Origin of the sequence: uncultured Lutibacter sp., from assembly GCF_947495725.1 — a bacterium.
Classification (GTDB): domain Bacteria; phylum Bacteroidota; class Bacteroidia; order Flavobacteriales; family Flavobacteriaceae; genus Lutibacter.
In genome coordinates this window covers 403,701-519,043 of sequence record NZ_CANLZZ010000002.1, presented here as the reverse complement: position 1 = coordinate 519,043, position 115,343 = coordinate 403,701, and the positions used below count along the sequence as shown (strand labels likewise).

Below are 115,343 nucleotides of genomic sequence, written 5' to 3'. Positions count from 1 at the left end.
ATCTTGGAAAATTTTTAATAGCATTTTTAGATTCTGACCTTTCCCTAAGTATATGTCTCTAATTTGTACAGCTGAAAAGATTTTTTCTTTATCAATAAGATGTTGATGAATTTTATTTATTTTATTTGAAATCAAATCGATATACTGATTTATCTCTTGCGCTTCTTTAGAATACCCCTTTACCCTATTCAAGTTGGAGTTCCACTTATCAATATGAATTTTTCTTTGAATACTGAATTCTGCACGGCGGCTGTTTACAGTAATTCTGAGATAAATATTGGCTTTGTTATTAATATCAACTTTAACTCTTTTGATATAAAATAATAGGGAAATTGAATTTTTCATAAATTTTCTTTTTAAATAGCATATAAATATACACAAAATAAATCAAAAAATATTCTGAACATCCAGTTTTTTCAATATCTACAGCGCTATTCGGGGTCATTTACGATTATTATTTTACTGACCCCGAATTAGCCCCTTTAAATCTGGTTTTTATTGGTTTAAAATGAAAATTAGACAAAATAAAAACCCCACAAACATAATGTCTATAGGGCTTTGTTACTTTTTGGTTGTTCTTTTGCAGAGAGGAAGGGATTCGAACCTTTGGAGATTTCTCTTTATTTATAAGGACTTCCCTACTCCATTAAATTTTTGTTGACCGATTTGTTGACCTAACCATTGATATCCATTGATTGGTTTTAACTCTCAATCTCACTAACAAATATACGATTTTAATACTACAAATAGCACCAAACAATGTCAAATACTATGATACTTTTCTCAAATAATCGTTTACAATTTCAAGCTTAATACCACTATATTCTGCAAATTCTTCTGAAGTAATGAATTGATGTTTTTGTTTTCCGAAATGTAATTTGATTGTATTCAATAATTTTCTTCCATAGCGTTCACTACGTCCAGTGATGCATTGAATGTCTTTTGGGTAAATACAAGCTCTTACTATCTTCATTTTAATACTCTATCTATACTTTATCCTACTAGTATTTATACTTTACCTATACACCCTTATTTGTTATAAAAAGGATGTTTTCGGAATGGATGGATTTCGGTTTTTTAATTCCTTTATAAAGATAGCTTCATTTGTTGAGAATTTAAAATTTATAACATTATGGCTAAACAAACCGGTATTATTAAATTAAAAGGAACCATTGGTGGAATTTCCTTTTACAAAACGAGTGATGGACACCTTGCTCGCGAAAAAGGTGGTGTTGACAAATCTAGAATTGCAAATGACCCTGCGTTTCAAAGAACGCGTGAAAATGGTTCTGAATTTGGAAGAGCAGGTAAAGGTGGTAAAGTTCTACGTAATGCAATTCGTATTCTTTTGCAAAATGCAAAAGACAAAAGAGTGGTTAGTAGATTAACTACTGACTTATTAAAAGTAGTTAAAACAGACACAACTAACGCTCGTGGATTGAGAACTATTCAAGATGGGGTTTTGAGTTCTTTGGAAGGATTCGAATTTAATTTGAATGGTAAACTTGGTTCTACGTTGTTTGCTCCATTTTCAACAACTTACGACAGAGCAAGTGGGGATATCTCTGTTGACTTGGCTGCTTTTGCTCCTGCTGTTAGAATTGCTGCTCCATCTGGAACAACACATTTTAAAGTAGTTACAGGAGCTGCTGAATTGGATTTTGAAAATGAAGCTTCTTCTTTTGAAAATGACGAAACTGCTATTTTACCTTATGACAGTGCAAATACAGCCGCTATTGGTTTAACAGTAACTGCACCTGCAAATTCTACTCATCCAGTATTCATTGTATTGGGAATTGAGTTTTATCAAGAGGTAAACGGACAAATGTATTCGTTGAAAAACGGAACCTACAATGCTTTATCAGTTGTAAAAATTGATACGGTATAATGGAATTGGTTTTACATAGAACCTATTTTGAAAAGGGCACGAATAGTGTCCTTTTCTTGAATTCTAAATTTCTAGGGTTTACTATTGAATTGCCCTGGAGAAAAAACCAAAAATCTGTTTCGTGTATTCCAGAAGGAACTTACGTATTAAAACCTCGATTTTCTGAAAAGTTTAAACATCATTTAATCCTTGAAAATGTAATTAATAGAAGCTTAATATTAATTCATCCTGCAAATGATGCTTTAAAAGAATTACGCGGTTGTATTGCTCCTGTAACCAATTTATCTGGTATTGGAAAAGGAACTACTTCAAAACTATTATTTCAAAAAATTGTATCGCTATGCTACCAAGCATTTGACCGAAAAGAAAAAGTAATCTTAACCATTAAATCATAACTTATGAAACTTAAAGAACGATATAAAAAACCGACTCCTCCATTTTTTAGAAAATTAAGAAACATTGGAATTGCATTGGCCACCGCAGGTGGTGTTATAATTGCAGCTCCAATTTCATTACCTGCTGCAGTAATTACAGTTGCCACTTATTTAACAGTTGCCGGAACAGTTGCTACGGCTGTAAGCCAAGCTGTTGTTTCTGATAAAAAGAAAGACAAGGATCTAGATTCTAAAATTGACTAACTCTTAAATTTAGCAATTGAAGTGGCAAACAATATTCAAATAAAGTCTGGGATTATTGGGGGGACTTTGCTATCCACTGTTTTAAATATTAGCTTAAACGATGTTATTTTCACCATTGTTATGGCTGTTATTGGTGCAGTGGTTAGTTTTTTTGTTTCTTATATTTTAAAACGATTATTTTCTAATAAATAAAAAGCCTAGTTAATTTTTTAACCAGGCTTTTTGATGCTTGAACGTTTTTTGGTATCTTTTGTTGAGTTGTTTAAGCTATAAATTTAGTAAATAATTAGCGACCAAGAAAATCCGATAGGATTTGTGTAAGTGTGCTAGAACCAAACAATAAAATATATCAGTTGTTGGCTAATGTTATTTTTCTAATGCAAATTTATCATTGAATCTATACGCAGGTTCTTTTAATACAGATTTTATATATTCCCTTTTTTTCTTAATTCGTGTCTCAATTTTAGATTTTATTGCCTTGTCAACGGATTTTTTTTCTATCATACCTAATTCGATTGCAAAGTCGGCTATTAAAGGTAGTATAGGGTGTGACATAAACTCTTCTCTTTCTATTAATTTTGAGAATTTTTCATCATCGTTTATGTTAGGTGTCATTAATGTAGTTGATATCATTAAACTTTTGAAATTATTTTCAAAATTATTGTCAAGTTTGAATATTTCGTCAAAACTTATATTTAACGTATTTTTTAATGTTATAGATTTAAAATTTTCATTAAACCAATGGTTAAGTGTACCTAATAGTAGAGGTAATGGCATTTTATAAAAAACACTAGCTTCATCTTCAGTCATCTTTTTTATATGATGATAAGATTTCATTATATTTTCTAATGATTTTAAAACAAGTTTCTTTCTTTCAATCGGTTTTGTTTGGTATAGTGCTTGAGACAAATAACCCATTCCACTTGAGTTAATGAACCAATCTCTTAAATCAACATTTGGTGACTGTTCAATTACATCATCTATCATTCCTTCTAACTCTTTTGAATGTCCTGCATAAAATATTGCAGTGTTTTGCCAAGCTACGTCATTAAACTTTGTTACTAACTTACTATAATGTGTCTCTCGTCTATGATGGTATATTTCAATTGATGCAAGAAATTCAATAAATGCTTGTTGTTTAAATCCAATAATATTATTGTCAGTTATATAAAGAAGTCCTGATTTTTCGATTATTTCAATTACGTCATTTTCAGTTTGACTTTCGTACGCTCTTTCAGTTAAAAATGAATTTACAAATACTTTGAAATCTTTTAAGGAAATCTCAAATACCCTATCATCTAACATTTTTAAAGCTAATGAAGTGAAAATTCTACGTTTTAAATTATAAATTAATAATTCTGTTTTATTATAAACTTCTAGTTTGCCTAGTAGAACATTAGTAAAGTCAGTATATATATCACTTAAAGTTGCTGGGATTTCAAAATTATTTTCGTCATATAACAATGAAATTAGAGATATCGTTAGTGGTGTAGTTGGTAACTTTGAGAGAATATCACTTTCTTTTAATATTTGAATAAATTTTTCAGCCCTACTAGTACCTTCAAAGAATTTCTCAATAAAAGATTCAATTTGTTTAATATTGAAATTGTGAATTTTTATTGATTTTATTGAATCGTTATAACTGATTTCACTTTTACTGTAAGTTATTACGAAATGTGTAGAATTTTTATCACAGTATTTTTTCAACTTTTCTTTTAATTCAGTTTTTTCAGAGCTTCTTAATAAATCAAAGTCATCAATAAATGGAATTATTTTGTAATTTTTGATAGTTTCTTCATCAAAAAACTGATTAGAATAATATTTAATAATATCGTGAATAGATTCCTCAAGGTTAAAACTATAATCTCTTAACTCTAAAGCTTTTAATTTTATCGGTATTTGCTGATTGTTGAAAATCGTTTGAGGATGTGACAATCTACAAGCTAAAGTATTTAATATTTTTGTTTTACCAACTCCTTGCTCTCCAGAAAGTAAAATGTTTGTGTCAATTTTTTCAAGTTTATCTATACTGAATTTTTTTGTTTTTAGATTTTTTTCTTTTGTTTTTTTGTCTTCCTCAATTTCATCTGTTGTCAGTTTAGGTTCTATAAAAATATCAAGAAGTTTTTGAAGTTTTTTATCATCGACTTTTTGAATACTTAAATCGCGAATACTAATCTCTTTTTGTAAATCGTTAATAAAATTTTTAGAAAATTCTTTTGCAAATGAATCACCTGGAAGCCAAAAATCTGAATAATTTTTATCGATTAATGGAATTAAATTCTCATTCCACCAAAAACTAAAATTGTTATATAAACTTAATTTAGGGCTTTCAGTAATTTGATATTGAGCTCCGTTAGTGAAATTTTCATTTGTAACAACAACAACTTTGTTAATCTTGATTTTATCACCATTAACTCCTTTGTAAGGATATTCGAAAGATTGGAGAATTTGATTTTTTATCATTTCAATTTCATTTGTTCCTCCTGCAATTCTTCCTTTTTTAACAACAAAAGCAAACCAATCATCACCAGTTATTGGGTGTTCTATTCTTGCTATAATATCTTTTCCTTGTTCTGGAAAACCATATCGATGAGTATGAATAACGTCTTTAAAATTACTTTTTATTAAAAAGTCGATTAAAAACTCCCGAAACTTATTTTCATTTTTAAAATCTTTTAGTTTTTCTTTTTTCGTTTGTGTTGTCATTAATTGAGTTTATGCGTTAGTCTTTTTTATTATTAGCCAACTAGTTATATCAAAACAAAACATCCGATTTAACACTCCATAGAAGTATTAAACAGTGAAATTTGTATTAAATAATGATACTAACAGTATTGCAATTTTTATTAGTATTTCAAATCTATAACAAGTAATTGAGTTATTTGGTGATAATTGTCAGAATTATTTTCAATTAGTATTATTATAAATTGTTCTAACTTTTAAACCTCTTGTTTTTGCTAATTCAATCATATTTTTAGTACCTCTACTTTTTCCATCCCAAAAGGCAATTAACGTATCTGCATATTCTGCCATTTGTTCGTTGCGTTTTGGTCCTGCAGCTCTTCTATATCTTTTCCAATTTGCAGGGAATCTAGTTATTTTATATCCTCGCTCTTTTGCGTATTGTTCTCCAAGTTTGTCGGCTCCTTTGTAATAAGCTCCAGACACAATTTCAATGTTGTTTTGATCTTGGAGAATGTTGTCACATTCGGTGCATAGTTTTTTGTAGTCGTTGAAGGTTCTGGTTCCTGCAATTATTAGTTTCATCATTCTAGTTATTGGTTTTTTGTTGTTGGTTTGAATTCCTGCCTACGCAGGAATGACAAGAAAAAATTCAAGACCTCAACAAGGCAATTTTTAATTTTGAAATCGCTTGCAATTGCAATTCTAGATTTTGCTCAAAGGCTGTAATTTTTTTAAGCTTTTCAACTTTTAGTTCCCATTGCTGCAGCTCGTAATTTTGTAAGGCTGTATTTATTACCGTTTTTGCATCTGAAATACAGATAAACGGAATAACACTACCTTTTAAATAGTAGCCAAAGAATTGACCTGTTTTAAGTGATAAACATAGGTAATACAAAGACTCCCGAGTTTCTTCTGAAGCGGTTGTGATTACAAAACAGTTTGGGCAAGGTTGCTCCATTGGCCTACCACTATTTAAACCTTTGTTTAAAATAAAAAAGTGTGGTTTGTTGTAGGTTCTTCCTTCCTGGTGTGTCTTGATTTCATAAGTTGACATAGTTCTCCATTTAAAATTATGCGCTTCGCGCACATAATTTTTTCAGAAAACAAAAGAAAAAAGATAGCCACAGCTAGGTTGTGTGGATATGACTGTCAAGGTTTTTTGTAAAAAACACTACCTAAATTGATAGTTGAAATCATTACTAAAAATATTGTGAGGTGGAGGTTTTTTTCAAAACCCAACGGGCTTGACCTTGAAAGGCAGAAAGCGGCTGGAGATGGTAACAACCGATATTTGCTATGTTTTTTATTTTTACTTTGAACCTAAATACTTGTTTTATGTAAGAGATATTTTGAAGTTGTTTTTTAAAAAACTAACTGCTATTGATTGGAATCAAAAATATGTTTTTAACTACATTGAATAAATGTTGAAGAATTTAGATAATTTGTAATTATGTTATTTGTAGTATCGTTTTATATAATGTTTTTAAGTTTCTTTTAGCAGGTAATCGCGAAGCATTAAAGCGAGCCGCAGCGAGTTGAACGAGGGTGTTGGAGCAAGAGTACGTTGCCATCGGCATAAGTACGTGCTACGACTACGTGGAACACGCAAGGTTGGCGGAGTTTTTGAAGCGGTTGGAAAAACAAGTGCAATTTATGTAGTGATATTAATTGTTAGTCATATTCATTTTGCCTTGATGCAAAACGAAACAAAAAATCAAGACTTCTTAAAATAGCTTTGAATACTACGCTACCTCACTTTCGACTCCAGGCCGCTTCGCTCTTTGGATTACTCATACGTTTCGATAACTTGTATTTCTACAGCTATTTTAATAGGTCGTTTTTGTGAGTGTATTTTAAATACTAAATAATTATTAATCCTATAAATTTAATGGAATACTTTGCTCTTGTGCGCGTTTGCAATATGTAATAAATCCGCTAAATACCTATCGATGCAGAATCAAATAAAATTGAAGAATACATTTATAAGATACCCACATTCGTGAGGACAGGCGGTTTATTTTATATGCAAAATGGATGCCTTCAAAAACTGTGACAACCTGATTAGCCCGAAGTGAGCAGCAGGCGAGCGAAAATAGTGTAATAGCGGTTTACCCCTAATAAAAATGCATTTATACCTTATTGGGTTTTAGGGGTAAAAGATAGCTATGCGTGAGTGATGCGTGGAATGTGTGAAGTAAAATAAATGAACTAGTGCTAAATGAGGACTGTGGACGAATTAGTGCTATTTATGGTATATGCAAGGTTTTAAAACTATATCTATACTTATAGTGATGAGATTCTGAAACAAGTTCAGAATGACGTACTTTTCTGGATTTACCTTGCAGATATATTTTATGTAACAAAATGGTGCGTATTGCGAACACCTTATTACCTGCACGAATGTTTCTATTTTGTTCTATTGTTACTTATGGAAACGGATTTGAAAAGCGCAAAGGCAAAAAGTAAGTGCTTTTTTCAAGCTCTTACTGTGCGGAATTGGAAGCTGTATTTTTGGTTTGTTGTGAACTTGACTAACTTTTAAAGATGAGATGCAAAACAAGTTCAGAATGACGTAAAGATTAAAAAAATACTGCTGTAGATGGGGTGTTTATTATTTTATGAAAAAGAGCCCCTTTTGAGGACTCTTTTTATAGTTTCTAATGATTATGACCCGAATGATCTTCATCATTATGTTTAGCGTGTTTCTCTACCTTTTTTAAATCCATTTTACAAACTGGACAATTTCCTTTCTCATCGTATGTTTTGCCTTTTTCACAATCCATAGGACATTGGTAAACTTCCATTGCCATTTCTTTTTTGGCTTCTGTTTTTACAGGCTCTTTATCTTTTTTTGTTTCTGTTTTGCAGCTTGTAGCTACGAATAAAGCTACTACAGTTATACTTAAAATTACTTTTTTCATTGTTTTAAAATTTAAAATATTAATAATTGTTTTAATTTATTCTATTACTTGTTTTACTTCACCACATTTAAGCATTGCATCTCCAAAATAAGGGTTAAGAACTTTTTCTTCTTTGCTTAACCAATATGCACCGTTATTGTTATCTGCCATTGGACAAAATTCTACATATACTATTTCGTTGATTCCAAATAGTTGAATTGCCTTGGTTAAATGAGAAGATAAATGCTTAAAATGGTCTCTTTGAACTTTTATATCATCAGTATTTGAAATAGCGATTGTTGAAGATTTAATTTCTTTTTCTACAGTCATCCAATGCTTATGTGCTTCGCCTTTTAGTAATTTCATATTTATTTTATGAATGCTTGAAATTAACTTTTTGGCACTGTTTGTAGCTTCTTTTGAATTGTCTTCTACCAATGCATCTTTAAGAATGATATAGTTCTCATACACTGTTTTTAATTGATTTTGAAATTCTTTTGGAGCTTCTAATCGTTTATTAATTTCATAATGTTCTGTAGCATCTGAAATGTTATTTTCCATACCAAGATGCCCTTCGTGACCTGTCATTGTAGTTCCGCCAGTTTTATTCATCATACTTTTTTTACCTTGTAGTTGGGCAGCAGCATCTATGGTAAACGTACCATTTGATACTATTTCATCACCATTATTTAGACCTTTTAAAACTTGATAATTTGTTCCAATTTGGTTCCCTAAAACAATTTCTTTCATTTCAAAAACAGGTTCGTTAGGATTGGTTTTTACATAAACTATAGACCTTTCACCAGTCCAAAGAACTGCCGATGCAGGTATCATTAGTATATCATTTGTATTTGATGTGGCATTATTTACTTTACCTTCAACAAACATTCCTGGCTTAAATTCATTGTTTTTATTTTTTAATACAACTCTTAAAGTTACCGTACGGGTTTTAGTATTTAAAACGGGGTCAATAAAACTTACTTTTCCTTTAAACTCTTTATTAGGGTATGCGTTAGAAGTTATCGTAATTTCTTCACCTATTTTAAATAAGCCTATCTGGTTTTCATACACATCGAAATTTGCCCAAACTGTACTTAAGTTTGATATTTTCAGCAAAGGTTGTCCTTGTTTTATTGCTGAACCTTGTTCAACCAATTTTTCAGATACGGTACCTGAAACTGTTGCATACACAGGGAAAAATTCTTTTGCTTTTCCAGAGGCTTCAATTTGGTTTATTTGATTATCTGATAGTTTCCAGAATTTTAATTTGTTACGAACGGCATTGTACAATTCTGGTTGAGATTCTTTTAATGAAATTGCAGTTAATAATTCTTGTTGAGCAGCATATAATTCAGGTGAATAGATAGTTGCTAATAATTGTCCTTTACGAATTTCTTCACCAGTAAAATTTACATTTAGTTTTTCAATTCTTCCAGAAAAATAACTGACTTGAATTGAATTAACTTCTTCGTTTACTGCAATTTTACCAGATAATTTAAGCACATTATCTTCAGCTAAATGCTTACCAACTTTTGTTGTTTGAATGTTGGCTAATGCCATTGCATTTTTTGTTAACTTGAATTGATCTGCAGACAAACCATCAGCACCTGCTTCGGCAGGAATTAAATCCATACCACAGATAGGACAGTCACCTGCTTCTGGTTGCATTATTTGTGGATGCATTGAACACGTCCACATTTGATTTGTTTCTGTTGTGCTAGTATGATTATGTTCTGTTTTATTTTTTGAAGAATCATTGAACAGGAACTTTCCCAGAAGAAGTCCAACAGCTAATATGCCTATATAAATTATATATTTTTTCATTTTTTTAAATTTTAATATTTCTTAATCTTAATGCGTTTACAATTACCGAGACCGAGCTAAAACTCATAGCTAAAGCTGCAATCATTGGTGATAGTAATAATCCAAAAAATGGATATAAAATACCTGCTGCAATAGGAACACCTATAACATTATATATAAATGCAAAAAACAGGTTCTGTTTTATATTTTTTACAACAGCGTGACTTAATTTTTTAGCTTTTACAATACCTTGTAAATCGCCTTTTACTAATGTTATTGATGCACTTTCAATAGCAACATCAGTACCTGTACCCATTGCAATTCCAACATCAGATTGTGCTAAAGCAGGTGCATCATTAATACCATCTCCTGCCATTGCAACTATTTTCCCTGTATTTTGAAGCATTTTTATTTCATTTAATTTGTCTTGTGGAAGACATTCTGCTTTAAAGTGTTTTAGGTTTAGTTGTTTAGCTACAAATTTTGCAGTATTCTTATTGTCACCTGTTAGCATTATTACGTCAACGCCATTATTTTGTAATTCTTTAATAGCATTTTGACTTGTAGTTTTAATAGCATCGAAAATTGTGACATATCCTACTGCTTTATTATCTATTGCTATGTATGAAACTGTTTTACCTTGCTCTTGTTCTACTATAACTTTATTCGATAAACTTTCAGAAATAGTAATTGTGTATTGCTTTAATAAATTATCATTACCTAAAGCAATATTTTTATTTTCGACTTTACCTATAACTCCTTTTCCTGCCACAGCTTCAAAATCACTTACTTTAGTAATTGAACTGTTTTTTGATTTACCATAGTTTACGATTGCTGCTGCTAACGGATGCTCGCTATATTGGTTTAAAGATGTTATGTATTGTACTAAAATAGATTCATCTATAGAGTCTGTTGCTATTACCTTTTCAACTGATGGTTTTCCTTCTGTAATCGTGCCTGTCTTGTCAACAATAAGTGTATCTACTTTATTCATTTTCTCTAATGCTTCCGCATTTTTAATCAATACACCAGATTGAGCACCTCTACCAACACCTACCATTACAGACATTGGCGTAGCCAATCCTAATGCACAAGGACACGCAATAATTAATACAGCTATTGCATTTACAAATGCAAAAACATAAGCAGGTTCGGGACCAAATACAGCCCAAATGATAAATGTTATTACTGAAACAATCATTACTATTGGAACAAAGTATTTTGATATTCTATCAGCTAACTTTTGAATAGGTGCTTTAGAACGACTTGCGTTATTTACCATATGAATGATTTGAGAAAGTAAGGTCTCTGAACCGACTTTTTCAGCTTTCATTATAAACGACTTTGTACCGTTGATTGTACCTGAACTTACTTTGTCATCTACATTTTTATCTACAGGAATAGGTTCTCCTGTTATCATAGATTCATCAATACTACTATGGCCTTCAATAATACTACCATCAACAGGGATTTTTTCACCTGGTTTAACTCGTAATAAATTACCCTTTTCAATTTTATCAATAGCTATTACTTTATCAATTCCATCAATTACTAATGTTGCAGTGGAAGGAACTAATTTTAATAATTCCTTTATTGCTCCACTTGTTTGGCTATGCGCTTTTGCTTCTAACAATTGCCCTAGTAATACTAATGTTAAAATAACTGTAGTTGCTTCAAAGTATACAAATACGTTTCCTTCTGAAGTTTTAAAATCTTCAGGGAAAACATTAGGAAATATCATTGCAAAAACACTAAAAATCCACGCTATTCCAGAACCTATTCCAATTAGGGTAAACATATTTAGGTTCAATGTTTTTATTGATGTCCAAGCACGTTTAAAAAACATCCAAGTAGCATAAAAAACTACTGGAATTGATAATATGAATTGAATCCAATTCCATTGTTTTTGTTCTAAAACTGTATACAATGGATTATTTTCTAACATTTCAGACATAGCTATTAAAAAAATTGGAGCTGTAAATAAAACAGCAATCCAAAACTTATTTAGCAGCTTTTTATAAGTCTTATCTTCTTCAGATACATCCGCTTCTAATGGAATCAAATCCATACCGCAAATTGGACAAGATCCAGGTTCATCTTTTATGATTTCTGGATGCATTGGGCAGGTAAACTGAATATTTGAAGAAACCATTTTTTTCTCTTCGATTAAATCCATACCGCATACTGGGCAATCACCAACTTTGTTATAAACTTTATCTCCCTCACAATGCATTGGACAATAGTAAGTACCACTTCCTTCTCCTTTCTGAAGTTCTTTTTCTTTTATTTTTATAGGTATATGAACTCCTAGTTTATGAATACTATACCTGCCACCATCATTTTTTAAGGCTTCTTGAAATGTTTTTAACGGAATATGTGATTCCATTTCAATTGTAGCTTCAGCTTTTTCTAAATCAACTGTTGCTTTTGAAACACCTTTTACTTTAGAAAGTGTTTCTTCTACGTGACTGCGACAACCGTTGCAAGTCATACCGTGTATGTGAAATGTGTGTTTCATAACGATTAATTAATTACAATGATTACATCCTTTTTTTGCATCTGTCAATTCGTATTTACAACAACTAGGTAGTGAATTATAAGCTTTTTTAGAAGCACTTACATATTTTGTGCTGTGTCCAACTTTTGCAACTGCTTGCTCTACTTCGTAGGCACTACTTTCTTTTAGATCAAATGTAATTTTCAACATTTTGCTTTCAACATTCCAATTAGCTGTTTTTATACCTTTAACTGATTTGGCTGCTTTTTCTATTCTGTTTTTGCACATTTCACATTTACCTTCAACCTTAAACTCTTCTGTTTTTAATTGAGCAAATGTTATGTTGATTGTAAATATGAATATGATTATTAGTATTGATTTTATATGTTTCATTTTTTAAGTTTTAATTTGAAATTAAATAATTGATGATTGTACTTTGATTGTAATAATTTTTAACTGATTCTATTTGATTTATTTGAAACTTTAGCTGTAACTCTTGTATGTCTAAAACATCATTAAAATCAATAGTTCCAGTTTCATAACTTCTAATTAGAATATCTTCAGCATTTTTGGCCTGCTTTAAGTTTTTAGCTTGAATATTGTAACTAATTTTTGCTGAAATTCTTTCATTAATAGCAGCATCAAGTAAAGTTTGTAATTTGTTAAAACGCTCTTGTTTTTCGTTTTTTATTGCAAGTTGCTGCAAGTTATTTTGCTTACTTTTTGATTTGTATTTCTTATTAAATATTGGAATAGATACTGAAACCATTGGCATTAAAATATCTTTACCATTATCGCTAATTGTAATATCTGGTCTTTCTTCTACATTGACATAGTCTAATCCAAAACCAATTAAAGGATTGCTTTCTTTTTGATTTAATAATTCTGACTTTTCAACCGCTTTGTACAATTTTTCATACTTTAATAATTCGGGATGTAACTCTAAACTATTTGTATTTAAAAAAGAATCATCAGCAGGTATTTCAAGATTGTTTTCAATACGAACTTCAATAGCTTTATCACGATTCAACAACTTGTTTAATGTTGTTTGCTCTGCAATATATTTCTGATGCAATAATTGTTTTAATTTATCTAGTTCATTTTGTCGCATTTGTAAGCGTAATACATCTACTGCCGAGGCTTTATTCACCTCAACAGAAGCTAAAGCCATTGTTTCATAGTTTTTTAATAGTTCAATATTTTCGACCAAAACCTGTTGCTTTGCTTTATTTTCATACAAATTGTAATATGATTGTGATACAGCAACTATTAATTTTCGTTTGGCAATAACTATATCTTCAAACGAAGCATCAGCTAAAGAATTGGCATAATTTTCACGAGCGGTAATTGAACCAAACCAAGGTAACATTTGTTTTGCTGAAATTTTAAAACGTTGTGCTCCTGTTCTTGTTTCAGGTTCGCTTACAAAGTACCCAACACCAAATTCTGTATTTGGAAGTGTATTTACTTCGTTCGCTTTTTCTGCTTTAATTTTATATTGCAATTCAAACTTCTGAATTGTAGGACTGTTATTAAATGCCTCTTTTAAGAGCGTTTCTAATTGTTGTGCATTTGTGTTAACTGTGATAAGTAATACACTTAAAATAAATGCTATTTTTAGATTTTTCATTATGCTGTTTTTTTAAGTTTTAATTCTTCTCTCCAGCTATACAAAACAGGAACTATAAAGTAAGAAGTAATGTCTATAACCATTCCTCCAAAAATTGGAATTGCCATTGGCATCATAATATCACTACCTTTTCCTGTTGAAGTTAAAATAGGTAACAAGGCTAAAATTGTTGTTACTGTTGTCATTAAACAAGGTCTTATTCGTTTTTCAGCAGCTGCTAAAGCCGAACTTCTAATACTTTGTTTATTCGTAGGTTTGTCTCTGTCAAAAGTTTGTGTTAAATAGGTTGCCATTACCACACCATCATCTGTAGCAATACCAAATAGTGCAATAAAACCTACCCAAACTGCCACACTTAAATTGATGGTTTTCATATTGAATAACTCTCGCATATTTTCACCAAACAAACTGAAATTGAAAAACCAGTCTTGCCCATATAACCAAATCATTATAAAACCACCTGCAAAAGCAACAGTAATACCTGTAAATACCATTAAAGAAGTTGTTACTGATTTGAACTGGAAATACAATATCAAAAAGATAATGGCCAATGCTAATGGTACAACCACGGCGAGTGTTTTTTCAGCTCTAATTTGATTTTCATAAGTTCCGGTAAACTTGTAACTAATTCCTTTAGGGACTATTAATTTACCTGATGCTATTTTTTGTTGAAATAAGGCTTGTGCATTTTCAACAACATCTACTTCAGCAAAACCATCTAACTTATCAAACAGTACATAACCCACTAAAAAAGTATCTTCACTTTTAATAACTTGGGGACCTTGTTCATAACGAATGGTTGCCAATTCGCTTAAAGGAACAGGATTTCCTTTTTCTACAGGAACATAAATTTGTTCTAAATCCGTTGGGTTTGCTCTTAACTCTCTTGGATAGCGTACACGTACTGAATAGCGTTCTCTTCCTTCAACTGTTTGTGTTATTGGCATACCGCCAATTGCAACTTTAAGTATTTCTTGAACATTTTCTATAGAAATACCATAACGTGCAATTTTTTCTCTGTTAATGTCAATTAACAAATATGGCTTTCCAACAATTCTGTCTGCAAAAACGGCTTGTTCTTTTACACCTTCAGTTTGTTTTAAGATAGCTTCTAATTCCAAGCCAAAGGCTTCAATTTGTTTTAAATCTTGTCCTTTTACTTTAATTCCCATTGGTGCGCGCATACCTGTTTGCAGCATTACCAATCGAGTTTCAATAGGTTGTAATTTAGGTGCAGATGTTACTCCAGGCAACTTTGTAACTTTTACAATTTCGTTCCAAATATCATTAGGAGATTTAATTTCAGGTCTCCAATTTCTGTAAAACTCACCATCATTATCTTCAATCAGTTGAGACCTTTCCACTGCGCTCAAGGTGACATTTTCAGAATTGTTTGGATTTGAGATAAAGCGTCCATCTTTCAATTCAAATAAGCCTTTATCATTTACTTTGTATCGTTGTTTTTTACCTTTTTCATTCTTCATATATTCAGATTTGTACTGAATTACATTTTCGTACATAGATAATGGTGCAGGATCTAATGCTGATTCTGTTCTACCTGCTTTACCAACAACTGTTTCAATTTCTGGAATACTAGCAACTGCCATATCTAATTGTTGCAAAACTCTCTTGTTTTCATCAACACCAGAATGTGGCATTGAAGTAGGCATTAGTAAGAATGAACCTTCATTAAGAGAAGGCATAAATTCTTTTCCGGTGTTATTCATTATATAAATACCTGAAATAAGCACTGTAGTTGGAATGATTAAGAATGCCAATTTATTGGCTAAAGCCCATTTTAAAATTTGCGCATAATACTTTCTTAAAACAGAGAATATACCTAATATTCCAAAGCAAATAATGGCTACAAATAAAAGGTTTATAAGAATACTTCTTTCAACACCTAACGGTCTCCAATATTCAGTTAATAAAAGCACTACTGATGCAGCAGCAATTATTATGTTGATTAAATTAACCTTTTCGGGTCCAAGTTTTCCTTTTAAATTTAAGATTCCTGTAACTCCAAAAGCAATTAGAATTATTCCAAGCCAATAACCCATAATTATAGCTGAAATTCCTGCAATAATTAAAGCGATATTTATAACATAACTCACTGTCTTTTTTAACACCGTTTTTCTGAATAAAAAGGCCGCAAAAGGAGGTATTAAAAATAACGCGATTACTAACGATGCTGAAAGTGCCATTGTTTTTGTAAAAGCTAAAGGTCTAAATAATTTACCTTCAGCACCAATCATTGTAAATACTGGAACAAAACTGATAATTGTAGTTAGAACTGCTGTTAAAATTGCTCCTGAAACTTCTGCAGTAGCATTGTATACAATTTCATTTGTTGTTAGTGGTGTGCCATCTTCATTTAATCGTAGTTTTTCTTCATCTAAATGCCTAATCATATTTTCAGCGAGAATTACACCAACATCGACCATAGTTCCAATAGCAATTGCAATTCCAGAAAGCGCAACAATATTTGCATCTACATTAAATAGTTTCATTGTAATAAATACCATTAATACAGCTACTGGTAATAAACCTGAAATTAATATGGATGCTCTTAAATTGAAGACCATTACAATAATTACTAAAATGGTAATCAATATTTCTAGAGTTAATGCTTCGTTTAAAGTGTGTAAGGTTTCTTCAATAAGTTCTGTTCTATCATAAAAGGGAACCAATGTTAATTGAGAAACTGTTCCATCAGCTAATTCTTTAGTTGGTAAACCTCCTTTAAGTTCTTCAATTTTAGCTTTTACATTATTGATAACTTCCATTGGATTTGCACCATAACGAGCTACAACCACACCACCAACTACTTCAGCACCTTCTTTGTCTAACAACCCTCTTCGTGTTGCCGGACCAAGCGATACTTTGCCAATATCTTTTATTTTTATTGAAGTAAAATTTTCTGAATCTACAACGGCATTTTCTATGTCGGCAATAGATTTTATATACCCTAAACCTCTAACTAAATATTCGGCTTGGTTAATTTCTAAAGTTTGCGCTCCAATATCTCTGTTACTTTCTTTTACTGCTTTTACAATTTGATGTAAACCAATATTGTATTGACGCATTAATTCTGGATTTACATCCACTTGATATTCTTGTACATAACCTCCAATTGAAGCTACTTCAGAAACACCGCTAGCAGAAGATAACGCATACTTCACATAGTAATCTTGAATACTACGTAATTCGTGTAAATCCCAACCTCCAGTTACATTTCCGTTTTCATCTCTACCTTCTAATGTATACCAAAAGATTTGACCTAAACCTGTGGCATCTGGACCTAATGAAGGGTTAACACCATCTGGCAATAAATTACTTGGCAAAGAGTTTAGTTTTTCAAGGATTCGACTACGACTCCAATAAAACTCTATATCTTCTTCAAAAATGATATAGATACTTGAAAATCCAAACATAGATGAACTACGAATGGTTTTTACTCCTGGAATACCAAGTAATGATGTTGTTAATGGGTACGTTATTTGGTCTTCAATATCTTGTGGTGAACGACCGTCCCATTTTGTAAATACTATTTGTTGGTTTTCACCAATATCGGGAATTGCATCTACTGCTACAGGATCGCTAGGAAGAAATCCTGTATTCCAATTAAAGGGTGCATTTACGATACCCCAACCTATAAACAGTGCTAGTAATAATACTGCTACCAGTTTATTTTCTATTAAAAATTTGATGCTTTTATTTAGCATAGGTTTGATTTTAAACAATTAGACAATGGTGTTAAAAACACCGAATACAACAAATTATCCTTATAACTTTACAGCCATAGGATAAAACAGTCTATTGTTTTAAAATCAGATTAAATATGTTTCGTCTAGCTTGTAGATTTTCCTGCTGACGAGAGGGGATTGATGTTCATCATATAAAGATACCTCGCTATCTATACTTTCGAAAAGATTTACGTAAGTATAAATAAATGAAGTAATGAATACTTGTTGCTCAAAAGAAATAGTATCTATTGAAGATTGTAATTCATTTTGACCCTCAATTTTTTCAAAGCCTTCACTACAACAATTTTTCTTTGATACAGAACAATTATTAGTTGAAGTTGCTAATTCCATTTCCATTCCGCAAGTTTCTGCTTTTGAAAATATGGCTGAATCAACCAATTCATCTCCACAATAATGCATATTAATAGTAAATGACATTGTAGAGAATAACACTACAAAAGCCATTAATATTGACATTATTTTATGGAAAACTTGTTTCATATTGGTAACAAAGGTAACAAATTATAATGATTCTAAATTAGTTTAACAGGAGTTTAACGCTTAACTCCATTTCATTCGTTGCAATCTAACCGCATTTAAAATAGCTAATAAAGCTACACCTACATCTGCAAATACAGCTTCCCACATTGTTGCTAAACCACCTGCTCCTAGAATTAAAACAATAGCTTTAACACCAAAAGCTAATATGATATTCTGCCATACAATTTTACGAGTAGAATGACTTATTTTAATGGCTTTTACCACTTTTGAAGGTTGGTCGGTTTGAATAATAACATCTGCTGTTTCAATAGCAACATCACTTCCCAAACCACCCATAGCAATACCTACATCACTTGCTGCTAAAACTGGTGCATCGTTAATACCATCACCAATAAAAGCTATTTTATTTTCAGGGTTTCTCTTTAAAGTTTCAACTTCATTTAATTTATCTTCTGGCAATAAACCACCTCTGGCCTTTTCAATATTTAATTCAATTGCTATTTGTTGGGTAATAGAATCTTTATCACCTGAAAGCATCATTATATTTTTAATACCTACTTTATGCAATGCTGTAATTGTTTCTTTAGCATCTTCTTTTAATTCATCTGCAATTACAACATAACCTGCGAATTTATTATCGATAGCTACCAAAACAATGGATTCTACAATAGCTTCTGTTTCAGTTGGAACATCTATGTTATTTGTATGCATTAAGGCTTTATTTCCAACTAAAACTATTTTACCATTCACAATGCCTTTTAATCCTTTTCCTGCAACTTCAGATACTTCTAATGCTTTAAAATCTTTTCCAACTTCTTTATACTCCATTATGGCTTTTGCAATAGGGTGTGTGGATTGTTCTTCCATAGCCATTAGGAATTTCATAAATTCAGATTCTTCCCAGCCAACAGTCTTTATTTCCTTAATTTTGAAAACACCTTTGGTAACAGTTCCTGTTTTATCCATTACCAATGTATTTATTTTGGTCATAGCATCTAAAAATGAAGCACCTTTAAATAATATTCCATTTTTTGAAGCTGCACCTAAACCTCCGAAATAACCCAATGGGATAGATATTACCAAAGCACAAGGGCAAGAAATTACCAAGAAAATTAATGCTCTGTATAACCAATCTCTAAAAATATAATCCTCTACAAAAAAATAAGGTAGAAATGTAACAGCAATTGCTAAATACACTACAATTGGTGTATAGATACGTGCAAATTGTCTAATGAACAATTCTGTTTTCGATTTACGTGCTGTAGCATTTTGAACTAAATCTAATATTCTGGCAATTGAACTATCTTCAAACTTGTTTGTTACCTCAACTTCTATCACACTTTCTAAATTGATACTACCTGCATATACTTTTGCGTTTTTTGTAATCGTATCTGGTTTACTTTCACCTGTTAAAGCTGCGGTATTTAATGAGGCCTTTACTGATAGTAAAATACCATCTAAAGGAATTTTTTCGCCAACACGAATTTGAATTTTTTCGCCAATATTTACGTCTTCTGGTGAAACACTTGTATAATCACCATTCCGAAAAACGTTAGCTTCTTTTGGTCTGACATCTAATAATGCTTTGATATTTCCTTTGGCTCTTTTAACAGCAGCTCCTTGGAATAATTCTCCAACTGCATAAAATAGCATTACTGCTACTCCTTCAGGATATTCACCAATAACAAATGCTCCAATTGTAGCAATAGACATTAAAAAGAACTCTGTAAATACATCTCCTTTTTTAATGCTTTTCCAACCTTCTTTAACCACGGGAAATCCAACAGGCAAGTATGCAATTCCATACCAATTTATACGTAACCAATCTTTGAAAAAAGCTACATTAAAATAATCTAAAGCTATTCCGATCATAAGCATTAAAAAGCTTACGATTGCAGGGAAATAAATTTTGAAAGTAGCACTATTTACAATGCCGTGGTTATGACCATCATTGTGACTATGCTGCTTTGTAGATTTTGGCTTTAAATCTCTTAAATTGACTTTCTTTTTTTTCATTATTATTCTAAATTCTTCAAATTAAATATTTATATCCAACGTCTTACTTTTTTTGCATACTCTAAATAATCATTTCCAAATTCTTGTTTTAAGAATGCTTCTTCTAATCTAATTTGGGTATTTATACTTGTTGTTGATAATGCGATTATTACTAATGTAAAAGCGTTTGGAATCACTAAAAACAATCCAATATTTGCAATCATAATCCCAAGGAAAATGGGGTTTCTTGAAATCGAAAACAATCCTTTGGTAACTAACGATGTCTTGTTTTTTTCATCTATTCCAATTCTCCAAGAATTGGCCATATTAGATTGAGCAATCCATACTACAATTAGCGAAAGAATTAAGAGTCCCCAGCCTGTTTTTAATAAAGTAACACTTTCTAAATACCAAAAAGGGAGTAAATATTTGTACCAATCAAATTTAAAAGCATAAATACTTACAATAATTAGCTCTAAAAAAGAGATCAAAGTAAATACTTTACCATTATAACCGTGTGCATCATCTGTTTTGTTAAAAGTTAAAGGGTTTACTCTAGTTTTTATAAAGAGTGAAACTGACCTTATTACAAAAACTAGCAGAAAATATATTAGTAAGTAAATAAATAAAATCATCAAATTATAATTGCATATTCAAAGCAAATATGCTGAAAAAACAAATGCAATGGAAGTGCATTAATGACCGCTACATTTATCACAAATCCCTTTTACCACCAAGTTTACATTTTCTGCAACAAAACCATCAGGTACTTTAATTTGAGGAATTTTATGAGCTGTAAGGCATACTGTTTCATTGCAATTGTTACAATGGAAATGTAAGTGTAAATCATTTTCAATTTCACAATTACATCCTTTTTCACATAATGCATACTTTGTAATACCTGTACCATCATCTATTTGATGTACGATTCCTTTTTCTTCAAATGTTTTAATAGTTCTGTATAATGTAGTTCTATCTGACTTTTCAAAAGCATTTTCGATATCACTTAATGTTACAGCAACATCCTTTTCTACAAGAAACTTATAGATAAGTAATCGCATTGCTGTAACACGTATATTTTTAGATTCTAATAATTCCTCTATTGTTTTCATTATTTAATGTTCGTGTTCTGCTTCGCCTTTTTTCATTTCAGCAATCAGGTAATAAGCATTATTATAAGCAAATTTTGTGGTTTTATCTAATTCTTCAGTAAATTGAACTGCAATCCAATTGCCATCTTTTGCACCTAAAAGCACTTCAACAGGTTTAAAACTCCAGTGGTCATTTTCTTTTTCTACTGAAAATGCATAAAACCTATCTCCATCTTTTATAATTGCACTTTCAGGTAATGCTTTTGTTTTAGTTTTATTTACCTGAATTTTACCTTGAATGTACATACCAGGAATTAAGTTATCTCTTTTATTTTCAATTTCAGCGTGAACGTGTACCGCTTTTGGGTTGTCTTCAAATGTTTTACTTATAGAAAAGATTTCAGCTGTAAGTTCTGTATCTGGTATAGACTGCACTGTAAATGTTACTTTTTGACCTTTTTTCACTTTATACGCATCTTTTTCAAATACCATCAAATCTGCGTGAACGTGAAGCGTATTAACAATTTCGAATAATTCTGTTTGCGGCTCTACATATTGCCCAATTTTCACCTCAACCTTTTGTACAAACCCTTCTATAGGACTACGTAATGATATACTTTGTGCAATTGTACCATTTCTTACTGATATTGTATTGATATTTAATATTTTTAATTGAGCTTCCAATCCATTTACCATAGCTTTTGATGCTTCATACTCGGCTTCTGCTTTTTGAAAATTTGCACCAGAACCAACACCTGCATCATATAATTTTTGTTGACGCTCATAGTTTTTCTTTAAAAAATTACTATTGCTAAAAGCATTCAAATAATCAGTCTGCAGTTTTATAATATTAGGGTGTGATAGATAGGCCACAACTTGGCCTTTATTAACTTTATTACCTTCAATTACTTTTATAGATACTACATTTGCACCAATAACTGAAGTTATTGCTGCTTCGTTTTGTGGGGGTACTTCTAATGTACCATTAGCCTCTACATTTCCACTCATATTTCGTAATGAAAGTGTGTCAATCTTCATTTTTAATGCATTATACTGCTGCTGCGAAAGCATTACTTCTTCGTTCTCACCGTGTTCTTCTTCATTTTTTGGTTTTTCACTATGTGAATGACCATCATTGTCACTATGACTTTCTTTGTTTCCGCAAGCAAAAACAGTAATGGATAACACTATAACAGTTAGGATTTTATATAATTTATTTTTCATTTTCTTATTGATTAAAATATTGTAGTTGAAATGTGCTTTCTAAATAGTTTATTAAAGCTGTTTGTGCATCTAGCTCGGATTGAATGGCTTCTTTTATTAATTGTGTGAAGCTAGTGTATTCTATTTCGCCTTCTTTGTACGCCAGTAAAGCACCTGTTTTTTGTTCCTTTGTTAATGGCAATACCTGGTTTTTGTAAAATTCCCAAGAGTTTTTCCATTTGATATAATTTTCTTTAGCTTGAACAAATTTTGATTGTACTTCTTGCTTTTTGAATTGGACATTGGCTTCGGCTATCTCTTTATCAATTTTGGTACTTCTAATTTGTGCTTTGTTAGTACCAGACAAAAACGGAATGGAAATACCTGCTTGATAACTGTAAAACCCAGAAGTTCCTTCTACTTTTTGTAAACCACCTTGAAGATTGAATTTTGGTAAATTATCAGCTTTTGCTACTTTATAATTGGCTGCTGCTTCATCTACAATGTTCTGCGACATACTGTACAACGGATGGTTTTCAATATTGAACTTTTCAATGTTTAAATCTATTGCAGAATCAAATTCATCAGAAACAGTAAAAATTTCATCTGAAACCAACCATAAATTTAATTGCTGTAGAGCGATTAGATAATCACTATATGCTTGCATTTTTTTATTTTGAATTTGAAAAGCTTGGTTTTTAGCGGCTGAATATTCTAATCTTGAAATCGCTTCTACTTCATAATTTAACGCAACAGCTTGCTCGAAATTGGAATAAATGGAATCCAATTCCATATAAAGATTATAGTTTCTCTTCATTTGATAACATTTTGACCAGGCCTTTTTAACTTCTAATTCTAATTCTAATACAGAAAGTTGATAAGCTTTTTGTGCTAATTGTACTCGTTGTTTTTGTAACTTCCTCTTTGAACCAATACCAAAAATATTTATATCGGATTGACCAATACCAATGGTTGTGTAGACTCCTTCATCTCCATTAATTTCTTCACCACCTGTAAAGACTTCAGTTGTACCTAAATCATAAGCAGTAGCTTTTAATTGTTCCTGTTTTGTGATTTCTAACTGTTTTTGCTTTAACAATGGGTAATTCCTTTTAGATAGTTTTACCGCATCCATTAAGGTTATTTCTGGAAGTGTATTGTTTATCTGTTGTGCATTACTTTGTTCAGAAACACCAAACATTAAAAGCAAAACTGCTGTTGCTGTAACCAACTTTTTATTCGGAATAAATTTAAACGATTTGTTTTCTACCCAATGGTATAAAATTGGTAAAACGAATAAGGTTAGTAATGTAGAAGTTAATAAACCACCAATAACAACAGTTGCTAGTGGGCGTTGAACTTCTGCTCCGGCAGATGCCGAAATCGCCATAGGTAAAAAGCCTAATACATCTGTAAAAGCTGTTAGCATAATTGGTCTTATTCTTCGTTTTGTACCTTCAATAATTCTATCTTTAAGGTTGGTAACACCCTCTTCTTTTAATTCATTCAAACCACTAACCATTACCAATCCATTTAAAACTGCAACCCCAAATAGTACTATGAAACCAACACCTGCTGAAATACTAAATGGCATATCTCGTAACCATAAAGCTACAACACCACCAATGGTTGCCATAGGAATAGCTATGTAAATCATTAAAGTTTGTGGCAATGATTTCAATGCAAAATAAATTAACACAAATATTAGTAATAGTGCAATAGGTACAACCGTTTGTAATCGGTTACTTGCACGTTCCAAATTCTCAAAAGCACCACCATAACGAATGAAATAACCAGATGGTAATTCTAATTGTGCATCTAATTTTGATTTTATTTCATTTACTAATGATTTTACATCGCGACCTCTCACATTTACACCCACATAAGTTCTTCTGTTTGTGTTATCTCTACTAATTTGCATTGGTCCTGCTTTATAACTTACATCAGCTATTTCACGCAGTGGAATTTGAGTTCCCGAAGGTAGGTTGATGTACAAGTTTTGGACATCTGAAATATCTTTTCGGTTTTGAGAATTTAAACGAACTACTAAATCAAAACGTTTTTCACCTTCAAAAATAACACCTGCTATACCACCTGCAAATGCTGATTGTACTGTTTGATTTAAGGTATTTATATGAAGTCCGTATTGTGCTAATTTATTTCTATTGTAATTAATAGTCATTTGTGGTAAACCTGTTGTGGCTTCCGCTTTCATATCACCAATACCTTCTGTACCTGCAATAATTTTAGATATTTCTTCTGCTTTTTGAGATAGAATGTCAATATCTTCACCATAGAGTTTTATGGCAATATCTTCTCGCACACCTTCAAGTAATTCATTAAAACGCATTTCAATAGGCTGGGTAAACTCATAATTAACACCTGGAACTATTTCAACAGCTTCTTTCATCATCTCTATCAATTCATCTTTTGAAGTTGTTGTGGTCCACTCACTTTTAGGCTTTAGAATTACAAAAACATCTGCTAAATCCATTGGCATTGGGTCTGTTGGAATTTCAGCTACACCAATACGACTGACTATTTTTTCAACTTCCGGAAATTTAGCTTTTACAATTTGCTCTATTTTTGTAGTTGTTTCAATGGTTTCTGTAAGTGAACTTCCTGGTTTTAATATGGCGTGAAATGCAATATCACCTTCATCAAGCTGCGGAATGAACTCACCACCCATTTTTGTAAACATAAAAACTGCAATTGCGAATAGCACAACTGCACTACCTATAATCCACTTTCCTTTTTGTAATGCTCTTTCCAATAAAGGTTGGTATTTGTCTTCTACCCATTGTACAAATTTATCTCCATAAGATTTTTTATTGTTTTTCGGAGCTCTTAACACTAGTGCAGACATCATTGGCACATAGGTAAGACAAAGCACCATCGCTCCAATCATAGCGAAAATGAAAGTCATAGCCATTGGTTTGAACATTTTTCCCTCAATACCTTGTAAAGCCAAAATTGGAAGAAAAACAATAAGAATAATGAGCTGACCAAAAAATGCAGCATTCATCATCTTTTTAGAAGCATTAGAAGCTACTTTGTCACGTTCTTTTGCTGTAAGACTCTTCTTTTTTAATATTTGGGATGTAATTAAGAATACTGTACTCTCCACAATAATTACAGCACCATCTACAATAATCCCGAAATCAATAGCTCCCAAACTCATTAAATTTGCCCAAACATCAAATACATTCATCAATATAAATGCAAATAATAATGATAATGGAATTGTTGAAGCTACTATTAAACCACCTCGCCAATTACCTAATAAGAAAATAAGTACAAATATTACAATTAAAGCTCCTTCAACAAGGTTGTTTGACACTGTAGATGTTGTTTCGCCAATTAATTTACTTCGATCTAATAATGGCTGAATGATGATTCCTTCAGGTAATGACTTTTCTATTTGAGCCATTCGTTCTTTTACATTGTTGATAACATTATTGGAATTAGCGCCTTTAAGCATCATTACTAAACCACCAACAACTTCACCTTCTCCATCTTGTGTTAATGCACCATAGCGAATTGCAGCACCAAATTGAACTGTCGCAATATCACCAATAGTTACTGGAATATTATTAACGTTTTTGACTGTTATTTTTTTAATGTCTTCTAAACTACGCACCAAGCCTTCTCCACGAATAAAATTTGCTTGATGGTTTTTTTCAATGTAAGCACCACCTGTATTTTGATTGTTAGCTTCAAGTGCATTAAATACATCTGTAATAGTTAAACCAATAGCGTTTAAATCGTTTGGATCAACAGCTACTTCGTATTGTTTAATTTTACCACCAATGGCATTTACTTCAACCACACCTTCTACCATAGCCATTTGTCGCTGTACAATCCAATCTTGCATAGAACGTAGGTCTGCAATACTATATTTGTCTTTAAACTCTGGTGCTACTTTTAATGTATACTGGTAAATCTCTCCTAATCCAGTTGAAATAGGTCCCATTGATGGTTCACCAAAACCTGCAGGAATTTGTTCTTTAACTTCGTTTAGTTTTTCTGCTACTAATTGTCGAGGTAAATATGTTCCCATATCATCGTCGAACACAATAGTAACAACCGATAAACCAAAACGAGAAATAGATCTAATTTCCTGTACATTTGGAAGGTTGCTCATTGCTACTTCAATTGGGTAGGTTACAATTTGTTCAATATCTTCTGTACCTAAATTTGGGGCTTGTGTAATAACCTGTACTTGGTTATTGGTAATATCTGGAACAGCATCGATGGGTACTTGGGTCATACTCCATATACCTGCTCCAATAATGGTAAGCGTAAGCAAACCAATTATAAATTTGTTATTGATTGAAAAATCAATGATTTTATTAATCATAGAAAAGGTGTTAATTCAGTTAAACTTTTTGATTCAATTCTTCTAATAAAATTAGAATTACTCGAGTTGAAAAGAACCTTTAAAGGTTCAAAATTGGATATAATTATCCTAGATAAAACTGAATTATGCCCTTGGAGGCTGTAAAATAGAAGTAGAATAATTTGTTTCTAAACCGTTTAGGTAGAAGAAATTTTGAGTATAATAATTATTTACATCAAGTTTTGTATAAGTGAATTGAAACTGTATTACATTAATATGACAACAATGACACATACAAAAAGGGGAGCATAAATCTGAATCTTGATGTTGATGCTCGTCACCATTAGTTTGTGAAATTTCTGTTTTAACATTATCATCAATTTCACTATTATCTACACAAGGTGTAAAATTAAGTGCGAGAATATAAATTGATAATATGAATGCTATAAATTTCATTGTAGCAAATATATAAATTATTTAATGCAATGGCATTGCAAATAAGTTAACGCAATATATAAACTACTTTTTAAGGTAGTTTGATTTTGTTTGATACTACAAAATAGAAAAATGTTTTTTTTGATTTTAGGAAGATAATGCTATATTTGAGTATTAGGTTTTCATAGGCCTAATCTTTTTCATAGCAATTTTTTTTAACCCACTTCTCTTGAAGTGGGTTTTGTTTTTTCATTCCACAACAAACAACCTAATATAATTGGTGGGACCCTGAACCAAGTTCAGGGTGACGAATAAAAAGTTATTTTCTTTTATCAATTGAGTTTTCATCAAAGCTAATTAAATTAAACATTGTTCTCATTCTGCTTCTCACCCTGTTTCCGTAACGTTTTTCAATTTCTTGCGCGTTGAGGTTCGTGGTTATGTGGGTTAACACCTTCTGACTGCGTTCAGGATTACGCATAAATAAATCGTAACGAGAGAGCAAGATTTCACCTAATACATTGCACTCTTTTGCGTAGTGGCTACCTGTTGGTTCTACTCCTAAATCATCGAAACAATAGTTTTGAGTTTGATTGTATTTTTCAAAAACAGCATAACCTTTTGCATTGAAATTGAAAACAATATTCCTGGAGGGAATGAGTTCGTAATTAGTTTTGTGTGGCGCTAGATGTAAAAGTAATTTCATTAGTGATGTTTTTCCACAACCTACTGGGCCAGATAGTAATAATCCTTTATTGGTGTCTATTCCCATTTGTGCACAACTATAATGATCCTGGATAAAGTAATTGCATAGTTTGAAAAGTAGAGGTTCGTCTTCATTGTAGATTTTGAAATTTTTACCGAATAGTATGTGACCTTTGATGTTGAGGTAGGTTTTTATTTTTTCAAAATCGTAATGGACTGTGTTGTTTCTTATTTCTCCTATTTGGAATTTTGATGTTCCTTCGATTTTTATGTGTGGTTGTGGTTTCATAGTTTTTATTTTCCAAATGATGAGATTCCTGCCTACGCAGAAATGACAGAATCTTATAAAGGTTCGTTATAGTTTTTGTTTTGGTTGGTGTGGAGGTTGTCTTGAAAATGGTCAAGTGGTAAATCTGTGTTTTGATTTGTTTTTGATTCTTTTCGTTTTGAAATAGTAAATTCGTCTATTTTTAACATCCAACTCTCTGCTGCAGCTTGCCAATTTTCAATTGGATTGTTTCCTTTTTTCCATCCTACAGATTCGTAGTAATTGAAAAATTTTTCTGCTTCTTTTTCTGACCAATCCTTTTTTTTAAAAAAATTGAAAACCTTTTTTAGAGAGAGAGGTTTATTTATGTTTATAGTATGTTTATTAATGTTTATATTAGATACCAGCGCTTGTTCATTTATGGTAGAGTCTAAATACAAATCTTGCTTATCACTTGTACTGAAATTAAACAACTTCACTTTACTGCCTTTAAACGGATTGTGAGAAGGACTATAAATAATGTATTTCCAATGACTTAACTCTTTAATACAACGATGATATGTTGTGTTAGAACCGATTTTAGAAAACTTCATAACTTCTTCTCGATTTATATAAAATTCATCTGGAAATCGATTGTAATTCCAAATCTGAAATAAAGCAATATATAGGCTAATATGTGTTGGATTTAAACGAGTATCTTTTGAAAATTGATGAAAGATACCGTTGAGATGTTTTATGTAATTCATAGGCTCTAAATAGTAAGATTCTGAACAGGTTCAGAATGACGTTATTCTTAAAATTTGTTATGAATACTGTTTTCTTTCATTACGTTTTCAATTTCTTCTGCATCGTAGAAAATGATCCCTCCAATTTTTGTGTACGGTAGTGTTCCGTTAATTCTTAAAGTTTGAAGTGTTCCCGGACTTACTTTCAATATTTTCATTAATTCTGCTGATTTTAAATATTTTTTTTGAGGTGCAGCAGTTGTTTTTTGAAGTAAACTTTTAATGTCATCTAATAGTTCAATTTTAAACTCTCTTAAATCATCAGTTGTTATAATTTGTGTTGGCATTGATTAAGTATTTTTTAAATTAATAATTGTTTATAGCGATTTGACTTTCGTGCTACAAAGCTTAAAAGTTTTATTGAGAATCTTTAGGTAGTCATTAGGTAGTACCTAAAAAATTTAACATTTTAAAAATTTTAACTTACTGAATGACAAGAGTTTAAAAACTTTGCATTTTAAAAAAAGTTAGAATTTATAATCACACTGGATTCAATTTCAATAAAAAGGTATGTTTATAAATAAAAAGAGATGATTTTTTAATAAAAAATCATCTCTTTTTTTCAATTTTAGGTAGTCGTTAGGTAGTCCTATTTATTATAGAACATATAAAAACCATAACCAACACTAAAACAGTAATTTAACAACAATACTTTAATTAGATTCAATTCTATTAATGAGTCCAATTTTTAAAGAATCTATAAATTTTGTTTGATCTTTCTCTCTAGCTTTAATTTGCTCAAAAACTTTATAAATATTACCTAATTCAATTTCAAAAAGTAGTTCAATTACATTTTTAATTTTTTTTAGTTCTGCTCTTCCATTTCTTAAAACACCTGACTCTTTTAAAGCGAAAATTAATTCAACTAAATCCGTTTTAGTTCCTGTCCAATTTAGATCTCTTAAAATGGCTGGTTTAACCTCTTCGATAACTACATCATTTGATTTCTTGTTTTTAAGTATTTTCAACTCGTTAGAAAAAAATGCAATTAATAAATCGTGTGCAATAATTTTTGATACAAGGTAATCGTGACTGGTTGTAAATTCCGGATCTTTAAAGTGATGCGAGCTATCGATAAATAAATCTAATTGTTCGATATCTCTTAAAAAATAAAGGTGGTCTAGTTTATCTTCTTTTAACCTATAATACTTTACAAATTCCAACTGTTTCCATTTTCTCCTATCTAACCTATCAAGTTCATTGCTAATGTACTTCTGTTGTTTTGAGTTACCAGAAATTGGTTTTTCAAGTAAATAATTATGTAACCATTTAAAGTACTGGAGTCTCCCTTCTACATACGGTTTTTGATATTTAAAAAATGTTATTTCTTCTTTTTTTGAAGGGAATTTTTTAGTCCTTACAAGTGTGCTAAATTCATTTAGACACGTTCTTGAAAGTACAATACCTTGTTTTAAAATTGTTAGATCTTTTAAATTAGATTTTTCAATTAATACAATAGATTTTTTATACCGATTAAAGGCAATAGTAGTTTTTTTCATATAGGTTTTTCAATTTTTTTAAGCATTTAAAAATAAAAAAAAAACCTATAAATTAGTTAGCTGTTAGATTTCTTCTGAACTACTTCTGAACCTTGCTCTGATTTGGTATTTAATAACACTTTTAAAGCATTCATATCATCACTTACTTTTCTTTCAATTACTCTAGCATAAATTTGAGTTGTAGCAATTTTTGTGTGTCCTAAAATTTTAGAAACGGTTTCAATTGGAACGCCATTTGTTAGCGTTACTGTAGTTGCAAATGTATGGCGCGCCATATGAAATGTTAGGTTCTTTTTAATCTTACAAGCATCTGCTATTTCTTTTAAATAACTATTTAATTTTTGATTTGATAACGCAGGAAAAACGGTACCATTTAGAGCTGCTCTTTCATTATTTCTGTATTTATCAATTAAGTATTGAGCTTGGTCTAGTATTGGTATTTTCACTGGTGTATTTGTTTTTTGTCTTTTGGTAATTATCCATTTATTACCATCAATCCCAAAAACCACATTGTCTTTTTTAAGCTTCATAATATCAACATATGCAATACCTGTGTAGCTGCTAAAAATAAAAAGATCCTTTACTAAATCTAAACGTTCAATATCTGTGCTATAGTTTTCAATACTTTCAAGTTCTTTTTTTGATAAAAACTCACGTTCCTTTTTAATAAATGAAGGTTTATATTTAACAAATGGGTCTCTTTCTATCCATTCCATATGAAAGGCCATAGTTACCATTTTTCTTAAGCGTTGAATGTGTTTTATGATGGTATTATTACCTATTCTTTTCTTATTTCTTGAAAGTTTATAGCCTCTTAAGAAATTGTCAAATTGCACAACAAATGAATAATTTAGGTCTCTCAAGTAAATATCTGAAGTTTTGTATTCTTTCAGTACGAACTCCATTAAATAACTCTGGGTAGTTTTATAAAGGCCAAGTGTGGCTTTATTTAACTTGTGAGCAAAATTAGTATTATGATAATCAATAATATTTTGAAGCGAATAATATTGTTGGTCGGTTCCTAAAAATCGAGCTTTAATAGCTTCAGCTGTTATTAATTTTCTTTCATTAACTAATTCCTGGTATGCTTTGAAAATTGAAGCTTGTGTTTGGTCAATATAATTATTGATAACTCTAGCCTCTTGACTGTTTCCTTTAATTTTGGATTTAGATTTATCCCAAGATTCTAAAAGAACTTTTCTTTTTAGGCTAATATTAACTCGTTTCTGATTAACCGTAATTCTTGCGAATAAATCCGCTTCGTTATTTTTGGCACGTGAAGCATTAATCCAAATTAGGATTGAAAAAGTGTTTTGGGTTTTCATAGTTGTCGTCTTTTTAAGTTTAACTTTTTTTAAAGACGAAAGTCAAATCAACTATGGATATTGGCCCTAGTAACAAATGTATAAGATTTGTTGACCAAATCCTACCTTATTCTCATTAAATTATGTACTGTTTCACCGTTTTTAAAAATACATTTTATCAGTATTTACAGTATCTACAGCAATAATTCGGTCAACAAATTTACTTTTTTTATTTGTTGACCGATTTGTTGACTTATTTAATGAATTTAAATCAATATATCTGTTAACTCCTAAAATTCAAAACCCCGTAAAACCTATGGTTTGCTGTGTTTTGATTCAATTTGTGTTCATTTTCGCAGAGAGGAAGGGATTCGAACCCTCGATACGTTGCCGTATACACACTTTCCAGGCGTGCGCCTTCGACCACTCGGCCACCTCTCTAATTTTAGTTGTTTAAATATAAGTCTATTAAACCTTCAGGAGTTTCAACAACAATTTTTTTATTATCTCGATCAACTTTTTTAATAAAATCATCAATCATTGGAATAAAAATTTCTGTTCCGTTAGCATTTATTTCAAATAAGGGTTGTGCAGAAGAATCGTTTACTCCTGTTACAACTCCAACATAACCGTGATTAATATCCTCTATATCAAAACCAATTATCTCGTGAAAATAAAATTTATTTCCTGTTAATTTCGGTAGAAATTCTAAAGGTAAATACAATTCGGAACCTAAAATAGCGTCAGCATCTTCTTCGCTATCTACATCTTCAAACCTTATTCTTAATTGATTTCCTTTTTGAAGTAAGCTTTCATCAATAAAAAATGGAACCAGATCATTGCCTAAAGCAACAAATACTGATTCCAAATTTTTATAAAGTTCGGGTTCATCTGTATCCAATTTGGCTACAATTTCACCTCTAAAACTGTGTTTTCTTACGATTTTGCCTAAATAAAAACAATCTTCTTTACGCATTATCGCAAAAAATTAAGCTTCTTCGCTTGCAGCGTTTTGTGCATCATCAATAGATTCTGGACCTTTTTCTTCTACAGGCTCTGCTTTTGCAGCAGCTTCAGCAGCTTTTGCATCAGCTTCAGCTTTAATTGCAGCTTCTTCTACTTCTTTTGCAGCAGCAGCACGCTCTTCGTTTATTTTTACTTCATTAGCCAAAATTGCAGCTTTTGCATCAGCCTGAGCTTTAGCTAAACCATCAACCTTCGCATTTACTTTTCCTGCCTTTTCTTCTACCCAAGCTTGAAATTTTTCTTCAGCTTGCTCTTCAGTTAAAGCGCCTTTTCTTACACCACCAACTAAGTGATTTTTTAGCATAGCACCTTTATAAGATAAAATTGCTTTTGCAGTATCAGTTGGCACAGCACCATTTTGTAACCATGTTACAGTTCCATCAATATTTAAATCAATTTGTGCTGGATTAGAATTTGGGTTATAAGTTCCCAATTTCTCTAAGTATTTACCATCTCTTTTTGAACGTACATCTGCTGCTACGATCCAATAAAATGGTTTTCCTTTTTTACCGTGTCTTTGTAATCTAATTTTTACTGGCATTCTTTTTTAATTTTTAAGGTACTCGACCTTGGTTATAAATTTTAAGTCTGCAAATATACTTAGTTATTTTTAAATAACGTATGCTATTTTATGATATTTTAATTTTAAAGATAAATTTATAACTATTTGAAAGTCAAAAGATTTAACCTAGATTAAATTCGCATTAACAATCGCACATAATAAACTAACATCTAAACTAAACCTGTAAAGCCTAAAAATGCTAAAGATAAAAGTCCTGCAACCAATAAATTAATTGGCACTCCCTTCATTCCTTTTGGAATATTTGCAAGTTCTAAATGCTCTCTAATACTTGCAAAAACAATTAAGGCCAGCGCAAAACCAATTGAGTTAGACACTGCAAAAAATACGGCTTTTAATAAACTTCCACCATCTAATCCTAACGCTAAAATCGCTACACCTAAAACAGCACAATTTGTTGTTATTAACGGCAAGAAAACTCCTAATGCCTGATATAATGGAGGACTAACTTTTTTTAGAATTATCTCTACCATTTGCACCAATGCTGCAATTACCAAAATAAATGTTATTGTTCTTAGATAGTCTAAACCAGCCGGCACTAATACAAATTCGTGTAATAAATAAGTTACCATTGTAGCCAATGTCATTACAAATAACACAGCACCAGACATTCCAACCGAAGTAGATACCTTACTTGAAACACCTAAAAACGGGCAAATTCCTAAAAACTGAGATAGTACAATGTTGTTTACAAAAACAGCAGCAATAAGTATAATTATATAATCCATTTTTAAGTTGTTTTAGTTGAAATTTTATTGAATAAAACGGTTAAATAGGCCAAAGCTATAAATGCTCCTGGAGGTAAAATAAATAAAATAAACGTGTTGGCATCTTCAGCTACAAATTTCAATTCGAAAATACTTCCACTTCCTAAAATCTCTCTGGCTGCACCTAACACAGTTAAGGCAATTACAAAACCTAACCCCATTCCTAATGCATCAATAATTGATGCCAAAATATTGTTTTTTGAAGCAAAAGCTTCTGCTCTACCTAATATTAAGCAGTTTACTACAATTAACGGAATAAAGATTCCTAATTGTTCATATAAAAAAGGAATAAATGCTTCTAAAACCATTTCTACTATAGTTACAAATGATGCTATAATTATAATAAATGCAGGAATACGAACTTTGCTTGGTATTTGCGATTTTACCAATGAAACTACTATATTAGACATTAACAATACAAATAATGTTGCAACTCCCATGCCCAATCCGTTAAATGCCGAAGATGTTACACCTAACGTAGGACACATACCTAACAGCATAACAAACACCGGATTTTCTTTTACAATTCCTTTTAAGAAATTTTGTTTTTGATTTATAGTTTCTGCCATCACTATTCGTTTTTAGATTGAGTGGTTGAACTTTCTTTCATATAAATATCGTAAGCCATTTGAGCAGCTTCACCAAAAGCCCTAGTTGTAATTGTTGCTCCTGTTAATGCATCAACTTCTCCCTGATCTTTTTTTGGTTTTAAATTAAATGTTGAAGGGTTTTTACCTCTAAATTGTTCAATAAACTTATCATCTTTCATTTTTGTTCCTAGACCTGGAGTTTCTTTTTGATCTAAAACTTCTATATTTTGAATACTTCCATCAGGTTTAAAACCAACCATAATTTTAATTAACCCACTAAATCCTTTTTCTGAAGACCCAATAACAGCTGTCCCAACATTAGTTGAACCCATTTCCGCTGAATAAATTTCAACACTATCTTTGGCTAAATCCGATTTTATAAGTTTTACATTTTCAACTGGATTATTATCAAATTCAGGTAAAACTAATTTTAATGCATTAATCTTTCGTTCTATTTTCCCTTTTTGAATTGGCCCAACGGTTAATTCGTTAACAAAGCCTAATGAAAAACCTGCAACTATAGTAATTGCCAATAAGGAAACCACCATATTTATAAATGTATCTTTCTTCTTACTCATAATTACACAATTTTAGCTTTGATTTTTGAACCAAATCTTCTTGGTTTAAAGTAGGTATTAATTAGAGGCACAAATGCATTCATTATTAAAATAGCAAATGAAACTCCTTCTGGATATGCTCCAAATAATCTAATTACCACTGTAATTACTGCAATACCAATTGCAAAAATCACCATTCCCTTCTTTGTCATTGGGCTTGTAACTAAATCTGTTGCCATATAAAAAGCTCCCAACAAAGCACCTCCAGATAATATATGAATTAAAGGACTTGCATAACTCTCTGGGTTTATTAACCAAAATATTCCAGTCATAACCGCCATTGTAACCAACATTGTTATTGGAATATGCCAGGTAATTACTTTTCTAGCCAAAAGATAAATACCGCCAATTAATAAAGCTAATGCAGACATTTCTCCAATTGACCCTCCAGATAACCCTAAAAACATTTCAAGATTAGAAGGTAAATTTGCACTAATATTTGTCATTGTTTCACCAAACATTAAACCCTCTTTTATTAAACCTAATGGAGTTGCCCCTGTAACGGCGTCTGCCAATACAGTTTGATTTTCTATAGCAGTTGGCCAAGTTGTCATTTGTACTGGAAATGAAATTAATAAAAACACACGTCCAACCAAAGCAGGATTAAATATATTGAATCCCAATCCTCCAAATGATAATTTCCCTACTCCAATGGCAAATAAACTACCTACAATAATCATCCAAATAGGAATACCTGAGGGTAAGTTAAATGCCAATAACATACCTGTTATTAATGCAGAGCCATCTCCAATGGTAACTTCAGATTTTAACAAAAATTTCTGAATTAAATATTCAAAAACTATACATGAAATTACTGCAGCAGCAGTAACTATAAAAGCTCCAATTCCAAACACATAAAGTGAAACTAAAAAAGCAGGAATTAATGCTATCACCACATCGTACATCAACTTTTTTGATGTTCTGTCTGAATGCACATGCGGTGAGGCCGATACTATAATAGGTTGACTCATTTTAATTTTTAGAGGTTTCTAATTTTTTTACAATACTTTTTCCAAAGCGGATATAATCTAATAACGGACGATGAGAAGGACATACATAACTACACGATCCACATTCGATACATGTCATAATATCTTCATTTGAAGCTTTTTCGTATAATCCTTTTTCCGAAAGATTCATTAACAAATGAGGCTCAAGTCCCATAGGACAAACAAAAACACATTCACCACAACGGATACAATTTTTTGCCTCTCCTCTACTCGCTTCATTTTCATCTATTAGCAAAATTCCCGAGGTTCCCTTGGTAACCGGTACATCTGTATTTTTAATAGCTTTTCCCATCATTGGGCCACCATTAACAAGTTTCCTGGTTCCTTCAGGTATTCCTCCAACTTCGGCTATCAAATCTTTTATTGGAGTTCCTATTTTAACCCAAAAGTTTGAAGGATTTTCCATTTTCTTTCCTGTTACGGTAACAACTCGCTCCATCAATGGTTTATTATGTTGAATTGCTTCATATACCGCGAAAACAGTACCTACATTATTTACAACAACTCCAACATCCATTGGCAATCCATTTTTGGGAACTTCACGACCCAAAATAGCTCGTACTAGTTGTTTTTCACCACCTTGAGGGTATTTAACTTGTAAGGCTGCAACCTGTATTCCAGGTTCGTTTTTTGTTAATTCTTTAAACTGATTAATTGCATTTTTCTTATTGTTCTCAATTCCAATTATTGCCTTATCAATGTTTAAAGCTTTCATTAAAATTTTTATTCCAACTATAATTTCTGCAGTTTTCTCTAACATCAATCGGTGATCCGCAGTTAAATACGGTTCACACTCAACACCATTAATAATTAGATAATCTAATTTTACACCTTCTTTTACATTTAATTTAACATGTGAAGGGAATGTTGCTCCTCCCAAACCAACTACACCAAAATCAGCTATTTTTTTAACTATTTCCTTTGACTCTAATTTAATTTCGGTTAAAAGAGGGTATTCTGTTTCAACAAAATTGGCTTCATTTTTAGCATCGGTTCTAATAACAATACATTGTTTTTTATAGCCACTTGTATCAATTATTTGATCAATTTTTGTTACCGTTCCAGCAACAGGAGAATGAATATTTGAAGAAACAAAACCTCCTGATTTTGCTATTACTTGACCAATTTCAACTTTGTCTTTTTTATCTACAACTATTTCAGCGGGAATTCCAATATGCTGAGCAATTGGTACAGTAACTACCTTGGGTACTGCCATTCTTTTAATTCCTTTCTCGGCTGTTAATTTATTTTCGGGAGGATGAATTCCTCCTTTTGGGAATGTTTTAAGCATCCGTTTTTGGGTTTTCTGATTCAACTTTAGCTACAACTTGTTCTTTTACTACAGCTACTTTTTCTACTTCTGTTTTTTCAACAACCTTCTTTACAACTGGTTTTTTCTCCACCACCTTTTTGGGTTTTTTTGGAGGAAAATTAGTTTCTATTATTGAGTGTGTTGGACAAACCTCTACACATTTTCTACATAGAGTACATAAAGCTGCATCTATATAGGCTAAGTTATTTTCCATTGTAACGGCGTCTTTTGGACAAATATCTTCACATTTCGAACAGCCAATACAAGCTACCGCACAAGATTTTTTTGCAATTCCACCTTTATCTTCATTTAAACAACCTACAAATATTTTTAAATCGCGCTTATTACGTGGTCGCATTTCTATAATATCACGAGGGCAAGCTTTTACACAAGCACCACAAGAAGTACATTTATCTGTATCAATTACTGGTAAACCTGTAGCTTCATCCATGTACATAGCATCAAAATCACAAACTGCTACACAATCACCATCGCCTAAACAACCATATTGACAATCGGTTTCACCACTATAAACCATTGCCGAAATAGCACAAGTTCTTGGGCCTTGATATTCTGTTGTTTTTGGACGAACATCACAACCACCTTGGCAACGCAAAACTGCTACTGTTGGATCTTTTTCTGCAACTTCTTTTCCTAATAATGCTGCAACTTGCTTCATTACATCATTTCCTCCTACTGGACAAAACAATTCTGAAATATCTTCTGTATTCACTAATTTCTCTGCAAAAGATTTACACCCTGGAGAACCACAACCCGCACAATTTGCACCCGGTAATATTTCATCAACTTCACCAATTAATGGGTTTTCGTATACATAAAACTTTTTTGACACTATATACAACACCAACGCTGCAACAACTCCCAAAGAAGCTAATAACAACACACTATATAAAACTGAATCTGTCATTCTAATTAAATTTTAATATTGAAATTTGAAATGCCTTTTGAAATTTTTCTTTCAATACAAAAAGCATAAAATAATATGGAACTAAAATTGCTAACGAAATTAATCCGGCAATCCATTCTTTAAGAAATAAAGAAGTAATAATAAGTACAAGAAACATTAAAATAAAAGGAAAAACATAAGCCCAAAATACAGCTTTTAATCCTAATTCTCTTTTTAGAAGTACATCTACAGGTTCATTTATTTTAAATGATTGCGTTGAATTAAAGACCTCTATTTCTTTATCGTTAGAATCAGAAACTCCACAAGCAGATTGTGCTTTACAGCCTTCACAATTTACATTACCTTTTAACGAAATCGTTATAGCATTTTTAGAAATTTTTGAAACTATTCCTTCGTGCTTAACTAAATTAGTTGCTTTGGTTTTATAACTGTCTAAATCCAGTTGAGTCATAATCAATCTTCTACATTATCTTAAAGACGTAAAATTAAATTAACTTTTGAGTATAAAATATGACGTTTGTTAGGGTTTTTTAAAAATTAAATTTTTTGTAATATTTGTTACAGTTATAATTCGCTGTAAATCACCAAATTGGTTAACCAGCTTATAATGTTAGTTATACGAAAATATTTTAATTAACTAGAAAATTTAGAATGATTATAAATTAATCATAAAAAAAGAGCCCTTAAGGCTCTTTTTTTTTTACTTTACAAACTCATCAAACGGTTTGAGTTGAAGATTATTAAGAAATTTTACTTTCTTTTTTATTTTTGAATATTCAGTTTTTGCTGTCTCAAATCGCTCAACTATAATACTTAAACTTTCTAATTCTGAATTCGAAGGCTTATCATAATTGGTTGCTAGCTTACTATACAAATCAGCCATTTTTTCTCGTAATTGAGGTTCAGCGCTTCCAACGTAGTTATCGCCAGTTGTAATAACTAAAGTTTCTTTTAACTCATTTAATTTAGTCAATACCTTTTTCAATTTTAATTCTTTAGCTTTTGCTATAATTTCATCCATTTCATAAACCATATAAGCAAGCTCTTGGGTCATATCATACATTTTCATAATTGTATTGTGTTTTACCTCTCTGTCTTTTTCTGATAAAGTAGATTTAGGATCGTAGATAACATCAAATGTATGTTCGAAGGTTTCTTTTCCTTTTTTAAGTACTGCCTTATAAGTTCCTGCTTGTACTTTTGGCGCAGTAAACCCACCAAAACTAAAGGTTTTTCCTTTTGCTGTTTTTGGTTGTTTCATTCGGTAATTCCAATTAACAATATTTATTCCTTTCGATTTTCCTGGACCTAATTCACTTAAAACATTCCCTTCTAAATCTTGAATCTCAAGTGACATTTTACCAAACGTGTGCCTCTTTTTTAAATAATATTTTAGCTGAACTGCTCTACTTGGATTTTCTCCAACAAACTGTGTCTCGGCGCCAAAAGAACCAGAAAAACTTCCTTCTTCAAATATTACAGTTGGTTCGTTTTTAAAGAAATATAAATTCTTATGTAATAAATCCTGATTAATTTCTCTCAAAGGAGAAATATCATCAATAATAATAACACCTCTACCATGCGTTCCCATTACCAAGTCATTAGTTTGTTTTTGCAAGTCAATAAAATGAACTGCCACAGAAGGCATATTATTTGTAAATTTATTCCAGTTTTTTCCACCATTAACTGTAATGTATAAACCAAATTCTGTTCCTAAAAACAATAAATCTGGATTCACGTAATCCTCTTGAATATTTCTTACAAATCCTACAACATCATCCGAAATAATATTCTTCCAAGTTTTACCAAAATCGGTGGTTTTATAAGCATATGGTTTCATATCATTCATTGTATGTCCATCAAAAACTGCATAAGCGGTGCCTTTATCAAAACTACTAGCTTCTATATGGTATGTCCATGTATTTTTTGGCAATCCATTAATATTATCAACTGTATTAGTCCAAGTTTTCCCACCGTCCTCGGTAACTTGTACATTTCCATCGTCAGTTCCTACCCAAATAACGTTTGCATCTAAAGGAGATTCAGCTATTGTAAAAATAGTAGTATGATTTTCAGCTCCCGAATTATCTTTTGAAAGCCCTCCCGAATTTTCTTGTCCTTGTTTTAAAGGATCGTTAGTTGTTAAATCTGGAGAAATAATTTTCCAAGTATCACCCATATCTTCCGATTTATGCAAAAATTGACTTCCCATATAAAACCGATCTGGCTGATGAGCACTTGTTGCCATTGGAGCATTCCAGTTAAAACGTAATTTTTCGACCCCCTTTTGTGGTAATGGCTGAATGGTTTTCACTCTTTTATGCTCAACATCATATCTCCAAACATTTTCAGCTCCTTGCATTTCAGAATAAATTATATTTTTTGTTGGGTGCTTTAATACTCTAAACCCATCTCCATTTCCTATAGAATTCCAATCTCTTGCTTGTATTCCTCCTGGTGATGATGAGGGACCGTACCAGCTACCATTATCTTGTAAACCTCCATAAACATTATAAGGTTCAGCATTATCAACACTTACATGATAAAATTGTGATAAAGGTAAATTTTCAACAATTTCCATAGTTGTTCCACCATTCCAAGATCGATAAACACCTCCATCGGTACCAGCATACATTCTATCGGAGTCATTAATATCAAAAGTTACATCGTGTATATCACTATGCATTTCACCTAAATTTTTAAATGTCTTTCCTCCATCTCTAGAAATCGAGCCACTTAAACCACCTTTAACAACAACTTCTGGATTTTTTGGATCTACAACAATTCTAGAAAAATAAAATGGTCGTACTGTAATTCCAAAATCGTTATTTAATTGCTTCCAAGATTCTCCGGCATCATCACTTCTATACAAACCTTTCTTTTCATCCTTTTCAGCTTCAATAACTGTGTACAAAATATTAGAATTTGATTTTGCAATTGCTATTCCTAATCGCCCTAATTTCCCTTCAGGAAAACCTTTCTGAATTTTCCTCCAATTTATTCCACCATCTGTTGATTTGTATAAAGCACTGCTTTCTCCTCCCGATTTAAAAGACCAACCGGTTCTACGAAATTCCCACATAGATGCGTAAAGAATATTACTATTATTCGGGTCCATTAATAAATCTGAACAGCCTGTTTTTTGATTTGTGTACAATATTTTATTCCAAGTTACACCTCCATCTGTAGTTTTATAAACTCCACGGTCTTCACTATCGCCCCAAAGTGCGCCTAAAACACCAACATAAATTTCTTTTGAATTCTTTGGGTTAACAACAATACTAGTTATACGCTCCGATTTTTCGAAACCCATTTTTGTCCAATTTGCCCCTCCATCAATAGATTTATACATTCCATCTCCTATGGAAACACTATTTCGTGTCCAAGTTTCTCCCGTTCCAACGTAAATGGTATTATCCGGATCATTTGGATCAATAGTTACAACTCCAATTGATTGGCAATAATCATCAAAAATAGGATTAAACGTTGTGCCTCCATCATTTGATTTCCAAACTCCTCCACCTGCGGTACCTGCGTAAATTATTCTATTATTTGTTGGGTGATTTTCTAAATCATTTATACGACCACTCATTAAAGCAGGTCCAATATGTCTGGCCGAAATATCTCCAAATAGTTCTTTTCCATTTAAAACAATTTCTTCTTGAGCACTTAGTTGAAATGAAAAAGCGACAAATAAAAAACCGCAAACTAAAATTATTTTTTTCATAATAGATTGAATTAGTTAATAAAAAAAATCCTCAAATAAGATTTGAGGACTTTTAAAGTTTAAAATTGTTATTCTGCCGGAAATGTAAAAACACTTGCGTCAACTTCAGGGTTTAATTCTATAGTTGTAATAGTTAAAGGAGCTCCTGGCTGACCTTTTACACCTTGAGTCATTGAAAACGGAAAATAAATACCATCAACCTCTTGATAATCACTCATTGTCACTTCAGAAATCATTCCCTTACCTTGCCCTGCTTTTATCTCTTTTTGAATAGCAATTGGAACAAAATTTTCTTTATCAAAGAAGTAAAAACTTACGTCATCTTCCTTATTTCCATCTATAGTAACCGGCTCTTTTGTTAATTTAATTTTAAAAGTCTCTGCCCCATCAATTGTTTCATTACCTAATAATTCAACAGTATATCCTTTATCTTTATAGTCAATAAAAGAATCTGGAAAATCATTAGAATTTAACTTCATATTTGCCGTTGTCTCAGCATCATTTTTTTCTGCTTTCATGGTCATAAAATTATGTCCCCATAATGTTTCACCATCAAAAACTCCTTGTTTTATTTCTTTCCCTTGAAAATTAATAACTGTCATTTGTTTTCCATCTGAAAATTGAAATATTTCCAATGGAATTTCCATCCCTTGCTGACTAACTTTTGCAGTCATTTTAATACCCTGAATACTTTTAAGGTTTTCTAGACCACCAATATTTTCAAAATAATTTTCTAAAATTTCATCTGCAGTTTGTGCTTTTACTCCCAAACTTGCCATAATAACTAATAATAATAAAGTGATTTTTTTCATTTTCCTCAATTTTATAATTTATAATACAATCCATTAGATGCCTAAAATATAAAAATGTTACAATAATTTTAATAAATTTTTGTTTTAATTAGTGCTGTTAATAAAAAAAGAACCCTAAAGAACACTGCCAACTTTTAAATTCATATTTTTGAAATTGCATTTTCAAACTCTATTTTATTCATGTTTTTAATATTTGATACTGAGACTACTGGTTTACCTAAAAATTGGAACGCACCAATTACAGATACAGACAATTGGCCTAGATGTATTCAAATTGCATGGCAACTACATGATAAATATGGAAAGTTAATTGAACATCAAGATTTTTTGATAAAACCCGATGGATTTAACATTCCATATGATGCTGAGCAAATACATGGAATTTCCACCCAATTAGCTGAAGAACAAGGTGAAGATTTAGAAAAAGTACTTTATTTATTTAATGACGCATTATCAAAATCAACTTATGTTGTTGGTCAAAATGTTGAATTTGATGTAAATATTATGGGCTGTGAATATCACAGAATGGAAATACAGTCTGCAATGACTACTTTACCCGTTTTAGATACTTGTACAGAAAAAACAGCATTACTTTGTCAAATTCCTGGTGGTAGAGGAGGTAAATTTAAATTACCAACTTTAACTGAATTACACCAACACCTATTTAACACTCCATTTTCAGAAGCACACAATGCAACTGCCGATGTTGAAGCAACAACTCGCTGTTTTTTAGAGTTAATTAGACTGGGAAATTACAATTCGGAAGAAATTAAAATTGAAGAAAACTTCTTTCAAAATTACAGAGATTTTAACAAGGAACTTACTAAAGTTATAGGACTAAAACACTTAAACCTTAAAAAAGAAAGTGATAAATTAAAATCAACAGAACAACCCTCAAAAAGTACAACAACCGCTGTTGAAATCTCTGAAGATTTAGCAAAAGCATCATTTGCTCATTTACATTGTCATTCTCAGTTTTCCATTTTACAATCCACTTCAAGTATCGATGATTTGGTTAATTCTGCAATAAATGGAGGAATGAATGCCATTGCTATTACCGACACTGGTAATATGATGAACGCTTTTAATTTTATTCAAGCAGGATTTAAGCATTATTCTGAAGCCGATGCACACAATAAAAAAATAGATTTAACAAAATCAATTAAAAGTAAAATTTTAAACGGTGAATTTGTTGATTTAATTTATAAAGACACAGAAGGAAATGAAGTAACCTTTGATGTTAACAATTCTGAAAAAGAGTTTGAAACCATTAAAGAAAGGTTAAACAAAGGAGATAAAATTGAGTTAGAATATGTAATCTCTAGAGACGAAGATGGTAAAAAAGACGAAACAGAAAGTGTTGATTTAGACTTTGACCAAAATGATTATCGTATTCCTTTTAAACCAATAGCCGGTTGCGAATTTAACGTTTGTGAAGATCATACTAATAAATCGCAAAAAGATAATGGATATCAAATAGTGCTGCTTGCTAAAAACAAAAATGGTTATTTAAATTTAGCAAAAATGTCATCGAAATCACATACCGATGGCTTTTATTATGTTCCACGAATAGACAAAAAAATAATTGAGGAGTACAAAGAAGATGTAATGGTACTTTCAGGAAATTTATATGGAGAAATACCAAATAAAATATTAAACATAGGTGAAGCCCAAGCTGAAGAAGCATTAATTTGGTGGAAAGAGCAATTTGGCGATGATTTCTATTTGGAATTAATGCGACATGGACAAGAAAATGAAGACCATGTTAACGAAGTATTGATTCAGTTTTCAAAAAAACATAACGTAAAATTAATTGCAACAAATAATACCTTCTATACCAGACAAGAAGAGGCAAATGCACATGATATTTTACTGTGCGTAAAAGACGGTGAAAAAACAGCTACACCAAAAGGGCGTGGAAGAGGATTTAGATACGGATTACCAAACGATCAATATTATTTTAAGAGTGAAGACGAAATGAAGGAATTGTTTAAAGACATTCCTGAATCTATTATTAATATTCAAGAAATAATTGATAAAGTAGAAGTTTTTAAACTAAGTAGGGATGTTTTACTTCCTAAATTTGATATTCCCGAACGTTTTGTTGACCCCCAAGATGAAATTGATGGAGGTGTTCGTGGAGAAAATGCTTTTTTGCGTCACCTAACCTATGAAGGTGCAAAAATTAGATATGGTGATGTTTTAAATGAAGACACAATTGAACGACTAGATTTTGAGCTCGAAATTATTAAAAAAACTGGTTATCCAGGTTATTTTTTAATTGTTTGGGATTTTATTTTAGAAGCTCGTAAAATGGGAGTTTCAGTAGGTCCGGGACGTGGTTCTGCAGCAGGATCAGCAGTGGCATACTGTTTATGGATTACAAATATTGACCCTATTAAATACGATTTACTTTTTGAGCGTTTCTTAAATCCCGATCGTGTATCAATGCCCGATATTGATATTGATTTTGATGATGAAGGAAGACAGCGTGTAATTGATTTTGTAATTGAAAAATATGGCGCACCGCAAGTTGCTCAAATTATTACTTATGGTAGTATGGCAGCTAAATCTTCCATTAGAGATACGGCAAGAGCATTGGATTTACCTTTAAATGAAGCCGATAGAATTGCCAAATTAATTCCTGGAGTTAAATTACAACACATTTTTGGTGAAGACCCTAAAAGTAAAGGTAAAATTAAAGGCTTAAAAGCTGAAGATTTAGTTGGCGTTGAAGAATTAAGGAAGCTTTCGGAAGGTAGTAATTTGGAAGCGGAAACCATTAATCAGGCTAGAAATTTAGAGGGTTCCATTAGAAATACTGGTATTCACGCTTGTGGAGTAATTATTACTCCCGAGCCTATTACAAATTTAGTTCCTGTTTCAACGGCCAAAGATTCAGACATGTATGTTACGCAATTCGATAACGGAGTTGTGGAAAGTGCTGGTCTTTTAAAAATGGATTTCTTAGGACTAAAAACCTTAACCTTAATAAAAGATACTGTTAAAATTGTAAAAGCAAAACATGGTATTGATTTAGTTCCCGATGATTTTCCCTTAGATGATGAGGAAACATACAAATTATTCCAACGAGGTGAAACTATTGGTATTTTTCAATACGAATCTCCAGGAATGCAAAAGCATATGAAATCGTTAAAACCAACTGAGTTTGCCGATTTAATTGCAATGAATGCTTTGTATCGTCCTGGACCAATGGAATACATACCTTCTTTTATTGATAGAAAACACGGTAGAGAGGAAATTACCTACGACTTAGATGATATGGAAGAATACCTAAAGGAAACCTATGGTATTACTGTGTATCAAGAGCAAGTAATGTTACTTTCTCAAAAATTAGCTGGATTTTCAAAAGGTGATGCCGATATGCTTCGAAAAGCAATGGGTAAAAAAATATTTGCGCTACTAGAAAAACTGAAACCCAAATTTATTAATGGCGGTAAAGAAAAAGGACATGACGAAAAGATTTTAGAAAAAGTTTGGAAAGATTGGGAAGCTTTTGCTGCATATGCATTTAATAAATCGCATTCAACATGTTATGCCTATATTGCTTATCAAACTGCATATTTAAAAGCACATTATCCTGCGGAATATATGGCTGCTGTGCTTTCAAATAACATGAACGATATTAAACAAGTTACATTTTTTATGGAAGAATGTAAACGCTCAGGAATACCAGTTTTGGGTCCAGATGTTAATGAATCATATTATAAGTTTTCTGTAAATAAAGAAGGTGCTATACGATTTGGAATGGGAGCCATAAAGGGTGTGGGTGGTGCTGCTGTAGATTCTATTATAGAAGAACGTAAAAAAAACGGCAATTTCACATCTATATTTGATATGACCAAAAGAGTTGATTTAAGGGCTTGTAACAAAAGAGCTTTTGATGGTTTAGCTATGGCTGGAGGATTAGATTCTTTTGCAAATGTTCATAGAGCGCAATATTATGCAACCGATGAAAAAGGAGTTACATTTCTTGAGAAAGCAATTCGATTTGGAAACAAATACCAAGAAAATAAAAACTCTTCTCAAATTTCTATGTTTGGAGAAACTTCAGAAGTTCAATTTCCAGAACCAGAAATTCCACAAGCCGAAAAATGGGGAATGATGGAAGAACTTTCTAAAGAAAAAGAACTTGTTGGAATCTATATTTCGGGTCACCCATTAGATGATTTTAAAAATGAAATAAAATATTTTTGCAATGCATCAGTTTCTGTATTTAAAGAAGATTTAAATAAATATGTAGGTGCCAATTTAACTTTTGCAGGAATACTAACCGATGTGCAGCATCGAGTATCTCAAAATGGTAATGAGTGGGCTTCTTTTGTTGTTCAAGATTTTGGCGACAGTCACGAATTTAGAATTTTTAAGGATGCTTACCTAAACTTTAAACCTTACTTATACGAAAATGCATTTAGACAAATTAAGGTAAATATTGCTCCTGGTTGGAGAAATAAAGATGGTAATATTGGAGAACCCCGTATTAATTTTACTGGCATTCAAATTTTACAAGATGTTTTAGAAAAACAAGCAAAGAAAATTACCTTACATATTGATATTGAGAAATTAAATGAGATAAAAATTAATGAATTGAAAAACTTTTTTAAAAAAAATGAAGGGTCAGTACCAATTGATTTTATTGTATACGATTTAAAAGAGCAAACTAAATTAACAATGCCGAGTCGATCAACCAAGGTGCATGTTTCTAATGATTTTTTAAAGGATTTAAAGGAAGTTCATCCAAGTTTTAAAGTGAGTTAATTTTTTATGAAAAAATTTCTATTTTTAATTTTATTTCTTAGTGTTTATTTTGGCCATTGTCAAAGTAATTCTAACTATATTCAAGCAGATTATTTTTACGGCAATATTTTAAAACAAAATCCTGATGCGGCTGTTCTTTTGCAAGGTCACCCAACCGGATTGTTTTTAAGCTATAATAAACGAACTTTTGGAGAAGAAGCTTGGCAAGAACATTACAATTATCCCGATTTTGGTTATTCCATTGGCTACCAAGATTATAAATCAAGTATTTTAGGGAAATTATATTCCGTATATGCACATTATAATTTTTACTTCACCAACAAAACTTCAAAAAATCAATTAATACTTAGAACTGGAATTGGATTAGCGTACAACACAAACCCATATAACAAAGTTACAAACAACAAAAACACAGCTTTTGGTTCAACAATTAATTCTAGTACCTATTTTAAGCTGTATTTTCAGCGAGAAAGAATTTTAAACAACTTAGGGGTAAATGCTGGTTTAACTTTTATACATGCTTCAAATTCAAATATAAAATCTCCAAACTCAGGAATGAACGTTTGGGCAGTTACCTTAGGTGTAAATTACGACTTAGATGCAACTTCACAAAGTAAAACATATATCCCATCCCCATTAGATAAGTATTTTAAGCAACCAATAAAATATAATTTTGCCATCCGAGGAGGTATTAATGAGAGTGAAATAATAGGAACTGGTGTTAAACCCTTTTTTGTATTATCAGTTTATGCGGATAAACGTTTAAACAGAAAATCGGCCATTCAGTTTGGAGCCGATCTATATATTTCGCCTATTTTAAAAGATTATTATGAATTAAACCTTACCATACCTCATACAAATTTGAAAGAAACTTCTGATTTTTCTAGAATTGGGATTTTTGTAGGACACGAACTATTTATTAATAAAATTTCTATTGAAACACAATTAGGTTTTTATGCTAAATATCCTTTTGAATATGGAGGAAGAGTTTATGAAACTCTAGGAATTAAAAGATACATAAACAGTAAATGGTTTGCTTCGCTAAGATTAAAAGCACACGCTGCTGATGCTGAAACTGTTGAACTTGGTGTTGGTATACGATTGTAATTAAACTATGAAAAAAATCTTTTTAGCATCTTTTTTAATGGTATCATTAATTGGTTTATCCCAATCCAATCAAACTTTTTACAATAATTTTCAGGCAGAATTGTTTTTTGGAAGGCCAATTGAGCACGATAAAAAATTAAAAGATGCAATTGACGGAAATTCTTTTGGCGCAATGATAAGTTATAATACTTCAGGCACCAAAAACTCCATATTTAACAAACTTTACAATTACCCCGAAAAAGGCTTTTCATTTTTATATCAAAATTTTAATTCCAATGTTTTAGGTAAAGTTTACGGAGGTTACAGGCATTTTAATTATAATTTAAAAAAAAATGATAAAAGCAATTTAAAGCTAACAACTGGTTTTGGTTTAGGTTATGCAACCAAATCTTATGATAAGATCAATAATAATAAAAACCATGCCATTGGATCTAAATTGTTAGCCTCAGCTTACCTTAAGCTTCAATTTTTTCAATTGTTAAAAAAGGAAAAAATAAGTATAAATACTGGAGTTAGTTTAATTCATTTTTCTAACGTCGCTTTTAAAAACCCTAATTTAGGAATAAATACAGTTAACCTAAATGTTGGATTAAATTATTTGTTAGAAACACAAAACATCATTCAAACGGAAAATGAACCTTTGGAATTGAAAATTGATAAAAAACTCTATTTTAATTTAATTTTAAGAGGAGGCTATAACGAATCATTAATAATTGATAGTGGATTATTTCCTTTCTACACAATTACTTTTTTTGGAAGTAAAACACTAAATAATTATTCTACTTTTACATTTGGAACGGATTATTTTAGATCGAAATTTTTGAAGAATCATATAAAAAAAACAAATATTGAAGAAGGGAAAAATTATAATGAAAATGATTATTCGAGAATTGGAATATTTGTTGGGCACGAATTAACCCAAAATAATTTTTCGTTTATTTCTCAAATTGGTTACAATGTGTATTATCCTTTTCCTTACGTAAGTAGAGTTTATGAACGCTTTGGATTAAAATACAAATTAAGTAAACACTTGTTTTCTGAAATTACAATGAAAATAAATTTATTTAGAGCTGAAGCTCTTGAAGTTGGTTTAGGATACCGATTTTAATAAAAAATAAGCATCATGAAAAAACTAGTTTACATACTCTGTTTAATAGCTTTTATAAGCTGTAATAGTGAAGATTCGGGCGACTGTTTCCAAACAGCAGGCGAAATAATACAACAAGAATTTGAAGTTTCAAACTTTAGTAAAATTTTGATTCAGCAAAAAGTAGCACTTATAATCACAGAAGGTCCCATTCAAAAAGTAGTTGTTGAAACCGGTAAAAATTTACTTCCAGACATTGATGTTAAAGTTGTTGATGAACAAATAATAGTAACCAATTATAATGAATGTAATTTTTTTAGAGATTATGGAATTACAAAAGTTTATATAACCTCCCCTAATATAACTGAAATTAGAAATGCTTCAGAATTAAATGTAATTTCAGAGGGAATACTAACTTACCCATCTCTATATTTAAGATCTACAGGAGAAGGGCATAATTTTCTATCGGTGGGAGATTGGCATCTTAATATCGACAACAACAACACTACCATTTGGAGTAATGGGATATCCAATTACTATCTTAAAGGAAAAACCAATAAATTAAATATCGTTTTTACGGATGGTGATACTCGATTTGAAGGTAAAGATTTTATAGCTAAAAAGGTTTCCGTAAAAAATGTGAGTTCTAATGATATTTTAGTTTATCCAACAGAAAGTTTAACCGGCTCAATCCATTCAACTGGAGATGTTATTTCTTTTAACAAACCCCCAATTATTGAAATAGATGCGCAAAGCGTTGGAAAGTTAATTTTCAAGTAGTTAACTCTCTAAATAAGCTTTCTAAATTTTTATTTTTAGTATTTAGCCGGAGTGTTTTTAATCCGTTTTCATTAGCAAAATCAAAAACTGCGGAACGCATATCCAAATTTGTATCAAAAATTAATTCCCAAGTAGTATCGTATACATTATTTGCAATTCTCAAGTGCGGAATTTTATTTATAAACTGCTTTTCAATTCTAAAATCGAACTCAACTTCAATAACTTGTTCTTGATTCCCTTTTAAACTATCCAAATTTTCATCCGCTATAATTTTACCCTTATTTAATAGAATAACACGATCGCAAATAGCTTCTACTTCTTGCATAATATGAGTTGAAAAAAGTACAGTTTTATCTTTTCCAATTTCTTTTATTAAATTTCTAATTTCTAATAACTGATTAGGATCTAAGCCAGTTGTTGGCTCGTCTAAAACTATAACACTTGGATTATGTAATAATGCAGCAGCCAAACCAACACGTTGTCTGTATCCTTTTGAAAGTTGACTAATTTTTTTATGAGCTTCAGAAACTAAACCAACTTTTTCAATAATTTTTTCAACTTCATTTTTAGAAATTTTAAAAATACCTGCATTAAATCCTAAGTATTCTCTCACAAACATTTCTAAATAAAGTGGATTGTGCTCGGGCAAATAACCTATTTTTTTTTGAGCTTCACTTTTTTCGGTAATAATATTCAAGCCATTTACTAAAACTTCACCTTTAGAAGCGTGTATATATCCTGTTAAAATTTTCATCATTGTTGATTTTCCTGCTCCATTTGGGCCCAAAAAACCAACTATTTCTCCTTTCTTTACAGAAAAGCTAACTTTATCTAGCGCCAATTGCGTATTGTATACCTTACTAATATTTTTAACTTCAATAGACATTTAACAAAAATACATTTTAATTACAATTAGTTGTTACAAATTAACGTTGTATGCGTCATATAATTTTAAGAACTTTGAAAAATAATAATTATGGGTTGTTTTAGAGTATTTCTATGTATAATTTTTCCTCCATTGGCTGTAATTGACAAAGGTTGTGGATCAATTATAATTGTTTTTATTTTAACTTGTTTGGGTTGGATTCCTGGAGTTATTGCTGCTTTAATTATTAATAACAACCCAGAAAACTAAACGAATGCAAAAAGTAAAATTAATTGATTTAGGTTTAAAAGATTATAAAGAAACCTGGGATTATCAAGAATCTGTTTTTCAAAAAACAATTGATATTAAAATTGATAATAGAAGAAATGACTTAGATAACAAAACATCAAATCATTTTATTTTTGTTGAGCATCCACATGTCTATACTTTAGGCAAAAGTGGAGATATGAGTAATTTATTATTAAACGAGCAACAACTTACTGAAAAAGGTGCCACATTTTATAAAATTAATCGTGGTGGTGATATTACATATCACGGTCCTGGTCAAATTGTTGGTTATCCAATATTAGATTTAGATAATTTTTTTACCGACATTCATAAATACCTTCGTTTTTTAGAAGAAGTAATAATAAAAACGCTAGATGAATATGGAATAACCGCTGTTAGAAGTGAAGGTGAAACTGGTGTTTGGCTTGATGTTGGCACTCCATTTGCACGTAAAATTTGTGCTTTGGGTGTTAGAACCAGTCGTTGGGTAACAATGCATGGTTTTGCGCTAAATGTAAATGCTAATTTAGGTTATTTTGACAATATTATTCCGTGTGGAATTAAAGGTAAAGCTGTAACATCTTTAGAAGCCGAATTAAACCGAAAAATTTCAATGGAAGAAGTTAAAGAGAAAATCCTAAAACATTTTGCTGAAATTTTTGATGTTGAGTTTAATTAATCTTCTTCATTGAAATAAACCTTGTAATATTTCATTTTTTTATCTTCGTCGTACCCTTTTTCTAAATACTCACTAGAGGCGTCTGGAGCATCAATATCTAGTTTAATTTGAATATTGGTATCTAACTTAATTTCTGTTTTTATTTTTTGTTTTTGCTTCTTTAAAACAATATCAGAAATCGCAAATTGATTTCGCACCAAAACATCATTCAACTCTTCAAACTGTTTTTTGTAATCATCAAATAACGGTTTAAAATCTTCGTTTTCTTCAAAAACTTCCTCTTTAAAGTCGTGAATATTTACATCTTCATTTTCTTTAAAAAAATCTACTGTTTTAGCTAAAAACTTGGATTTTTCTTGAATTCCATAATCTTCTTTTATAACTTCTTCAGAAAAATCTTTACACATTTCAATGTAATTTTGCGTGTGCTGATTACTATCATCGGCATACTTTACATTTAAAAAGTTTTTAATCCAATATTGAGCATCGTAATTATTATTATCAATACTTAAAATTACACGTCCTTCTGCATCTGAAGAATTTATAATTAAACAACCTTTATCTAATTTTTTGGTACTTATTCCCTGCTGCACAAAAACATCTAAACTATCCTTCTCCATATAAGTTTGAAAAAAATCAATCTTATTTTCAATTTTAAAAATTCCCAAAGCTTGTGTAATTACATCTTTATATTCAATATCTTCAAATAAAGCAATAATAACGTCTCCTGTTTTTATTTGAGCTGAATTTGATTGTTCGTATAAATGATTTACTATATGCTTTGAAATATCTACAAAATTAGCTTCGTCTTCAAAAACTTGACTTGAATAATTATTAATTTCATTCAATTCTATATTAGAATGATGATTAAAACGGAAACTTTCGGCAACATTTCCAAAAGATTTCAACAAAAAAGGCTTCATAAGTTCATAACTTTCCTCATCGAAAGTAACTGCATTTTCAGAAAACACATTTGTTGCGCTGTTAAATTTATTTCCAACTTTATGTATAATAAATTTCGAAATTCCTGCTCTAGTTCTTTTAATCATTGTTTACAATTTTAGCGAAAGCAAATGTAATTTTAAAATATTAAAAAGTAAATGTTTATAATATAAAAAAACCGAACTCAGGAGTTCGATTTTAATTAGCACATTTATTGTTCTAATAATGCTTTTAATTTTTTAAATTAGTAAGTACAGAATAACCTATTAGTTTTCCTTTTTTATTAAAATTTTCGGTTTTAACCATACCAATTCCTGCTGAAAGCCATTGCTTGGAAGTCATACTAGTTTTAATACCCATTTTCATTTCCGTTTTATTTGTAATAACAATACAATCAAAAGTTCCTGCTGGTGTAGTTATAGCTTCTTTTCCTTCTACCATTCTATCTATAATATCAATTGATGATTTCATTTTTATTGGACTAATTATTATTTCCATATTAACTTTAGCGTTAGGTAACTTCTGTCCGGTTGATAGTTTATTGGGTATGCTTAAATTTGTTCCTGTCATATTAATCTCCATATCTTTATATTGTTTTAATATATCCCCTGAAATTAATGATTTAAAATCGACAGAAACCCCATCATTTATACATTCTACATTGTATTCTATTTCAGAAATATGCTTTCCTTTTTCATCTTTCATATTTGTTACAAACACTGCAACATTACCTTTTACATCTTTAACAAGATGACTTACTACACCAGAATTCTTACCTTTTTTATCGTAATTAGTAATTTCAACTTCTACCCCTTTTTTAAAAGGGTAATATGTACTACAATTATTTTGACTTTTAGCCCCAATAAATGTTAACACTAATACTATTGTTAAATAAATTTTTAATTTCATAACATTTTGTTTTAAATGGTTATTAAATAGACGATTAGAACAAATATAACAATATATTTGTTCCTTGTTTTTAATTTCAAACTGATAATAAGTCAATTTACTATATTAAAAGTCTAATTTTAATTGCTCGGGCAATAATTTAAATGATTTTCTGTGATACTTTGTAGCTCCAAATTCTCGTATTGCATCTCTATGTTGCTTGGTTGGATAACCTTTATTCTTGTTCCAAAAATAATTTGGGTATTCAGTATCAATCCTAAGCATAAATTCGTCTCTATACGTTTTTGCTAACACAGATGCAGCCGCAATACTCATAAATTTTGCATCGCCTTTTACAACTGTTGTATAAGGTATTGACTTATATGGTTTAAACTTATTGCCATCAACAATAATATGTTTGGGAATTATAGTAAGTTTTTTTAAAGACTCATGCATCCCTAAAATTGATGCTTGTAAAATATTTATTTCATCTATTTTCTTTTCCGAAATAAATGAAACTCCAAATGCAAGCGCATTTTTTTCGATATATGGTCTTAATAAGTTTCTTTGTGTTTCTGTTAATTGTTTAGAATCATTTAATAAGGGATGCTTAAAATTTTCAGGTAAAATAACTGCTGCCGCCACAACTGGCCCCGCTAAACAACCTCTTCCTGCTTCATCTGTACCAGCTTCAATAGTGTTTTTTAAAAAAAACTTTTTTAGTCCCATTAGTTTAAAATTACAAGGTAAAATTAATAAAAGTTATCATTACAATTTACTATTATTATTTTCGTTCAAATATTTTACCTTTGCCACTTAATATTTTATATGAAAAAAGTAATATTATTAGTATTTTTTAGTTTTTACGTTGCTAATTTAAGCGCTCAGTTCGAAAATAATCGAAATGAACAAAACCAATCGCAAAACGGCGGTATGTTTGGAAATGATAACGAAACAACCCAAGATAAAGGAAATATTGAAGTTAAGCTTAACGGGAAAACAAAATACACCGATTTTAGAATGTTTTCGGTAAATAATGACACTACTTATATTGATACTACACTTACATTAAAAAAAGATTTTAAATTTAACTATATCAGAAAAGATAATTTTGAATTAATGCCATTTCACAATCAAGGGCAAACTTTTAATAAATTAGGCTATAGTTTTCAAAACAATAATATTTTCCCATTAATGGGAATGGATGCTAAACAATATAATTATTATAAAATTGAAGATATTAAATACTATTCGGTTCCAACACCTACTTCTGAAGTGTTTTATAGGACCGGATTAGAGCAAGGGCAAGTATTAAATGCTTTTATAACAATGAATACTTCTAAACAATTTAATTTTTCATTTGCTTATAAAGGGTTGCGATCGTTAGGAAAATACCGGCAAGCATTATCTAGTCACGGAAATTTTAGAACAACATTTAATTATAGTTCAAAAAATGAGCGTTACTATTTAAAAGGTCATTTTTCTTCTTTTGATTTATTAAATTACGAAAATGGAGGATTACCGCAAGAATCTATAGATTATTTTGAAAGTAACGACCCAAATTATATAGATCGTGGCCGTTTAGAAGTTAATTTTTCTGATGCTGAAAATTTACTTGAAGGTAAACGTTACTATATAAATCATTCGTATACTTTATCCTCTAAAAAGAATTCTATAAAAAAAATATTTTCCTTAGAAGATAACATACTTAAAAACCAGTTAGATTCCATTAATAAAACTATATTAAAAATTGAAAAGGACTCTATAACAGCAGACTCCATTAAAAATGTAAATTTATCTATCCAGAAAATTAAGCCCATTAAAAGAGATAGTATATCCAATAATAAAATTGCTTTAGATTCTCTAAGCTTAAATGTTGTAAAAAAGGATTCTACATTAGTAAAAGAAACGTTAGTTTCAATAAAGGACACATTATTTGTTTCGAATAAGTCAAATGACTCTATTGCTATTGACTCCTTAAAAATAGCTCCGAAAAAAATAGATTCAGTGGTTCCTATATTAACGGCCAAGAATAAAATTAAGAATTTAAAAAAGGCTTCAAAAGTAATTAAAGATTCCTTAAAGTTAAGTGCAAAAAAATTAGATTCTATTTTAAAAATTACAATTACAAAAGAATTTAATGTTGGACATTCTTTTATGTATGAAACAAAACATTATAGGTTTGAAAAAACTTCCGCTGGGGAATTTTTTGGAGATTCATTTGAATCAAGTATTTCAGACCACACCTCATATCAAAACATGGAAAATCAGCTCTATTTAGAATATAAATCACCTAAAATTGGGGCTTTAAAAGCTAAAGTAAATCACTACAACTATAATTATCATTATAAGAGCATTCTATACTTTGATGACATTACAATTCCTGATAATTTAAATGGCAATGTTATTGCTGCTGGTGCAGATTGGAATACCACTTTTGGTAAATTAAATTTAAAAGCGGATGCAAACTCTATAGTTTCTGGCGATTTAACTGGAAACTCCATAAAAGCTGCCGTTAAATATAAAAAAGATAGTGTTTACGAATTTAAAGGATTTGCAGAGGTAACATCTAAATCTCCTAGTTTTAATAAATTATTATACCAAAGTGCCTATAAGAATTATAACTGGAAAAATAACTTTAAAAATGAGGAAATAAAAACAGCTGGTGTTGAATTTAAATTAAATAAATGGGGAAGTATAAAAGCTTCTTACAACTCCATTGACAATTACACCTATTTTGATACGCTTTCTAAGCCAACCCAAGCATCAGAGACACTAAATTATGTTAAAGTTAAGGCGCATCAATATTTCACCTATAAAAAATTCACAATTGATAATTCTGTAATGTATCAAACAGTATTGGATGGCGAATCATTTTTTAACGTTCCTCAAATAGTAACAAGAAATACAATTTATTTCTCTGATTATGTATTTAAAGGAGATCCCTTGTATTTGCAAACCGGTATTACTTTTAAATATTTTACTGCATTTAAAGCAAATGCTTATAATCCTTTGTTGAGTGAATTTACTTTACAAAATGATACAGAGATAGGTAACTTTCCTATGTTGGATTTCTTTTTTAATATGCAAGTTCAACGAACTCGCTTATATTTAAAAGTTGAAAATTTTGGGGCTAGCTTTTTAGATCGAAATTATTATTCTGCTCCAAATTACCCATACAGAGATTTAACTGTAAGGTTTGGTTTAGTTTGGAATTTCTTTATATAAATCAATGAAATTATAAAAACCCTTTTCTAATAAATAGTAGCTGATAATTTAAAATAAAGACGACTATTTTTTTAAAAGTTGTTTTATTTTAATATTAAATGCCGCAAACAACAAGGTCATAAATGGACTTAACCAGTTAAATATTGCATATATAAAATAATCTGCTACACTTACCCCTAACACACCCGATTGATAAGCTCCACAAGTATTCCACGGAATTAGTACAGAAGTTACAGTTCCCGAATCCTCTAATGTTCTACTCAAATTTTCAGGTGCTAATCCTTTTTCTTTAAATGCTTTTGCATACATTTTTCCTGGGACAACAATTGCTAAGTATTGATCTGACGCGGTAGCATTTAATGTAACACAACTAAAAACTGTACTTGCAAACAACCCAAAAACAGAATCGAATAAATTTAAAATGGCTCTACTAATTTTTGATAAAGCCCCAATAGCATCCATAACCCCGCCAAAAACCATTGCACAAATTATTAACCAAATGGTGCCTAACATACCTTTCATACCTCCAGAACTAAACAAATCATTTAACTCCACACTACTCGTTTCAACAGCGACATCTGTTGTTATAGCATCCATAACACCTTTGTAACCCGAAACAAAATCCAATTTATCTGAACCTGATATTTTTAAAACCAAATCTGGTTGAAAAATAAGAGCAGCAATACCACCTAACAGAGTTCCAACTAACAAAGCAATTAAGGGAGGTGTTTTTTTAATTATTAAAAATATTACAAATGCCGGTACCACAAACAACCATGGAGTAATATTAAATGCTTGTTCAACAGCTTCAAGTTTATCCGAAATATCAGTGGTACCAGTTGTATCAATATTAAAACCAATTATGATAAAAACAATTAAAGTAATTAAAATTGTAGGCACCGTAGTAAAAGTCATATATTTAATATGATCAAATAATTCACCACCAGCCATAGCTGGCGCTAAATTTGTTGTATCACTAAGTGGTGACATTTTATCTCCAAAATACGCCCCTGAAAGCACTGCACCTGCCGTCATACCTAAAGAAATTCCAAGTGTTTCCCCTATTCCTATTAATGCAATACCAACTGTTGCTGAAGTAGTCCAAGAACTTCCTGTAGCAATTGAAATAACGGCACATATAACCACACTTGCCGCTAAAAATACGGTAGGATTCAAAATTTGAAGGCCGTAATAAATCATTGTTGGAATAATTCCACTTATTAACCAAGTTCCAGCTAAAGAACCAACCATTAATAAAATAAGTATAGCTCCTGATGTAGACTTTACATTTTCACCAACTTCTTCAAGCATTTTGTTATAAGAAACTTTATTTAAAAACCCTATTACTGCTGCTACCGCCGATCCAATTAATAGTATAAATTGATTACTCCCGCTTAAAGCATCATCTCCATAAACATAAAAAACGTTAAAAAACAACATTAAAACTAATGCGAAAACTGGTATTAACGCCTCCCAAATATTCAATTCTTTATTAATAATAATTTTTTGTTCTTCAATATTAGATTTGTTTTTCATTATTTGGGTTTTGAAATGTAATGATACGCAAATTTGAAAATTTACACAAATGAAAAGCCCCGTTCATTGGATTGAATGGGGCTTTTAAATAAAAAAAGAACAATTTTAGCCTAAATTTATACCAACTTTAGTCATGCATTTTCTCATTGCCCGATAAGTTCGCTCAATATCATTATCTAATCCTATTGAAAATCTAATAATACCATCTGAAAGCCCCATTTTTTGTTGCTCTTCAAGTGGTATTTCGGAAGATGTACTAGTACCTGGAGCACTAAATAGAGTTTTATAAAATCCTAAACTTACAGCTAAGTATCCAAGGTTTTCGTTTTGCATTAACTCCATTAATTCGTTAGTTTTATTTAAACTACCCACATTAATAGTTAAAATTCCTCCAAAACCATATTCTTCATTGTACATTTCTTTAAACAAATTATAATCTGGATGACTTTTTAATCCCGGATACACCACTTTTAGTCCATCCTTTTCAAAATTTTCAGCTAAAAACAAGGCGTTTTCGCTGTGTTTTTTCATTCTTATATGCAATGTTCTTAAGTTTTTTAAAATACTCGCTGCTCTAACACTGTCCATAACTGGACCTAACAACATAGCTGCACCATCATTAACATTTCGTAAATTATCTATAAACTCTTGTGAGCCACAAACCACACCTCCAACCGTATCATTTGTTCCGTTAATAAATTTTGTTAAACTATGAATTGTTATATCTGCGCCTAATTTTTTTGGTGAAATTATTAATGGCGTAAACGTATTATCTACTACCAATAAAATATTGTGTTTTTTAGCGATTTTCGATAATTCACTAATATTTGCTACCTCTAATAAAGGATTACTTAAAGCTTCACAATAAATCATTTTTGTTTTTGGAGTAATAGCCTTTTTAATAGCTTCTAAAGATGTAATATCAACAAAGGAAGTTGAAATATTAAACTTTGGAACAAAGTTTTTTAAAAACGCATAACTACCTCCATAGATGGTTCTGCTTGAAATTATATGGTCTCCGGCGGAACAAATTTGCATAATAACCGATGTAATTGCTCCCATTCCTGAAGCTGCTACATTTGCTGTTTCAGTAAATTCCATAGCTGCCAAGGCTTCGCTTAAATACAAATTACTTGGACTTGTATGGCGAGAATATAAATAACAACCTTCTGCATGACCTTCAAAAGTGTCGAGCATTGTTTTTGCATGAAGGAATGTATATGTTGCGGAATCTGATATTGAAGGGTTTACACCTCCAAATTCACCAAAGTATTGTAAATCTTGAATTTTATTTGCTGGTTTATTGCTCATGATAATAGAATTTCTTCTATAAATTTAAGAAACATCTTAATATTAATCTTATTTATGACATCATTTCAGATATTTTTACTTAGTTATTTCATTATAACAGTAATTTTTTCCTTCAAATTTAAAAACAATATGTAATTTTAGAAAAATTTACTTTTATGATAGCTCTTGACGAAACTGATAAAAAAATATTAACCTTACTACAACAAAATTCAAAAGCAAATATTAAAGAAATTGCCTTAAAAATTGGTTTAACTCAAACTCCAACTTATGAACGTATTAAACGATTGGAAAAGGCAAATGTTATAAAAAAGTACATCGCTGTTTTAAATAAAGAAAAAGTAGGTCTTCATATTGAAGTTTTTTGTCAGGTTACATTAATGGTACACTCAAAAGAATTAATTTCTCGATTTGAAAGAGCTATAAACGGAATGCAAGAAGTTGTAGAGTGTTTTCACGTGGCAGGAAATTACGATTACCTATTAAAAGTAATTGTAAAGGATATGAATAGCTATCAATTTTTTTTGAAGAATAAATTATCTGTTTTGGATTCTGTTACTAATGTTCAAAGTACATTTGTAATGAGTGCAACAAAAGATAATTCAATTTTAAATTTGACATAAAAAAAGTCCAAATTTTTCAATTTGGACTTTAATAATTTATTATTAATCTTATTTGGTTACTATACTAACTTGCAAATCGAATTCGTCATTAATAAATTTTTCTTTTAAATCATTAAAAAAGGTTTTCGATTTATACTTTACATTAAATTCGGCTCTGTTTAATTGAATAACATCACTTTTTAGAGTTATAATTCCATTTATGATGGATACTTCAGCTGTAAACGAAATTTCTTTTGTTATGCCTTTTATCACAATATTTCCAGAAATAAAAACTTTGTTTTTTGATTTATTTTCAACTGCTGTAATTTCGAAAACTGCAGTTTCAAATGTTTCAACTTCAAAAAAATCTACCGATTTCAAATGGTTTTCTAATCGAGCACTACCGTCGGCATCTTTAATTGATTTCATATCAGCAGTAAATTTACCACCAACAATATTTTCACCATCTAATTGTAACAATCCTGATTTTAACATAATGGTTCCATTATGTGAACCTGTTGGTTTATAACCCTTCCATGTTACAATTGATTTGGCAACATCAACATTTAAAGTTTTTATTGGGTTAGTAAACGACATTGCTACTAATGCAACTGCCAAAAATAATAATATAGATTTCTTCATTTTTTAATAAGTTTATTAATTTTTAATCATTAGTGTGAGTAAATTGTAATTACTTACAAAAAAGATGTTTTTTACTTAACTCTTTTAAAAAATTTATTTTGAGGCCAGTACTTTAAACGAAATTTCAAATTCATCATCAATAAATTTATCTTTTAAATTATCGAAAAATTTCTTTGATTTATATTGTATGTTAAAATCTGTTCTATCAATTTTAAAAGTATCACTTGATAATTCAATACCATCAGCTAAAACACTTAATTTTGATGTAAATTCAATTGGTTTAGTAATGTCTTTTACAGTTAAGTTACCCTTAACAATATTATTAGAAACACTTGTAATTTCAAAAACAGCCGTTGGGTGGTTTACAACGTCAAAAAAATCTTCATTTTTTAAATGAGCAACCAATTTTCCATTATATTCATCATCTGCAGGAAGGTCTAATACAGTTATTGACTCCATGTCAAAAATAAATTTCCCACCTGTTAATTTCCCGTCTAACACATTTAAATTTCCTTCTTTTATAGCAACAGTTCCATTATGACTTCCAGTTGGTTTATTCCCTTTCCAATTCAAAGTTGAAACATCAACTTTGGCTTGGTAACTGCCATCTTCAATTTTAATTTCGGAAACTTTAGTTGATACATCTTCTGTCTTCTCTGTTTTTTTATCTGATTTACAAGCTATAAACGACGCACTTAAAATAAGTGCAAATAAAATTTTTTTCATTGTTATTTATTTTTAATTAAACTTTTGGTTACATACAATATTAATATAAAATACTAATTCCATATATCAATTGCTCTAATTTATGATTATTTTAACGAATATGCTGCTTATTTGTTAGTATAATCTTTTCCGTACTTTTATCGACAATCATTTTATAAAAACTTTTAATTTCTTGATAAAAATTTGCCGTAACAAGACCTTTATTTATTTTAATCAAAGCTTGAAGTATAATTTTATTTCCATCCGTTTTAATAGAATATATAAACTCACCTAGTTCTTCACGCATACCAACAGCAATATCTTCAGGTAAAGATTCTATTTTATAATCTTTGGGAATTTCAATAATTGAGGTTATTTTTTTTTGCCAAGGAGTTCCAAAATCTATTGGGTATTCTCTCTCTTCCAATTTAAAAGGGTTTTCATTTATGGCTGCAAACAACATTGGCGTAAAATACATTTTATCACCTATAAATTCTACTCCCTCTTCTTTCTCAAACTTATACATCTCAATTATAGGAAGTGAAATTTTATCTAAATTTAATAAACGAAAATCTAATATTTTAATATCATTATAATCTTGTTCAATTGTACTAATTAATTCATTTTCATCTAAATTACTTTTTTCATTTCTATAATTAATAGCTTTTAGATTTTCATATTTCTTACGATTCATTCCTTCAATAAATCCTTTCTCGTCAATTTTATAATTAATATTATATTCTACATTTGATATAATTGGTGAGGTTAAATCTACAAAATCTACATTTGTATTATTACTAACAATTGTACCCTTCCAATTTAAAGCTCGTAATGGTAGTACATTTGGTAAACTATATTTTTCGGAAGCATCCAATAATACTTTTCCTTCAATGGTGTTAACAACTACAACTACGTAATTAAACCCTTTAACCGTTGGCACAAGTGGAATTCCGTTACTTCTAGTACTTGTTAAAACCGGATATGCCGTTAAACCTAACTCTCTTAAAACTGCAACAAGTGTTAAATTTATATCTGCAACATTTCCTGCCCCTTCGGTAAATGCTTTTTTTATTCCTTTCTCACAATATTGACCAAAGTTACCATTCCACTTAATTTTACTCTTCACATATTCTAATGCTGCAATTATCTTGGCTGAAGTAGTTGTTAATTCTAACTTTAATTTTTTTAAGTCATCCTCTAAATGTTCTGTATTATTTAGTTGTTCTCCAAAGGAAGGACTTTTTAAAGCATTCTTGGCTATTTCCTCCCAACTTGTTGCAAAATTTTGAAACATATTAATGTCTGGAGCTTGTATTGATGCTACTTCAAATTGTAGAGCTGCAGCATAATTACTCATGTTGTTAACATAGGGCTCTGATTTTAATGCTGGAATATTCTCTTCTAAAACTTCAATTACTTGATTGGCTATTTGAAAAGAAGGATTGGTTTTTGTTGATTGATGAATTTTAAATGGATAATAACCTTTTTGACGTTTATTAAAATTGAACCAACCTAACAACTCTACTTTTTCTTCTAATTTTTTAACAGGAATTTTGTGTTGTACTAAAATATCATCCATATTGGAAATATATGGCGATTGAATTTCATATGTCCATTCTAATACAGATCCTTCTTTTACATTGGGCATCGTGAATTTTTTCACCTTTAAAAAATCACTTTTCTGTTCTAAAAAAATATCTTTTTTGTCCAATTTAGTTTTTTCAACAACTCCATTAACTAAATTATATGTTGCTGCTTTAAATTTGTATGCATTTTCACTAGTATGAGCTCCTTGCCCCAATAAATTAATATTTATGGTAGACCAATTAAACCCTTCTTTTTTATAAACTTTTAGTCTTACATGAACATTGGTAATGAGTTTTAATTGTCTTGCTTCCAACCGTACATATCTTCTTCTTTTTTTATATAAATATGCGGCATTAGCCAATGAATCTAAAGGGTAAAATTGTTCTTCTAATTCCTTTTTTGAAACTTTCCCAAATTTATAATCTTGACTATAACCTATTTTAATAAATGCCATTGCAAGTATTACTAATAGAATCTTTTTCATATATTTTTTTTAATTAAAACTATTTTTGATTTATCATTTTTCGCTATTTTTCTCCAAAATTCTCGATACTCATCATAATATTCTTTCGGATACAATCCATTTTTAAAAAGAAACTCCCTCTTATATTTTAATTTACTTTCTGATAATTTTTCAATGGATAATTTATAAATTCCAAACTCACATTCAATTTCATAATCATTAGAAATTGTTTCAATCTCATAATTTATAGGAAGTTCAACTTCTACTTCATCAATATTTAAAAAACCTCTAGCTACTTCAATAGGCATTTTTCGGTTATTAATACGTTTAGGAATATTATTTGTTACATTAAAAGCATTGATAGGGAAAATCATTCGTTCTCCGGTAATTACCCCATAATTTTCTGCTCCAAATTTTACCGATTCTTCAAATTCCCCTATTTTTTTATTGTTTCTTATAGCAATATTTTCAATAGTTACATTATTTATATTGCTCCAAAATTCTTTATACAATTTATCAAGTTCCTTTTCTGTTTTTCCTTCGTAACTCAAATGGTTAACAAATTGTGTACCTGAAGAAATCATGTTTATGTCAGCTTTTATTGAACCTTCATTATTTAGAACGTATTTTCCACTTATTTTTTTATAATTTTCGGAGTCTTTATAAATTCTTGTATGTTTTATTTTCCCACCTTCTGGTGTAATAACTAACGCATCTCTATCGTCTGTAAAACCACCTATATCGGCAAAAGGTGTTTTTTGACTGGTGCACTCTAACCATAAATCTCCTTTTTTTGTTGGAATATTTAATATAACATGATTTCCTTGTACCGATAAAAATTCGTTGTCGATATTTCTTTTTTCTGGACCTCCATAAATTACGGTGTAATTTGACTCAACTCCAACAGCGTCTAATAACGTTTTAGTATAATTAGATAATGCTTTACAATCTCCATAACTCAAATCATCTACTTCACTTGCCAACATTGGCTTAAAACCTCCAATACCAACCTGAACACTTATATATCGTACTTTATCTTGAACATAGTTATAAATAATCTTAGCCTTTTCAATTGGACTATTTGTATTTTCAGTTAAATTTTTAACTTCTTGTTTTGTAACTTCAGGCAAATCAAAGGTACTTTGAAGCAAATTTTCATAATACCATTTACCAAATTCTTCCCAATTATTTGCTTCTCCATTAATTCCCTCAAGATTAAACTTATTAACTCCAAATTTAACATTAGGCATGAAATTTTTAAACGGAGGAGCATAGGGCTCTAATTCAACCGCTGCAATATTCTCTAATTTATATGATATTTTGTTAGTTTCTTTTGCAACTTCAATGTTGTAATTGGTAAAGTTTCTCTCCGATTTTCGGATGTTTATATTTGAAGGATATTTTAAACTATAAACAGATTTTTGAACACTTTGTCTATATGATTCAATAGGTAACCAAGGGTTTATAAATGCTGTGTTTGATGTTTTAATTTCGTAGCTATAATGTATTGTAAATGGATATGTTGTTGGTACATAATTATAATACAACACTCTATTATCAGTATAGAGGTTAGTTCCTGAAGCACTGTAATCATTTAAATCGCTTTTCTTTATTTTCTTAATCTCCTTTCCTTCTGAATTATATACATATGCCTTAACACTCTTTATAACTGTTCCTTTATCATGAAAAATTATAATATCTTCATAATTACTTGCTAACTTATTATAAATTGTAATTGCTTTTTCAATTTTAATTATCATCTCTTTTTGAGATTTTATATCAATAGCAACATTTTCAAATCTAATTATAGAATTTGCATTTTTTACTAATTTTTCTGGTATTTTAGAAGTATCAAAATTGTAATCTTGTGTGTACGCAACCGTTGAATACAGCAGCAAAGCTACCATAGCAAATTTAATGGGGAATTTCATAGCGTTAATTTTCTACAAAAATAACAAAATTATAAATTTGTTACTTAATATTTCATTAACAAAGTTTTAAATTCTCTGCTTAGAATCTATAATAATAGTTACTGGTCCATCATTAATTAGTGAAACTTTCATGTCGGCTCCAAATTCACCAGTTCCAACCTTTTTATTAAGTTTATTCTCTAAAATAGTTACAAATTGTTCATACAAAGGAATAGCAACATCTGGTTTTGCCGCTTTTATGTACGAAGGTCTATTTCCTTTTTTTGTGCTTGCTTGTAGCGTAAACTGGCTTACCACAATAGCATCTCCAACAACATCAATTAATGATTTATTCATAATGTCGTTTTCATCATTAAAAATTCGAAGATTTACTATTTTTTTGGTTAACCATTCAATATCTTCTATTGAATCTTCGGCTACAATACCAATTAAAATTAGTATTCCTTCATTTATTTTGCTTACCACTTTCTTATTAATAGTAACAGAAGCTTCCGATACTCTTTGAATTACCGCTTTCATATTTTAGCTATAAATATCTACTCTATAATGTTCTTCATCTCCCTCTACCATTTGTAAATAACTTGTATAACGAGAATAGGCAATATCACCTGCTTCCACAGCCTCTTTTATTGCACATTTTGGCTCGTTAATATGCATACAGTTGTTAAATTTACATTTCGATTTTAATTTGAAAAATTCAGGAAAATAATCTGTAATTTGATTTGGTTCAAAATCAACCACACCAAAACCTTTTATTCCTGGTGTATCAATTATAAAACCTCCAAAACTCAGGGCAAACATTTCGGCGAAGGTTGTGGTATGCATACCCTGCTTATGCTGCTTAGAAACCTCTTTTGTTTTTAAATTTAATGAAGGTTCAATTGCATTTATTAAGGTAGATTTACCAACACCTGAATGACCAGAAAACATGGTAGTCTTATCTTTCATTAATTCTTTAACTTCATCAATTCCAATTCCTTTAGTTGCAGAAATTGGAATACATTTATACCCAATCTCAGAATATATTTCATCTAACATGGCAAGTTTTTCCAACTCATCATCTGTATACATGTCTAGTTTATTAAAAAGTAAAACAGATTTAATATTATAGGCTTCTGCAGTAGCTAAAAATCGATCGATAAAGCCGGTAAAAGTTGGAGGATTATCAATGGTAACCAATAAAAAAGCAATGTCAATATTAGCGGCAATAATATGTGTTTGTTTTGAAAGATTTACAGATTTACGAATGATGTAGTTCTTTCGATCAAATATTTTATTTATTACACCTGTTTCTTTCCCTTCTTCATACTCGAATTTCACAAAATCACCAACTGCAACCGGATTGGTGCTTTTGATTCCTTTAATTCTAAACTTTCCTTTTAATCGGCAATCAATACTATTATTTTCTTCGTCAATAACGGTATACCAACTTCCAGTAGACTTTGTTACTACTCCTTTCATTAACTCTTTATTTTATTTGCTAAAGATATGTTTTACCCTAATTTATTTCAACAAATATAATGTAAAGTATTTAACTTAAAAGTAGTAAAGCTAATGTTGATATTTAAGCAAACATAAAAACTATTCCTTTAAAACTTTTAGTGTTTTTAACGTTTCATTTTCAATCTGAATTTTTACAAAATATAAACCTGTTGGATAATTTGTAAGATCCACATTTATTTTTCCGTTTATTACTTTAAATGGTTTTTTAAAAAACCTTTGAGATTGTGCATTATACAATTCTACCAATATAGTTTCTTTTTCAGTAAGAATTGGTATTTCTATAAAACCACTTGTAGGATTAGGACTAGCCCGAACAATATAATCTCTAAATTCTCCTTCACATACTAAATTAGATTTCACTGAAACTAAATCACCTTTTTTAGCCTCTACATAAAACTTTTTTAAGGAAGTTTTTAAAACCTTCTTATCATTTACGCTAACTTCAAAAGGAGGTGTGCCTTTATGCACTTCAATAAATGCTTGATGCTCCAACATATTAATTTTACCCGAAATTTCAACAGCTTCTTCAATGGTAACCTTATAACATTGTTCAATACTACCTTCTGAATTTATACATAACTCATAAGAGCCGGGCTCTATATTTTCAAAAACCACTTCATTTGAAAATGTTTTTTTTACTCCATTTAAATTAGCTGTAAACTCTCCTGAATCGTTAATTGAAATAGCTACTCTTCCGTTGTTTTTACCTTTACATGTTTCTCCAATTGTTTTTATTTTATAGTTTTTAAAATCTGAATCTGCTTCCGTAACACCAATCAATAACACGTCTTCTGGTTTCATTACAAACGGAGATTTTATTACTTCATTTGTAATTAAATTTGTTAACAACGAATTTGAAACCCCTTTAATTTTTAAATTTATTGTAGCCTCACCTTTTCCAATATTTACTAAAGAAACTACATGGTTTCCATCACCGTTTATATATGTTCTCCAAGTGCAACCTTTTAAATTTAAATCGTTGGTTTCAATTAAGCTAATTTGTGGAATTCTGTTTTTAACCTCCATTAAATCCAAAGTCTTACTCGTAACATCAGCCGAATTCGAAGCTGAAATTATTGTTCCGCCATTGTTGGTATTTAAACTTATATTATGCAATCTTCCATATTCATCCTTCACTAAACTTTGTGAGTCTAAAATAATGGTTCCTCCATCATTTAAATATTGTTGCAGGCTATTAAGTTCGTTTAACGTAACAAATTCTGTATTATTGACTAGAATTACATCCCATAACGAATTATTCTGATTTTTTATAATATTTTCAGTTGCAAACCCCAAAGAAATTCCTTCAAAATATAAAGATTCATACAATTCAAAAACTTCATCCATATGGTGTTGTTTATTTAATGCTGATGCTTCTGAATAAAATATTCTAATTGGTTTTCTTAAATTTTGCAATGCTGTAATATCTTTAGAAAATGCATTTAGATCCATCATTGTTGATGCCACAGATTGCACAACTCTAGGTTGCTGATTGTTAGAACCTGCATATCCTTTGTCCGAACTATTTCTAACCGAACCATCTTCCCTTCTAGACCAATACCAAGTTTGAATTACGTTCATTCCTTGAATATGAGCTAACCAATAGGTCATTCTTGCATAAGATGCTTTTTGATATAAATCTCTTGATTTTGTTGTTGATAAAAAGTGTCCTTCAGAATTATAATTAATTTTATTAGGGCTTATGGATTTAAAAAAATCGTACGCCATTGCAAGCTCTCTCCATTCAAAATTATAACGACTTTCCCATTCTTCAGTTGATCCCCACATATAGTTATTATGTGCTCCTGCATCATTCCCAATAATTTCACTTTGAGACATTAGAGCTTCAAAATCCAATCCATAATCTCTAGAATTTCCGCTCCACATTTTAGGGATAAGCTTAATATGTGTTTTAGCAGTTGGATCGTGCTTTTGAATTTCATTTTTAAGAAATAAAAACCAATCGGTTACTCGATCCATATTAAAACGTTGCCAATCGTACCACATTGGGGTTCCTCTCAACGATATTTCAATGGGAATATCTATTGAAACATTATTAAATGATGTAAAATTTGTTCCCCAAAGTGTATTTAAATCTTCAATAGAATTGTGTTTAGATTGCAACCAAATTTTAAATTTCTCTATAGTAAAATTAGATACTGGTCCGGTTGCCCAAACATTTTTAGTTCCATCTTTAGTTGTTATAAAATGCGGCTCGTTTGCTAACATATATCCAAGTTCCGCATACTTTTTCCCAGCCATTTGTGGAACTGTACCTCCCAACAATAATCCTTGCATTTCTTTTGCTCCAGGATTATCAATGTCATAAGCGGTATACGTATCTTCTCTCATTTTAAACCCCGGTCCATATTTGGTTTCTGCCCAATTCGGAACATTTTTGTGATTTAAAAATATACTTCCAAATGTACCGCCATCCGTCTTTCCTTGAATTTCTGATATTAATGTCGATTTTAAATCACCTTGCTCATTCGTCAAATGAGTTGGAGTCATAAAAACACCATCTTTATCCCCAAAATATTCTGTTAATTCTGGAATACTCGGCTTCCATGTATAGTCTTCTAAAAAAACTGGTTTTCCTTCAAAAAGAACTTTATTTCCCGAAATTTCAACTTTTGCCCAGTCTATATTTGGGCTTGGAGTTCTTGTTACTTCACCATCGATTAACTTATTTATATAAGCAATAGATTCATCTAACATTAAAATAATTTCATTTCTTTCAAAATCTGGCAAATCTGCTGCCATTTGAGCTGCATTATCTTTATAAATATGAACTTCTTTAAAGTAATTTATGTTCTTATCTATATTGGCTTCATCCCAGTTTGCATATTTAAGAAAGACCTCAGCCGTTCGAATAGTCATTCGTTCTTTGGCAGTATCAATGCCTGCTAATTCTGCTTTGGAAATTAAAGATTCCAAGATTGTAATTTTATCTCTTGCTGATTGCTCCAATTGCCCATAAATGGGTTGAAAACCTAAAAAAACAACCGCTAGCGAAATCAAAAAAAACTTCATTTTCATATTATTTAATAAATCATTTAAAAAGGAAATAATTCTGAAGGAATACTTGCTTCAGACATCAATTGTTTTAGTTCTTCTACAATTTCTGGGTGATTATTTGCTATATTATTTTCTTCCGGTAAGTCTGTTTCTAAATTATACAATTCAAACTCGCCTTGTTTTTTTCCATTAATTTTGTACCAAACTCCTTTCCAATTACCTTTTCTAATTGCTTTTCTACCCGATTTAATATTAAATTCCCAATATAGATAGTTATGTTCTTTTTGACTTTTTGTATCTAAAAGTGTTGGTAAAAATGAAATTCCATCAATTTGGTTGTTTATTTTTACATCAACAATATCAGCAATTGTTGGCAACACATCCCAAAATGCTGAAACATGATTTGAAGTAGACGCAGCTTTAATTTTATTTGGCCAAACTGCTATAAACGGAGTTCGAATTCCACCTTCGTATAGATCGCGTTTAATTCCACGTAAATCACCACCACTATTAAAAAATTCTGGATCTGCACCACCTTCAGCATGTGGTCCGTTATCACTAGCAAACATTATAATAGTATTATCTGCAATTCCTAATTCCTCAACTTTATCCATAATTTGTCCTACATACACGTCTAATCTATCAACCATTGAAGCAAATGCCGCATGTGGTGTTTCCTGTGGGCAATATTCTTTATGAATTATATCTGGACCATAATCTGATGTATATCTAGCATCACTTGTAAGTGGTGTTTCTTCAAATTTTCCTTTATATTTATTAAAAATAGAATCATTAGGAGAAATGAGCTCTGCATGTGGTAATACCAGTGGTACATATGCAAAAAATGGTTTCTCTTTATTCTCTTCAATAAATTTAAGGGTTGCTTCTTGAATTTTATCCGGAGCATAAGTTTCCGTTTTCGTCCAATCATTTCCTTTAAGTAATACCTTATTCTTGTTTTCCCATAAGTATGGCGGATAATATCGATGTGCCAAACGTTGACAGTTATATCCATAAAACTCATCAAAACCTTGATTATTTGGGTCGCCTTCCGAATCAATAAAACCTAATCCCCATTTTCCAAATGCACCAGTTTTATAACCTGCTAATTTCATAACTTCAGCTATTGTGAGCGAAGTAGCTGGTAATGGTGTTTGACCTTCATCCTCCAACTCTCTATTTCCTCTAATTGGAGTATGTCCTGTATGCTGCCCGGTCATTAAAGAAGATCGAGAAGGGGCACATACTGAAGCTCCACTATAATGTTGTAAAAACTTCATTCCTTTTGAAGCTAACTTATCAATATTTGGAGTTTCAAAATGTTTTTGACCATAGCTACTTAAATCGCCATAACCTAAATCGTCTGCCAAAATATATATAATATTTGGTTTTTGAGTTTCTTGTTTAATTGAAGCTTCTTGTTTCTTTATTTTTCCACAAGAAACTACTAAAAGCATTCCAAAAATTACAACTGCTAATTTTCTCATTATTTTTTAATTTATTTTCGCTTTTTTTAATTCAAAAAATCTTCTATTGGAAGTTCTTTATCAAATTCTTTAATTTCAATATTTCTGTAAAATATTTCTGCTGTTTCTGATTGAAATCCTATAACACCTTCACTAACTTTCAAGTTTACACCCATATTTACTATTTCGCCGTTTAACTTATGAATACAGTATTTATTACCCATTACAATAACTTCACATTCATTCCATTTATCATTTAAAGCATTAAAGTTAGTTGGTTTTGAAGCTAAATGCTCCCCATTTTTCATAGGTTGGAGAATTCCTCCTTTATTTGGATGCAAAAAAGTGTTTCCGCCTTCGGCAGTATACCATTGCAATAAATTACCAGCCCAAAAATCGCCAGTATGATTTTTATTTGTTACGTGATTATACCTTACTTGATATTCAATCCCTTTTGGCCAAATTTTATCATCAAACACGTGGTAATAACAGCCTGCATCATATTGATATTTATCAAAATTATTAGCAATTTTAGAACCCCATTTATATTCAAATTTCAATATAAACTTGCTATACTTCTTTTTTGTATAAAATAATCCGTGTGTATCGTTTTCTCCTGTATTTAATTTAATAGAATCTGGAAACTGATCATTAAACACATGAACCATTTCATTCTCTATAGAGTAAACTTTTTTTGCCATTTCATCATCACCACTTCTAATTTTAAAATACCAACCATCCCAATTTTTTCCATTATGTAATTTTACAAAACCCTTATTTTTAGTTTCATTAGTACACGAAGTAAAAAGAACTCCTACTATTAAAATGGCTGTTAAATAATTAAGTATTGAAGTTGTTTTCATTTTATAATCTTTTTAAATATTAAAAAGCCTGAAGTTAGAGATTTATTCTTCAAAACTACAGACTTTTAACTTTAACATTTACTATAATAATGAGTTTGATTTATAATCAAACTCATTATTAATTAAATTATGTTCTTGGCACTAAAGGTATCCAACTTATATTATCAAAATAAATAATTTGCTCTCCCGAAACTCCCGGATTATCCCCAACATCAATTTTAATATCAAATCGTTTACCCGATGGCACAGCACCTGTTGTCACCACTTGACTTATTTCTATCCATTCTCCTCTAGGTAAACTCTCAAGATCCCATTCAATTAATTGAAATGGAGATTGAATAGCACTTTTAAACTTTTTCAAGGTATTACCTGGTTCTAAATAAACCATGTAAGAAACTTTATATGTTCCTTCTGCCACTCCATTTGGTTTAGAGAAATTACTTCCTTGCAAGGTCATATTCTTAGATAAATCAAATTTATATCTTGCACTAAAATTACCTTCAAAAGCTTGTTCATCTGATTGCTTAAATATTGGATCTACTGTTGATCCATTATCGTCATTTGAATTTCCAACCCAAAAACCAGTTAAAAATCCAGATTTCCAGTTTGTAGAAGAATCTTCAAAGCTACTCCAACTTGAGCTTAGAATGTTATCTCCTAAACTAAATTTAACAGTTGTTGCATCAAAATCTTGTAATACCCTAGAATCTACAGAAACAATATTACCTCCTGAAAAAGAAATTTTAATTTCATCAGTATTGTATGTTGGTTCGGCTAAGGCAACATTAATAATTGTAGCATCAGAACTGTTAATGGAAACAGATTCAATTGCAATATTTTGATCAAATCCAGCTGCTTCATTTGTTACATGTACTGTAAAGAAATCCTTTTGATTTATTGCCTCAACTGCTTCACCAGTTACTGCAAATGAAATTACTCCATTTTCTAACGTTGCATTTCCTGTTATTTCAAATGGTTTAGTTGAAGGTAATACTTTAATATTTAATGGAATTAATTTAGTACTAGAATAGGAAGGGATTGTGTCACCCCCAGATCTTGAAGATTGCATATATGCCGTAAAATCCCCTAATTTATTATACTTAATAGTTGCCATTTCTTGTCCACTAACATCTGGTTTTCCGCCATCTAAAAACCATTTTCTTGCCGTTGGTCTTCCTTCGGTTGAATGATCTTCATATACCAATTCTTCACCAGCCTCAATAGAAACTGTAGGCCAAGAAGCTTGATCTTCTTCAGATGGCATTTCAGCAGAAGTTAAATTAAGAACCTCTACCATTGTTGGATTATCAGGATCAACACTATAATCAAACTTGTAAACTTTACAAGCTGGATTTGTATTTGCAAATACATCAATAGTAAATATTTTCTCTACTTGCCAATAATCTTGTACTCTAACAGCATCTGTAACAGAATCCTTAAAAGTATCAACTAATTTTACTTCTTTGATTCCTGCCTCTGTAAAAAGCACGTTAATTAAATTGTCATTTGAAATTAATGATTCTGTTGGCAATATAAAATCTGTATAAATAGAATCTGACTCTGTAAATTCTTTACTTAAAAATTTTCCTGAAGCTGGAATTGTCCATTCATGTGCTATTGCATTTTGTGATATATCATAAAACGCAACATATGAATTTAAATTTATATATTTTTCACTTACATTGTAAGTTGTTCTAGATCCACTTGTGTACCATTTAAAACTAGAAAAGTTATCATTTACACCTATATAATCTTCTGACAGAGCTACATCATCTTCTGTACAACCTATTGTAAATACAAAACTGCATAACAATAACATTGTTAGTATTTTTATTTTTGTCTTCATAATTGTCTTTTTTAGTTTACTTCTTGGTTATATAATACTTCGTCTGTTGGAAGCGGTAAATACGCGTGCAACGACTCTATAAAGTTTACAGCTGCATCATCAAACTCTTTATTTAAATCAAGTCTTGTATTTGCAGTTGGACCTTTTTGAATTAAACTTCCGTTACCAGTTGTACCGTCAGCTTTTGTATAACTATAAGTAACTAAATTATACTCGCTCGCCGCTAATTCTTCAAAACGTTGTTTTGTAACTCCCCATCTACGTAAGTCAATAGCTCTCTCCGCAAATCCTTCTAACCCTATTTCTAAAGGTCTTTCAGTATGCATTAGATGAGTCATTAAACTTTCTTGCGTATAAGTTATGTCATCATAAGATCCAGATCCGTCATCAGCTCCTAATAGCAATAATCCCCATCTATCTCTAATTGCATTTATATATTTTAATCCGCCATCAATATCATTCTTCTGAATTAAACATTCGGCTAACATTAAATAAACATCTGCTAATCTGTAAATTATAACATTTTTACCAGAAGCCCAAGAAGTTTCTAATGTTTCATCTTCACTTGCAGCAATATCATGATTTGTTAATTTTTTAAAGTACGAAAAAACTGTACCTGAAAAACTCACCTTTTCATAAGCTGGAGTGCTTAAATAATAACTTGATTCTGTATCATTTACAACTGCTATCATTTGTGCACATCGTAAAGGAACTCCTTTAGTTTCATTACCTCCATTTACATAATTTCTACTATCATTAGGATTAATTGGTTCGTTAGAATATGCATATCCAAGCCACGCTGTTGGAACAAAATAATTGGTTCCTCCACCACCTAAGTTAGTTGGAGCGGTATATCTTGCCCATCTTGTAGTATATGCTTCTTCATCCCATTGATCTTGTGTTAATACTAATCTTTTATGTTGATCGGTATAATTTATTTCTAAAATAGATTCAGCGTTGTAATCTCCTGCATGAGTAAATAATAAATTTACATCATTACCAGTTAACAAACTATAACCGTAAGGTCCTTCTATAACATCTTTTAATAATGGAATTGCTAAATCGTACTCTTCAGTATATAAATAACTTTTTCCTAATACTGTTGCCGCTGTTCCCTTAGTAACTCTAGTTTTTTGTGGTTGCGTATTTGGCAAATTATCATAAGCATATTTTAAATCCTCTCTAAAAAATGTAATTGCTTCTTCTGAAGTAGAAAGAGGTTTTGAATACTCATCTAAACTAGAAGGTACTTTATCTCTAATAATTATTTGCCCTTGATTATAGTTTGAATGTGCATAAAAATGCATTAAACCTCTCATAAATCTAGCTTCTGCCATTTGATGTGTCCAACGTTCTTGACTTTTAAACTGGTCATCCATACCATTTAAACCTTCAATTACCTGGTTTGCTCTCCAAATAACTCTATAAAGTGCATTCCAACTTTTAAAATAATGCGTTGAAATGGTATTATTAAAATTTTGGCTATGCCATTCATATCCATAATTAATAGGATTATTACGATCTCTTGGGAATGCTAAATCACTTCTAAGCGCTTCATTATCAATATTCCAAAGATATTGATTTAATAATCCACCATAAACTGAAGTTAAATTCTCTTCCGATTCGGTTAAATTTTTCCAGTAGTTACTAGAAGAAACCCCTGTTGGGTTTATTTCCTCCAAATAAGCGTCTTGATCACAAGATTGCAAAGTACCAACTAAAGCAATCAAGCCTAAAATATAATTTTTATAATTTTTCATTTTTAGTACTTTTTAAAATTTTAAACTTAAACCTAAAGTATACAATGCAGAAATAGGATATCTAGAAGAATCTATTCCTCTACGTACTACATTCCCTCCAATTTCCGGATCGAATCCTGTATAATTAGAGATTGTAATTGGGTTTTGAGCTGTTAAAAATAATCTCAAATTTGAAACACCTATTTTATTCAAAGTATTTTTTGGCAATGTATAACCTAATGTAACCAATTTTAAACGAACATAATCACCATTTTCAACCCAATAGTTTGTGTTTGTTTCATAATTATTGGTTCCAAAATCTCTAAGAATTGGAATATTAGATGTTGGATTATCTGCTGACCACATATTAATCAAGTCTCTATGTCTTCCTCTTGTATATGCTTCTATTTTGTTTCCGTTTATAATTTCGGCTCCAACTGATGCAAACCAATTCATTCCAAAATCAAAACCTTTATAATACCAAGTCAAATTTAATCCGGCCTCAAAGTCTGGCACACCACTACCTGAATATTTTCTATCGGCAGTATCTATTTTACCATCATCATTTAAGTCTAAATATTCCATGTCTCCCATCTTAGCAGCAGGGTTAATTAATTGATAAGCCGCTAGTCTCTCAGGTGTATTTATTGCTCCATTTGTTTGATATAACCAAAATGCTCCAGCTTCATAACCTTCAGCAAATACAGTTAAATCTTGTGAATTGATTCTAGATCCCGTATTAAAGATTATGGATTGTCCTGCAGTACTAGTTACCTTATTCACGTTTCTTGAAAAAGTAAAGTTTGTATTTAATTTACTCCCACCAATTTGAGCTCTGTATCTTGCTGCAATTTCGAAACCTTTATTTTCCATATTACCAACATTTAAGATAGTATTAACAAAACCGCCATCATAAGCTCCCGCCGACCCAGGAACTCTAACTGGGAATAACATATCTTCGTTAGTTGCGTTATAATAATCAACACTTAACGTTAATTTATTCTTCATGAATCCCATATCAAAACCAACATTGGTTTCTGTTTTAGTTTCCCATTGAACTAAAGGGTTTGCATAACTATAAATAGCTGCACCATATGATAAAGAAGCATCTGTTGGATCGAATATATAATTAGAATTAGCACTAATTGTACTTTGGTATTCGTAATTATTAAATCTATTATTACCTACTGTTCCTCTACCTGCTCTTATTTTAAAATTATTTATTGTCCCTTTTATAGAACTCCAAAAATTCTCGTCAGAAACATTCCATCCTAAAGAAACCGATGGAAAAACTCCCCATTGATTTTCAGGACTAAATTTTGAAGAACCATCTCTACGAATTAAAGCAGATAATAAATACTTCCCTCTAAAATCATAAGTTACCCTTCCAAGCATACCTATTTGAGTACTGTTATAGTTCTCAAAAGAATCGGCAACTGGGTTTATACTTGCTCCATCTAAAACAGAAACCGAATTATTTAATACCCCTTGTTTACTTGCTAAAAAACCTTCTTGAGATTCTTCTTTTATTGCAAAAGTTGCTTGTGCACCAACATTATGATCTCCATACTTTTTCTTAAATCTTAAAGTTCCGTCAAATGATAAATTTGTACTTCTTGAAGATGTTACTGTTGAACTACTTTTTGTTGGGTCAGTTTCTGACGGGTCACCGTTTAAAAATACAATAGTATATTTTGGTGAAAATTGATTTCTATAATCATTTGTAATAGCTGTACCTATTGTACTACTAAAACTAAATGCATCACTAATTTTACGTGTAACACTTAAACTTGCGTTAATTCGATCTCTAGAACTATTATCTTCTCTTTTTAAAGCTCTTGCAAGTATTTCTAATGGAGTTCTTACTCCTCCATCACCAACACTACTTGTAGAATATATAACATCTGAATTTACATCAACAAATGGATATGTTGGGGAGTAACGTTGTGCACTTGTAATTAATCCTGCTCCAACTCTTTGATTTTTTTCCGTTGTAAATGCAAGACTTGTATTAACTTTCCAATTCTTGGAAGAATATGTTGTAGAAGCACGACCATTAATTCTTGTAAACCCTGAATTAATTAAAGCTCCTTCTTGATCAAAATATCCACCAACAGCATTATATGAGAAATTTTTTGTTCCTCCAGCAACATTAATCGTATGTTGATTTGTGGCAGCGTTATTAACTAACACAAAATCATCAAATGTATTATCATTGTTTAACCATTCTGGAAAATTTGTTGGCCCAGGATAAAATGTTGAAGCTCCATTATCTAGCTGTGTAGTAGCAAAAAATAGTTCCTCTCTTGTATTCATTAATTTTAGCCCCTCGCCTAAAGTTTGAATACCATATTTAGAATTAACCGTAATACTCATTTTTCCTTCTTGTCCTCTTTTGGTTGTAATTAAAATTACACCCCCAGCACCTTCAGTACCATAAACTGCAGCAGAAGCCGCATCTTTTAAAACATCAATTGTTTCAATTTCATTTGGACTTAATCCTGGATTTCCTCTTTGGGCAACCCCATCAACAACATATAAAGGCTCATTAGACCCTATTAAAGACGAAATACCTCTAATTTGAATACTTGCCTCTTCACCTGGTGCACCACTTGAAGCTGCAATATTTACACCTGATATTTGCCCTTGTAAAGCTGAAGCTAAATCGGGAGTTACAAACTCCTCAATTTGATCTGATTTTACTTGAGCTACAGCACCGGTAAGTTCTTTTTTCTTAACCGTTCCATAACCTATTACTACTACTTCCTCTAATCCTTCAACATCAGGAGAAAGTTTAACATTAAGTATATTTTTTGTAACCTTTATAGATTGGTCTGCCATTCCTAAAAAACTAAATAAAAGGATATCTCCTGTATTTGCATCAATAGAATACTTACCATCAAAATCGGTTGATACACCTTTTGTTGTTCCTTTTATTAAAACTGTTACACCCGGAATTGGGCCGCCATCATCGGCACCGGTAACGGTTCCCTGAACAGTAATTTTTTGCGCTTGAGCATCAATATTGCAAAATAATACCGCAATTAAAGTAATGAGAAAATAACGACTCATGACTTTATTGTAATTTGTTAATTTGTTAATTTTCATTTGGTTAAATTTAGTTTGTAAATTTGTTTAACTTTTTAAAGTTGAGTGTCCAAAATATTTTTTCTAATTTGAAAAAATATTATTCTTTTTTATTCTAAATCAAGTACTTTTCTTAATGTTAAATATTTTTTACTCATTGTTAAATGTTTAGTTTAGTTTATAATTAATTAAATTTTACTTGTGTTTTTTCGTCATCTGACTTTATAATTGTTGACGCCTTTCCAGAGTAATTATTATTCTCAAAAAGAATATTTTTAGATGATTTAATTGTAATTGCTGGATTTTCAGGATTCAATTGTTTAAATGCTCCTGAAAAGGTAATTGAATTCCCAACAAATTTCATCCCATCAGTATTAGACAACTCTAATATTAAATTGTCAAATTGGTTAAATTTATTGTTGCTTATTGTAATATTATTAAAAGCAATGTTTTCATTATCATCATCTGTAACAAAACGAATTACTCCTCTATTAAACCCACTATGTTGGCAATCTTGAAAAGTGTTATTTTCAATTAAAATATTTGCCCCATTTCCAGATTCGTACCAATGTCCACTTTCAACAGGTATTAATATTGCCTCCATTTCAGTATGGAAATAATTGTTTCTAATTACAGTGTTTTTAGGTGAAGAAAGTAGTAATCCTCTTGCTCTATTTCTGCTTATTGTACAATTTTCAACAAGCAAATCAGGATAACCATCTAAGTTTTCAATTAAATCACCAACTTTTAAATTAGCAGGTATATCCTTATTAAAAGTGATTAACATATATCTGCTATTTATTTTTTGAACTTTATTAATGGTATTTTGCTCATACGGGAAAAACGATTTGCTTAATCGCACAAAACCAATATTATCATTAGGCTGTCCAATAACAAAACCTTGCTGCTGGTAATGTCCCATTCTAACACCTACAGTTTTAGAATTTAAAATCTCTACAACTTCTTGATATGTACCATGAACATTTGTAGCATCATCTAATTGATTATTGAATGTGCAATTCTTTAATTCAACCTTACCTCTACAACCTACAAAGTGAGTAGCATCTGCTGTAGTTGAAACCATCCTTCCATTTGAAGGTGTTATATTAAAATTATCTAAAATTAAATCTGCAGAATTTTCTGCAATAATACCCATACCTCCGGCATGATGTATATTTACATTTGTACCTTTAAAGCCATAAGTATGTGTAACTCTAAATGCCGGCGCTAGCCTGTTTTCGTGTTGACTACCTTTACAAACCAAGATCATTCCAAGAGGTGGTAATTTCTTTTTATGATTATAAATTCTTACCAGCCCAGGCTTTAATTCTTCTACCCTTAAGCTGTTTTCTTTACCTATTTTTGAATTCTCTGGGTCTCTAACATCTATTTTATATTTATATGAAATTTTATCTAAATTTCTGCTTACTTTATTTTTTCCGGTAAGAGATAAACCAGTATAAGATTCTGTATCAAATGCTATTGCTTTTGTTTCAGGGTTAAACAAAATTGCCTGACCTAAAGTATGCTCGTAATATTCTTTTACAAAGATTAATTGTCCGTTTCTTATGTCGTATGGATATTCATCAGAAATTTCCATATCAAAAGTATGATTTGCAACATCATGAGCCACTATTTTTCCTTCACTATGAAACGGCTGAGCCCAATCAATAGAAAGATTTTTTACCGTAATATTTTTAGAATCATTAATAAAAAACGGAATCATTCTACCGTGAAAAATAAATGTTGATCCTTGCCCATCAATAGTTAAATTATCAAAACCATTTATAGGAAAAGATGTTTTTATAACTTCATCATTATGATTAGATATATGAACATAAAATTCAAGTCCTCTATCTGGGTAAAAATGATAGGTTCCTTTTTCAAATTTTATTTCCGAAATAGGTTTTTCAGCTGCCTGCATAACTCTTGCTAGCACAGCTGGAGTAGCGTCTTTTGCAATCTCTAAATTGAAATTTACCAATTTAGGTTTTGAAGTTTGACTTTTGCAACTTGAAAGTGCAACAAGCAATACAAACACAATTGACGAAACAATTTGACTTGAAAATTTAGATTTATAATTGAGCACAGTGATATGTATTTGGTTTTTAATTCGATTATAAAATTCACATATTCAGCACATGAACGTGTACACACAAGTAAATAAAATGTATTTATTAGTAAATACATCTCCGCTATTCTAAGGTTCTAGAACAAAAAAGCCTAATAGCTCTATTAGAAACTATTAGGCTTAATACTTTTATGCAGTATTACCTTGTAACAAGGCATTAATTATCAAATTAATGTTTACTTTACTTCAATTAAATAGGATTTCTGCTTCAATTTTTCCGATTGAACCGATAATTTTAAAGTATTTGTGTTAGAATTAGCTTTTGCAATTACTAAAAGCCTTCCTTTTGAGACTTTTCTTTCAATTTTATTATTAAAACTAGTTAAATCATCCATATTCCCATTAGATAATCCTAATATTTTACCTCCCTCAATTTTGAAATTCAATAATGACGAGTCATAAACTAAATTTCCTTGTCTATCAACTATGTTAACTTCAAATTGAACAACTCCATCTTTAGAAACCTCTTCATTACCCACCTCAATATCAATACGATGAGCTTTCCCACTAGTTTTTAACTTAAACTCACAAACCTCTTTTCCTTCAATAACACCTTTAGCTTTTAAAATGCCTGGTTGGTATTTAATCTTTCTCCATTTCATTATAAAATTTGAAAAATCAGCTAATTTCTTATTACCTATTTTTTTACCGTTTAAATATAAATTTACCGATTCACAATTTGTATACGTTACTAAGTCGTAAGTTTTTCCTTTTTCTAAATTCCAGTTCTCATTCATTGGTGGTGTTCCCCATCTTCCAGAGGTTGAAAAATCATCTGCATCACCTTCATAAACAGCTATTCTAACCATTGGTTTGTCACTCCAAAAAGCTTCATATAAATACGAACGTTCTTTTCTAAAACCAGCCATATCCATTAAAGCACAATCGGTTCCTAATCTAGGAAAGTTTTTAGATTCCCCTAAATAATCAATTCCTGCCCATAAAAACAATCCCATATTATGTTCGCTATCCAAAACATCTAACCAAGGAGACCGCTCAATATTTGGGAATCTTTTTTCAGGTGAACTATTAAAATACACGTAACTTTCTGTGCTTACATATGGTTTACCAGGTTTACGTTTTCCAATTTCTTTACACCATTGCTCTCCATAGTTCAAAGCTATTAAATCCATATACAAACAAGATTCAATAATATCTGAAACTTTTTCATGTGGATTATCATCTTTTCCTCTTTCCATTCCAGAAATTACTGGACGTGTTGGATCTAATGAACGGACAAACGATGTATATTTTTTTAATCCTACATTTTGCTGAATTGAGCCCGGACTATGATTTTCGTTTCCAACGCTCCAAATAATAACACTTGGGTGGTTTCTATCACGTTTAACAGTTTCGCTATAGTTCTTTTCCCATTCCATTTCAAAATAAGGATCTGCAAAGCCTTGTGGGTTAAAGAAATTGTTTGGATCATTCTTTTTCATATAAGAATCACCGTGATTGGTCCATTTATCAACAAACTCATCCATTACTAAAAATCCCATTTCATCACATAAATCCATAAATTCTGGAGCCGTTGGATTGTGTGCCGTTCTTATAGCATTACAACCCATTTCTTTTAACGTTTTTAAACGACGTTGCCATACTTCAATTGGTACAGCAGCGCCTAAAACACCAGCATCGTGATGCAAACAGACACCTTTCATTTTCATATTTTCTCCATTTAAGAAAAATCCTTTTTCAGCATCAAATTGAATAGTTCTTATTCCAAATGTACTTTTGTAATCATCTACAACGTTTCCATCAACAACCACATTTGTAATAGCCGTATACATAGTTGGGCTAGCAACACTCCATAGCTTAGGAGCATTAATTTCTAAATTTTGATTTATTTCATAATCTTTTAATAAATCAGCTTTAATCTCCGTTGAATTCGAAGTGATTTTTTTTCCTTCAGAATTAAATATCTCGGTACTTATTATTGCATTACTTGGCAACTTTCTAAAGTTTTCTAGAGTTGTCTTAATATTTACAACTGCTTTTTCTTTTAATACTTGAGGTGTTGTGATATACGTTCCCCAATTTTTTACGTGAAGAGGATCAGTAACAGTTAACCACACATTTCTGTAAATTCCAGAACCTGAATACCAACGGCAATTTGGTTGTACCGAGTTATCTACTTTCACCACAATTACATTCTCTTTATCAAAATGCACAAACGGTGTAATATCAAAATAAAAACTTGTGTAACCATCATACTGAATTCCAACATGTTTACCATTTACCCATATTTGAGAATGTCTGTAAACACCATCAAACTGAATTTCAATATGCTTATTTTTATCAATTTCTGCTAATGAAAAACTCTTTCTATACCATCCAATTCCTCCAGGAAGCCAAGCATTTCTACCTGAATTATTCTCGCTAAATTCAGCTTCAACACTCCAATCGTGCGGTAAATTTAGTTCTCTCCAATTGGTATCATCAAAATCAGAAGCACTATACGTTGCTTTTTCATCTAATTTAAATTTCCAATTTTTATTGAAATTTTCTTTTTTTCTAGTTTGAACATCAATAGTGTTTTGCCCAATTAAATTGATGCTAAAAAAAGCAATTATTACAAATTGAATTAGTTTTATATTTTTCATTATTTTATCTTTTAATAAGAATATTTTAGTTGGAAATTAAATTATTAAACCACTTTCTCAACTCCAAGGTTGACGGTCTATTATCTAAAAACATATCGCAAGCGTGCGCACCTAAACCTGAATTTACAAACGTAGTTTTTACAGCTGCTTTTGAAAGCATGTTTTTAGGTTCTGTACCACTAATATTATCTGTTTGAAAAAATGATTTTCCTTTAAATCTTTTTAAGCGTTCAATAGCCTCATCCAATTTTGATCCACCCCAACCATCACCATCATAATGTTGACAAGCATGAATTCCTTTCCACAAATTAGCAATGGTATCATTTCTTAACCCAATATATCCACAAGCAATTGCACCTCTAGAAAATCCGGTTAAAACCACATTGTCTTTATCTCCTCCATATTTTTCAATAATTTCGGTTACAACTTTCATCGTATAATCGGCCGTATTATCAGGGTTTCCCCAACCACTTACAGCAATTTTATCTTTTTTATAATCTACAAATGGCACACTCACCCAAATTGCATCTTTACCTTTAGACATTCCATAACCAATTACACATTGCTCTGGTTTCCCTGTAGAATACACTTTATCTGTGTAATAAATATTCCCTGGAAATTCAACAATCACAGGATACTTTTTATTGGATTTGTAGTTTTTAGGTAAATACAAAACCGAATATAAATTTGAATAATTATCCAATTTATATGCAACTCTTTTACCTGCTTTAGGGTTGCAAAATTCCATATTTGGAACTACTAACCTATTTTTGTTTTCTTTAAATTTTGAAGTATTTCCGTTAGCAATCAAATTTTGAAGTTCAAAGGATGAACCTTTCTGACCTTTCATCAACATTAATTGAATTTGTTGAATGTTAGTTGGATTTAATCTTGGCGTACCGTCTGGAAAAGTAGCTCTTACATTACAAGAAACTGTTTTTGTTTCATTTGGTTTAATTTCAACTGAATTACCTACAGCATTCCAACCTTTATCAGCAACAATCCAAAGCATTATTTTTAATACTTCTTTACTTGTATTTTTAACGTTAGCTTCAATATTTTTTGAAGTTTCTAATTGTTTATTTACTGAAGAAACGGGAATTGAAAACCAAGCATATTTTAGTTTTTCTTCATCTTTTTCTTTAGATGCTGTAATAGTATTAACATCTACTTCAACAGCTAAACCTTTAACATTTTCTATGTTTGAAATAGAACGGATTGTTTGTAATAAATTAATCTCATTAGATTGCGAATGAATAGTATTCAAACAAACTAATGAGATTAATATTAAAAAGTATTTTTTCAAAATTTAAACTTTATTCTAACGAACGTTAAAGTTAAAATTTCCATTTAATTCTTTTGATTCTGCAGACACTTTAATTTCACCCGATTTATCTCCAACCCTAATTAATGCTGTAGCTATACCAGCTTCTGCTTTTATTTTTTCAACATTTACAACTTCAATATCTCCTCCAATATTCAACTCAATTTCATCAGAAAAATCTGGAATTATTGTTCCATTATCATCAATTGCTGCAATATATAAGAACATTACATCGTTTACTCCAGCTTCAGCTGGCTTTCCACTTTCATCTAACCAAATTTTTAATTTGGTTGCTTGCTTTGGTGTTTTTACAATATCTTCTACAACTTCTTTACCGTTAATTACTCCAATAGCTTTTAATGTACCTGATTTAAAAGCACCCATATTAAATGTAAATGGTGGATGGTTTAACTTAGTTGTATTTTTATCAGAATCAGGTTTTTGAGTTGCAATAAGTTTATCATTTAAAAATAGTTTTACCTCATCACAATTAGAGTAAACTTTCACATTTGTGGGTGATTTTTTATTCCAATAAGAAGCTATTTTTAATACTACTTCTTCGTTAGAATCACGTTGACTTTGATAAAAATAATAACCAAATTTTGGTAATCTAAAAATATCCATTAATCCCGATCGTTCAATATCATCATGATACCCTCGGTTATAATCATACATAACCCAATAGCTATCAGAATATGCCGGTATACTTAAATTATCATTATGAGATTCTTGTACATTATAAGCTTGCCTTAACATTCTTTCTTCTCCAAATGCCCTTGCCTGTCTACTACTAAGCTCATCTCGTAATTCATTTGGCAATTTATCCTGATTGAGTCCTGCATTTTTAGAGTAATACTCCCAATCTCCATATTCAGAAACCGAATAAGGTTTATTTTTTAATTCGTGAGGATGCATAATTCTGTGTTGGCGTGCTTGTAAATAAATATCATATACATCGTCCATCCAACCACATGAATACACGTTTTTCCCTGGATATTCTTCGTGTACAATTTTGTTTAACTCTTCCATAAAAAAGATTGGCATTTTAGTTTCATTTAACGAAACTTCCCAAGCTAAAACACAAGGATGGTTACGATCTCTTCTTATCAAATCCTTAGCTGAGCGATAACAATAATCTCTAAAAGAATCTGTATCTGCATAAAATTGCCATCCTAAAATGGCATCAATTACAACAATTCCAAGCTCGTCACACGCATCCATAAATGCCGGTGACTGCGGATAGTGAGAAAGTCGAATATAATCAAAACCTCCATCCTTAATTTTTTTTGCATCACGGTATTGTGCATTATCAGAAAGTGCATATCCTATATAAGGATACTCTTGATGCCGATTTACACCTCTTAAAAAAGTTTTTTCATCATTAATATATAAATTATTATTTTTGAAATAAAACTTTCTAATTCCGAAACGATTGATCTCTTTATCTATTTGCTCTCCGTTTAAAAAGACAACAGTTTCTAGCTGGTATAAATTCGGGTTTTTTGGTGACCATAATTCAGCTGAAGGTAACGCAATTTTTTCGTTTACATTAATTCCCTTTCCTGCTTCAACAGTTACTTTAGAAGATTTAATTTCTTTAATTAATTGATCTTTAAAATATACTCTTTGAAGAACTTCAATTTCTCTATCTTCTTTTTCTTCATTTACAATATGAGTTTTAACTTGAACAATTGATTCTTTTTTAGAAACTTTCGGGTAGGTTATAAATATCCCTCCTCCGGCAACTTTATTAGCCAAAACAGGATGCGAAATATAGACCTTGTCTTTTATCGTAATCCAAGCATTTCTATACAATCCTCCAAACATATTAAAATCTAAACGTGCAAGTGGTTTTGGACCTGTTACTAAATTATCGGTATTATCTAATCTAATGGCTATAGTATTATCTGTTCCAACTTTTACATAACTTGTAATATCCACAACAACAGGAAGGTAGCCTCCTTGATGCGAAGTTACTTCCATTCCGTTTATCCACATTTTAGAATAATTCATTGCCGCTTCTAATTCTAAAAAAACTTTTTTGTTAGAATTTGAATTTGGAACATTGAATGATTTACGATACCAACAAATTCCCTGCCATTGATTATTAACAATTAAAGGTTCAATATTTGCTGTATGTGGTAAACTAACCAGTGTCCAAATAGAATCATCAAAGTCTGCTTCATGAAATCTTTCTTCAATATTCGAGTCCCCTTCAATTAACTTAAATTTCCAGTCAGAATTTATTTTTACTTTCCCAATCTTTGCGTCATTACAAGATTGAAAAAATAACATAGTAACAAATAATAAACCTAAAATACCTGCATTTTTAATAGCTGTAAACCTTCGCAAACTCATATCATTATTTTTTTATCTTGGTTTTTTTATGCGCATCTTTATATGCTCTTGTAATTCTTTTGTACCCAATTTCAACACCATTTTGCATTTGCTCATAATCTTCTGGTAATTCTTTCTTTAACCATTCCACAACAGCCGGACCTGTCATCATTATCGGTTCAAAAACAGAGCTAACGGGCTCCATTTCTTTATCAAAACATGTTGTTTCTTTGCGCAGTTTTTTTAATATTTTAGCATACTTTGGATTAAATGCTAAATTATTTAATTGTTGAGGATCTTCTTTTAAGTTATATAGTTCTTCCGTTGGTTTTGAAGATTCGAAAAAAGGTTTTTGGAAATCATTTAATTTTCCTTCTTTATACATTTTTCTCATTATATGAACTGCTGGTCGATAAAACTCTAAATATGCTTGGTGTGCATCGTAAGGAATTTCTGGTTTATCATTTCTAATATAAGCCCATTCAGCTGAAGTTACAGCTCTCGATTTTTCTTGAATTTCATCCCATAAATCACGGGCACCATACACAAATTTTCTGTTAAAATTATTATCAAAAATTGGTTTACCTGTCATGAATTTTGGAACTTTTGCACCTGCAAAGTCTAATATAGTAGCTGTAATATCTGTTGAAGAAACAACCTTATTGTTAACCTGACCTCCATTTAGTTTTTTAGGATAATGAATTATAAAAGGAATTCTTAAACCTGGATCTTGTAAATACCCTTTCCCTCTAATATTACAACGTCCATTATCTCCAATAAAAATAACAATTGTGTTATCGGCCATTCCTTTAGATTCCAATTCTTTAAAAATCATTCCCACCTCATTATCCATATATTCAATTTGGTCTAAATACTTAGCCCAATCCAATCTAATTGCAGGATGGTCGGCCATATATTTTGGAAGTGTTACAGTATCTGGATTCACTGGATGATTAGATTTTTCCCTAATTTCATTCCACCATTCGCCTCTATGAGTAACTACTAATTGTATTTGAGCAAAAAATGGTTGGTCTGCTTTTTCAAAATGATCATATTTATCGAATAAGCCAAACTTTGTCTTACCATCCCATTCACCTATAGATTCATGTTTAAAATTCACATCAATTTTTCTACCTTGTCGCATTACAGAATGGTTTCCTAAAATTGTAGTATAACCAACCTCCCTTAGTAATTGAGTAAAAGGGGTAAATTGAGAATCTAAAGGAACATTTCTGTTACTTCTATGGTTATGCGTATTTGTTTTAACCTGATGTGTACCAAGCATCATTGATGAACGGCTAGGAGAACAAATTGAATTAGTTACAAAGCAATTGTTAAATCGAATACCTTCATTTGCCATTTTGTTTAAATATGGTGTTTTTACGTTTGGCATTCCATAACATTCCAAATCCGTACTCATATCTTCTGCCATAATCCAAATTATATTTGGTTTATCTTGAGCAACTAAGCTGCTAAGTGATAAGAATAGTATGATAAGTAAATTAATTTTTTTCATTGTTTTTTATTTATATTATTTAAATACTCCTCCCGAAAATGGAAAGTGAGGATCTTTTATGCTTTCTTGCTTTAAAATTTCTTCTGCCTTTTTTACTATATCTGGATGAGAAGAGGAGATATCATTTTGTTCATATAAATCATTTTCTAAATCATAAATTTCTGTATGGTAGTTATTTGCATATCTAACTGCTTTCCACTTTCCAAAACGAGTGGCTTGTCGAAAACCTTTAACACTTGCACCTTCTTGAATTTCCCAATATAAATGGTCATGCTTTTTTTGTTCTTTCCCCAAAAGTTCTGGTAAAATTGAAATTCCATCAATATTTTTTGGAGCCTCAATATTAGCAACCTCCGCAAAAGTTGGCATAATATCATAAAAAGTTGCTTGATGATTGGTAGTTTCTCCAGCCCTTATTTTACCTTGCCAATAAGCAATCATAGGCACTCTAATTCCACCTTCATAAACGTCTCTTTTATATCCTTTTAAACTTCCTGAACTATTGAAAAACTTATAACTATGATGATTTTCGTTTGTTGGACCATTGTCACTTGAATAAATAATAAGTGTATTTTCTAACTCACCATTTTCCTTAAGCTTGTTAAATAATCGCTTAATTTGTGCATCTAGCATTGTTATACGAGCAGCATGACGACGCTCAATTTCTGGCCAATCTTCAATTTTATCTTCATACAAATCATTTTTACTTAAAAAGAATTCATGCGCATGTGGAATTCGGTATGACATGTATAAAAAGAAAGGTTTATCTTCAGATTTATCATCTAAATAATCCAATGCAAAATTAGTTCTAAACTCGTCTAAACATTTGTAATTGTTATAATTGTAAAAAACAGAATCTTGATTATTATTTACCCAATGAACTCTTTCATCAATTTCTAAACCTTTTTCTGAAACTCCCCATTGTTCCTGCACTGCGTAATCAAAACCTCTACCTTTTGCCCAAGTACTCATATCTTCCGGAACTCCTAAATGCCATTTCCCAATCATTGCTGTTTGGTAACCAGCCTTTTGAAGCATTTCACCAATAGTTATTTCAGATTTTTTTAATGGAATTCTATCCCATTTATTTGGCAATTTTCCTTTGTTACCACGAATACTCAAATGTCCAGTATGTTTACCTGTCATTAATACCGCTCTTGATGGAGAACAAACAGATGTTCCTGCATAAAAATCGGTAAATCGTAATCCTTGTGAAGCAATTGAATCCAAAAAAGGTGTTTTTATAATTTTTTGTCCGTAAGAACCTAATTCGCCATACCCCATATCATCTGCTAATAAAAAAATGATATTTGGCTTATCTAATTTTTTTGCCTTTTTTGAAATTTTACTTTCAACTGTTTCTTTTTTAACCTCATTGCAAGAGTTTAGGGCAAAAACACCTATTAATGCAATAACTACAATCTTAAATATTTTCATTTTTTAGAATTTAATATGTTGGAACTGCCTCTTTTTCCCAAGCAGCAATTTCATTTTTTAAAACATTTTCTATTTCTAAATTAGTCCCTATTAAATCATTCTGCTCACTAATATCTTCAGTAACATTAAATAACTGAAATTTTCCACTATGATATTTCACCAATTTCCAATCGCCTGAAATAATTGCGGCATATTGATCTTCGTAACTTCTAAAAAAATATAAATTACGTTTTGCAATTGTTTCACCTTTTAAAAGTGGCATTAAGCTAACTCCATTCAATTGTTTTTCTTCACATTTTTTACCTGAAGCAATTTCAATTATGGTTGGATATAAATCAATAGATTGAACAGGTACCGATGTTTCAGTATTAGATTTTGTAACACCCGGATAATTTATTATAAACGGTACTCTAGCTCCTCCTTCACCTAAAGTATTTCCACCTTTTTTACCTCCACTTAGTGGCGCATTTGAATATGCCCCTCCTTGATCTGACAACACAATAACAACAGTGTTATCTGCAATTCCTTTTTCTTCCAAAGCTTTTCTAACACGCCCAATAGATTCATCCATCGCTTCAACCATTGCAGCATGATGTGCATATTTACCCTCCAAACCTGCATCTTGATATTTTTTCAATAAATCCTTTCTTCCAATTGATGGACCATGAACAGAATAGTACCAAAATGAAAGCATAAATGGATCTTTTTTATCATATTTTTCAATAAAATCAACCGCTCCATCGGTTAAAACATCGGTTAAATAATCTCCTTTTTTATAGTTTTTTTGAAATTCTCTCGGATCTCCATCTTTAAAAAATGGAAAGTAGTAGCTTTTTGGGTGTCCGTGATCTGTGGTTCCAAATTCGGCATCAAAACCTTGATCAATTGGATAACGTCCTACATGTCCCAAATGCCATTTTCCAATAAAATAATTGTAATATCCAAGCTCTTTTAATCTTTCTGCATAAGTAATTTCTTCCAATGGCAAATAATTTCGAGAAGGTCTTTGAACTGGATCTGTTGGCCAAAGATTATACTCTGCATCTGGATCATTTTTATCAATTGAAATATGTCTTGGCATACCCAATCTAATTGCCTCTTTTCCTGTTAATAGCGAGAGTCTACTTGGGCTGCAAGTTGGCGTTGGAATGTAAGCTCGTGTAAATTCTAAACTTTCTTGTTTAAACTGATTTAAATTTGGAGTTTGAAAAGTATTATTTCTGTATCCAATATCAGACCATCCCCAATCATCAACAAACAACAATACAATATTTGGTTTTGTTACATTTTTCTCTTGTTTTGCTTCCTCTTTTTGTTGGCTTTTACAACTTATAAAAGGAACGAAAAATAATGAAATTAATAAAATTAGTACCGGGTTTTTTGTTGTCATTAGTTAAATATTATGTTCATATATATTTTTACAATACCATTTCTAAACTTAATGTTCAAATAACTCTATACAGGTGTTATCTAAAACATTTATTACTGTAAAAGTGCCTCTATATTTCAAAACTTTTGTTGTTTTAGGTTTAGAAAATGTATTTTCAAGTAAATTTATTCCATAATACATTCATCTAATAGCAAAAAAATACCTAATTACAAATTGAAATTATCTGTAACTAGGTATTTAAAAGTTGTACTTGATATTTTTATTTATACCAAAAGTTATTTTGAATTTAAAATAATTGTATTTGTTTTTAATCCCTCAGACTCTGCAATTAAAGTTATCTCTCCTGGCTTATTTTTAATTGACCGAACTACAACTAAAGCCAAACCATTAAATACTTTTCTGTTTGTAGCCTGAAATGATTCATGACTTGTAGCATCTCCATTTCCAACAGCTATTATTTCACCCGGCCCTTCAATTGTATATTTCACAGAGTTATGCGTTCGAGGTACTACGGCTCCCTTTCTATCCTGAATACTTACTGTAACAAAAGAAACATCCTGACCATCGGCAGCTATTTCAGCTCTATCCGCTTCTAAACCTATTTTTTTTGAATTACCTGTTGTTTTCACCGTTTTTTGAGCCCACTTTATTCCATTTTTATAGGCCACGACTTTTAAAGTTCCTGGTTTATAAACAACATCATCCCATCGCAATCTATATTCAAATTGTCCTTTTTTCTTTTTACCCAATGATTTTCCATTCAAAAATAATTCTGCTTCATCTCCAGAGGTATACACAAAAACAGGAGTTACTTTTCCAACTCTTTCTGGCCAATTCCAATGTGGTAAAATATGAGCCATTGGTAATTCAGGCATCCACTTAGCTTGATACAAATAATACCTGTCTTTTGGGAAACCACATAAATCTACAATTCCAAAATATGAACTACGAGGAGGAATTTGTCCTCCCATTTTTTTCAATTCAGCTTTCATTCTAGCTTTTTCAGCTGGATCTGTAAAGTTTAATAAATTAGTTTTGTCTTTATTGTATGGTGTAGGTTCACCTAAATAGTCAAATCCGGTCCAAACAAACTCTCCAATAACCCAAGGATATTTATCTTGAGCTTCAAATTCAATATCCGGACGATATGCCCAATTAGGTGCAGAATAATCATAACTGCTTACCTGAAAATTTCCTCCTGAACCTTCTTTTTTATTTTCTGAAAAAGGAAAGAAATACTCTCCTCGGCTACTAACTGTTGATGCAGTTTCACTTCCATACAAAGGCATATCTGGGTTCGCTTTTCTAAATTCTTCATACAAATGTGGTTTATAATTAAAACCAAATACATCAGCAGTTTTTTGGAATCCGTTTGTTGCTCCTTCTGGTCTACTATTTCCAAAAGTTGTAGGACGTGTTGTATCTACAGAACGAATAATATCAGCTAACATTTCTGCAATTGGAGCATCATTACCTTCTCTTAATTCAATCATTTCATTTCCAGTACTCCACATTACAACACTTGGATGATTTCTATCTCTGGTAACCATAGCAATTATATCTTTTTTATGCCAAGCTCCATAAAGTGTTGAATAATCATTGTCAACCTTTTTCTTTCCCCATACATCAAAGGCTTCAACTTGCACTAAAACACCCATTTTATCGCACAATTCTAAAAACTCTGGAGCTGGTGGATTGTGGGCCGTTCTAATAGCATTTACACCAAATGATTTTAAAATTTCTATTTGACGTTCCATTGCTCGAACATTTATTGCCGCACCCATTGGACCCAAATCATGATGCTGACAAACTCCATTCATTCGGACCATTTTTCCATTTAAGAAAAATCCATCTTTAGTATATTTAATAGTTCTAATTCCAAAGGTTGAATTATATACATCTAACACTTTACCTTTTTTAGAAAGTGTAGTTTTAACCGTGTATAAATTTGGCGTATCTAAATTCCATAAATTTGGATTTTCAATTTTAATTGTACTAGGTTTAAAATATGGAACTTTTTGCTCTCCTACTTTTTCAGGGTTAGCGCCAGTTGTAAAAATTTCATGTAAAACTTGAACACCTTTCTTTTCTCCTGATATTTCTGTTGTAATATTTATCGTTGCTTCCGTTTCTGAAACCTTTGGAGTGGTTACAAATGTACCCCACTGTGCAATGTGTGTTGGATTTACCTTTACCAATCGAACATTTCTATAAATTCCACCACCTGGATACCAACGCGAAGATGCTTCTTTATTATTCAATCGAACAGCTATCGTATTTTCACCAGTTTTTAAATATCGAGAAATTTCAAAACTAAAAGACGAATAACCATAAGGCCATTCACCAACAAAACCACCATTTACCCAAAGTTTTGTACCAGACATTGCGCCATCAAACTCAATAAAAACTTTTTTACTTCTATCATTTTCCAAAGATTCGTATGTTTTTCTATACCAACCGATACCCGCCCAAGGCAGCTTTCCTGTTTGGTTTGGCAAATCTGCTCTAAAAGGTCCTTCTATTCCCCAATCATGAGGCACATTTAACACTCTCCAATCGGCATCATTGAAATCCACCTCATCCATATTTTCTGGTTCTTCTAAAGTAGAACCATCTGGCATTGATCCAAAACGTGCAAATTTCCAATTTTCATTAAATGATTCTATGTCTCTTTGAGCAAAAATACTTGCAACACATAAAAAACACATTAATCCTAAAAGTTGTTTTTTTAACATTTTTCTTTTTTTAATATTCATAAATTAGTAGTGATTTTTCGACTTATGGTATAATTTTTCATTTGCAAAAGTAATTACAATAAGAATACTTTTAGGCTCAAATTTTACCCTTCTAAAAGAATTAATTATCCAATTTTGAGGATAATCTTTATCGTTAGATTAACTTTAATGATTCTCATCAAACTCAATTTGTTCTTTTTCTTCTTGTTTTAATTTTAAATCGATTAGTTTTTTTTGAAGTTCTTTATTCTGTTTCATTAAACTTTCAATCGATTGTTCTTTATCAGATTTCGAAATAGTAGATTTAGTTTTTTCTGAACCAACTTCTGTAAATAAGAATTTGTTTTCTGAAGGAACACTTTCTATAATCAACTCACCAGATAACGGCGTACTTTTTCCTTCATTTAATAATGAAGCCTTAATTTTAATTTTTCCCGATTTATTAGTTGACCTCACCAACAATGGAGCAGTTCCCCAATCTAACCTTTTTGGGTTTGCTGAAATTGATGCATCACCAATAATTGCACCTTCTCCTTCTACTTCAAATTTCACGGTATTTTCATTCAAATGTTTTACAACACCATCTTGATCAACCATAGAAACTACAACTAACACAAAATCCGATCCATTCGCAGTTAAAGGTAATCCACTATTTTGAACTTTTAATTGTAATCTTGTTGGTTTTTTAGCAGCAACTTTTCGCTGTGAAACTACTACTTTCCCATCCATTAAACCTTCAACCAGTAAACTAGATTTCTTTTTATTTCCACCTCTATGCAAGTATTTTGTATCCATAAAATCGAACACATTTTTAAATGTCACAATTGGATGCGGAATTTTTTTGATGGGTTTTATAATCCTTAATTTAGGTTGCCCTCTTCTAATCAGTTTTAACTCTGTTTCAGTTTTATGAGCCTTTTTTTGAAACACCGCCAATCCTTCGTGCAAGGTCAATCTTACTTCATCACAATTTGTATACACGTTAACATCTGCTCCAGAAAACGGAGTCATTTCGTGCGCTACAAAAATAAATGGTTCATTGTTTTCTGAAATATCTCGCTGACTTTTAAACAGTTGATACGAATACTTTGGCTGACGAAAAACATCTGCTAAACCACCATAAAACGGATCGCAATGATACCCTCTTTGATGATCAAAACCAGCCCAAAGCGTACCACCAACATGTTGTGGTGGCATTGCATGTAAAGATTCTAATGTTGTATGTACATAATCTACATCGGCATAATATTGTGCTTGTACAATTTGTGGTTGTTCTCCCCAAGCTCTCGCTACTCTACTCGGTGAATTTTGAGAGTTAAAATCATCTACATTATCACCAAATTCACGTGTAAACGTACAACGTTTTTCTGTTAAAAAATCTACATTATAATCGTGAGCATATACTACATCAAAATGTTCTTGTCCGTCTGCTTTTTTATCACAAACTGTATAAGCTCCTTGCATTGGATATTCTTCGTGAACAACTTCGTGCGCTCTTTTTGCAAAATATGAAGGATAACGAGATTCGTTTAAAATTGGCTCCCACATTATTACAGAAGCATAATTTCTATCTCTACGCACCATATTTCGAATATCTTGATACACTCGTTTTTCAAAAATTGGATTTTCCTCGTTCCAAAATTGCCAACCTGGAGTTGCTTCAATATAAAATAACCCTAATTCATCACAAGCATCCATAAAAGCAGGATCTGCAGGATAATGTGCGGCTCTAATTATGTCTGAACCACCTTCTTTAAATATTTTAGCATCGCGCCATTGTCCGTTGTTAGGAATAGCATTTCCAACATATCCGTGATCTTGATGGCGGTTTACTCCAATTAATTTACCAGGATATGGTTTATTATTTAAATAAAAACCTTCTTTACCTTTAAATTCTATTTTTCTAATTCCAATTCTTGAAGCAACTCCATCTAATCTAGTGCTTTTTTCATCTTTTAAAACAACTTCTAATCTATAAAGATCTGGTGACCAAGGCGACCACAGTTTAGGATTTTCAACAGAAAAAGTGTGTTTTATTTTTGTTGATTTATTGGCTTTAATTGTTACTTTTTTATTGAATTTTAAAACTTCTTTTCCATTAGGATTAAGCAACACCAATTCAGCATTTATTCTCTTACTCTTATCAGCATCATTTTGAATATCAACACTTGCAGAAACTACTGCTTCACTTTCTGAAATAGATTCAATATGTGTAAAAATTCCACCTCCTGCAACTTTATCAACTGCATTTGGGTTGGTAACATAAATCTCTCCAGTTTCAACCATCCAAACATCTCGGTAAATTCCGCCGAAATAAGAGAAATCTAATCTTGTTTGTGGTTTTCCTGGTGGATATAATGGATCATCGCTATTATCAGCCATAACAACCACTACATTGTCTTTTTCAAAATTTAGCTTGTTCGTTAAGTCAAATTCAAAAGGTAAATAACCTCCATAATGCTCGCCTAATAATTCGCCATTCAACCAAACTTTGCATTTTCCCATTACAGCTTCAAAATGAAGCTTAACAACTTTATTTTTTGAAGTTGAAGAAGGTGTAAAATGTTTTCTATACCAAGCAACACCTTGGTAATTTGCACTTCCGCTAACTTCACTGGAATTGTATTCCAATCCGTTTGGGCAGTTTACAATATCCCAAGTAGAATCATCAAAATTTTGCTGAAAAGCTTGCTCATTTTCACCTAAAAAAAAGCGCCAACCAATATTAAAATTGTAAACGGTTCTTCCATTATTTTCTACTTCCCAAAAACCAGCTTTTGAGAATTTAGGACTTTCTTGTGAAAAACCTATTTGAAATGAAACTAATACTACTGCTAGACAACAAAAATATTTAAATAAATTAAAGTTCATTTGACTGGGTTTTATCAATGTTTTTTGGATGCTCTTTTTCTTAATTCTTTTTCTGAAGGAATGGTAATAAAAGGTCTTAGCACTTTCTCATCTGCCTTACGCATTACATACGGCTCCCATTTTTTACGCGCAACTTCCCAAGCTTCTAAATTTCTTGTTGGAAACCATTTTGGCCAACCAATTGTATTAAAGTCGTAGTTTTTACCATTATTTTTCACCCATTCATCTACCGTAGTATTTGGACATTCTTCAGGAAAAACAGTTGTTGCTCTAAATTCTTCAGTAACACCTTTATCTTTAATTACATTAGTTCTCCAATTTTCCAATTCAGCCAATAATTCTTTTTTAACTGAAGCGTATTTTGGGTTATCAGCTACATTATTAATTTCAAAAGGATCTTTTTGCAAATCAAACAATTCAATTTCTGGTTTTGTTGAAGCAAATAAAGCTGCTTGTGCAGGCGTTAGTTTTCCTTTCATATTTAAAATATTCATTTCCGCCAACATTGGGTAAGCACCTTCTTTGTAATTATTGTATTGCAAGTATGGACGCTCGGGCATTAAATTTAAAATTAACTTATAATCTTTTGATCTAATTGCACGCATTGCATCGTGGGTTTCATCCATTTTATCACGCGCTGCAAACACATATTTTCTGCTTTTAACAGCATTGCTAAATAAACTTTTACCGTGTAAAGCAACTGGTTCTTTGACTCCTGCAGCTTCTAAAATTGTTGCACAAATATCAATAGACATTACCATATTATCGCTTACAGTATTTGGCTTTACTTTACCTGGCCAACGCATAACCATTGGTATTTGAATTCCACCATCATACAAAAATTGCTTTCCACGTATGTGACAACGTCCGTGATCTCCAATAAAAAACACAATGGTATTTTCGGCTAAACCCTCATCTTCTAAACGTTTTAATAAGGCGCCAATTTCACGATCTACCAATTGCATTTGCTCTAAACCATTTGCCCAATCTCTTCGGTTAAACTCAGTATTGGCATAATATGGCGGTAACTCAATGTCTGAAGTGGCAATAGGGTTTTGAGGATCACGATTCCAAGAACGATGTGTTCCTCCAAAAGTAATTCTTGCAAAAAATGGTTGCCCAGGTTTGCGTTCTTTCCAATCTTCACCTTCAAACAACTCTTGTCTTTTATTTGGAATAAAATTACAGTCTGTTTTCCAACTCATTAAAGCTGTAAAATAACCAGCCTCTTTCATAATATGAGGAATTGGTTTTATTCCATAAGGCAAGGGTTGTTTGTTGTGTTCTCTATGTTGATTTGCACCAATATAGTTTTGATAAAATCCCGTCATCATTGCTGAACGAGATGTTGAACAAACTGGAGAAGTTGTAAATGCTTTTTTGTACAAAATTCCTTCGGAAGCTAATTTATCAACATTTGGAGTTGAAATTCCTTTGGTTCCGTAGCAAGATAAATCTGGTGACCAATCTTCTATTGTTATCCATAAAATATTTGGTCTTTTGTCTTGTGCTTTAGAAGTTACAAAAGCAAATAAACACGCAATTACAATTAGTTTTGAAAACTTATTTTGCATCATATTTTTAACAATTTAAATGAAAAACTATTTTTTAAATTCAATTTTAAAAGCAAAAGCAGCCTCACAAGGTTTTTCTCCTTCAACTTTTATTTGAAGACCTTTATCCGTTTGATTCCAATCTATTTTATTGTTTCCGCTGATCAATTTTATTGAAGCTATTTCTCTAGTTTCATATTCATTTCCTTTTGCTAAAGATTTAACAGTAAACACACCATCTTTTGGCCAACCTAAAGAAGTTGCATATAAAACATCATTTTTAGTAGTAAATCGGATATCTTCAAAACCAGACTCTTTATTGTTTTTTTCTGAATGATGACCTTTACTCACTTTTGTTGGTCCTTCACCAAATATTTTCCAAGGTCGTGTGTTAAAAATAGCTTCATCATTAACAGTTAACCAACTACCCATTTCTTCTAAAATATTTTTAGCTTCATCAGGTATTGTTCCGTCAGCTTTTGGCCCAATATTTAATAATAGACATCCGTTTTTACTAACAATATCAATCAATTCATCTAACAAATAATTAGATGTTTTGTATTCTTCATCTTTAATATATCCCCAAGAAATTTTTCCAATTGAAGTATCTGTTTGCCAAGGATATTTATAAATTCCATCCATTCTACCACGTTCAATATCTAACGTAATTAAATCTTCAGGAAAAGATTTACCCTTCATATTTTTATCTTGAAAAACAACACCTTTATCCCAATCTAACCCTTTGTTATAATAGTATGCAAGTATTTTTTTATGCATTGGTTCAAAACCTGGTTTGTCCAACCCAAAATCAAACCATAATAAATCTGGTTTATAATTATCTATAATATCCGTTGTTCTGTTCCACCATAAATCTAAAAACTCTTTAGATGGCAATGAATTTCTTTCAATTTTTTTCCAATATAAATCTTGATATTGAGGATCATTTACATCCCAACTTGGATCAGCGTGATTGTAATACTGACGGTTTAAAGCAAAATGTGAAGAAACTCCAAATTTCATCCCTTCCGTTTTACAAGCATCAGACAACATTTGCATTACATCTTTTTTAGGCCCCATATTTACAACATTCCAACGTGTTACGTTAGAATTATACATAGCAAACCCATCATGATGTTCAGCAACAGGAACAACATAACGCGCTCCAGATTTTTTAAATAAAGAAGCCCATTCTTTAGCGTTGAAATTTTCTGCTTTAAACTTTGGAATTAAATCTTTATACCCAAATACTGAAGGATCTCCGTGATGTTCTCTGTGATGCGACCAAGGATTCATTCCTCCTTTGTTCCAACTTTTTTGATAAATCCCTTTTGGGTATTTTTCACTACTGTAAGCAGGCACAGCATATGGACCCCAATGTAAAAATATTCCGAATTTAGCATCTTTAAACCATTCAGGAACTTTGTATCCACTTCGTATAGATTCCCAATCTTCTTGATACCTAAATGCTGTTTCTACTTCTTTTTTTTGTTCCTTTTTTTCTGAGCAAGAACTAAATCCTACAACAGCAATAATTGCCAATGCTAAAAACTTTTTCATTTTTTAAATGTGGTTTACTTTTTTGAAAGCCCTTTGTTCTTTTTAACAACAACACTTGTTGAATTCTCTGACTTCTCAACCTTTAAAGGCCATGAAAAATCACTAAACTTATTCTTTTGTATTGAAACGTTTTCACAATAATCTAAAGAAACTGTTGGCAATTTTGAACCTGTTGGGTATTTAGTACTTAGTTCAACTTCATTACCCTCAACCTTAAGCCCTATTACATTAAAGGCGTGCACTAGCAATCCATTATAACTCTTAATTTTATTGTTTGAAAAAGTAATATTATGGTGGTATTTTTCTGCCCCAATATGTTGGTTTGGTAAAAATAATGGCGCCGCATATAATGGGTAATGCTCACCTGAACCATAACCAATATTATCAAACGTATTGTTTATTATTGTAATATCTCTAACTCCACCAGACTCGTACCAAGCTTTGTTATCTCCTTCAATTAAAATACCGTGCATTTGAGATGAAAAGAAATTATTTTCTACCAATACATTTCCTTTAGTTGTAATTAAAGCGCCTCTTGCTCTATTATCTCTTATGGTATTATTTCTTATAATTAAATCTGGATTCCAAGTAATATTTTCAAATGAAAGTGGTCCTTTTGGCATTTTCTCTGGAACTTCATTCACCGTAATTAAAACTCTTTTTTCATTTAAGATTTTTGCCTTTGTTACCGTAGTTTCAAAAATTGGCAATACCGTTTCTCTTGAAGTTAACATTATTTTGTCTCCTGGCTCAGCAAAAACTAAGCCCCATTGTTGGCTATGACTTATTTCACATAAAAACTGATTTTCCCCTAAATATTTTTCTACTTTAATATACGCTCCGTGAACATTAATTCCATCATCCATCATATGTTCTAACAAGCAATTTTCTACTTTAATTAAACCTTTACATCCTAAAAAATGAGTTGCATCTGCTCTTGTTGCAAAGTTTCTATCGCTTCTTGAAGTGACTACAAATTTATTTAAGGTAATGTTTTCACAACGCTCACCAATAACACCCATACCTCCTGCTGCAAATACCGTAACATTTTCGATAAAATTATCTTTAGATTGATCTAAATGAATCGCTTGTGCAAATCTGTTTCCACCTGGACTTGGCCCATAAGTTGCAAACACGGTACCAACTGGTGGAGTAACCTTAGTGATATTTGTAAATTTAGCTCTCGCATCGTCAAGCTTTTCTACCTTTGCTTTTCCTTTTCCGTTTAAACTATAATTTCTTGTATGCCAAATTGGAGCTTTTGTTTTTGGATCAAATGCTATATTTTGTCCTATTACATCTTCCCAATCGTAATGTTGAAATAAAATTTGATTGTCTTCAACTCTAAAATCAAATTTTCCTGAATTAATTTCGGCAACAAAAGAGTTTTCTTCAACATTGTTCTCTATAACCTTCATTTCATTTACAAAAGAATGTTCCCAATCTATAGTAAAGTTTTTCAACACCGTATTTGTAGATCCTTTAACAGTAATAGGACAAATTTTACCGTGAAACATAAACATTGATCCATTTCCATCTAAGGTAAAATTTTCAAAGTTAAAAATTGGAATTGCCAATCGTTTTAAACTGTTATCATGGTTTGTAACTGCACGATACATTTCAACAGCATTTTCAGGATAAAACTCATATTGTCCTTTTGGAAAAAATAAGGTAACATCTTTTTTTCCTTTCAAAGATTCTATTAATTGATTTACTTCTAGGGTTACGTCTTTTCCCGGTTCAATGCCATAATCTGCAACATTAATTTTTTGAGCGTTTGTATTTAAAGCAAATGCCAAAAGCATTAAAAATAAGATTTGTATTCTTTTCATTCGATTGTTTTTATATTTTTTACTAATTGAATAGTTATATTCATTTTTGATTATTTCAAGTGTATAGTTTATTTTTTAATAATTTCTTTAATAATAATATTTCGATATCTAACTTTGGTATGATCTCCTTGCAAATAGATTGGACCTTGTTTTATTACATCTGCATGTAAAGCACCATTTGTACATCCAAGAATAGGCTCATTATCAATTACTTTTTCACCATTTAAAATAACGGTTACATGACGGTCAATTAGTGTGATATTATAATGCTGCCATTCACCTCCAGCTTTACCGAAATTTCCTTTTGGTATAATTCGATTAAAAATAGATCCTACTCCGTGCATACCTTGCATTCTACTATCATGGTCTACAACCTGCACCTCATAAAGTCCTCTTAAATATATTCCGCTATTACCTCCTTTTGGGACATTAAATTCTAGATCTAAATTAAAATCAGTAAATTCTCTTTCAGTTCTTAGATTACCATAATGGGCAAAAGGGTTGAAGGTTTTTTTAGGTGTATCATTAAACAAAACACCATCAACAGCTTTCCATTTATTTATTTGATTTGGGTTTGTTAGCTTCCACCCGTTCAAATCTTTTCCATTAAATAACTCTATTGGCTCTCCATATTCAACTTGACTTAAATCTGGTTTAGGAGGTGTTGGTGCAATACGCACACCGTTAAATTTCACTTTTTTGAAAGTTCCATCATTTTTTGGCACTTCAACTTCTATATTTAATTTATCACCTATAATTGTTGCTGAATGTTTAAGGGCTATTTTTGGACCAGAGGCAGGACCGTCTTTATATTTCCGCTCACCAATTGAACGGTTATGCGTAAAATAGAGTTTATTATTTTCAACTGAAATATCTGACAAAGGTTTAGGCGCTCCTACCATCCATAGCTCTCCTTTTAAATTCTCATCTTTCTCGGTAATAGACAGCCATCCAGCAGAACCATATGGCATAGACAATGCCCAGTTACCGATAAAACGATAAGCTTTATTCTTCGGATTTAGTTTTTTTAATTCAATTTTTCGAAATTGAATTGGGTGACTCTCAGATTGTAATGAAATCGTTCCTTTATCTATTAAAATGTTATTGTTTTCAATAAATGGTAATACTTCAGGTAAACGTTTATCAAACTGTGGTTTAAAATATTCTATAACAGTTTTCCCACCAATTTTATACCGAATAATATCATTACCGTGTACCTCTATTTCTACCTCAACCCATTGATCTCCATGAAAAGTTTCTGAATTACTTTTAGTTATCGGTTTTTTAATTAATTCTCCTCCAATTTCAACATTAGTTCCTGGGGTACATAGATTTAAATTTGAACGATCATCTTTACCATTTCCACCAAGTAATTGAGCTTCTAATGAAATAGGAAATTTTTGCATCTTTTTCATCTGGGATGGATCTTGACCATGAATCATAATACCGCTATTACGAAATGCCCATTCTGGTCCATTTTTTATTTGATCACCTATAAAACGGTATTCCACTCGCAGTATATAATGAGATAAAGGTTCTTTATAGAAAAGGTGTCCAAATTTGTCAAAAGTACTCTTCCCTTTACCATCCAAATTCACTAAATCTGTTTCTTTATATTTATCATAAGACACAGTTAACAAACCATCTTTAACTCTAAAGGTATCAGCATAATTAACCCCGAGCTTATGACCTCTAATTTTTGGAATCCAACCTGTAAGGTCTTTTCCATTAAAAAGTTGAATCCACTCTGATTCATTTTGAATTGTTGCTACTTGATTACTATTTATTAAATTCTTTTCAAAAAAATCCACTACATTCTGATGCAATTTTTTTTCTTTGAAAAACCCATGACCTGCATCTTGAACAAGAATCAACTTTGTATCCACATTTGCCACTTGCAGTCGTTTATGTAAATTTTCACTTTCTGTACAAGGAACATTCGAATCTTGTTCACCATGCATCAATAAAAAAGGCACATCATCTTCACTAACATAATTAATTGAACTAGCCATTTTAGCCTTAGAAATATTTTTTTGAATTACTCCTCCAATAAGCTGTACAACTGGGTCAACCTCAGGTTTCAACTTTTTTATGTTATACGCACCCATTTCAATCATATCTGAAGGCCCAAACCAATTACATGCTGCTTGTACATTACTAGATACATTTGTTATACCAATAGATCCTTCTAATTCTTCAACTCCATTTGTTGTCCCCAAAAGAGCTGCTAAATGTCCACCCGCAGAGGAGCCCCAAACTCCAATTTTATCAGGGTCAATTCCGAAACTTCTTGCATTTTTTCTTAAATAGCGAATTGCAGCTTTACAATCATGAATTTGAGCTGGATATATATGTTCAGGTACGAGACGATAATTTATAGAAGCTAATGCAAAACCATGTTTTAAGACAAATGCATTTCTCTCAATCATATTTTTAGACCCTTTTTTCCAACTTCCACCATGTATCCAAACTATTAACGGTAAAGATTCTTTACTTGAAATTTCAGGTAAATACAAATCAAGTTTTTGAAGAGAATGTCCATCTTTTACATATGGTAGGTTTTTAAAAATTTTAGTTCCTAATGGTATCAAACTCCCATTATCTGCAACATTATTCTTCTGAGCATTGGATGTAAACGCAACACTCAAAAAAATGACCAATACAATTTTCAATAATTTCATTTAGTTTTTTTAAATACCCTTGCAATTTCGCTAACTTATTTCAACTAAATGTATTCCTTAATTCAAAATACGTATGTATGTGTAAACAATAGTGCTACAATCAGTTAAAAATTGGTTACAAATACTCTTTAACTACTTTTACTTGTGGCCATTGAACCGAATGGTCATTTATATCTGTTGGTTGGTTTTTTCCTGAAGAACTTCTTCCTTGTTTTATTACTTGAGCTAATTTCTTTTTTAATTGTTCAACTATTTCAGGATACTTACCTGCTAAATTTACATTCTCAACAGCATCATTCTCCATATTGAATAATAAAATACTTCCATTGTCTTTTATTGGTTCTAGTTCTCTTGGATCTCCTCTTTTTGAACCTCCGTAATTATCAAACATTAACTTCCATTTTCCATAACGAACAGAAAAAATACCAACATCTGAATGATGAACAACAGCTCTAACTTTCAACTCTGGTATATTTTTATTTTTTAGAGCTGGCAAAAAACTAACACTATCTTCACCTTCATTCTCATTTATACTAATATTTAAAACTTCAGCACAAGTAGCCATTAAATCTGTTGTGCAAATAAGTTGGTTAGAAACTTGATTTTTTTCAACCTTATTTGGCCAACGAACTATAAATGGAACTCTATGTCCACCTTCCCAATTTGTTCCTTTCATTCCTCTATAAATCCAACTTGAATGATGTCCTTTTTTTGCCATCACAGGAAAACCTGCTTTAGGCGAAGTTCCATTATCTGCTGTAAAAACAACAATTGTATTATCTGCTATTCCTAATTCATCTAAAGTTTTAAGCACTTCTCCAACTGCCCAATCAGTTTCCATGCAGAAATCTCCGTGATCGTTTAAACCACTTTTTCCAATAAATTTTTCACTTGGCACAATTGGTGAATGCGGCGCGTTTAAAGGCATATATACAAAAAATGGATTATCCGAATTTTTACGAATCCAATCACATGTTTTTTCAGTAAATGTTGATAATACCTCGTCTTGTTCAAATTCTTTAGCTGACCAACCAGGTTTTGCACCAATATATCCTCTCTTTTTTAACGCTTCTTGATCTTTTAAATATTCAAAAGTACCTTGTGCTTTATCATTTTCGATAAACACATGAGGATTCATATTTAATGATGCCGAAATTCCAAAATAATAATCAAATCCATTTACATTAGTCCCATTTTTAATCGGCGAACTTATATCTACATTATTAGCTTTTTTTCTTACCGAAGTTGTTGGTTTAAGCTGTTTCCAATCCATTCCTAAATGCCATTTACCAATACAAGCAGTTTTATAACCTTGCTTTTTTAGCATACTTGCTACTGTTTCTCTTTCAACATCAATTAAATGCTCACTATGACCTCCTAACACACCTTTCTTTAAGGTTGAGGTTCTCCAAGAATACCGCCCAGTTAAAATTCCATAACGAGTAGGAGTGCAAACACCAGAACTTGTGTGTGCATCCATAAACTTAACACCTTCTCTAGCCAACTTATCTATATTTGGAGTAAGTATTTTAGAATCTTTATTATATGCTTTTACATCTCCAGGTCCCATATCGTCTGCTAAAATGTAAATTATATTTGGCTTCTCTGTGTTTTGCTGAGCTTTCATAAAAAATACACAAAACATAAAAACCCCTAATAAAACTATATTATTTTTCATTTGATAAAAATTAAGTTTAATTTATTAAAATCTCATCAATATAAACACCTGAATTATCAACAGAAATTAGCTTTACTGTATTTGCTCCTCTTTTTAATTGAATAGACTGTTTTGCCTTATTCCATCGTCCTCCTTGATTTCTTGTATTTCTTAAAAACAATTTATCATTTACAACTTCGTCGTTAACAATTACTTTAATGTAGGTTCCTCCTTTACCATCAACTTTGCTGCTATAACGAATGTACAAATCCGCCTCACCAGCACCACCATCATTTTCTTGATACCATTCAATAGAAGCTCCTATTTTTTTGTCAAATTTCACAAATCCTTTTCCATTGAATTTTGCTCCTTTTATTGAAATTTGAGCATCCATTAATTTTGCATCTTCGGCTTGTTCTCCTGCAATTATATATTCATCCTGAATTTCATTCCAAACAAAACCTTCGTTTTTAGCAAACTTTTCTTCCAATTGCTGAACTTCTTTTCCGTTTAAAACAATCAACGCTTTTACTGTAGTTCCTAATTCAACTGAAAACGATTGACTATATTTTTTTGAATTTATTGTTGGAATTGAGCCATCAACAGTATAAAAAACTTCAATTTTAGTATTTGGAAGTTCTCCTCTTAAAGCCAGTAATTGTGTATCTATACTTACTTTATTCGATGTTATTTGTTTCTTTTCACCCAAAATACAACTTGCCAATAAAGTTACTGGCTCATTTCCTTCAAAAGATTCTACATAAGCACGAGTTAATCCATAAAAAGCAATTCGATTTTCAGCTTCAAAATGTTTTTCAACATCAATCGGACTTCCATTATCTAAGGCTTTAATTTTACCTGCTCCTAGTACTTTAAAATATGTTCTATTTTCGCCATAAGGATACATTTCTCCATCCTTATCTGTAGTTGTAACTCTAACCTGAACAATATCTTTTCCTTTTGAATTTAAAGGCTCACCATCTACAGTTAATTTTATTTTTGAAGGAGCATTGGCAGTTCTTATAATTTTTTCAGAAACAGCTTTTCCGTTTTTATAACCAACAGCTTTTAATTCTCCTGGTTTCCACGGTACCATCCATTGGCATTGCATTTTATCCCAAGCTAAACCTGGTTTTTGTTTCCCTAACGAAGTTCTATTAAAAAATAATTCAACTTTATCGCAATTTGAATATACCCAAACCGGAATATTGGTTCCCAACTCAACTTTTGGATGTGTCCAATGCGGTAAAATATGCACCATTGGTTTTTTTGTCCACTGACTTTGGTATAAATAGTACAAATCTTTTTCAAAATTTGCCATATCAATTGCTCCACCCATAAACGATTTAAATGGCCAACCACCGTGTACATAACTTGCTTCACCAATATAATCGTAACCAGTCCAACGAAAAGAACCTGCATATTTTGGAATGTCTCTTAACTGCTCAATATTTAATCTTGATGAAACCCTAACCATTGCATTATCATAACTAGAATTAAATATTTGCTTCGGATTTTGTCTATTTAAATTTGAAGTCCAATCGTGTGAAAACACTTCTTTTTCAGTTAAATCTGGCAGTGGGTATGGTCTTTGTTTTTTACTTGGATATCCATCTCTAAACCACGTTTTTGTTCTGTAAAAACCTCGGACTTGCCAAGTATGTGTGTTCTCTGTACCAATAAAAAACTCACCTTTCTCATTTAATTCATCAAAAAAGCCCATTTTTTCACTGTGGCCGTTTACTCCATAAACATCCATATATTCAGAGCTAGAATGTCCAGAAGTTACCAAACGTGTATTGTCTAATTTATGACAAGTTTCAACTAAATCCTTCCCAATTTCTCCGTGTGTTTCGTTACCAACGCTGTAAATTACAATTGAAGGGTGATTTCTATCTCTTTTAATCCAATCGGTAACATCACGTTTCCACCATTCATCAAAGCTATGTGCTCCATAATCGTTGGCTGCTTTTTTTAACCAGCCATCAAAAATTTCGTCCATTACCATCATTCCCAATTCATCACATAAGTCGTAAAAAATTGGTGTTTGTGGATTGTGAGAAGTTCTTATGGCATTCACACCCATATCTTTTAATTGCTGAATTCTAAAACGAAGAATTTTATCTGGAACCGCAGCTCCCAAAGCACCTGCGTCTTGGTGATTACAAACACCTTGTAACTTTACATTTTTACCGTTTAGCCACATTCCTGTTTCAGCTTTCCACTCAATATCTCGAACTCCAAATTTTGTTTTTTCAGTATGAAGAATCGTTTTTCCAACTTTAACTTCACTTAAAACCGTATACAAATTAGGTGTTTCAACAGACCATAACTTTGGATTCTCAATTTCTAATTCTTGCGTTAAAACATCTTTATTTTGAAGTTTTATTTTTTCTGAAGTATTTGCAATTACTTTTCCTTCTTTATCTATAATTGAAGTACTTAATTGCACCTTTTTAGCCTTTGAAAGCTTACTATTTAATTCGGTTTCAATAGTAACTTTATTACCCTTTGTTTTAATAAAAATTCCATCTTTTGGAATGTGGATATTGTTTTTAATTTCAATCCAAGTATGTGCATAAATTCCGCTACCTGTATACCAACGAGCCGCTGGCTGTTTGTTATTATCTACACGAACTGCAATTGTTATTTTGTTTGAATTAGTTACTTCTTCAGTAATATCATAATTAAAAGAAATCCAACCATAAGGTCGCGTTCCTAATTCTCTACCATTTGCCCAAATGGTGCTATTCATAAAAACCCCATCAAACGAAATTTCTACGTGTTTCCCTTTCCACTCTTTAGGCACTTCAATGGTTTTACGGTACCAACCAAATCCGGCAGGTAAATAACCACATTGTCCACCCATTGGGTTTTCTTCACTGTACTCACCTTCAATACTCCAATCGTGAGGTACATCTAAAGTTCTCCAAGAACTATCATTCCAATTTACTTGTTCAGCTCCTTTTACATCTTGTTGAATAAATTTCCAATCTTTATCAAAATTTAACCGCTGTTGTGCAGCCATCGAAATTGAAAACAGCACTAGAAAAACACTTATTTTAATTTTCATACTACTTTTACTTTTGTTTGAAAGGAAACAATTCAGATTCTACGTGAGCTGTTTTCATAATTTGAGCAATTTCAGCTACAATTTCTGGATGTTTATCAGCTATATTATTACTTTCTGAAGGATCTTCAGCTAAATTGTACAATTCAATTCTCGCTTTTTTATCTTTAAGTACGTTATAAATAACTCCTTTCCAATCTCCTTTTCTTACTGCTTGTTTTCCACCTTTATGGTTAAACTCCCAATACAAATAATCGTGTTGTTTCTGATTTGGTTTTTGCAATAAACTTGACAACAATGAAATTCCATCGGTAGTTGAAGGCTTTTCTACACCTACTATTTCAGCAAAAGTTGGCATCATATCCCAAAATGCTGAAACGTGATTTGAAACTGTACCCGCTTTTACTTTATTTGGCCAAGAAACAATAAAAGGAGCTCTAACTCCACCTTCATATAAATCTCTTTTCATTCCTTTTAAACCACCAGCACTATTAAAATATTCCGGATTTGCCCCACCTGCAGCGTGTGGACCATTATCACTTGTAAAAATTATAATTGTATTATCTTCAATACCTAATTCTTTCACTTTATCCATAATTTGACCAACGTATACATCGGTTCTATCAATCATAGAAGCAAAAACTGCTTTTGGTTCTTTTTGTGTACAATACTTATTTTTTTCAATATCTGGACCATAATCTGAAGCATAAGGTTGTGTGTATGGAATCTCTTTAAATTTACCTTGATACTTTTTTAAAATTGAATCTTGTGGAGATATTAATTCTGCGTGTGGTAAAACAATTGGCACATAAGCAAAAAACGGTTTGTCTTTATTTTCTTCAATAAATTCTAACGTTGCATCTTGAATTTTATCTGGAGCATAGGTTACTGTGTTTGTCCAATCGTTTCCTTCTAAAATAACTTTTTCATCATTTTTCCATAAGTAAGGTGGATAATATCTATGTGCCATTCTTTGGCAATTGTAGCCATAAAACTCGTCAAAACCTTGATTTATAGCATCGCCTTCAGAACCTATAAAACCTAATCCCCATTTTCCAAAAGCACCTGTTGTATAACCTGCTTCTTTTAACATTTCAGCAATGGTATAAGAACTAGCAGGCATTGGTGTTTGCCCTTCTCTATTTTTCAACTCTTTATTTCCTCTAATTGGTGTGTGCCCAGTATGTTGCCCTGTCATTAGTGATGAGCGAGATGGTGCACAAACAGTAGAACCACTGTAATGTTGTGTAAATTTCATACCGTTATCAGCCAACTTATCAATATTTGGTGTTTGAAAATTTACTTGTCCATAACAACTTAAATCTCCATAGCCTAAATCATCAGCTAAAATGTAAATGATATTTGGTTTTTGAACTATTTCTTTTTTGCTATTTTTTGTTGAATTACAAGAAGCTAATACAGCTATTAAAACAATTAAAACTATTTGAGCTTGATTTCTGAAATGCATATTATTCAATTTTACTTCTAAATTATTCTTTAACTACTGGACCTTTGTTTACTCTCCAATTTTTTGATTCTTGACTCTTCTTCCACTTTTGAAATTCAACTGGCCATTTTCCTTTTCTAAAATCCTTTTTAGAAACTATCTTTTTACCTCCATAATATTTAAATCCTTCTGAAGTAACATTTTCTATGACTACTGAATACTCTCCATTTAGTTCGTTTACTACTGGAGCAATTGAAGGACCATCAAAAAACTTATTATCATTCCATAATTTTAAATCAGCATAATATGCTTCAGGAACCGCTAATAAAGCATGTTTTTTAACTTGAGCTTTCATACCAAAAATTGCATGAATATTTTTTATTGAAGTCCCTTTAGCAAAACTACCTGGTTTAGCATCTGGATTTCTTTGTAATTCTTTCTTTTTAACGCCACCCATACCTATTTGAACAGCAAACGTACTACCTATAGATTTTACACCATCAATTTTCACCACACCATTTTGAGCACTATGAGGGCCTAACATAACCGCACATCTTCCGTTTTCATTAACTATGTTTTTGGCGGTAATATTAAAAACACCCGTGTGTTCGCCAACTGCACCAGTTTCCAATCTTAAAGTTACTCCTCCATTTGCATATAAATTCTCGAAATACACATTTTGAGCTCCGTGCAATTGCACCAATCCATATCCTGGACTTCCATTAAAAATTCTACAATTTTTAATTGTTCCGTTTGTAGATCTTGAAACTTCCCAATTACCTACGTCTTTAGTTTTTGAACGTGTTGGAGTTAAAGTAATTCCACAATAGGTTGTGAAATTATCTTTTACATCTAAATCTGCAATCAAGAAGTTTTTCACCATTTTAGTTAAAATACCTCTACATCCTTCGCCTTTCATAGGAATTCTATCAGAGTAATCTATAATATAGCTTCCTTCAATTCCTCTTATACTCACGTTTTCTATAAAATCTCTATCATTTGCGTTGCTTTTGTTTTTACCTTTTAGAGGTTCAACATCCATAATAAAAACCACCGCTTTTTCTCCTTTTGGCCAATGAGGTTTTATTACTGTATTTGCTTCTACCAATAAATGTACATTCGATTTAAAATATACGCCTCCAAATTTATAAGTTCCTTTAGGAAGTATAATTTGACCTCCGCCTGCTTCAGAAACTTCATCTATTGCTTTTTGAATCTTTTCACTCTGATTTGTTTTGGCGTTATCATCAACCAAACCATAATCTTTCTTCAGGTTTTTAGTTAACCCTTTTGAATTTATTACTTCGGTATACTGTGCATTTATTGTTGAAAATAAACCAAGTAAACACACTAAACTTAATAGCTGTTTCTTTAAATTTTTCATAATTATTTTTTATAAAATTCTGAAATTATTTTTCGTTCTCCTTTTGAGTAATCCCACAAGTAATCTCCAGTTTCATCAACACATTTTTGACTTATATGATGTGGCAACACAGAAACCAAAGGATAACCTGTTTTACCCTTATACATCTCTAAATGTTTTAAATAATTCTTTTCAGTTAATGCCTTTTCAGAAGTATCATTCCCTCCAATATGATCTAAATTAATTGCTCTACCAGGTGAAGATCTAAAAGCAACTTCATAATGAGTTTTTACACGTGCTGGCCAATCATATTTATCATTTAACCAAACATCATTTGTTCTAGTTACATCGGTATATTTTGTAAAGAAAATATCAGGTACATGAAACTCCATTTCAATTGTTTGATCCATCAATTTAGCTGCTCGGTATAACTCTTTATGAATGTGCAACATATCAGATTTAGTATTGTATGACATGTCTATTTTGAATTTTCTTACACCAATTGAGTAAAATCTATGAATTACTTCTGAAGCATACTCAAAAATATCTGCTTTTGGATTTAACCAACGTTCGTCTTTTTCTTCATCTATCTTTTTATTTACTCTCCAATCACCTAACATATCAGGATATTTTTGAGCAATTGAACTTGCATGGTGAATTTTAGGAAATGCAATCCATAAACCAGGAGTAAATCCTTTATCTTGAATCATATCCATTGTTTTTCTAAAATCCGGAAACTTTTTAGGATCTGCATGCCAAGTTCCAAACCCTGAGTTTAAACTACCATCAGGAAATTGTCCCCATCCGTGATCTAATGTCATTTTCCCTTTCGGATAACCGTAATCAATAATTTTATCTAAATAAGTCTTAACAAAATCATGAGTTAATAAATGAAAATGTCCTCCTCTAACTTTAGATTGTATTTTTTGCTCAACCCAAGTACAATATTCAACATCTCCCCAAAATTTTGGAGTTGAAGTGTACGGTTTAAAATTTAAACGTTGCATCATTATTGAATTGTATTGCATCCAAGCTTCGTCTCCGTTTTCATTTTCATCAATAAATAATTCTTGACCTTGAGGAACAGAAATTGTTAATGTTTCAACACCATCAAAACTAAAGGTTGAATTTTCAAACCCAAAAGAAGTCATAAACCCTACAAACTTACCTTTAGCATCAACAATTACCGGAGAACCCGACATTCCTGAAGCTGGTATTGTAAATGGATTATGCTCAAACGATTCACTTTTATAATAATGTGCTCCGCCACCTTTTTCTGCTGCAGTTGATAAACTGTGATAAGGCAAAAACAATGGAGTTGTTACTTTTAATGTAACCTTTTCAATAGTTCTCCCTCCTTTTACTACAGCACCAGAAGTATAACCATCTTCAGATTTTTCAACATTTATTTGTGGATTTCCACAACCTATTAATCCAACACCCGCAATTCCTAATCCTGCTTTTTTTATAAAACTTCTTCTATTACTCATAATTATGTTGTTAGTTTAATTTATCTAAGTTTCTTGTTTTTTTAATTGAAGGATCTGCATCAACATCAACATAGTTTTTCATTTTATCGAAATGAATTTTACTTGGAGTTTGACGCTTTTTAG

Annotated in this window: 82 protein-coding genes and 1 tRNA gene (2 of these 83 cut by a window edge); 11 read left to right on the top strand and 72 right to left on the bottom strand. The window is 31.1% G+C overall.

All coding sequences use genetic code 11. From position 1 onward, the window contains the following. Both Q0776_RS05830 and Q0776_RS05825 read right to left on the bottom strand, forming a co-directional pair. Positions 1 to 345 carry the 5' portion of a site-specific integrase gene (locus tag Q0776_RS05830; RefSeq protein WP_298365922.1) on the bottom strand. Its footprint begins 909 nt before the window's first position, so only the first 345 of its 1,254 coding nucleotides appear in the window; it begins with the start codon at positions 343 to 345; its stop codon lies off the left edge, out of view. A 424-nt stretch (positions 346 to 769) separates the two neighbouring features. Beyond that, complete coding sequence (locus tag Q0776_RS05825) at positions 770 to 973, bottom strand: hypothetical protein (RefSeq protein WP_090120032.1); 204 nt, start codon at positions 971 to 973, stop codon at positions 770 to 772. 159 nt (positions 974 to 1,132) lie between these two features. On the opposite strand from Q0776_RS05825, the gene Q0776_RS05820 reads away from it, so the two are divergent. The 3 genes from Q0776_RS05820 to Q0776_RS05810 are packed head-to-tail and all read left to right on the top strand — an operon-like array spanning position 1,133 to position 2,526. Continuing rightward, entirely contained in the window at positions 1,133 to 1,888 is a 756-nt protein-coding gene (locus Q0776_RS05820; protein ID WP_240241926.1) for a hypothetical protein, read from the top strand. Then, on the top strand, positions 1,888 to 2,283 hold the full coding sequence (locus Q0776_RS05815; protein WP_240241927.1) for a DUF5675 family protein: 396 nt from the start codon (positions 1,888 to 1,890) through the stop codon (positions 2,281 to 2,283). The genes Q0776_RS05820 and Q0776_RS05815 overlap by 1 nt, the downstream gene beginning before the upstream one ends. A gap of 3 nt (positions 2,284 to 2,286) precedes the next feature. Further along, on the top strand, positions 2,287 to 2,526 hold the full coding sequence (locus Q0776_RS05810) for a hypothetical protein (RefSeq protein ID WP_090124686.1): 240 nt from the start codon (positions 2,287 to 2,289) through the stop codon (positions 2,524 to 2,526). A gap of 366 nt (positions 2,527 to 2,892) precedes the next feature. Here the strand turns inward: Q0776_RS05810 and Q0776_RS05805 are convergent, their stop codons facing one another. The 33 genes from Q0776_RS05805 to Q0776_RS05645 all read right to left on the bottom strand — a co-directional run bounded on the left by Q0776_RS05805 (position 2,893) and on the right by Q0776_RS05645 (position 43,284). Then, positions 2,893 to 5,235 (bottom strand): AAA family ATPase, encoded by a 2,343-nt coding sequence (locus Q0776_RS05805; protein ID WP_240241928.1) that lies wholly within the window; start codon positions 5,233 to 5,235, stop codon positions 2,893 to 2,895. 201 nt (positions 5,236 to 5,436) lie between these two features. Beyond that, positions 5,437 to 5,799 (bottom strand): DUF2493 domain-containing protein, encoded by a 363-nt coding sequence (locus Q0776_RS05800; protein ID WP_240241929.1) that lies wholly within the window; start codon positions 5,797 to 5,799, stop codon positions 5,437 to 5,439. Positions 5,800 to 5,863: 64 nt separating this feature from the next. After that, complete coding sequence (locus tag Q0776_RS05795; protein WP_090120369.1) at positions 5,864 to 6,268, bottom strand: hypothetical protein; 405 nt, start codon at positions 6,266 to 6,268, stop codon at positions 5,864 to 5,866. A 1,603-nt stretch (positions 6,269 to 7,871) separates the two neighbouring features. Then, a complete protein-coding gene (locus Q0776_RS05790) occupies positions 7,872 to 8,135 on the bottom strand; it encodes a heavy metal-binding domain-containing protein (RefSeq protein WP_090120026.1) in 264 nt (87 codons plus the stop codon). A 36-nt stretch (positions 8,136 to 8,171) separates the two neighbouring features. Further along, entirely contained in the window at positions 8,172 to 9,938 is a 1,767-nt protein-coding gene (locus Q0776_RS05785) for an efflux RND transporter periplasmic adaptor subunit (RefSeq protein WP_090120025.1), read from the bottom strand. 4 nt (positions 9,939 to 9,942) lie between these two features. Then, the gene (locus Q0776_RS05780) at positions 9,943 to 12,435 is read right to left on the bottom strand and encodes a heavy metal translocating P-type ATPase (RefSeq protein WP_240241931.1); all 2,493 of its coding nucleotides are present in this window, start codon (positions 12,433 to 12,435) and stop codon (positions 9,943 to 9,945) included. 9 nt (positions 12,436 to 12,444) lie between these two features. Continuing rightward, on the bottom strand, positions 12,445 to 12,807 hold the full coding sequence (locus Q0776_RS05775; RefSeq protein ID WP_090120023.1) for a heavy-metal-associated domain-containing protein: 363 nt from the start codon (positions 12,805 to 12,807) through the stop codon (positions 12,445 to 12,447). Between the two features lie 10 nt (positions 12,808 to 12,817). Further along, positions 12,818 to 14,044, bottom strand: coding sequence for a TolC family protein (locus Q0776_RS05770; RefSeq protein WP_240241932.1), 1,227 nt, complete (start codon positions 14,042 to 14,044; stop codon positions 12,818 to 12,820). After that, positions 14,044 to 17,769 (bottom strand): efflux RND transporter permease subunit, encoded by a 3,726-nt coding sequence (locus tag Q0776_RS05765; protein ID WP_240241933.1) that lies wholly within the window; start codon positions 17,767 to 17,769, stop codon positions 14,044 to 14,046. The genes Q0776_RS05770 and Q0776_RS05765 overlap by 1 nt, the downstream gene beginning before the upstream one ends. A 105-nt stretch (positions 17,770 to 17,874) precedes the next feature. Beyond that, positions 17,875 to 18,291 carry a hypothetical protein gene (locus Q0776_RS05760; protein ID WP_240241934.1) on the bottom strand — a complete coding sequence of 139 codons (417 nt, stop codon included), beginning with the start codon at positions 18,289 to 18,291 and terminating at the stop codon, positions 17,875 to 17,877. A gap of 60 nt (positions 18,292 to 18,351) precedes the next feature. Then, entirely contained in the window at positions 18,352 to 20,307 is a 1,956-nt protein-coding gene (locus Q0776_RS05755) for a heavy metal translocating P-type ATPase (protein ID WP_240241935.1), read from the bottom strand. A 29-nt stretch (positions 20,308 to 20,336) separates the two neighbouring features. Continuing rightward, positions 20,337 to 20,921, bottom strand: a complete 585-nt coding sequence (locus tag Q0776_RS05750) for an isoprenylcysteine carboxylmethyltransferase family protein (protein WP_090120011.1) — start codon at positions 20,919 to 20,921, stop codon at positions 20,337 to 20,339. A gap of 60 nt (positions 20,922 to 20,981) precedes the next feature. Further along, complete coding sequence (locus tag Q0776_RS05745) at positions 20,982 to 21,398, bottom strand: transcriptional repressor (RefSeq protein ID WP_090120009.1); 417 nt, start codon at positions 21,396 to 21,398, stop codon at positions 20,982 to 20,984. A 3-nt stretch (positions 21,399 to 21,401) separates the two neighbouring features. Beyond that, positions 21,402 to 22,601 (bottom strand): efflux RND transporter periplasmic adaptor subunit, encoded by a 1,200-nt coding sequence (locus tag Q0776_RS05740; RefSeq protein WP_298365914.1) that lies wholly within the window; start codon positions 22,599 to 22,601, stop codon positions 21,402 to 21,404. Positions 22,602 to 22,605: 4 nt separating this feature from the next. Continuing rightward, the gene (locus Q0776_RS05735; protein ID WP_298365913.1) at positions 22,606 to 26,940 is read right to left on the bottom strand and encodes a CusA/CzcA family heavy metal efflux RND transporter; all 4,335 of its coding nucleotides are present in this window, start codon (positions 26,938 to 26,940) and stop codon (positions 22,606 to 22,608) included. A gap of 123 nt (positions 26,941 to 27,063) precedes the next feature. Beyond that, on the bottom strand, positions 27,064 to 27,375 hold the full coding sequence (locus tag Q0776_RS05730; RefSeq protein ID WP_090120002.1) for a DUF6660 family protein: 312 nt from the start codon (positions 27,373 to 27,375) through the stop codon (positions 27,064 to 27,066). Positions 27,376 to 27,673: 298 nt separating this feature from the next. Next, complete coding sequence (locus tag Q0776_RS05725) at positions 27,674 to 28,348, bottom strand: ATPase (RefSeq protein ID WP_240241938.1); 675 nt, start codon at positions 28,346 to 28,348, stop codon at positions 27,674 to 27,676. 53 nt (positions 28,349 to 28,401) lie between these two features. After that, positions 28,402 to 29,073, bottom strand: coding sequence for a hypothetical protein (locus Q0776_RS05720; RefSeq protein ID WP_240241939.1), 672 nt, complete (start codon positions 29,071 to 29,073; stop codon positions 28,402 to 28,404). A 47-nt stretch (positions 29,074 to 29,120) separates the two neighbouring features. Next, a complete protein-coding gene (locus tag Q0776_RS05715) occupies positions 29,121 to 29,399 on the bottom strand; it encodes a helix-turn-helix domain-containing protein (RefSeq protein WP_090119995.1) in 279 nt (92 codons plus the stop codon). Positions 29,400 to 29,765: 366 nt separating this feature from the next. Beyond that, positions 29,766 to 30,611 (bottom strand): RteC domain-containing protein, encoded by an 846-nt coding sequence (locus tag Q0776_RS05710; RefSeq protein WP_240241940.1) that lies wholly within the window; start codon positions 30,609 to 30,611, stop codon positions 29,766 to 29,768. A gap of 56 nt (positions 30,612 to 30,667) precedes the next feature. Beyond that, positions 30,668 to 31,936 (bottom strand): site-specific integrase, encoded by a 1,269-nt coding sequence (locus tag Q0776_RS05705; protein ID WP_240241941.1) that lies wholly within the window; start codon positions 31,934 to 31,936, stop codon positions 30,668 to 30,670. 335 nt (positions 31,937 to 32,271) lie between these two features. Beyond that, a tRNA-Ser gene (locus Q0776_RS05700) sits at positions 32,272 to 32,356 on the bottom strand. Positions 32,357 to 32,360: 4 nt separating this feature from the next. Then, entirely contained in the window at positions 32,361 to 32,891 is a 531-nt protein-coding gene (rimM, locus tag Q0776_RS05695; RefSeq protein WP_298365909.1) for a ribosome maturation factor RimM, read from the bottom strand. 12 nt (positions 32,892 to 32,903) lie between these two features. Continuing rightward, positions 32,904 to 33,482 (bottom strand): 30S ribosomal protein S16, encoded by a 579-nt coding sequence (locus Q0776_RS05690; protein WP_298365907.1) that lies wholly within the window; start codon positions 33,480 to 33,482, stop codon positions 32,904 to 32,906. Positions 33,483 to 33,673: 191 nt separating this feature from the next. Beyond that, positions 33,674 to 34,249, bottom strand: coding sequence for an RnfABCDGE type electron transport complex subunit A (locus tag Q0776_RS05685; RefSeq protein WP_298365905.1), 576 nt, complete (start codon positions 34,247 to 34,249; stop codon positions 33,674 to 33,676). A gap of 2 nt (positions 34,250 to 34,251) precedes the next feature. Continuing rightward, on the bottom strand, positions 34,252 to 34,857 hold the full coding sequence (locus Q0776_RS05680; RefSeq protein ID WP_298365903.1) for an electron transport complex subunit E: 606 nt from the start codon (positions 34,855 to 34,857) through the stop codon (positions 34,252 to 34,254). A gap of 2 nt (positions 34,858 to 34,859) precedes the next feature. After that, positions 34,860 to 35,456, bottom strand: coding sequence for an RnfABCDGE type electron transport complex subunit G (locus Q0776_RS05675; RefSeq protein ID WP_298365901.1), 597 nt, complete (start codon positions 35,454 to 35,456; stop codon positions 34,860 to 34,862). 2 nt (positions 35,457 to 35,458) lie between these two features. Continuing rightward, the gene (locus tag Q0776_RS05670) at positions 35,459 to 36,466 is read right to left on the bottom strand and encodes an RnfABCDGE type electron transport complex subunit D (RefSeq protein ID WP_298365898.1); all 1,008 of its coding nucleotides are present in this window, start codon (positions 36,464 to 36,466) and stop codon (positions 35,459 to 35,461) included. 1 nt (position 36,467) lies between these two features. Beyond that, positions 36,468 to 37,796 (bottom strand): electron transport complex subunit RsxC, encoded by a 1,329-nt coding sequence (gene rsxC / locus Q0776_RS05665; RefSeq protein WP_298365895.1) that lies wholly within the window; start codon positions 37,794 to 37,796, stop codon positions 36,468 to 36,470. Then, positions 37,789 to 38,745, bottom strand: a complete 957-nt coding sequence (locus Q0776_RS05660; protein ID WP_298365892.1) for a Fe-S cluster domain-containing protein — start codon at positions 38,743 to 38,745, stop codon at positions 37,789 to 37,791. The genes rsxC and Q0776_RS05660 overlap by 8 nt, the downstream gene beginning before the upstream one ends. Position 38,746: 1 nt before the next feature. Then, positions 38,747 to 39,196, bottom strand: coding sequence for a SoxR reducing system RseC family protein (locus Q0776_RS05655; protein ID WP_298365890.1), 450 nt, complete (start codon positions 39,194 to 39,196; stop codon positions 38,747 to 38,749). Between the two features lie 249 nt (positions 39,197 to 39,445). After that, positions 39,446 to 42,472, bottom strand: a complete 3,027-nt coding sequence (locus Q0776_RS05650) for a hypothetical protein (protein ID WP_298365888.1) — start codon at positions 42,470 to 42,472, stop codon at positions 39,446 to 39,448. 68 nt (positions 42,473 to 42,540) lie between these two features. Further along, the gene (locus tag Q0776_RS05645; protein ID WP_298365887.1) at positions 42,541 to 43,284 is read right to left on the bottom strand and encodes an outer membrane lipoprotein-sorting protein; all 744 of its coding nucleotides are present in this window, start codon (positions 43,282 to 43,284) and stop codon (positions 42,541 to 42,543) included. Positions 43,285 to 43,464: 180 nt separating this feature from the next. Between Q0776_RS05645 and dnaE the strand changes: the two genes are divergently transcribed. Genes dnaE through Q0776_RS05625 form a run of 4 tightly spaced genes read left to right on the top strand, consistent with a single transcriptional unit; the run spans position 43,465 to position 51,037 of the window. Continuing rightward, positions 43,465 to 48,063 (top strand): DNA polymerase III subunit alpha, encoded by a 4,599-nt coding sequence (gene dnaE, locus Q0776_RS05640; protein ID WP_298365886.1) that lies wholly within the window; start codon positions 43,465 to 43,467, stop codon positions 48,061 to 48,063. A 6-nt stretch (positions 48,064 to 48,069) separates the two neighbouring features. Continuing rightward, positions 48,070 to 49,170 carry an acyloxyacyl hydrolase gene (locus Q0776_RS05635; protein ID WP_298365885.1) on the top strand — a complete coding sequence of 367 codons (1,101 nt, stop codon included), beginning with the start codon at positions 48,070 to 48,072 and terminating at the stop codon, positions 49,168 to 49,170. A 7-nt stretch (positions 49,171 to 49,177) separates the two neighbouring features. After that, positions 49,178 to 50,278 carry an acyloxyacyl hydrolase gene (locus Q0776_RS05630; protein ID WP_298365883.1) on the top strand — a complete coding sequence of 367 codons (1,101 nt, stop codon included), beginning with the start codon at positions 49,178 to 49,180 and terminating at the stop codon, positions 50,276 to 50,278. A gap of 15 nt (positions 50,279 to 50,293) precedes the next feature. Further along, positions 50,294 to 51,037: a head GIN domain-containing protein gene (locus Q0776_RS05625; RefSeq protein ID WP_298365881.1), complete on the top strand. Its 744-nt coding sequence runs from the start codon at positions 50,294 to 50,296 to the stop codon at positions 51,035 to 51,037. Here the strand turns inward: Q0776_RS05625 and gldA are convergent. Further along, complete coding sequence (gene gldA, locus Q0776_RS05620) at positions 51,030 to 51,923, bottom strand: gliding motility-associated ABC transporter ATP-binding subunit GldA (protein ID WP_298365880.1); 894 nt, start codon at positions 51,921 to 51,923, stop codon at positions 51,030 to 51,032. The genes Q0776_RS05625 and gldA overlap by 8 nt on opposite strands. Positions 51,924 to 52,013: 90 nt before the next feature. Between gldA and Q0776_RS05615 the strand changes: the two genes are divergently transcribed. Continuing rightward, positions 52,014 to 52,172, top strand: a complete 159-nt coding sequence (locus Q0776_RS05615; RefSeq protein ID WP_298365879.1) for a YqaE/Pmp3 family membrane protein — start codon at positions 52,014 to 52,016, stop codon at positions 52,170 to 52,172. Between the two features lie 4 nt (positions 52,173 to 52,176). Then, positions 52,177 to 52,869: a lipoyl(octanoyl) transferase LipB gene (gene lipB / locus Q0776_RS05610; protein ID WP_298365878.1), complete on the top strand. Its 693-nt coding sequence runs from the start codon at positions 52,177 to 52,179 to the stop codon at positions 52,867 to 52,869. Here lipB and Q0776_RS05605 read toward each other — a convergent pair. The 3 genes from Q0776_RS05605 to Q0776_RS05595 all read right to left on the bottom strand — a co-directional run bounded on the left by Q0776_RS05605 (position 52,866) and on the right by Q0776_RS05595 (position 55,428). After that, positions 52,866 to 53,918 (bottom strand): nucleoid-associated protein, encoded by a 1,053-nt coding sequence (locus Q0776_RS05605; RefSeq protein ID WP_298365875.1) that lies wholly within the window; start codon positions 53,916 to 53,918, stop codon positions 52,866 to 52,868. The genes lipB and Q0776_RS05605 overlap by 4 nt on opposite strands. Positions 53,919 to 54,042: 124 nt before the next feature. Beyond that, a complete protein-coding gene (locus Q0776_RS05600; RefSeq protein WP_298365874.1) occupies positions 54,043 to 54,720 on the bottom strand; it encodes a hypothetical protein in 678 nt (225 codons plus the stop codon). Between the two features lie 105 nt (positions 54,721 to 54,825). Next, entirely contained in the window at positions 54,826 to 55,428 is a 603-nt protein-coding gene (locus Q0776_RS05595; protein ID WP_298365872.1) for a ribonuclease HII, read from the bottom strand. 99 nt (positions 55,429 to 55,527) lie between these two features. Here Q0776_RS05595 and Q0776_RS05590 point away from each other — a divergent pair, with 99 nt between their 5' ends. After that, positions 55,528 to 57,927, top strand: a complete 2,400-nt coding sequence (locus tag Q0776_RS05590) for a putative porin (RefSeq protein WP_298365871.1) — start codon at positions 55,528 to 55,530, stop codon at positions 57,925 to 57,927. A 63-nt stretch (positions 57,928 to 57,990) separates the two neighbouring features. On the opposite strand, the gene nhaC is transcribed toward Q0776_RS05590, so the two are convergent. After that, positions 57,991 to 59,463 carry a Na+/H+ antiporter NhaC gene (nhaC, locus tag Q0776_RS05585; protein ID WP_298365870.1) on the bottom strand — a complete coding sequence of 491 codons (1,473 nt, stop codon included), beginning with the start codon at positions 59,461 to 59,463 and terminating at the stop codon, positions 57,991 to 57,993. Positions 59,464 to 59,568: 105 nt separating this feature from the next. Beyond that, positions 59,569 to 60,774 (bottom strand): aminotransferase class I/II-fold pyridoxal phosphate-dependent enzyme, encoded by a 1,206-nt coding sequence (locus Q0776_RS05580; RefSeq protein WP_298365866.1) that lies wholly within the window; start codon positions 60,772 to 60,774, stop codon positions 59,569 to 59,571. A 155-nt stretch (positions 60,775 to 60,929) separates the two neighbouring features. On the opposite strand from Q0776_RS05580, the gene Q0776_RS05575 reads away from it, so the two are divergent. Next, complete coding sequence (locus Q0776_RS05575; RefSeq protein ID WP_298365864.1) at positions 60,930 to 61,394, top strand: Lrp/AsnC family transcriptional regulator; 465 nt, start codon at positions 60,930 to 60,932, stop codon at positions 61,392 to 61,394. A 48-nt stretch (positions 61,395 to 61,442) separates the two neighbouring features. Here Q0776_RS05575 and Q0776_RS05570 read toward each other — a convergent pair whose 3' ends face one another. The 31 genes from Q0776_RS05570 to Q0776_RS05420 all read right to left on the bottom strand — a co-directional run. Then, positions 61,443 to 62,015 (bottom strand): YceI family protein, encoded by a 573-nt coding sequence (locus tag Q0776_RS05570; RefSeq protein ID WP_298365861.1) that lies wholly within the window; start codon positions 62,013 to 62,015, stop codon positions 61,443 to 61,445. A 93-nt stretch (positions 62,016 to 62,108) separates the two neighbouring features. Further along, entirely contained in the window at positions 62,109 to 62,741 is a 633-nt protein-coding gene (locus tag Q0776_RS05565) for a YceI family protein (protein WP_298365859.1), read from the bottom strand. Positions 62,742 to 62,832: 91 nt separating this feature from the next. After that, on the bottom strand, positions 62,833 to 64,791 hold the full coding sequence (locus Q0776_RS05560) for a hypothetical protein (RefSeq protein WP_298365857.1): 1,959 nt from the start codon (positions 64,789 to 64,791) through the stop codon (positions 62,833 to 62,835). Next, positions 64,788 to 66,701 carry a DUF3857 domain-containing protein gene (locus Q0776_RS05555; RefSeq protein WP_298365856.1) on the bottom strand — a complete coding sequence of 638 codons (1,914 nt, stop codon included), beginning with the start codon at positions 66,699 to 66,701 and terminating at the stop codon, positions 64,788 to 64,790. The genes Q0776_RS05560 and Q0776_RS05555 overlap by 4 nt, the downstream gene beginning before the upstream one ends. A 66-nt stretch (positions 66,702 to 66,767) precedes the next feature. Beyond that, positions 66,768 to 67,220, bottom strand: coding sequence for a D-aminoacyl-tRNA deacylase (gene dtd, locus Q0776_RS05550; RefSeq protein WP_298365855.1), 453 nt, complete (start codon positions 67,218 to 67,220; stop codon positions 66,768 to 66,770). Between the two features lie 3 nt (positions 67,221 to 67,223). Then, on the bottom strand, positions 67,224 to 68,162 hold the full coding sequence (rsgA, locus tag Q0776_RS05545) for a ribosome small subunit-dependent GTPase A (RefSeq protein WP_298365852.1): 939 nt from the start codon (positions 68,160 to 68,162) through the stop codon (positions 67,224 to 67,226). 120 nt (positions 68,163 to 68,282) lie between these two features. Further along, the gene (locus tag Q0776_RS05540) at positions 68,283 to 71,237 is read right to left on the bottom strand and encodes a beta-galactosidase (protein ID WP_298365849.1); all 2,955 of its coding nucleotides are present in this window, start codon (positions 71,235 to 71,237) and stop codon (positions 68,283 to 68,285) included. 23 nt (positions 71,238 to 71,260) lie between these two features. Beyond that, a complete protein-coding gene (locus Q0776_RS05535) occupies positions 71,261 to 72,709 on the bottom strand; it encodes an arylsulfatase (protein ID WP_298365847.1) in 1,449 nt (482 codons plus the stop codon). A 26-nt stretch (positions 72,710 to 72,735) separates the two neighbouring features. Continuing rightward, positions 72,736 to 73,551, bottom strand: a complete 816-nt coding sequence (locus Q0776_RS05530; RefSeq protein ID WP_298365845.1) for a DUF1080 domain-containing protein — start codon at positions 73,549 to 73,551, stop codon at positions 72,736 to 72,738. Between the two features lie 127 nt (positions 73,552 to 73,678). Beyond that, entirely contained in the window at positions 73,679 to 75,397 is a 1,719-nt protein-coding gene (locus Q0776_RS05525; RefSeq protein WP_298365843.1) for a hypothetical protein, read from the bottom strand. Positions 75,398 to 75,408: 11 nt separating this feature from the next. Further along, positions 75,409 to 77,157, bottom strand: coding sequence for a RagB/SusD family nutrient uptake outer membrane protein (locus Q0776_RS05520; RefSeq protein WP_298365841.1), 1,749 nt, complete (start codon positions 77,155 to 77,157; stop codon positions 75,409 to 75,411). Between the two features lie 12 nt (positions 77,158 to 77,169). After that, positions 77,170 to 80,244 carry a TonB-dependent receptor gene (locus Q0776_RS05515; RefSeq protein ID WP_298365839.1) on the bottom strand — a complete coding sequence of 1,025 codons (3,075 nt, stop codon included), beginning with the start codon at positions 80,242 to 80,244 and terminating at the stop codon, positions 77,170 to 77,172. A gap of 163 nt (positions 80,245 to 80,407) precedes the next feature. After that, positions 80,408 to 82,312 (bottom strand): right-handed parallel beta-helix repeat-containing protein, encoded by a 1,905-nt coding sequence (locus Q0776_RS05510; RefSeq protein ID WP_298365837.1) that lies wholly within the window; start codon positions 82,310 to 82,312, stop codon positions 80,408 to 80,410. A gap of 218 nt (positions 82,313 to 82,530) precedes the next feature. After that, positions 82,531 to 84,960 carry a glycoside hydrolase family 2 TIM barrel-domain containing protein gene (locus Q0776_RS05505; protein WP_298365835.1) on the bottom strand — a complete coding sequence of 810 codons (2,430 nt, stop codon included), beginning with the start codon at positions 84,958 to 84,960 and terminating at the stop codon, positions 82,531 to 82,533. 25 nt (positions 84,961 to 84,985) lie between these two features. Next, the gene (locus Q0776_RS05500) at positions 84,986 to 86,227 is read right to left on the bottom strand and encodes a hypothetical protein (RefSeq protein WP_298365833.1); all 1,242 of its coding nucleotides are present in this window, start codon (positions 86,225 to 86,227) and stop codon (positions 84,986 to 84,988) included. Between the two features lie 54 nt (positions 86,228 to 86,281). Then, positions 86,282 to 88,642: a glycoside hydrolase family 2 TIM barrel-domain containing protein gene (locus Q0776_RS05495; RefSeq protein WP_298365831.1), complete on the bottom strand. Its 2,361-nt coding sequence runs from the start codon at positions 88,640 to 88,642 to the stop codon at positions 86,282 to 86,284. A gap of 4 nt (positions 88,643 to 88,646) precedes the next feature. Beyond that, the gene (locus tag Q0776_RS05490; RefSeq protein WP_298365827.1) at positions 88,647 to 90,137 is read right to left on the bottom strand and encodes a sulfatase; all 1,491 of its coding nucleotides are present in this window, start codon (positions 90,135 to 90,137) and stop codon (positions 88,647 to 88,649) included. A 15-nt stretch (positions 90,138 to 90,152) separates the two neighbouring features. Continuing rightward, positions 90,153 to 91,574, bottom strand: a complete 1,422-nt coding sequence (locus Q0776_RS05485; protein WP_298365825.1) for an arylsulfatase — start codon at positions 91,572 to 91,574, stop codon at positions 90,153 to 90,155. Between the two features lie 10 nt (positions 91,575 to 91,584). Continuing rightward, positions 91,585 to 92,964, bottom strand: coding sequence for a sulfatase (locus Q0776_RS05480; RefSeq protein WP_298365823.1), 1,380 nt, complete (start codon positions 92,962 to 92,964; stop codon positions 91,585 to 91,587). Positions 92,965 to 93,239: 275 nt separating this feature from the next. Further along, on the bottom strand, positions 93,240 to 95,699 hold the full coding sequence (galB, locus tag Q0776_RS05475; RefSeq protein WP_298365821.1) for a beta-galactosidase GalB: 2,460 nt from the start codon (positions 95,697 to 95,699) through the stop codon (positions 93,240 to 93,242). Between the two features lie 165 nt (positions 95,700 to 95,864). Then, the gene (locus Q0776_RS05470) at positions 95,865 to 98,570 is read right to left on the bottom strand and encodes a glycoside hydrolase family 2 TIM barrel-domain containing protein (protein ID WP_298365819.1); all 2,706 of its coding nucleotides are present in this window, start codon (positions 98,568 to 98,570) and stop codon (positions 95,865 to 95,867) included. Positions 98,571 to 98,584: 14 nt separating this feature from the next. Further along, positions 98,585 to 100,147, bottom strand: coding sequence for a sulfatase (locus tag Q0776_RS05465; protein WP_298365817.1), 1,563 nt, complete (start codon positions 100,145 to 100,147; stop codon positions 98,585 to 98,587). A gap of 24 nt (positions 100,148 to 100,171) precedes the next feature. Continuing rightward, positions 100,172 to 101,680, bottom strand: coding sequence for an alpha-L-fucosidase (locus tag Q0776_RS05460; RefSeq protein WP_298365814.1), 1,509 nt, complete (start codon positions 101,678 to 101,680; stop codon positions 100,172 to 100,174). Positions 101,681 to 101,694: 14 nt separating this feature from the next. Next, positions 101,695 to 103,512 carry a right-handed parallel beta-helix repeat-containing protein gene (locus tag Q0776_RS05455; protein ID WP_298365812.1) on the bottom strand — a complete coding sequence of 606 codons (1,818 nt, stop codon included), beginning with the start codon at positions 103,510 to 103,512 and terminating at the stop codon, positions 101,695 to 101,697. A gap of 68 nt (positions 103,513 to 103,580) precedes the next feature. Further along, the gene (locus Q0776_RS05450; RefSeq protein WP_298365810.1) at positions 103,581 to 106,193 is read right to left on the bottom strand and encodes a family 16 glycoside hydrolase; all 2,613 of its coding nucleotides are present in this window, start codon (positions 106,191 to 106,193) and stop codon (positions 103,581 to 103,583) included. 115 nt (positions 106,194 to 106,308) lie between these two features. Beyond that, entirely contained in the window at positions 106,309 to 107,871 is a 1,563-nt protein-coding gene (locus Q0776_RS05445; RefSeq protein WP_298365808.1) for an arylsulfatase, read from the bottom strand. Between the two features lie 16 nt (positions 107,872 to 107,887). After that, positions 107,888 to 110,923 carry a glycoside hydrolase family 2 TIM barrel-domain containing protein gene (locus Q0776_RS05440; protein WP_298365806.1) on the bottom strand — a complete coding sequence of 1,012 codons (3,036 nt, stop codon included), beginning with the start codon at positions 110,921 to 110,923 and terminating at the stop codon, positions 107,888 to 107,890. Positions 110,924 to 110,930: 7 nt separating this feature from the next. Continuing rightward, complete coding sequence (locus Q0776_RS05435; protein ID WP_298365804.1) at positions 110,931 to 112,388, bottom strand: arylsulfatase; 1,458 nt, start codon at positions 112,386 to 112,388, stop codon at positions 110,931 to 110,933. 22 nt (positions 112,389 to 112,410) lie between these two features. Further along, the gene (locus Q0776_RS05430; RefSeq protein ID WP_298365802.1) at positions 112,411 to 113,751 is read right to left on the bottom strand and encodes a hypothetical protein; all 1,341 of its coding nucleotides are present in this window, start codon (positions 113,749 to 113,751) and stop codon (positions 112,411 to 112,413) included. Positions 113,752 to 113,753: 2 nt separating this feature from the next. Then, positions 113,754 to 115,220 carry an alpha-galactosidase gene (locus Q0776_RS05425; RefSeq protein ID WP_298365799.1) on the bottom strand — a complete coding sequence of 489 codons (1,467 nt, stop codon included), beginning with the start codon at positions 115,218 to 115,220 and terminating at the stop codon, positions 113,754 to 113,756. Between the two features lie 10 nt (positions 115,221 to 115,230). Then, positions 115,231 to 115,343, bottom strand: partial view of a sulfatase gene (locus Q0776_RS05420; protein WP_298365798.1) — the 3' end only. 1,393 nt of this gene lie beyond the right edge of the window; 113 of the gene's 1,506 nt are visible here — the last part of the coding sequence; its start codon lies beyond the right edge, outside the window; it ends in the stop codon at positions 115,231 to 115,233.

Excerpts from the sequence above, each read along its gene's own strand:
- Q0776_RS05825 (WP_090120032.1), bottom strand. The coding sequence starts at position 973 with ATGAAGATAGTAAGAGCTTGTATTTACCCAAAAGACATTCAATGCATC.
- Q0776_RS05820 (WP_240241926.1), top strand. The coding sequence starts at position 1,133 with ATGGCTAAACAAACCGGTATTATTAAATTAAAAGGAACCATTGGTGGA.
- Q0776_RS05815 (WP_240241927.1), top strand. The coding sequence starts at position 1,888 with ATGGAATTGGTTTTACATAGAACCTATTTTGAAAAGGGCACGAATAGT.
- Q0776_RS05810 (WP_090124686.1), top strand. The coding sequence starts at position 2,287 with ATGAAACTTAAAGAACGATATAAAAAACCGACTCCTCCATTTTTTAGA.
- Q0776_RS05805 (WP_240241928.1), bottom strand. The coding sequence starts at position 5,235 with ATGACAACACAAACGAAAAAAGAAAAACTAAAAGATTTTAAAAATGAA.
- Q0776_RS05800 (WP_240241929.1), bottom strand. The coding sequence starts at position 5,799 with ATGATGAAACTAATAATTGCAGGAACCAGAACCTTCAACGACTACAAA.
- Q0776_RS05795 (WP_090120369.1), bottom strand. The coding sequence starts at position 6,268 with ATGTCAACTTATGAAATCAAGACACACCAGGAAGGAAGAACCTACAAC.
- Q0776_RS05790 (WP_090120026.1), bottom strand. The coding sequence starts at position 8,135 with ATGAAAAAAGTAATTTTAAGTATAACTGTAGTAGCTTTATTCGTAGCT.
- Q0776_RS05785 (WP_090120025.1), bottom strand. The coding sequence starts at position 9,938 with ATGAAAAAATATATAATTTATATAGGCATATTAGCTGTTGGACTTCTT.
- Q0776_RS05780 (WP_240241931.1), bottom strand. The coding sequence starts at position 12,435 with ATGAAACACACATTTCACATACACGGTATGACTTGCAACGGTTGTCGC.
- Q0776_RS05775 (WP_090120023.1), bottom strand. The coding sequence starts at position 12,807 with ATGAAACATATAAAATCAATACTAATAATCATATTCATATTTACAATC.
- Q0776_RS05770 (WP_240241932.1), bottom strand. The coding sequence starts at position 14,044 with ATGAAAAATCTAAAAATAGCATTTATTTTAAGTGTATTACTTATCACA.
- Q0776_RS05765 (WP_240241933.1), bottom strand. The coding sequence starts at position 17,769 with ATGCTAAATAAAAGCATCAAATTTTTAATAGAAAATAAACTGGTAGCA.
- Q0776_RS05760 (WP_240241934.1), bottom strand. The coding sequence starts at position 18,291 with ATGAAACAAGTTTTCCATAAAATAATGTCAATATTAATGGCTTTTGTA.
- Q0776_RS05755 (WP_240241935.1), bottom strand. The coding sequence starts at position 20,307 with ATGAAAAAAAAGAAAGTCAATTTAAGAGATTTAAAGCCAAAATCTACA.
- Q0776_RS05750 (WP_090120011.1), bottom strand. The coding sequence starts at position 20,921 with ATGATTTTATTTATTTACTTACTAATATATTTTCTGCTAGTTTTTGTA.
- Q0776_RS05745 (WP_090120009.1), bottom strand. The coding sequence starts at position 21,398 with ATGAAAACAATAGAGGAATTATTAGAATCTAAAAATATACGTGTTACA.
- Q0776_RS05740 (WP_298365914.1), bottom strand. The coding sequence starts at position 22,601 with ATGAAAAATAAATTATATAAAATCCTAACTGTTATAGTGTTATCCATT.
- Q0776_RS05735 (WP_298365913.1), bottom strand. The coding sequence starts at position 26,940 with ATGATTAATAAAATCATTGATTTTTCAATCAATAACAAATTTATAATT.
- Q0776_RS05730 (WP_090120002.1), bottom strand. The coding sequence starts at position 27,375 with ATGAAATTTATAGCATTCATATTATCAATTTATATTCTCGCACTTAAT.
- Q0776_RS05725 (WP_240241938.1), bottom strand. The coding sequence starts at position 28,348 with ATGAAACCACAACCACACATAAAAATCGAAGGAACATCAAAATTCCAA.
- Q0776_RS05720 (WP_240241939.1), bottom strand. The coding sequence starts at position 29,073 with ATGAATTACATAAAACATCTCAACGGTATCTTTCATCAATTTTCAAAA.
- Q0776_RS05715 (WP_090119995.1), bottom strand. The coding sequence starts at position 29,399 with ATGCCAACACAAATTATAACAACTGATGATTTAAGAGAGTTTAAAATT.
- Q0776_RS05710 (WP_240241940.1), bottom strand. The coding sequence starts at position 30,611 with ATGAAAAAAACTACTATTGCCTTTAATCGGTATAAAAAATCTATTGTA.
- Q0776_RS05705 (WP_240241941.1), bottom strand. The coding sequence starts at position 31,936 with ATGAAAACCCAAAACACTTTTTCAATCCTAATTTGGATTAATGCTTCA.
- rimM (WP_298365909.1), bottom strand. The coding sequence starts at position 32,891 with ATGCGTAAAGAAGATTGTTTTTATTTAGGCAAAATCGTAAGAAAACAC.
- Q0776_RS05690 (WP_298365907.1), bottom strand. The coding sequence starts at position 33,482 with ATGCCAGTAAAAATTAGATTACAAAGACACGGTAAAAAAGGAAAACCA.
- Q0776_RS05685 (WP_298365905.1), bottom strand. The coding sequence starts at position 34,249 with ATGGATTATATAATTATACTTATTGCTGCTGTTTTTGTAAACAACATT.
- Q0776_RS05680 (WP_298365903.1), bottom strand. The coding sequence starts at position 34,857 with ATGGCAGAAACTATAAATCAAAAACAAAATTTCTTAAAAGGAATTGTA.
- Q0776_RS05675 (WP_298365901.1), bottom strand. The coding sequence starts at position 35,456 with ATGAGTAAGAAGAAAGATACATTTATAAATATGGTGGTTTCCTTATTG.
- Q0776_RS05670 (WP_298365898.1), bottom strand. The coding sequence starts at position 36,466 with ATGAGTCAACCTATTATAGTATCGGCCTCACCGCATGTGCATTCAGAC.
- rsxC (WP_298365895.1), bottom strand. The coding sequence starts at position 37,796 with ATGCTTAAAACATTCCCAAAAGGAGGAATTCATCCTCCCGAAAATAAA.
- Q0776_RS05660 (WP_298365892.1), bottom strand. The coding sequence starts at position 38,745 with ATGACAGATTCAGTTTTATATAGTGTGTTGTTATTAGCTTCTTTGGGA.
- Q0776_RS05655 (WP_298365890.1), bottom strand. The coding sequence starts at position 39,196 with ATGACTCAACTGGATTTAGACAGTTATAAAACCAAAGCAACTAATTTA.
- Q0776_RS05650 (WP_298365888.1), bottom strand. The coding sequence starts at position 42,472 with ATGAAAAAAATAATTTTAGTTTGCGGTTTTTTATTTGTCGCTTTTTCA.
- Q0776_RS05645 (WP_298365887.1), bottom strand. The coding sequence starts at position 43,284 with ATGAAAAAAATCACTTTATTATTATTAGTTATTATGGCAAGTTTGGGA.
- dnaE (WP_298365886.1), top strand. The coding sequence starts at position 43,465 with ATGTTTTTAATATTTGATACTGAGACTACTGGTTTACCTAAAAATTGG.
- Q0776_RS05635 (WP_298365885.1), top strand. The coding sequence starts at position 48,070 with ATGAAAAAATTTCTATTTTTAATTTTATTTCTTAGTGTTTATTTTGGC.
- Q0776_RS05630 (WP_298365883.1), top strand. The coding sequence starts at position 49,178 with ATGAAAAAAATCTTTTTAGCATCTTTTTTAATGGTATCATTAATTGGT.
- Q0776_RS05625 (WP_298365881.1), top strand. The coding sequence starts at position 50,294 with ATGAAAAAACTAGTTTACATACTCTGTTTAATAGCTTTTATAAGCTGT.
- gldA (WP_298365880.1), bottom strand. The coding sequence starts at position 51,923 with ATGTCTATTGAAGTTAAAAATATTAGTAAGGTATACAATACGCAATTG.
- Q0776_RS05615 (WP_298365879.1), top strand. The coding sequence starts at position 52,014 with ATGGGTTGTTTTAGAGTATTTCTATGTATAATTTTTCCTCCATTGGCT.
- lipB (WP_298365878.1), top strand. The coding sequence starts at position 52,177 with ATGCAAAAAGTAAAATTAATTGATTTAGGTTTAAAAGATTATAAAGAA.
- Q0776_RS05605 (WP_298365875.1), bottom strand. The coding sequence starts at position 53,918 with ATGATTAAAAGAACTAGAGCAGGAATTTCGAAATTTATTATACATAAA.
- Q0776_RS05600 (WP_298365874.1), bottom strand. The coding sequence starts at position 54,720 with ATGAAATTAAAAATTTATTTAACAATAGTATTAGTGTTAACATTTATT.
- Q0776_RS05595 (WP_298365872.1), bottom strand. The coding sequence starts at position 55,428 with ATGGGACTAAAAAAGTTTTTTTTAAAAAACACTATTGAAGCTGGTACA.
- Q0776_RS05590 (WP_298365871.1), top strand. The coding sequence starts at position 55,528 with ATGAAAAAAGTAATATTATTAGTATTTTTTAGTTTTTACGTTGCTAAT.
- nhaC (WP_298365870.1), bottom strand. The coding sequence starts at position 59,463 with ATGAAAAACAAATCTAATATTGAAGAACAAAAAATTATTATTAATAAA.
- Q0776_RS05580 (WP_298365866.1), bottom strand. The coding sequence starts at position 60,774 with ATGAGCAATAAACCAGCAAATAAAATTCAAGATTTACAATACTTTGGT.
- Q0776_RS05575 (WP_298365864.1), top strand. The coding sequence starts at position 60,930 with ATGATAGCTCTTGACGAAACTGATAAAAAAATATTAACCTTACTACAA.
- Q0776_RS05570 (WP_298365861.1), bottom strand. The coding sequence starts at position 62,015 with ATGAAGAAATCTATATTATTATTTTTGGCAGTTGCATTAGTAGCAATG.
- Q0776_RS05565 (WP_298365859.1), bottom strand. The coding sequence starts at position 62,741 with ATGAAAAAAATTTTATTTGCACTTATTTTAAGTGCGTCGTTTATAGCT.
- Q0776_RS05560 (WP_298365857.1), bottom strand. The coding sequence starts at position 64,791 with ATGAAAAAGATTCTATTAGTAATACTTGCAATGGCATTTATTAAAATA.
- Q0776_RS05555 (WP_298365856.1), bottom strand. The coding sequence starts at position 66,701 with ATGAAATTCCCCATTAAATTTGCTATGGTAGCTTTGCTGCTGTATTCA.
- dtd (WP_298365855.1), bottom strand. The coding sequence starts at position 67,220 with ATGAAAGCGGTAATTCAAAGAGTATCGGAAGCTTCTGTTACTATTAAT.
- rsgA (WP_298365852.1), bottom strand. The coding sequence starts at position 68,162 with ATGAAAGGAGTAGTAACAAAGTCTACTGGAAGTTGGTATACCGTTATT.
- Q0776_RS05540 (WP_298365849.1), bottom strand. The coding sequence starts at position 71,237 with ATGAAGTTTTTTTTGATTTCGCTAGCGGTTGTTTTTTTAGGTTTTCAA.
- Q0776_RS05535 (WP_298365847.1), bottom strand. The coding sequence starts at position 72,709 with ATGAGAAAATTAGCAGTTGTAATTTTTGGAATGCTTTTAGTAGTTTCT.
- Q0776_RS05530 (WP_298365845.1), bottom strand. The coding sequence starts at position 73,551 with ATGAAAACAACTTCAATACTTAATTATTTAACAGCCATTTTAATAGTA.
- Q0776_RS05525 (WP_298365843.1), bottom strand. The coding sequence starts at position 75,397 with ATGAAGACAAAAATAAAAATACTAACAATGTTATTGTTATGCAGTTTT.
- Q0776_RS05520 (WP_298365841.1), bottom strand. The coding sequence starts at position 77,157 with ATGAAAAATTATAAAAATTATATTTTAGGCTTGATTGCTTTAGTTGGT.
- Q0776_RS05515 (WP_298365839.1), bottom strand. The coding sequence starts at position 80,244 with ATGAAAATTAACAAATTAACAAATTACAATAAAGTCATGAGTCGTTAT.
- Q0776_RS05505 (WP_298365835.1), bottom strand. The coding sequence starts at position 84,960 with ATGAAAAATATAAAACTAATTCAATTTGTAATAATTGCTTTTTTTAGC.
- Q0776_RS05495 (WP_298365831.1), bottom strand. The coding sequence starts at position 88,642 with ATGAGTTTGCGAAGGTTTACAGCTATTAAAAATGCAGGTATTTTAGGT.
- Q0776_RS05490 (WP_298365827.1), bottom strand. The coding sequence starts at position 90,137 with ATGAAAAAAATTAATTTACTTATCATACTATTCTTATCACTTAGCAGC.
- Q0776_RS05485 (WP_298365825.1), bottom strand. The coding sequence starts at position 91,574 with ATGAAAATATTTAAGATTGTAGTTATTGCATTAATAGGTGTTTTTGCC.
- Q0776_RS05480 (WP_298365823.1), bottom strand. The coding sequence starts at position 92,964 with ATGACAACAAAAAACCCGGTACTAATTTTATTAATTTCATTATTTTTC.
- galB (WP_298365821.1), bottom strand. The coding sequence starts at position 95,699 with ATGTTAAAAAAACAACTTTTAGGATTAATGTGTTTTTTATGTGTTGCA.
- Q0776_RS05470 (WP_298365819.1), bottom strand. The coding sequence starts at position 98,570 with ATGAACTTTAATTTATTTAAATATTTTTGTTGTCTAGCAGTAGTATTA.
- Q0776_RS05465 (WP_298365817.1), bottom strand. The coding sequence starts at position 100,147 with ATGATGCAAAATAAGTTTTCAAAACTAATTGTAATTGCGTGTTTATTT.
- Q0776_RS05460 (WP_298365814.1), bottom strand. The coding sequence starts at position 101,680 with ATGAAAAAGTTTTTAGCATTGGCAATTATTGCTGTTGTAGGATTTAGT.
- Q0776_RS05455 (WP_298365812.1), bottom strand. The coding sequence starts at position 103,512 with ATGAAAAGAATACAAATCTTATTTTTAATGCTTTTGGCATTTGCTTTA.
- Q0776_RS05450 (WP_298365810.1), bottom strand. The coding sequence starts at position 106,193 with ATGAAATTATTGAAAATTGTATTGGTCATTTTTTTGAGTGTTGCGTTT.
- Q0776_RS05445 (WP_298365808.1), bottom strand. The coding sequence starts at position 107,871 with ATGAAAAATAATATAGTTTTATTAGGGGTTTTTATGTTTTGTGTATTT.
- Q0776_RS05440 (WP_298365806.1), bottom strand. The coding sequence starts at position 110,923 with ATGAAAATTAAAATAAGTGTTTTTCTAGTGCTGTTTTCAATTTCGATG.
- Q0776_RS05435 (WP_298365804.1), bottom strand. The coding sequence starts at position 112,388 with ATGCATTTCAGAAATCAAGCTCAAATAGTTTTAATTGTTTTAATAGCT.
- Q0776_RS05430 (WP_298365802.1), bottom strand. The coding sequence starts at position 113,751 with ATGAAAAATTTAAAGAAACAGCTATTAAGTTTAGTGTGTTTACTTGGT.
- Q0776_RS05425 (WP_298365799.1), bottom strand. The coding sequence starts at position 115,220 with ATGAGTAATAGAAGAAGTTTTATAAAAAAAGCAGGATTAGGAATTGCG.